We start from the raw sequence: 114,935 nt of genomic DNA, 5'->3' as shown, positions 1-114,935 counted from the left end.
AGCGGTCGGTGTAGACCACTGAGTACTCGACCAGCCCCTCAGGATCGATACTGGGATATAGCTTTGACATGGGTGACTCCTTTGGCAGAGATGTCAGTGGTATCGACCCTGCCCTAAGCCTTGGCAAATGACAAGATTGCTCGGGAGTGAATGACGACTTCTGTCGAGCGGTTGGCATCGTCAGGTCGATTACTGGACGTAGCAATGTTCGCAGGTGGCTGCTCAGTTGTGGGAGGGTGGGCCTTGAAGATTCCTGCCTCCTTGCGTTCGGTCGCTAACGACCAGGTACGAAGGGCAGCAGTTGACACGAAGCAGCCGGTCGTTATGGACTATCAACCCTCGGCTCTGCGGACCACGTCAATCCGCGAGGACCATCGCGAAGTACCCGAAGGCTGTAAGCAGGGTTCCCGAGACTGCAAACGCCACCGGAAACCGACCCACGGAACGTTGCTGCCGATTTTCGGCGTATTGCCAAAGCCTCGGGCAGTAGCGTAGCGGGAGAATCTGTGCTGGTAGCAACAACTCGAACAGCAGGGCCTCTCCGGTGAGGAGTATCAGAAGCGCTACAAGCTGATCCTGTCTTACAGGCATGCGTAGATGCAGTAGCGCTCACAGAAAACAGCCTTACCGATATCAACCGATTTTGATGACAACCTTTCCAAATGCACCCTTCGCAAGATGCTCGTAAGCTTCTCGTGCTTTCTCGAACGGGTACACCTGATCGATCACGGGACGAATCTCGTGTTCGTTGAGGAACGCATTCATCCGGTCAAACGATGAGCGCGGCGCCACGGCGATACCGCGAATGGTTGTCTGGCGGAAAATCAGTGGCATCAGGTTGAGTTCAACGGTCTGCCCGGTCAAAAAGCCGATCTGCGCAATACGCCCGGATGCCTTGGTCGCTGCGACCGACTGATTGATGCCGCTGCCGCCGGCCACATCGAGCAGCAGATCCACGCCCTTCCCTTCGGTCAGCGCCAGCACTTCATCCGACCAGTTCGGAGTGGTTCGGTAGTTGATGCCCGCTACAGCCCCTAGCTCTTTCACGGCATGCAGATTCTGGTCGCTACTCGACGTTGCGATCACCTTGGCGCCAAGCGCCGTAGCGATTTGCACGGCAAAAATGGACACCCCGCCGGTACCTTGAACCAACACGGTTTGACCCGGCTGAATCTGTCCGAAGTCCACCAGCGAATACCACGCCGTAAGCGCGGCAATCGGCAGTGTTGCCGCCTCTTCGTCGCTCATGTTGTCTGGCGCACCCACCGCGCTGTCTTCGTGGATGATCATGTATTCGGCCAGACCGCCGGGCAACGGCGAGCCGAAGCAGTAATCCGGTTCGTTCGGCCCCGGCTCGCCATCCAGCCAACGGGAGTACAGATGCGAGTTGACCCGATCACCGACTTTGAAGCGCGTGACGCCATCACCGACTGCGACCACTGTGCCGGCTGCATCACTGACCGGGATCAGGGGTTTGGGCACTTTATGCGGTTCGTAGATACCGTCGACGATCGCCTTGTCGCGAAAGTTGAGTGAGACAGCGCCGACCTTGACCAACAACTCGCCAGCCTTGGGTTGCGGGGTCGCTACCTCTCCCAATTGCAGGTTGTCGAGTCCGAAATCTTTCAATAGCCAAGCCTTCATTTGAATCTCCAAATACACGTCAATGGGCCGCAAACCAGAAATGTCTCTGCGTTGGGCACATCTTTCGCTTTTGAAGGCGCGCAATAAATGCGCGGAAATAGACATGATTGTTCTATCCTCAGGCAACAATTATCTTTTGCTCCGTAAATCAGTCGGGGCCCACATGGATACGTCATGGAATTGCTGCAATCAATGCGACTGTTCGCCAGACTCGCCGAACTCGGCAGCTTCACTAAAGCCGCCGAGTCGCTGGACATCGGGCGGCCTCAGGTCACCCGTTATATCCAGGAGCTTGAAACGTCATTGGGCGTGCGCTTGTTCCAACGCACCACGAGAAAGGTGGCGCTCACCGCCGAGGGTGAGCGGTTTTATGTGCGGGTGCAGGAAATTCTCGCGGGCATTTCTGCCGCGACCTCGATGTTTGACCGCACCGGAGCAACGCTTGCGGGACGACTTCGCGTCGATATCCCGACCGCTTTTGCACAAATGGAATTCATCAGAAGCCTTAAAGCGTTCACCACCGCCTTCCCCGGCATCGACATGGTGCTGGGTGTGACCGATCGAGCCGTTGACCTGATAGGCGAAGGCATCGACTGTGCATTGCGCATAGGCGATTTACCGGACTCGACATTGATCGCCCGCCCTATCGCAATGGCAACCATGGTGACGTGCGCGGCGCCCGAGTATCTGCACGAGCACGGCGAACCCGAGACACTCGACGATCTCGCCGCCCATCGAGGCGTCAACTTCTTGTCCGGTCAGAGCAACAGAACATTGCCTTGGCACTTCTCGGTTAAGGGTCAGGATCGAGCGTTTGTCAGTAATGCCGGTATCACCGTCACCGAATCGAATGCGTACGTTCAGTGTGGCGTGTCGGGCTTCGGAATAATCCAGGCGCCAGGCATTACTGTGGCCGAGTATCTGGACAGCGGCGCTTTGGTGGAGATTCTAAGAGCCTATCGACCAGCCACTCGTCCTGTGTCGCTGTTGTACCCAAGCCGGATGCACCTGGCGCCGCAAGTACAGGTTTTTATTGAATGGCTGCAAGAGCGTTTTCCGCAGCTTCATTCTGACTGGCTGGACCCGCTGAGATCATCCTAATAGGGAGGAACGCCAATCGCACTGATGATTGTGGTGCAACAATCCGGTCAAATCGCAAATGACTTTTGTTTTTATAGCAACGCTTGAATGGAGGGTTGGTTGCTCAGGTTCTGGATCCTGCGGTCCGCTTACAGGGGGCCCCAGGTCTGTGCGCCTGCCCTTACGTCAATACAAGTTTCAAGGCCGGTAACAAGGGGTATAACTATCAGAACAACAGGCGGCCGGGCCACGCGCCGTGGCCTGATCGGCGCCTGCGGTGCGGAGCGATGTGATGAGTTCCAGAGCATGGCGAGGGGCTCGCAAGGGCCTGATTGGCTGCATCGAGCTGGCCTTGCTGGTCGCTCCACTGTGCGCCAGCGCCATGTACAAATGCCAAGCCCGGGACGGAGCCATCAGCTACACCAGCCAAGCCATTGCCAACGCCCACTGCATTCGCCTGAAAGACATGGCGGGCGCCGATGTCGGCGCCAAGGCTATGACCGTGCCACGGCTTGTGCGGGGCGACGATTCAGGCGCGGTGCGGATTCGGGTGTTCACGTTCATCCACAAGGGTGTTCGTCAATATGTGAGTCGGCGCCCCGTCGGGATTTCCGCACGGGTCGATGTCCTTGAGGCCTACTACATCAAGGGCTGCTATCTGTGCATGGCGCCGAAGGATTTCAAAGTCACCTCGCTGCGCCTGGACACCCGTTCCTATCAGCGGGAGATCGAAGCCGCTTCGGGTCATTATGGTGTCGACAGCGCGCTGGTCCGCGCAGTGATTCATGCCGAATCGGCATTTCGCCCCAACGCTATTTCCGAAGCCGGCGCCCAGGGGCTGATGCAGTTGATGCCCGCTACCGCCGAACGCTTCGACGTGGACGATCCGTTCGACGCGCGACAGAACATTCGTGGTGGTGTGCGCTACCTGGCCTGGCTGCTCAAGCGCTTCAACGGCAACCAGGTGCTGGCGCTGGCAGGCTACAACGCCGGCGAAGCGTCCGTGGTCGAGTACAACGGCGTGCCTCCCTACGCCGAGACGCAATCCTACGTCACCCTCGTGCAGTCCTTGACCGAACGCTATCGCAAGCATCGCTAGCGTTGACCCTCAAGGCCAGCCGCGACGGCTAGCGTAATTCGTGAAGGTCACCACCTGGGGCGGTCAGTGGTTCTGGTCGGGGCACGCGTCGCAATTGATTCTGTCGACGGCAAGGGCTGGAGAGACGATGTGAAACCATTCCCGCTCAAACCTGGCGCCTCTCTGGACCTGTTTCTTCAGGCATGTCTGCCACGTCGTGACGCGGTTCCGCCGACCTTGACGGAAAAAGCTGTTATCCCGGGCATTCCCGATGCTCGCTACAGGCTGGATCACGACCTGACGCCTTTCATTGTGGATGCGGTTCAGTCCAACAAACGTGAGAGCGAGGTGCTCGCCGAGGCCGGGAAGCCGAACAATATCCTTCCCCTGGCGAATATGCTGGCGGTTTCCGGTGGCGGCGATGCAGGGGCATTCGCAGCGGGACTGATTGCCGGATGGACGACGCACGGGACTCGCCCCGTGTTCAAGTTCGTCACGGGCATTAGCGCGGGAGCCCTGGTCGCCCCGTTCGCATACCTGGGGTCCGAGTACGACGGCGTCATTCGATATGTCTCCAACGGAATCGGTCCCAAAGACATTTTTCATTCGCGAAACGTGTTAACCCGCTTTGCCAGCGACGGTATCGCTGATAGCAAACCTCTTTCGCGGCTCATCGCAAAATACGTCACAACAGAAATTCTCGCGGCGATCGCGACGGAGTACGCCAAAGGACGAATTCTGCTGATCGGCACCACTGACCTTGATTCGGGGCGGCCGGTCACTTGGAACATGGGCGCAATTGCTTCCAGCCAGGCACCGGGAGCGCTCGACCTTTTCCGCAATATCATGCTCGCCTCAATGAGTATTCCCGGTGCAGTCTCGCCCGTCATGATTGATGTGGACGTTGATGGCAAACTGTTTCAGGAAATGCACGTGGACGGTGGGGTCATTACCCAAGTGTTTCTTTACCCACCCAGCACCGTGATGGCGCTGAGCAAAGCCACCGGAGCACCTTTGCGAATGGACCGGCATTTCTATGTGATTCGTAACGGAACGCTGGAGCCGCAGTGGTCCGGGACCAAGCGCCGCACATTGAGCATCGGCGGTCGAGCCATCAGTGCCTTGATTCAAACTCAGGGGATCAGCGATCTGGAGCGCATTTACCGAATGGCGCAACAGGATGGCGCAGATTTCAATCTCGCCTACATTGGCTCCGATTTTGATTTTGCCCACGATCGCAAATTCGATGGCGAGTACATGAAGCGTTTATTCGATTACGCCTTTCAACTCAGCGCGAAGGGCTATCCGTGGCATAAATCGCCGCACCTGGAAAACACCAAACGATGAAACAACCACTGAACGAATTAGCCTATCTGTGCGTCGGCCGGTTGCATCCACAACCTGAAGCGGTCATTCGCTCTGGACACTACGCGCTCCCGCTGGCACCCCCCTCTTTTGGGACTGATGAGCAAACCTCATGAACCCTTGCCGATTTACCCGTCTAGTGCCCACTCGATAGCTCGCTTACTGTTCTCCCAACGGTAACGTCGGGTCGCAAAAGAGCTGGCTGACGGCAGTCCGGTGCCAGTCCTTGAGGACTGGTGCCAACCCTTTGCGGGCAATCATCTTTACTACCCCAATCGCCGTGAACACTCGTCAGCGTTTGGTGTTGTGGTGGATGCGTTGCTCTATAAGCGTTGAGTCATCGCCCCAAAAGGCGTTTCAATTTTACGAACACCCAACAAGCCAGCGATGGAGGGATGCATTGGATTGCTCAAATTTGCAGTGTGCCCCTAACCAAGGCTTCCAACCTGGGCAAAATACTCGCTTCGTCATTACCCAAAATGGCAATCGAAGAACCACGCAACTCTTCCGATGACGCGGCAGCACCGTCGCCAGCCAAGGCCACTGGGCACGTAACGCCCATTTGAAGGGCTCGCAGTCGCTTGTGCGCATCTGCCTGCAGTGGCGCCTGGACCAATAGCACCAGCGCGGCGGGCTGAATCGCTTCACACAGCAACGGCAGTTCTTCCAGCGGCTGGCCCGCGCCCAGCACTTCAATGCGCAGCTGGTCACTGCTCATCAACAACCCGGCACACAGCAGCTCCAATTCGCGCGCATGGCCCGAGCCGTCTGCCAGTAGCACGCAAGCACCGTTGCTCTGGTTCATCTGCAGGCGCAATAACATCCGCGCACGCAAGAAGGCGTCAAGGAACAACCACTGACTGCGTCGACCGAAATTATTCCCGGATGCCAGGCTGCGCCAGACCGGCAGCAAAATAGCCTCCAGTACGGTAGCTTTCGGATAGATGGTGAATAGTTGCCCGTGCAGGCGTTCCAGCTCAGCGCCATCAAAAGCCTGCGCGGCACGGTGCACTGCCTCTTGCCACTGGACCAGGGGAGCTTCGGCCGAGCCCGACGCAGTGATACCGGGCGTGTCCTGCTGCCGGACGAGCAACGCGCCTATCTTGCTGATCGGCAGGCCCCGGCTGGTCCAGAGCATGATGCTACGAATATGTTCGATGTCCTGTTGCGAATACAGGCGATGCCCTCCCACCGTGCGAACGGGTCGGATTAGCCCGTGGCGGCGCTCCCATGCCCGCAAGGTGATCGGGTTGACGCCAGTCAGGCTGGCGACTTCCCGCATGGGCAGCAAGGCGTCGTCGGAGGTGGATTCGATGGGCTCGGTCATTGAAAGTCGTTGCATCCTGAGTGTGTCGGCATTCTAAACCAGGCATGGCACTTTTTAACCAGCAGCAATCGATGTCCCGCGGACCTGCGCCCTGCCCTCTAGGCATGGCTGTCGCTGACGACTACGCTGTGGGGCAACCCCACGAATCACAACGAGCCCAGCCATGATTGACGCCAAACTCCTGCAACTTATGGTCGAAGCCTCCAATGACGGCATCGTCGTGGCCGAGCAGGAAGGCGATGACAGCATTCTCATCTATGCCAACCCCGCCTTCGAGCGCCTGACCGGCTACAGTGCCGACGAAATTCTCTACCAGGATTGCCGGTTCCTGCAGGCAGACGATCATGATCAGCCCAGCCTTGAGGCAATCCGCAGCGCCATCCGCCTCGGTCAGCCTTGCCGCCAGGTGCTGCGCAACTATCGCAAGGATGGCAGCCCGTTCTGGAACGAGTTGTCTATCACTCCCGTGCACAATGATGCCGATCAATTGACTTACTACATTGGCATACAGCACGACGTCAGCGACAAGATTGCCGCTCTGGAAAAGATTCAGTCACTTGAGACCGAAGTGGCCGAGCTTCGCCGTCAACTGGCAACGCTCGGTGGCTAACGACGAGTAGCGCCACAAGCGACACAAAAAGTGTACAAGAATATTGACTTGTACAATTTTCCCCGTACGCTTCAGCTAAACATGTACAGGTTTTCCGACTTGTACAATTTTGCCTGGAGCTTGCCATGTCTGCGTATCTCCACCATTTCGCTGACACGTTCGCAACGCTGAACGCTGATTGCCTGGACCGACTGGGCGAGCTATACAGCAACGACGTTCAGTTTCGTGATCCGCTGCATCAGTTGGATGGTTTGCCGGCACTGCGCACTTACTTTGAAAAGCTGTACAGCAACGTCCAGGATATCCGCTACGACCTCCTGGACGTTGATGAAACCGCCCCCGGCCACGGTTATCTGCGCTGGAACCTGCACTTCCGTCATCCGCGCCTGTCCCGCGGCCAGCCGATCAGTCTGCAAGGCTGCAGCCACCTGCGCTGGGCAACACATGTCTACCTGCACCACGACTATTTCGATGCCGGCGCCCTGCTCTACGAGCACGTCCCGGTACTTGGCGGGGTGATTGGCTTGATCAAGAGGAGGCTCGCATGAGCCGCTGCTGGCTGACAGGGGCCAGCAGCGGCCTCGGTGCTGCCCTGGCAGAACGGCTTCTGGAGCAAGGTCATGCGGTGGCTTTGGGTGGCCGGCGGGCGGAGGCACTGATGCCGCTCGTGCTGCGTTACCCTGAGGCCCTGCTCGCTACCGGCGATGTGACTGACCCACGACAGGTCTCGGCTATCTGCGAGAACATCGAGCAGGCATGGGGCGCGCTGGACCTGGTGATCCTGAACGCCGGCACCTGCGAATATCTTGTGCCGGGCAGGTTCGAGGCCGAGACAGTCGAGCGCGTGATGCGCACCAATCTGCTGGCGGTCAGTTACTGCCTGCAAGCCGCCCTTCCACTCCTGCGTCGCGGGCACAGACCACACCTGGTCGTGATCGGCAGCTCGGTGACCTGGCTGGCGCTGCCGCGGGCGGGAGCCTATGGCGCGTCCAAGGCGGCCCTGCGTTATCTCGTCGAATCCCTGCGCCTGGATCTATGCGCTGAAGGCATTGATGTAACGTTGGTCAGCCCTGGATTCATCGACACCCCCCTGACTCAGCGCAACACCTTTGCCATGCCACAACGCTGGACGGCCGACCGCGCCGCGCGGCATGTCGTCGCGCGCCTGACGCGACGACCGCTGGAGATCAACTTTCCCCGCCTCTTCATTTTCGTCCTGCGCTTGCTTGGCGCCCTGCCAGCGCGTTGGCGTCTGGCCCTGGGCCGCCGACTGGCGCGCACCGAACAGGAATAACGTCATATGCGCATCGCCATCATCGGCAGCGGGATCTCTGGGCTGACCTGTGCCTATCTGCTGTCACGTCGCAATGAAGTGACGGTGTTCGAAGCGGCTGACTGGATCGGCGGTCATACCCACACTGTCGACATCGAATGGCAGGGCCAGCGTTATGCCGTGGACACCGGTTTCATCGTCTTCAACGACTGGACTTATCCCAACTTCATCCGTTTGATGGATCGCCTTGGAGTCGTCTCGCGCCCCACCGAGATGAGCTTTTCCGTGAACGATCCGCAGAGCGGCCTGGAATACAACGGCAATAACCTGGACACCCTCTTCGCCCAGCGCAGCAATCTACTGTCGCCGGGCTTCTGGGGTATGTTGCGCGACATCATGCGCTTCAACCGCCAGGCGGTGGCCGACCTTGACGGCCACCGCATCGAACCGGGCATGAGTCTTGGCGATTACCTGCACGAACGAAACTACGGACAGCGTTTCATCCATCACTACATCGTCCCCATGGGCTCGGCCATTTGGTCGGTATCACGGGCCGATATGCTGCGCTTCCCGTTGCACTTCTTCGTCCGTTTTTTTCGTAACCATGGCCTGCTCTCGATCAGCCAGCGGCCACAGTGGCGAGTGATCGAGGGTGGCTCGCGCAGCTATGTGGAGCCGTTGTGCAAGACCTTCAGCGAGCGCATTCGGCTCAGTTGCCCGGTGATGAGCGTCCGCCGGGACGACAAAGGCGTGGTGATCACTAGCGCGGCAGGCCATGAGCGTTTCGACAAGGTCGTGTTCGCCTGCCATAGCGACCAGGCTTTGGCGCTGCTGGAGAAACCGACGACTACCGAGCACGAGGTGCTGGGGGCCCTCGACTATGCCGCCAACGAAGTAGTGCTTCACACCGACACCCGCCTGCTACCCAAGCGGCGCAAGGCCTGGGCCAGCTGGAACTATCGCCTCGGTGGACCCGAGCACGCTCCGGCGGCCGTGACCTACAACATGAACATTCTGCAAGGCCTCGACGCCCCGGCAACCTTCTGCGTAAGCCTCAATCAGGGCGATTGCGTGGACCCGTCGCTGGTGCTGGCGCGCTTCAACTATGCACATCCTCAATACAGCCTTGCCGCCATGGCGGCTCAGGCGCGCCAAGGTGAGCTACAGGGAAACCAACACAGCTACTTCTGCGGCGCTTACTGGGCCAACGGCTTCCATGAGGATGGCGTGGTCAGCGCACTGGACGTCGCCCAAAGATTCGGGGAGCGCCTGTGAACAGCAGCCTTTGCTACGGCTGGGTCAGCCACCGGCGTTTGTTGCCGCGATTCCATGGATTCCGTTATCGGACCGGCATGCTTTATGTGGATCTGGACGAACAGGATCTGCTGCTGGGCCTGTCCCCGTTACTCGGTGCTTCTCGCCTGGCGCCGTTGTGCTGGCGAGAAACCGATTACCTGCCAGCCTGGACTCGTCGCGGTATCCCTTTGAAGGAAGCTGTGCGCGAAGTGGTGGCCAAGGCCTTGGGCCAGGCCCCGTGCGGCACCATTCATTTGCTGACCCAGCCGCGCAGTTGGGGGATTTCATTCAATCCGGTCAGTTTCTATTTTTGCCACGACAGTGACGGTCACCTGGCGGCGATTGTCCTGGAGGTCCGTAACACCCCTTGGCGTGAGCGCTTTCACTACGTGTTGTCTGTGCTGCCCGGTCAGCCGCGACAGTTCTCGGTCGCGAAGGCATTCCATGTCTCGCCATTCCTGCCAATGGATATGCAATACCACATGCGCTTTTACATTGATGACGCGCACATGCGCATCCACATGGAAAACCGCCGCGAAGGACAAAAAATATTCGAGGCCGACCTGGCCCTGCGCCAACAGCCGCTGGATGGCGCCGCACTACAACGCCACGTGCTGGCGTTCCCCTGGATGAGCCTGCGCACCCTCGGCGCCATTTATTGGCAAGCCATGCGCCTGTTGCTCAAGCGCACCCCGCTCTATAGCCACACACCCCATCAGAGCAGCCAAAACCTTGGCCATCACGTCCACGAGGAGCCCGAGCATGTCCGATCCAACTCTGAGCGTTAGCAAATCCATGGGCTTGGTGCCGTTGTTCGGCGGCCTGGCCAGGAGCGCCGTGCTCACTCAGCTTCGCAACCTGCGCCAGGGCCGTCTGCGCCTGATCTGCCAGGACCAGGAGTGGTTGTTTGGCGATGTCGACAGCGCGCTGCACGCCGAGGTCGAGATCTTCGACGAGGCCGCTTGGGGGATGGTGGCTGCCAACGGCTCTATCGGTGCTGGCGAAGCTTACATCCATGGCTATTGGCGCAGTCCGGACCTGGCCGCGGTCACTCGCCTCTTCGTCGCCAACCTGGAGGTGCTAGACGCCCTTGAAGGCGGCTTGGCGCGCCTGGGCCGTCCGGTCCTGCGCCTGCTGCATTGGCTCAACCGCAACAGTCGGCGCGGCGCGCGCCGCAATATTCTTGCCCATTACGATCTGGGCAATGCCTTGTTCGAGCGGCTGCTGGACCCGACCATGATGTACTCGGCAGCCATGTTCGACAGTCAGGAGCAGAGCCTGGAGCAAGGTCAACTGAACAAGCTTGAGCGTATCTGCGACAAACTCGCGCTGCGCCCCGACGATCATCTGCTCGAGATCGGTACCGGATGGGGAAGCCTGGCGATCCATGCCGCCACCCGCCACGGCTGCCGGGTGACCACCACCACGTTGTCCGAGGCACAGTACGCCCATACCCTGCAGCGCGTCCGCGATCTTGGCCTGCAAGAACGCATTACCGTCCTGCGCGAGGACTACCGCGACCTTGGCGGTCGTTTCGACAAGCTGGTCTCGATCGAGATGATCGAGGCGGTCGGGCACCGCTATCTGCCGGTCTACTTTCGCCGCTGCGCGTCACTGCTCAAGGATGACGGCTTGATGTTGCTGCAGGCCATCACCATCCGCGACCAGCGCTATGAACAGGCCCAGCGGTCGGTAGATTTCATTCAGCGCTATATCTTTCCCGGTGGTGCCCTGCCCTCCCTGAGCGTCATGCTGCAGACCGCCAGTTGCCATACCGCGTTGAATCTGGTGCACATGGAGGACTTCGGCCTGGACTATGCGCGGACTCTGCAGCACTGGCGCGAAAACTTGCGCCAGTCGCGCACCGCCTTGACCGAACTGGGCTATGACGACACCTTTCAGCGCCTCTGGGAGTTCTACCTGTGTTACTGCCAGGGCGGTTTCGAGGAGCGTGCCATCGGCGTCGCGCAACTGCTCTGGGCAGCTCCGGCCGCACGCCGCGCAGCGCTGCCGGGAGCCTGATTTGAGCCGGGCCTGGTTGATCGGCAACGCGCTGTGGATGCAGGCCGCCTGGTGGGCTTGCGTACTGAGTGAGCGGCATCCCTGGCTGCTAGTCCCGGTGGTGGCAGGCCTGTTGGTGCATGTGGCGGCGTGCCCACGACCGGCAGACGAAGCAATCACTCTGGCCTGTGTGGGGATGGCAGGCTGTTTACTGGATGCCAGCCTGGGTGCACTGGGAGTCTTCGATTTTGCCCAGCGACCCCTTCCCCTGTGGCTTGCCATGCTGTGGCTGGTCCTGGCCAGTGGGCTTCGCCACAGCCTGGCGTGGGCTCGACGTCCGCTTTGGTACGGGGCGTTACTGGGCCTGTGCGGCGGACCTCCGGCTTACATCGCCGGCGCATCGCTGGCCGGTGTAGGTCTGCCTTTGGGCACCCTTGGCACGGCCCTGCTGCTTGCGCCGCTGTGGGCTGTATGGATGCCAATCATTCTGCGGCTGGCGACGCTCCGCCGGTAAAACAACGGCCTTTTGAATGCGTGAATAGCGCCTGCCTTGCCGGTTATTGGGGAGTTACGGAAGCGCCTCCGGCTGGCGGCGGAAGAACAGGATCACTTGTCCCAACTCGACGCCCAGCTTGCTCATACTCGAGCGATTGATCATCGTGTCTTCGTCCATCAGGTACATCCAGTCGTCCAGATCCACTTCCCAATGCCTGCCGTCAACCGGCAGGTCAAGGCGATAGCGCCAGCGCAACGCGTTGCCAGCGACCTCGCCGGTAGCCTCTCCGACTACGTCGTCGGCACGACCACGCCAACGCCCGGCACCGGCCGGTTCAAGCGTCCAGATGCGCCGCTGACGCGTGCCATCGCTGTAGAGAAATCGCTCGTCGAGGATCAACTGCTGGCCCTCGACGCGGCTGTCGATCTGAACATGGAAGCGCTTGACCACCTCGCCCGAGCGATTCTGGAACAGACCCCAAGCCTGTACCGGCCGAGAGAAGAACCCCACGAGATCCAGCGTCGGTCGCTCCGTTGCGTAGTGCTCCACGCCAACGTTGTTACAGCTGACCAGCAGCAGGCTAACGAGCAGTACCAGTATTTGACGCATCTCAACCTCCTCACTCCGCCGACCCGGCCATCCCCAGCAGTCGGTGACGCAGTGGCTTGTCCCGAGTACGCGGATCAAGCCAGATATCGAAGAAGGCGCGGGCGAAAGCAGGGTCGTCGACCCGCCGGCGCAACTGGCCGTCGACGTAGAAAGTGCAGCCCTTGCCGGGATGGTAGACCCCGGTGATGCGCATTCCGGGCCGAACATCGACGAAGGCTTCACGCATTTCATTGGACCAGCGTTGGAGGGTGGACTCCTCTAGACGAGCCTTTGCCATGCGCTCCATTTCATTGAGGCTGACCTCCACCAGCGTGTCCCGGGAAAAGACACGGTGATAAGTCAGTTCGAGTGCAAAGGGCTGATCCCAGGTCAGCGGCAACCCGGAGCTCCACAACCTCGCGGTGTATAGACTCACGCCGAACCAGGTAAAGTCGCCGCTGCCCACCAGACGCCTGTCGGGCAGCGCGGGATGCCAGTCCGCCCAGGCTGGTACGGCGAGTAACATCGCGAACAACCAGCCTATCGACAGACGATGTTTGAGCAAGCGTCTGGAACCAGCCACGTTCATCAGCGTCTCGGCCTTTTTTTGAAAATCTATACAAGAATATATCAATGTATAGTTTTTACACCATCAGTACAGAGCGTGTGCAACTTTTTCATCCCCGATATCAACCCCGCCCAACCACCGGCGCATGCTCGGCCATCAATTCGATTATCCAGTCGATAAATACCCGCACCTTGGCGCTGACATGGCGATTCGGCGGGAATGCCAGATACATCGGCATCGGCGCCATATGCCAGTCCTCGAACAGCGGCAGCAACTCGCCGCTGACCAGGTGTGGCTTGGCCATGTACTGCGGCAGCCAGAGCATGCCCAGACCTGCCAGTCCTGCGGCGAGGTACGCATTGCCGTCATCGACCGTCAGCTGCGGGCGGCCCTGTGCCTCGATGCGTTCTTCGCCCCGCTGCATCGCGTAGGGCAAGGCTTTGCCTGTACGAAACCAGAGATAGCCAACGGTACTGTGCCTGCCCTCCTCCAGCTCACGTGGGTGCGCCGGCGTACCGCAGCGTTGCAGGTAGCCCGGCGCGGCATAAACGCCGAGTTGAAGATCGCCCACATGCCTTGCCACCAGGGACTGATCGGTGATCTCGCCGCCACGCAGCACGCAGTCGACGTTTTCGCCAATGATGTCGACGATGCGGTCGCTCACGCCCATGGTCAGCTGGATTTCCGGGTAGCGTGCATAGAACCCCGGCAAGGCCGGTATCAGCAGCATTCGCGCCAGCGGGCTTGGCACATCCACCCGCAGCCGCCCACGCGGTGTCATCGACGCGCTGGACAGGCTGGTCTCGGCGTCGTCCACATCGGCCAGCAGCCGGATGACACGCTCGTAGTAGGCCGCGCCATCGGCGGTGACGTTGACCTTGCGCGTGGTGCGATTGAGCAGGCGTACGCGCAGCCTCGCTTCCAGTTGCTGGACGAGTTGCGTCACGCTGGTCTTGCTCATGTGCAGGGTGGCTGCCGCCTTGGTGAAGCTGCCGGTTTCCACCACCCGGGCAAAGGCCTGCATCGCATCGAAACGGTCCATTTCACGCCTCACTCGGTCTGGATAGTTTGGATTCTACAAACAGTCATGACCAGAGTTGCCTGTTTATCCGGGTCGGTCATCTTTTTACAGTGACACCATCGTAAACAGCGGGCCACGATGGCCCCGAAGAAGGTATGCAATGACCAGTCAACGTGATGTCGTTTTCCCGCCCGACCGCCATGCACTGTACGAACTCCACCGCTACTCACCGGCGATTCGCTCCAACGGTTTTCTGTTCGTATCCGGTCAGGTCGGCAGCCGCAAAGATGGTTCGGCCGAACCGGACCTCTCGGATCAGGTTCGCCTGGCCTTTGCCAACCTCAACGCGATCCTGGCCCAGGCCGGCAGTCGTTTCGAGGATGTAATCGACACGACCATCTTCATGGTCGACCCCGACTCGAAATTCGAAACGATCTGGGAGGTCGCGGCCGAGTACTGGGGCGAAGCGCCCTACCCGACGGTGACCGCTATCGGCGTGACGTGGTTGTCCGGCTTCGACTTCGAGATCAAGGTGATCGCCAAACTACCGCAATAGGCCCGGCTCAGCCCCCCGATCGGATTCTGGCTATTGTCACCGATCGTCTCTGGGTGTTTTCTGCCTGTAAAGTCCGGCAGGAAACGCCCAGAAGCGGTCATTTGCGAACGGTCAAACAACGGCTAGATACGCCGGATGCGACAGGCAAATCTACCCATTTAAAAACTCGCTTTAACCGAGACCATGAAGTTGCGTGGATCGCCGTAGTAGTTACCGAAGGACTCGGTGCCGATGGTGGCGTAGTAGCGCTTGTCGAACAGGTTGTTGCCATTGAGCGCCACCGACCAGGTGTCATCAATGCGGTAGCCGATGCGACCGTTCCAGATCGCATAACCCGACTGGGTGATGTTCTCTCCACTGGCGGGAGAAACACGGAAGTTGTCGCTTTGCGCGTTGACACCTGCACCAATGGTGAACCGCTCAAGCGAACCACTCAACGCATAGTCGCCCCACATGCGCAGCATGTGTCGAGGTACATAGGTGTTGAAGGCGGCGCCGTTCAGGCTGTCGTCGATGTCATCGAGGGTTTTGGTCTGGGTATAGGTGTAACCCGCGAGCAATTGCAGGCGCTCGATGACTTCACCACTGATCTCGGCCTCAAAGCCCTGAGCGCGAACCTTGCCGGCATTGACGTAGCAATAGCCATCGGATGAAGGACAGGAAGAGTTGAAGTCCGTCTGGGCCTGGTCTTTCTGAATCGTGCGGAACAGATTGAAGGAGCTGTTCAAGCGACCTTCGAACCAGGCCCCCTTGATCCCCAGTTCATAACTCTGACCCACAAGTGGCTTGAGCGCTGACCCGTCTTCGGAACGGTAGTTGCCCTGCGGGGTGAAGATGTCCGAGTAACTGGCATAGGCCGTCAGGTTCTCGTTCAAATCCAGCAGCACACCGGCAAATGGTGTGACCTGTCCGGTCTCCGTGGTACTGGAGTGTTCCGAGGTGCCGGTGTTGATGAAGTCAGAGTCGGTGTCCGAGTTGTACCAGCTCACTCGAGTGCCGGCGACAAGCGTCAGAGGGTCCGCCAGTTTCAAACGAAGGATCGAGTAGACACCCTTTTGTTTGGTCACCGAATTGACCGGCCCACCGCGAGACGAGATATCGATAAAGTAGCTGTCGTCCGGTTCGGGAATATGTTTATCGGGGTTGAACACATTCTGCCGCTGCGGCAGAAACGCCACCGAGTAGAAGTCATCTTTTTTCCCGCGGCTGGCATTGGCGCCCACCACTAACTCATGCTGCTGACCGAACGCGTCGAACTTGCCATCCACGTAGGCGTCCAGACCGTAATCGACCTGGTCGTAGTCGTACATGCTGCCCAGCATGCCAGTGGTATTGATGCCTGGCGTCACCGCGCCGGAAGCGAACGCGTACTTGATGTCCTGAGTGTTTTTTGTATAAACACTGGCGACCTTTAAGGACCAATCGTCGTTGATCCGATGATTCAGATCACTGAAGACAGTAGTGCGCTTGCTACGCCACGTGTTCCACGAAGGATCGAGACAGGTCGAACGGCTGAGCTTCAAATCGCTGCGGTCCCTGTAGCGCGGCAGACCACCCCAACAAGGATTGGCATCCACATCCTCATAAGCCACGCCCAGCCCGAGTGTCGTGTCGGGGCTCACATCCACGTCGAGAGCGCCGTAATACACCTGATCCTTGCGACTGGCATCGTCGACAAAGTAGTGCCGACTCTGCTCGGCGACGATGGCCCGGCCGCGTATGGTGCCGGCGTCATTCAGCGGGCCGCCGGTATCGACCTGTCCACGATAATTGTCCCAACTGCCACCGGACAGCGTGATCTCGGTCTGCGGGGTTGTCTGGCCGCGCTTGCGCACAAAGTTGACGCCACCGGCGGTGCCGCCCGAGCCTTTCATCATGCCCGCTGCGCCGCGCAGGATTTCTACGCGGTCGTAATAGGCCATGTCACCACTGAAACTGTCGGCCTGAACATAGAGGTTGCCCATGTCCAGGGGGACGCCATCGTATTGATAATGACCCGACATCCGGAAGCCGCGCGAATAGAAGTACTTGCCGCCCATGGTGGAGTCATACACGGTAATGCCCGGCGTCTTTTCCATGACTTGATCAATGGTGTTGAGGTTTTGATCATCGAGCATCTTGCGGGTCATCACCGTGACCGATTGCGGCGTTTCCTTGAGAGAGTGCTCGCCCTTGCCAATGGTCACCGCGCCCGTGGTGTACGAGCCACTGTTCTCGGTCGTTGCGCCAAGCATCTGACCATTGATGTTGGTGGCGCCCAGCTCCAGTGCCGAACCGAAAGTCGGAACGGGTCGCAGAACATAAGTCCCGTTGGCCTGGGGCTGCGCTTGCAGACGGCTGCCACTGAGAATCCGCGCAAAGCCTTCAGTGATACCGAACGCGCCCTTGAGCCCTGGAGATTTCAACCCTTCGGTTTGTCGCGCATCAAATGAAATCGCCGCGCCCGCGGCACTGGCGAAATGACTGAGCACTTCGGTCAGGCTCCCCCCGGCAATGTCGAAGGTTTGAACCGCAGCCTGTTGCTGCGACGCAACCTGTGCCGCCATCGTTGCCGTTGACCAAACACCCGTAGCTGCTGCGACCAATAGACCGGCCTTCACTGCCGTCGCCAGACGACCAGGCTTGTACACCCGAGACATGCTTTACCCTCCCCCAAAACACAATCAATAAAAACTCATTGAGGGATGAGCCGAACGATGAGTACAAAAAGTGCAAACTCACAAAAACTATTTTCAACTAGCGCGGATCATCGCTCGATACGTTGACCCAATAGCGGCTGTACTGGGTGACGCGCAGGGACAATCCACTCTCCAGCGCCGCCAACGCCCTATCCGTGTTATCGATAGGGAACGCTCCGGACACCTTCAGTTGGGCAATACGCGGATCACAGCGCAACACGCCACTGCGGTAGCGCGAAATGTCAGCGAGCAATTCGCTCAAGGGGCGATCAATGGCGATGATGCTGCCCTGCTGCCATGCCCCGACCGAGGCATCATTACGCCGCAGCGCACCGGCTGAGCGACCGTTGAAGGCTACGGATTGTCCGGCCTCCACGCGAATCATCGCCCCACCGAGAGCGGGACTGACCTGAACGGCCTTTTCGAGCACCGACACTTCGCCGCCCAGTTCCTGGGACCGGACGATAAAGCGGGTTCCCAGCGCCAGCACTTCGCCGTGGCGAGTGAGCACCTTGAACGGACGCTGCAACGGATCAGCAGCGGTCGTCACCAGAATCTCACCGGACAACAATTCCAGAACCCGCTGCTGACCATCAAATCGCTGGTTGACGGAGGTGTCGGTATTGAGAAGCAATGAGCTGCCGTCGGCCAAGCGCAATTCACGGCGCTCGCCCACGGCGGAACGCAAATCGGCAAACAGGGTCCGGGAGGTTTCACTGCGCCAGCCCAGCCAGCCAATGGAACTGGCGGACGCCAGCAGCAGCACACTGCGCACCACCTGACGCCGGGACAGATCAGCACCGCGCAACGCGGGTGAAGCCAGGGCGCCCGGCACACGTGCCATCTGTTCGCCGACGGCCGCCATGCGTTGCCAGGCTTGAAGATGGGCAGGGTCAGCAACCAGCCAGTCGTTCCAGGCTGATCGATCCGAGTCGGTGGCGACACCGGAGTGAAGTCGGGCGTACCACTGGGCAGCGACGCTGATCGCCTTCAACTCGATGGCTGAAAGACTCATGCCAGTTGCATCTGGATCTGCATCAAACAGCAATGCTCCATGGCCTTGGCCATGTAATTGTTGACCGTTCGGGAGCTGATACCCAGCCGCTCGGCAATCTGCGGATAGGTCAACCCCTCGAACTGAGACAAGATGAACACCTGCTTCACTTTAGCTCCCAGCCCTTGCAGCAAGCGGTCGATTTCCATCAGCGCTTGCAACAGGATCGCCTGCTCCTCCAGTGAGGGTTGCTGCAATTCGGGCATGGCCGCCAAGGCTTCCAGATAGGCCTGTTCCAGAGAACGCCGGCGGAACAGATCGATCAGCAAGCCCTTTGCGATCATTGACAGGTAAGGTCGCGGCTCGCGAATCTCCAACGCATTACGCGCCTTGATGACTCGCACGAAGGTGTCCTGTGCCAGATCAGCCGCATCGAACGCGTTGCCCAAACGCTTGCGCAGCCAGCCATTGAGCCAACCATGGTGGTCGCAATACAGGTCATTGACGGCGCTGCGCAGGCTTAAATCATTGGCGGGCATGGCGATGGAATAATTCACGACTGATAATGACTCTTATTGTCATGTGATCATCCGAAGATTTGCAAGAGGCGGATTTGCGATCAGAACACCGGACCGTCACAAACCTGTCATCCCTGCACGCTAACCTCCCGCTCTCCCGCATTTCACCCCGACATAAAGCCTGACTACAAGGTGCCAGCCAAGGTGTCCTCCACTCCGTCCCGCCAGCAAATCATCCTCAGGTCCAACGACATGTGCAGCGATGACTTCGGCGCGCTGTTCGCGAAAATGTTCGGCAACCGCTATTCCAACACCCCGCCCCTGCCCTCGAACATCATCATCGGCGGCGTCTACGGCCGGCACGAAGGTGTCAGTTTTCGCCGCATGCATTACCGGGGCGACTTCTCGGTGGTCTTTCCCGATCCCCAGGACGAAATCACCTTCGTCATTCCTACCGCCGGCAAAATCATCTTCAATCACCTCTGCGAGTCGGTCGGTGTTTCACAGGTCGGGCTGGCAATCGACAAGGCGGAAATTCGTTCGATGCGCTTTGTCGACAATCATGCGCAGCACGGGATTTCGATAAAGCGTGCGTTGCTCACTGAACGGCTGTCGACCCTATTGGGAAAGCCAATTGTTGAAAGACTGGTATTCGAGCCTGTGGTTGATTTAAAGGTCTCGAGTTTCCAGGGCATCAAGGCATTGATTGATCTGGCCACCGGAGCCGAGTTCGATGTGCTGATCAACAGCGGAACATTGATGCCATCGCGACTGCGAGAGATGCTGCTGGACGCGGTGCTGGAAGCTTGGCCGCATAATTTCACGCAAGCCCTGAGACAGCCTGCTCCGTTGATCGCGCCCCGGCATGTGAAGCTGGCGGTTGAGCACATTCAGGCGCACCCCGAGCATCTGCTCAGCGGAACGGATCTGGCCCGATTGACCAACGTCAGCCAGCGGGCATTGCAGGAAGGTTTCCGGCGATTCGTAGGGAGCTCGATTGTGGCGTACCAGCGGCAGGTGCGTCTGCAGCGCGCCTACGAATCGCTCGCCCACCGCGATTCGCCTTCCGTGACTGAAGTGGCGTTGCGATTGGGCTTCAGCAATGTCGGCAGGTTTTGCCAGTACTTCCAGAGCGCCTATGGCATCAGCCCCGCGGACCTGAAATCAGGACTGCGCACGCGAGCGCGGCAGTAAGGCCCAGGCCGCCAAACGACAGCGGCCCGAACCCGAAGTGTTTCCTTAAAACAGATAACTGGCCTTGAGCCCGCCGCTGAAGCCGTGGCTGTCCCCACCGCCGCTCGCACCCACTTCGGCACCCACGCTCAGCGCGCCGAGATTAGCCATGAGGTTGATCCCTGCGGTGAACTGATCGCGGTTATCGAACGCGGCGCGCTGTTCGATATCCAGGCCCAGCAGGTGCCCTTCGCTGTCGACCTGATGATCGCCGAGCACATGCTCATAGCCCACCTGGACACCCGGCACCAGTTGCCAGGCGCCCATGCCGATCGGGGCGAATGCAGCGTTGAGGTTGGCCACGGCGCTGCGGCGGGTTTCGTCAATGCTGTCGACGTCGAGGGCCAGCTCACTGCCTTTCTCCTGAAAACCCGACAAGTTCAGATGGCTGACGCGCAGGCCGAGGCTCGGTTCGAGTGTCACGCCGCTGACCGGCATACGGTAGCCCAGTGCCAGGGTGGCTCCGGTGAGATTGCCATGGCTTTCGCCCTTGGCGGTGCCGAGGCCGCCGCCGAGGTCGCGCTTGCTGTCGTAGTCGATGTAGCCGGCGCTGGCGTCGGCGTCGACAAACAGCCCGCGTTCCAGACCGTCCGGCGCGAAGCGTGCGCCCATGCTGAAAAAGGTGAAGTCGGTATCCGCCTCGCCACCCGCGCCGCCGACGTTGCCCTTGCTGTAGCCGAAGCCGGCATGGGCGCTGAGCTGGTCGGAGAAACGCTGGGTCAGGCCGACCATCACGCCTTGGCTGTGCTCGTTGCTGCTGGAGACCTGGGACGAACCGTCGGTGCCCAGGTAGCCCGCCAACGCAGTGGACCACAAACGGTATTGGCCCGCCTTGAGATCCGTGCCACTGGCAAACGGCGCAGCAGCCTGGTCGATCATCGCGCCCTGACGCAGCAGGTAACTCGCCGCGTCGGCGTGCACCTGACCACCGACCGTGGACTCGACGCCCGCAAGGTTGCCCGAGTCGATGGCCGATTGCAGATAGTAGTTGTAGTCGCTGTAAGTGCCCGAAAGGCTGCTGTTCTGCAGCTGTTGCAAAAGCTGCGCGCCGCCGGCGGCGTTGCCGAGCAAACCCGCCTGGCCGGGCAGACTGTTGAAGTAGACCATCTTGCCGCGCAGCACATAGATCGTCTCTTGGGACAGACCCAGGCCTTGCTTGAGGTAGTTATCCATGCTGCCGTACTGCGCGGTTACCTCGTCCAGACCGGCTTGCAAGTAGCTGGCCTCGACGCCGAGCAGCGGCGCATAAACGGCCGCCATCGCGGGCGGCATACTCGCCAGGGTCGCCCCCACGCGCGCGGCGGTGTAGTCGTTGGTGGCCAGGTAATTACTCATGATGGTGGCACTGTCGACCCCGGCAATGCTCAGCAACACCGCGGCGGTCCAACCGGTTCGGTCCTTGCCGGCGGTGCAATGGAACAACGCGGCACCGTCGACGCTGGCCAGTTCATTGAACAGCCTGGTGAACTCGCTGCGCATCCCTGCGTCACTGACAAACGCCCGGTTGGTCTGCTCCATCATCGCGATGGCATCGGCTGCACTTTTGAACGAGACCGTGGTGATGTTCGAACCGGACGTGGTGCTGCCGATGATGTCGATGTTTTCGTAGGTCGCCCCGCTGAGCATCGTGTCCGGCGTGCCGGCAATCTCACTGGGTGTGCGCAGGTCGTAGACTGCCTTGATGCCCAAAGAATTCAGCGTAGCCAGATCCGCGGCAGACGGGGTCAGCGCGTTGGAACGATAGAACACGCCGCTACGCATCGTGCCGTCGTGGGCCGTGGAATAGGCGGTGGTAGTCCCCGCGAGATCACGGAAGTTGTCAATGCTGCGCAGGTGGGGAGTCTCGAGGACATTAGTCTCGGCGGCTTGGGCAGTGGCGATGGACACAGTCAAAACGGACAGCGAACACAGAAGACGTGGAAACACAGTACAGCCTCATTGATCGAACGATGGGCTGGCTACTATCTGCAATGAAGTAATACCGAATATGACAGATTGCGCTCGGAGGAAAATCAGCGCGTGATTGGTCCGCCGGGTTCGTTTTTTGTCCGTGGGGTTATCGCCAGCCGTGGTCAGGAGCGGTCACCGGGACGCGCCGGAAAAACGAGTTGAGCAATAGAAATGAGTGTGAGTGCCGACGGGATGGCTGATATCTTTCCCGCGCGTCAAATCGCGTCCAATCGACGCTGATCTCATCAAGGAAGATAGAAAACAATGAAAATATTACTCATCGCTGCGCTAGGCATTTTATCGCTGGCTCAAACGTCACTGTCCTTCGCGGACAGTGCTAATGGAAAAAATCTCTATCTACAACGATGCAGCATGTGCCACGGAATGGATCTCAAGGCAACAGGGCCACTGGCCAATAAAAGCAATCCTCCTACACCTGATCTGACAACCTCCACATTCAAAAAACGATTGAATGATTATCCGGGCGTGATTGTAAGTTCGATAATACTTCGCCCAAATGGAGACTTGATTCCAAGAACCTTGCGTGAGAATGGTGTGAAGCTACCGCCGCACTCGTGGAGCATTAATGATCTGCGCGATTTGAATCAATACATGGGTGGTGTGATTTCACAAAAACGATGACCTCTAAAGTGCCTGGTCCTGTGCTGTCACCTTCGATGGGCCTGACGCCAGCGCTTGACTCTGTCCCTTGGGGCAACCCGTATCTTTCAGGGTCCGCCGTCAGCGGATAAGGCAATCCATGAACACGCTATCGTTGGTCACCGGTGCCAATGGGCATCTGGTCAACAGTTCGACTGCCAGGTGGAGCAGCGGCTCCCCAGAACTTTCGGCTATTTATCGGTCTATTGGACAGGCACATCCGACTGCGTGCGCGACCAACACGCTTCGCCGCAGCCGGATGGCCACACTTCCAATTGTCAATCCGAGGTTGTCTTCGCCCATGAAATTCCATTACCCACGGATGGTGCTCTTCGGCCTGTTCGCGCTCGCGGCAATGGGCTCGGCATCAGCTTCACAGATGAGTACCTCAACCCCGGCTTCAGCAACGCACGTCACCGCCGCTCAGGCGCCTGTCCAGGCCGTCGGCAACCCTTGGTCGACCCTGGCCAGTACGGCTGGCAAGCAGCCAGGGCCGTTGCTTGCCCATGACGACCGATACTGGCATGACGGCCGTTGGCACGATCGTAGAGACGACTGGCGCCGAGATGACTGGCGTCGAGATCAATGGCGTAGAGATCAGTGGCGCAGAGAGCAAGCTCGTCGAGAAGCCGAACGCCATCGTGATTGGGAGCGCCACCAAGATCGGGCCATGCGGCACCGCTACGAGGACGATCGCCGCTACTATCGTCGTTAGTGCCAAGCCACGCGATCCATCCGCCCGGTTCGATCCAGACGCCGGTTCCCCAATTGGCGACACCGTTGAAAAAGGGAGCGAAGCACATGACAGTCAAGCGAATGGACAACGTCTTGATAGTTGTCGACGATCTCGAAGCGGTGAAGGCGTTCTTCATCGCGCTGGGCCTCAAGCTTGAGGGCCAAAGCACGGTTGAAGGCGCTGCCATCGGGAGGCTCATCGGGCTCGGTGATGTGCGAGCCACCCTCGCGATGCTGCGCACTCACGATGGGCAGGGAATTGAGCTGGACAAATTCCACACGCCAGAAGCAGTCAGGTTTGGGCCTGTCGAAGCACCCATGAACGCTTTGGGTCTTCGTCGCGTCATGTTTGCCGTCGATGACATCGATTCGGTCGTTGCACAGATACAGGCTCATGGCGCAGAACTCATTGGCCAGATGCAGTACGAGAATTCCTACCGGCTCGCCTATATTCGTGGGCCTGAGGGCATCATCGTGGGTCTTGCCGAGCCACTAGGCTAAGCCGGACGGTTCGCACGCGTGTACGATAGTCACCTCGCATGCAGGCGTCGCGGACCACGCGCGGGAGCATGTCGCGAGCCCTGCGCTCAGTGAAGAAGAGCGTGACAAGGGTGTCGAAGAGCTTTTTAAAGCCATTCGCCGTTACTCCAAGTGAACGCATCCAGGCACACACTCATGAACAGCACGAATATCAACCACACGCACGACCACGTGTTCCTTGGCTCAGCGCACGACGAAAATGCCAAGCGTACGCTTTGGGTAGTGGCACTCACTGTTGTGATGATGGTTGGCGAGATCACCGCCGGGTATCTCACGGGTTCGATGGCGTTACTCGCCGATGGCTTTCACATGGCAACTCATGCCGGCGCATTGGGCATCGCGGCAGCCGCTTACGGGTACGCAAAACGCCACGCTACCAGCCAGCGCTACAGTTTCGGGACCGGAAAGGTTGGAGACTTGGGCGGGTTCGCTTCGGCGTTGATTCTCGGAATGGTCTCCCTCGGCATTGGCGTTGAGTCTGTCATGCGCCTCTTGCAACCAACGGACGTACAGTTCGGCACCGCTACGCTCATCGCGATTGCCGGTTTGATCGTCAACATCGTCAGTGCCCTGCTGCTGGGCCACGGGCACAGTCATGGGCACGATCATGATGATCATGGCCATTCCCATGCTCATCACGGGAACGACAACAATCTAAAATCGGCCTACGTCCATGTCCTCGCGGACGCGTTGACTTCCGTTCTGGCCATCGCTGCACTTCTCGCCGGCCGGTATCTCGGTTGGGTGTGGCTGGACCCGGTGATGGGCATCGTCGGCGCCATCGTTATCGCGCGTTGGGCATGGACCCTGATGGGGGTCACCGCCGGCGTATTGCTGGATCAGACAGATACGCATGTGGCCGAGGAAATCCGCGAGCTGGTCGAGAAGCCGGGGGACGCCACCATCACCGACTTGCACGTATGGCGGGTCGGACCGCAAGCCCATGCGGCCATCGTCAGCGTCCTCGGTGAAGCCACTGCGAACGCCGACAGCATTCGTGAACGTCTCAAGCCGGTTCACGAAGTCAGCCATCTGACGGTCGAGTTTCGACCGGTCTGATACAGCGCCCCCCCTCCATTATCTCCAAAGGAACTTGCGATGCCTCCAGGGAAACGTGAATCGGCGCGGATCGAACGCCGGTTGATCACCACACTGACCGAAGCGTGCGAAACGGCAAAAGGTGAAATCAAGGGCTTTACCTGGCTCACCCACACCGCAGACCTGAACGCGTTGGCTGAGACTTTGAAAGTCATCTGGGTATTCGAAACCCTGGCTGACAGAAAGCGCGCCCAGGTTGACGCCAAGGCACGCATTTTTGAGTTGACGGCCATCGCGTTGAATCAGGCCGACATCGACCTGATTCCTTCAGACAATAGTGTCCGCTTTGACTCTGAGGAAGAGTGTCAGCGAAATCACGCAGGCGACTGGAAAATCCGCCTGACTCAATCACGTGGGGCCAAAGGTGGCTGACAATGGCTAAAGAAATCGAGAATCCGTGCATCTCTGTCTGCCAACTCAGTGGTGATCTGTGTGTGAGCTGCGGGCGAAGCAAAGAAGACATCCGAAAGTGGAAACGCATGAAGCGGCCTGAAAAAATGGCCGCTGTGCAAAGGGCGAATGTGCGCTTGAAAGGGCTGAGAAAAACTCAGGGATAGTCACGTGCCCGGGATGACCGCTTTGGGATAGCTGCCCATGACCCGGTATCGATTGCGAGAGAAGCAAAACAAGCATGCTTGCCGGCATCAGCTGGATGTCACTCGGTCGTATGCCCGATCTCTTCCCGGGTCGGAACAAAAACCAGGCGGGGGTATTTCGACACGAGTGCCTCATACCCCGCCCTTCGGGACCAGCAGTCAAGCTGCGGCCAGTCCTCCATCAATCAGGTAGATCGCGAAAGAAAAAGTCACGATCGACAGCACCGTGCTGACCAGGATGGAGGTAGCGGCTTCACTCTGATAGGCGCCGGTCTGGTTCGCGAACATCGCCGGAATCGTCGCCGAGGGAAGCGCGCAAAGCAGGATCATCTGTTGGGCGTAAAGCCCATGAGTACCCAGCACAACCGTGGCAGCGAACATCAACACCGGGTGAACGAGCAGCTTGAGCCCAAGGTTGCCCCACACTTCACCCGACATTTTCAGTTTCTCGGACGACATGATCAGCCCCAGGCACAGCAGGGAGACGCCAGGCGTTGCCTTGCCAAGAAGATTGAGCGACTCCGCAGCAATGGGCGGCAGCTTGACCTGCAACAGCGAAATCAGAATGCCAAGGGCCGGTGCCCACATCAGCGGACGGCGTACCGCTCCCGACAGGCTCGACACGAACGCCTGGCTGCCGCTGCCCTTTCCATCGGCGATGGTAAGCAACATGGTCGTCAGCGGTATCATCACCAGGCTCGCGACCAGGTTCAGCACGAGCACCGAATAAATGCTGCCGGCGCCGTACATCGTTGCGAGGATCGGGATGCCCATGAAGGCTGCGTCCGGGTAACCGTTAACGAAGCCCTTGAGCGTTGCGACCTTGAGATTGCGCGTGGTGAACCAGCCGATTGCCAGCGCTATCGTGTACATGCCCATGATGCCGACGAACGTAGCCGCGACGAATTTAAAGTCGAAGAGCTGTTCACGAGGCGTGCTCGCCATCCCGACGAACAACAGTGCCGGGAAAATCCAGCCAAGTACCAGCCGGCTGATCAGCAGGCTGTCCGAATGGGTCAGTCGTCCGCGCTTGCCGGCAATGTAGCCGAGCGCAATCACAAAGGCGACGGGCAAAATTGGCCCTACGATTCTGTCTAACATGTGCTCAATCCTCGTATTTATTTTTATCAAGAATGTCGTCGTAGCTGATCGAGGCCGACACGGCGGCGGCCGCGTTGGCGTCGATCAAGTGGTCGGTTACGGTTTGAAGCGGTAGTCCCGAATGACGTCCTGGTCTGGCTCGATTCCCAGGCCCGGCCCTTGCGGTACGTCGATACGGCCGTTACGCGGAATGATGGCGTCGCCATAGAGCTGCGCTTCGAGATCGAAGTAACGCCATTCGACCAGCGACTTCGCGCCGCCGAGGGCGGCACTGCCATGCACGGCGGCCAACAGGCCCGGGCCGTCATAAAAGGCGTGGACCATCACGGTGACGCCATGGGCATTGGCCAGCGCATAGACTTTTTGCAGTTCGGTGATACCGCCCATTTTTGCCGGACTGGGCTGGATGAAATCGACCGCGCCGGCTTCAAGCAGATGCTGGAAGTCCATCAGCGTCGAAGCGTTCTCGCCGGCAGCCACCGGGATACCGCCGTGCTGGCGTACCCGCGCCAGGCCCGCATAGTCTTCCGGCGGCCACACCGGTTCTTCGATCCAGCGCAGGTTCAACGGGCGCAGTATCTCGGTCATATCCAGCGCTTCACGCACCGACCACGGGGCGTTGACGTCGAGGGTGATTTCCACGCCGGGGCCTGCGGCTTCGCACGCGGCGCGGATGACATCTGCATTCACTTCATGCAGCTTGAGGTGACGAAAACCGCTGTTGACCGCGCGCTGCACATTGACCCGGATCAGTTCAGGGTCGGCATAGCGGATCAAGCTTGCATAGGCCGCCAGCGACGTAGCCTCGCTGCCACCCAGCAGTTGATAGATCGGTTTGCCGGCCGCTTTACCGGCGATATCCCACAGCGCGATGTCAATCGCCGACAGGCCATAGATGAACGCGCCACTGCGACCGAAGACGTGAAACTTCTTCTGCAGATCGCCCTGCAATTTCTCGCGCCGCGTGACATCACTGCCGATCAGTTCAGGCGCGAGGATCGTGTCGATCACGACTTTCACTGCCGGTATCGCGGTGAAACCGAAGGTTTCGCCCCAACCGACGATCCCCTCGTCCGTGGTGACTTTAACCACCAGGGAATCGACCATTTGCAGGTCTTTCGGGCCCCAGACCCCACCGGCCGACGGACCGCCCGTAGTGAAGGGGATCCGAAGCGGAATGGTTTCAATGCTGGCAATCTTCATAGGTCTTCGCCTCAAGCAGGTTGCAGGGGTGGCGCGGCGATTTTCGGATGTCGCCCGTGCCAGGTTGAGGACAACGTACATGACGTCCTGTTGTCCCTCAACTGAACAACTACTGTTTTTGGCGCGCTTACGTCTGACATTTATCTAACCTGTTGTTTTTATTGTTTTTTATTATTTATTACCTCAATGAATTTCAGTTTCAACTGTTGGGAACAAGTCTTCTGATGTAGATTAAGAAGACAAGTTGAAGGGATGAAAAGAATGAGTGAAATGAATGTGCAACCCGTGGCGCGGCGTCCTCATCTGGCTGAGCACATCGCCCGCTCGTTGAGCGACGAGATTGCTTCTGGCCGACTGCGTCCGGGAGACCGGTTGCCAACCGAGCAATTTCTCTCGCAGAACTTCGGCGTCAGCAGGAACGTCGTACGCGAAGGGATTGCCACGCTTCGGGCCCAGGGCTTGATCCAGTCCCGCCAAGGCGTTGGCGTGTTCGTCTCGGCTGCAGTCCCATCGCCGGAGCCTTCCCTAGAGCGCGAGCGCGCGCCGTTGCTGGACGGGGACAATACGATTCGCAACATGTTCGAAGTGCGGGCCGTACTGGAAAGCCAGGCTGCCGCACTCGCGGCAGCGCACATGACGCCCCACAAGCTGAAAACGATCCAGGCTGCGGTCCTGCGAATGCAATACGAAGGCGAACCGACGCTGGACACGGTGAACGCCGACCTCGACTTCCATCGGGCCGTGGCTGCAGCGTCTGGCAATGACTATCTGGAGACGATGATTCGCACAGTGCTTGAACCGATGCGAGCGCTGATCACCATGAACTTTGCGCGACGGGGCCCTGTTTTCAGCAATATTCCGCATGCAGCACGTGGTGAGCATGAAGATCTCGTACAGGCTTTGACCGATCGGAATGCCACGGCGGCACGTCAGATCATGGGGCAGCATATAGTCAGTGCAGCATCCCGATTCGGCTACGAAATTGCTTTCTTCTAATGTCGATTAGAAGATGGCGGTTGTCTCGTTATCCTACAAGTGAGCTGCCACTCCTGGCTGATACCTGGTACACACATGCCCGACCTATCATGCTTGCTGCGCGTCTTGCGACGAATAAGCAGGATAATCAATGTAGCCTTGCGAGCCGCCGCCATAAAACGCTTCGCGACCTGCATCGGCCAGTGGCCAACCATGCCGTAAGCGATCGACCAGATCAGGATTGGCAATGAACGGTCGACCGAACACCGCCAGGTCCGCCAATCCGTCATCGATGGCTTGTTGCGCGGTTAGATGGGTGAACCCGCCCGACAGGAGCAAGGTGCCGCAGTAAGCCCCGCGGATGGCTTTTTGAAATTCAGGCGTACCCAAGTGGCTAGCGTGCAGATAAGCGATCTCGCGCTGGGACAGGGCTCCGGCCAATGCAAGCCACGTTGCCTCCTCTTCATCGAACGCGTGCAGATCAGCCAGTCGAGCAAAAGGCGACACGCGCACACCCACCTTCGAGCTGCCGATCTGCGCACTTACGGCATCGACCGTCTCAAGCAACAAACGCAGACGATTGGCAATCGTGGCGCCACCGTAACGGTCTTCACGGGTGTTGAAGCCGCCGTTGATGAACTGTTCAAACAGGTAGCCGTTACCCGCATGAATTTCGACGCCGTCAAAACCCGCGGTCATGGCATTTTTCGCGGCCAGTCGAAAGTCTGCGATGACCTGCCGAATACCCTCGACATCCAAAGCAACGGGCGCGCTCACTGGCACCTGCGCAGGCTGACCTTCACTGTCATAAGCGTGTACCAACGTTTGCGCGGCAGTCACAGCCACAGGTGCGACCGGTGCCCGCCCCTCCAGCAAGGATGAGTGCGAGACCCGCCCCACATGCCAGAGCTGAATGACAATCCGCCCCCCGGCTTGATGAACCGCGTCAGTCACGCGCTTCCAGCCTTCAATCTGCGCGGGTGTGTGGATCCCCGGGGTGAAAAGGTAGCCTCGTCCCTGCGCCGACACCTGGGCGCTTTCGGTGATGATCAGGCCTGCTCCCGCACGCTGGGCATAGTAGATCGCCATATCCGCAGACGGCACGGTGTCCTTGACGCGGGCGCGGGTCATCGGCGCCATGACGATACGATTGGACAGTCGCTGCCCCGACAGATCGTAAGACTCAAAAAGAGATGACATGTAGCGATCCTCCAAGGGTGGGCCAAAGCTCAAACATGCGACGGGAAGAGCGGCAAGATGTGCTCAGCGAGCTCGTCAAGAATCTCGCCGTAGGGTTGCCGGCTAACCTTGGGGTTGAGCGCGATATGCGAAATACCGGCAGCTTGTGCTTGCTCCAGGTAGTTACGCAGGCCGTTACGCCCCGCCCGGAAGCCTCCCTGGATGCGCTGGAATGGCTGGTCCGGGTTGTCGCTGAGGTCGAAGTAGCCGCCGAGCCCTAACGGTTTGAAAGCGTTTCGCCCTTCGATTTCACGCACTTTGGCGTGCCAGCTCTCGCCCAACGACGCCAACCGCTCGGGGCTTTGCACGCCAGCCAGGTAGCCATCAAGGTGTTCAGCCAACCACTCGATGCTTTGCTGCGCCTGGCCGACAGCGATTGAAGGGACGCGTCCATACGGCGCTTTCGGTACCAGGTCGAGGTTCCCGTATGAGCCACCGAATCGTTCGGAGCGAAAGCGCGGAAAATCCTGCTCAATCAGGGTGCGAAACACCGAGAAGGCATCACGGTAGCGATCGCCACGGGTTTCATAATCGATACCCAGCATCGGGTAGTCGCTGTAACGATCGCCCGAGGACAGCCCCAGCACCAGGCGTCCTTCGCTCAATTGATCCAGGGACGTCGCTTGCTTGGCCAGATACATGGGCTCATGGGTAGGCAGCACGATGCCGGTGGTTCCCAGGACTATGCTGCGTGTGGCAGCGGCCAGGAAGCCGATGTAAACCAGGGGCTCAAAGATGTGTGCCACATCGTTGTAATCCGGGTCATAGAAAGGAATGTCACGCATCCACAGCGCACCAAAACCAAGCGCCTCGGCGCGTTGCGCCATTTCCACATGACCACGCATGGTCGGTGCCGCTCGGCCGGCGTGGGTTTCGAGAGGTAAAATCAGGCCAACCGTCAGCGCCTGTGGTCGAAACAGGCGTTGAAAACCGGGGTGACGCCCAAGCGAAGGATCGGCGGTCGGTAGGGCGACAGGTTGCATTTGCGGCGAGCGTTGGGTGGCGATAGTCATGATGGCAGTCTCGGTGAGTGACGATGACTGACATATTTATTGAATCCTGAACCAGGATAAATAACACCCACAGACCATCACTCGGTCCAATGAATCCCCAATACCCTCAGGTTTCCCAAGGCACTCCTGAGTCCCAGCGCTCAATCAGCAGATCAATAAACGCGCGGACACGCGGCGACAACTGACGCTTGCTCGGGTACACAACCCGGATGGGGTCGGGCGCTGCACGATAAGGTTTGAGAACTTCCACCAATGTTCCGTCGCGCAAGTCGTTACCGGTGATGTAGGTCGGCAAATGAATCAGACCAATGCCTGTCAGCGCTGCTTCGCGCATGGCTTCAGAACTGTCAATGTTCAGCCGCCCTGGTTGTTCATATAAGTAAAGGCCGGTGGGTGTCTGGTAACGCCAGACACTGGCCTGGCCACTGATGAACGCGATGGTGTCGTGCCCCGCAAGATCTGCAGGTGTTTGCGGTACACCGCATCGGGCCAGATAAGAGGGCGAGGCACACGTGGCGAACTGCTGCCAACCCACGGTTCTGGTCAACAGTTGTGAATCGTCTTTTGGCGTGCCAATGCGTATGGCGATGTCGACCCCCTCTTCGACGAGGTCGACAAAGCGATCGGTGAACCAGACGTCCGCACGAAGTTCAGGCCACTGTTTCAGATAAGCATCCAGAATCGGCAGGATATGGCGCTGACCGAAGGAAAGGGGCGCTGTGAGTTTAAACGTGCCGGTCGGCCGTCCACGGCGCAAGGCCATGGTTGCATCCACCTCATCAAGATCTTCGAGAATTTGCTTCCAGCGTTCATAGGCGACCTGCCCCTCGTCAGTCAGGCTCAGCTTGCGCGTCGTGCGATTCAGAAGCCGCGCTCCCATCCGGCCTTCAAGACGAACGATACTTTTACCTACAGCCGAACGGGTCAGACCAAGGGAGGTTGCCGCAGAGGTAAAACTTCCAGCTTTCACAGCGCAGACAAAAGCAGCGATGTCCGCGAATCGGTTAGCTTCCATTGGTAGATTTACTCCAGTGCATACTTGCGTTGTAGAGGAACATAAACCCCGAAAGATTGGATTTTTACCGCCGCCGCGCAATCACAATTATTACCCCTGCCAAGGAGCTAGTGCCACAGAATCCCAGGCAGGGTCGAATCAAGTTTTTTCTCCTGCTGATTGGCCATTGAGTGGCCCATTGTTGCTGTCGGCGTTCTCATCCGAATGTGTGACTTGCGAGCCATTTATTCGCTGCTACGCTTGAGCATTCGGCGCTGCCGGCGCAAGGCGACATGTTTCGCCCCCCTAGATCCCGGTGTTCCCGGATCTATCGAGCCACCTGCCAACTTCAGCCGCTATTGCCGATCGTGTCGGGCCGCATGCCGGTCATGCGCACGAAACCATGCTCATGTGTTGACCCGCGACGGAACGGAGCAACGGGCGTGATTTTTCGCGACCTGATCAATTGGCAGGACGTAACAACAGCTCAACCGGGAATTCGCATGCCCTTAGGCATTTCTCTGGAAACCTCCTATGAGACTTCAGTTGCTTTCGGCTGCACTGATTTTGGCCAGTTTGACGACGACAGGCGCGGCGCTCGCTGGTGAAACTTCCCCCTCAACAACCGATAAAGCCTCACCCACCAGCGCGGTCAAACAGGAAATCAAGCTCACGCGGGTCACACCCGAATATTGGCGGGTCACGTTCCACAACCCGCCGTACAACATCTATGGACCGGAAACCATGCCGCAGCTGAACGAGGTGGTCACTGCCATCGAGTCCGATCCGAAGTTGGTGGTCGTGGTGTTCGACAGTGATGTGCCGGATTTCTTCCTCACCCACTATGACTTCGTCCCCCCGCTGACTGACACCACCAGCCTGCCCAACGGCCCGACCGGTCTGCCTCCACTGCCGGACATGCTGGTGCGATTGAGCAAGGCTCCGGTGGTCTCGATTGTGTCGATTCGCGGTCGCGCCACGGGCGTCGGCAGTGAGCTGGCACTGGCCAGCGACATGCGCTTCGCCAGTCGCGAGAAGGCCATTCTGTCGCAATGGGAGATTGGCGCTGCACTCGTGCCGGGAGGTGGCCCCATGGCTCGACTGCCAAGGTTGATGGGGCGCGGGAGGGCACTGGAAGTGTTGCTCACCGGCAACGATATCAATGGCGAGCTCGCCGAGCGCTACGGCTACGTCAACCGCGCGCTGCCCGATGCCGAACTCGACAAGTTCGTCGACACGATGGCCCGGCGCATCGCGCGATTCGACAAGCAGTCGATTGCTGATATCAAACGACTGGTCGATGCCGCCAGCCTGCCGCCGAACGAAGCCATCGCTGCCGAATGGGATGGTTTCATCGGCTCGGTCAAACGCCCAGCAGCGCAGGCCCGCATCAAACAACTGATGGAGCTTGGGTTGCAGAAGAAAGCCGACGTGGAGAAACGCCTGGCTCACTACACCGGCACCTTGGGTGAGGAATCGAAATGATCCTGCCCCCATATTTTCCGAAGGACGCGGGAGGTCTGGAGGTTCAGGTCAAGCCGGCTTAAGGCAGTGCTGCGCCAGGAGGTGTAGCTGCTGGTTTTGCAAACGGCTGAGTGCGCAAAGCCCCGAAAAATCGCGGCTTTGCGTGTCGGCAGCAGGAATCGTCCCAGGCATCGGAGCCAAAACCCACTCTGCTGATTTGGAGGTCTCCAATGAGTAACAGTACCGAAATAACGTCCTTCACTGGCTGGGCCGCAACAGCGGCCGGCGCTCCACTGGAAAGCTATAGCTATGACCCCGGCCCATTGGGGGACGACGAGGTGGAAGTCTCAGTTGAATATTGTGGAGTCTGCCACTCCGACCAGTCGATGATCGACAACGAATGGGGCTTGAGCCAATACCCTTTTATCCCCGGTCATGAAGCAGTCGGCAGTATCGTACGAATGGGCTCGCAGGTACGCAGTCTCGAATTAGGGCAACGAGTGGGGATTGGTTGGTACAAGGGCAGTTGCATGCATTGTTCATCGTGTATGGGCGGCTCGCATCACCTATGCGGCACAGTCAAACCTACCATCATCGGCAGCAACGGTGGCTTCGCCGATCGCCTCCGCTCTCACTGGGCCTGGGCCGTGCCGCTACCGAAAGAACTCGACCCGGCCATGGCCGGACCTTTGTTCTGCGCAGGGTCGACGGTGTTCAATCCACTCTTGCAGTTCAACGTCAAACCTACTGATCGAGTGGGTGTCGTCGGCATCGGAGGGCTCGGTCATCTTGCTCTACGCTTCCTCAACGCTTGGGGGTGCGAAGTCACCGCTTTTACATCGACGCTGGCCAAGCAAGACGAAGCCAAGCGACTGGGAGCACACAACGTAGTCGCCTCGACTGACAGTACTGCGCTGAATGCCATTGCCGGCACCCTGGATTTTCTGCTGATCAGCGCCAGTGCAGACCTCGACTGGCCGGCCATGCTTGGAACGCTACGCGGCAAAGGTCGCCTGCACTTTGTCGGCATCGCGCCCAGCGCTATCCCGGTGCACGTCTTCAACCTGATTCCACAGCAAAAAAGCTTGTCCGGCTCGCCGATTGGCTCGCCCGGTAACACAGCGACTATGTTGGAATTCTGTGCCCGCCATCAGATCCTGCCGCAGGTAGAGATGTTTCCAATGAGCCAGGTCAACAAAGCCATCGACCATCTGCGCAGTGGCAAAGCTCGCTACCGCGTAGTGCTGGACGCCAGTAAGTAACACACCGGCGCGTTCGGCTAATGCCGCACGCGCCGTCACTACCAGTGTTTTAACCTTCCCCGCTCCAGATCCCCACCTTACTTGGCTTTGCAATCCCTTCTGGTAATCGGCTTCACGCAGGCGTCGCGGTACGGATTTAAGAGACCTCGACCCAAAAAAGCAGCGCGCCCTATTAGTTACACCATGTATCAACTGATATTTCCGATCGTCCGTTTATCTAAAAACTCAACATAAATATAGTGGCCCCCATCGTTCTCCAGAAACACAGCCAGGATCAATTTTCCTTAAACAATCATCCGCCGCTGTTGGCTGGCCGGCAGAAGACGGGTATCACAAAGTTGAGCACTCACATGACCACAAAAGTTGCTGTTATCTATCACAGTGGATATGGACACACCGCCAATGTCGCCAAAGCTGTAGCCCGTGGTGCGGACAGTGTTGAAGGCACACAGAGCCTGCTCGTACAGGTCGAAGATATTGACCAGCACTGGGACGCCCTGGAAAAAGTCGATGCCATCATCTTCGGCTCCCCTACCTACATGGGTAGCGCATCGGCGCAGTTCAAAACCTTCATGGATGCCACCTCTCGCCACGTATTCGCCAAAGGCGGTGTCTGGGCTGACAAGGTTGCTGCGGGATTCACCAATGCGGCATCGCGTTCGGGCGACAAACTGGCAACGTTGCAGCAACTGAGCATTTTCGCTGCCCAGCACTCCATGCACTGGGTCAATCTCGGTCTGCCACCTGGACACAACAGCTCAACCACCACAGAAGAAATGCTCAACCGCGACAGCTACTTCATTGGTGTGGGTGCCCAGTCCAATTTCGATGAAGGACCGGATGTAGCCCCCAAAAATCCCGACATCCTGACCGCTGAGCACCTCGGCGCCCGTGTGGCACGCGTAGCCCGAGAGCTTGTAGAAGGCCGTCGCAGCCTCGCCCAACGATTCGCTTGAAAAGCAGAGGACTCGCCATGAGCACGCCTATCCGCGTTGATTTCATTTCCGACGTTGTTTGCCCCTGGTGCGCAATCGGCCTGGGCGCCTTGGAACAAGCTATTCAGCGCCTGGCAGATGAAGCAGTCGTCGAAATCAATTTCGAACCTTTCGAGTTGAACCCGAATATGCCTCAGGGTGGGCAAAACGCGGTCGTGCACATCATGCAGAAGTACGGAAGCAATGCTGCAGACATCGCGCGAGGCCAGAACAGCATTCGCGCTGGCGGTAATAGCGTTGGATTTCACTTTGATTTCGATAAAAGAACCCATTTTTACAACACGTTTGATGCGCATCGATTGATATTTTGGGCGGGTTTTGAGGGATTGCAGCGCCCACTTTCCCATGCGCTTTTTGCTGCTTACTTCACCGATGGGCAAGACATCAGTTCACACAAAGTGCTGGCCAGAATCGCAAGCAGTGTTGGTCTGTCTGAAGACCTGGCCAACGAGGTTCTTTCTTCAAATCTGTATGCCAACGAAGTGCGTGAGCGTGAATCCTACTTCACCAGCCGCGGCATTCATTCCGTTCCTGTCGTCGTAATCAACGGCCGTCAAATAATCACTGGCGCCCAAACGGCGGACTACTACGAGCAGTCGCTTCGAAAGATCGCTGCTCAAATTTGAGGCACAAACATGTCGCAATCGTTACGGCCAAAAGCTTCGGTGATCACCCGGATCGCTCGCTTACTAGGTCTCACAACAGAAAATTCACTCGAGGAAACATTCATGACGACGAAAGTGCTGGTCTTGTACTACTCCACCTATGGCCACACTGAAACAATGGCCCAGGCGATCGCCGAAGGCGCTCGCTCGGCGGGCGCCGAAGTTTCACTTAAACGCGTTCCAGAATTAATGTCGGAAGAAGTGGCGCGTCAGGCTGGTGCAAATCTGGAGCAACGTGCCGAGATCGCGACGCCTGGTGAGTTGGTGGATTACGACGCCATTATTATTGGTACACCAACCCGTTTCGGTCGGGTGTCTTCGCAAATGGCAAACTTCCTGGATCAAACCGGCGGACTTTGGGCTGAAGGTAAACTGATCGGTAAAGTCGGCGGCGCATTCGTCTCGACCGCCAGTCAACATGGCGGTGTCGAGACCACACTCTTTTCCCTTCTGACGTCCATGATGCACCACGGCATGATCACAGTTGGTCTGCCCTACTCCTTTTCCGGCCTGGTAAAAATGGATGAAGTGACGGGCGGATCACCTTATGGTGCCTCCGCGCTGGCTGCTCCGGACGGTTCGCGTCAACCGAGTGAAAATGAATTGGCAGGCGCACGATTCCAGGGCCACCACATTGCTGAAGTTGCGACAGCTCTGGCACGTGGGCGTCAGGCGTAATCACGCTTCGGCCAGCTATTGAATCGCGATTTATCGTTTTTGGTCACCGCAGAACTCCACCTTTCGCTGCGGTGACCGTTTTATGTGTGAGGCTGCAGGGCCGAATAAACTGGATAACTGCCGTGTTGACATGGTCGACGTTACGAATGCACACCGCTTCCGACAACATCCTTCAGCAAAGCGTCGCGCACCGTTGAAAGAATTTCTTTCGACAAATCATCTTCCGCGACCGCTCTGGCCAGCCCCAACGCGCCAACCAATGTGCTGAACATAACAATGGCCTCGCTGCGTTTCGCCTGATCCTCGCCCCCCAGCAAACGCGCAATACCGCCGAAGGTCGCCAGCAACTTGTGCGTATACAACATACGCGCACCCTCTTCGGCCCGGCCGATGTCATTCACCAGCGCGCTTACCGCGCATCCAGTACCAACCGCATCACGATGCGCGAAGCTGAGATATTCAGTGATTAACTGGTCAATGCTCGATTGATAAGTGCCCTTTGAATCTTCCGCCCCCTTGAATGCTACCGTCAGCGCTTCTTCAATCAATTGCTCCTTGGAGTCGAAGTGTTTGTAGAAGCCGCCATGGGTCAACCCGGCTTCCTTCATCAAGTCTGCAATGCTCAGGCCGTCGATACCATCTTCTCGAAAGCGCCGGGCAGCAATACTCACTACGCGCTCGTGCGTGGCTTTCTTGCTGGCTTGTGAATGTCCCATCGGGCAATCCTTTTTTGCTCATACGAGGCCCGTAGGATATCACCTGACCCAGGCACCTCGACTACCAAGCTTCGTTGTACGGCCTAAGCTCCACGTTGAAAGACCACGCACCCTTAGGCTGCTGGATAAGGTGAGCAATCTCAGCGGCGATGTCGGCAGGTTTGATAAAGAACTCGTCGCGCGCGTCCGGACGCAGCTTGCGCGTCCATTCCAAATCAATCACCGCATCAATCACGACGTAGGCGACATGCACCCCCTGGGGGCCGACTTCCCGCGCAATAGATTCACTCAATATGCGCTGCGCGGCTTTCGTCGGAGCAAATGCGGCAAAATGACTTTTACCGCGCAATGCAGACGTGTTGCCAGTGACTATGAGCGCTCCCTCGCCCTTCTCAATCATCGCGGGTGTCAGCCGTCTTGCCAGATGCAACAACGCCATCACGTTGGTCTGGAAGTTGGCTTGCAACACCGCCGGGGCGATCGTCAGGAAGTTGCCGAAAGCGCCCCCCACTGCGTTGTGGACCAATACATCAACCGCCCCCAACTGCTGTTGGATCTGGTCCAGCACCTGATCAAGCTGGACGGTATCTGTCACATCGACAGCAAAAGCATAGGTATTGGGTATTTCCAGACGCAAGGCCTCAAGCCGCTGTGCGTTGCGCGCAATCATGGCCACCTTGAAACCATCTGCGACCAGGCGGCGAACGATCGCGGTGCCGGTGCCCGGGCCGACGCCCGTTACCAGGGCCAATTTCTGTGTACTCATGTCACACGCCTCCCGAAGCATTCAGCGCCGCACGCACGAACTCAAATCGATCGTTACCAAAGAACAGTTCGCCATCAACGAAAAATGACGGTACGCCGAACACACCACGGCTGGCTGCATCGTCGTTATTGCCGATAAGTTGTGCGCGAACTTGTCGACTGTCTGCGAGATGCCACAGGTCGATGTCGAGCTCCAGTTTGCGAAGAAAATCACGCCGGCCGTCTGCGGTACTCAGGTTCTCACCATCCGTCCAGAGCGCTTCGAAAAACGCCGTGTGAACCTGATCAAATACCCCCGCTTGTTGCGCAGCGCATGCAGCGCGGGAGAGTAACGATCCCTCAACCTCGCCTGTGCTCAACGCTCGAAAGAATTGCCCGTTTGGAACAATTGGCACGTTGTAAAGGTTGCCCCAACGCGCGATATCAATGCGTGCGTATTTAGCTTTGGCGGGGCATTCCGTGGACGGCTGATTATTGACCGCCTTCATCACCGTGAGGGTATCCACTGGTACATAGTCAATTGGATGCGTCAGATTCGAAAGTTGAGTGTTCGCCAGATAGGCGTACGGGCTGCGGTAATCAAACACAAACTCGATCTGCATGTCGCTTTCCTTCTCTCTCAGAGAAAATATGATTTGTGGATGTCAAATGTAATCCTGTCAGGATGTCTTATGCAATCCAGAATTTTCTTCGCCTTGAGCGCTTATTGATTTGAGCAGATAAGGAATTTGGGGCCATCGAGAACTATCGCAGCGACCAGCAGGATCCATAGCGCAAAGATGGCTCTCGCGGCGCGCACGACGCTTGATTCGGCACAGCATATTTCTAGTCATCCTTGGCAAGCCTAGTGTTCGAGAGGGTGTTTGCGGCTGTCCCCACGGGCGGGCGCTGGGATTTTTTGTGGGTTGTGTATCGCTGTGTAAGTTTGCCCGGGAACATACAGGCGATTACAAAACCGATACGGGGTAGATACATCGAGGTGGCACAGTTTTCCCACCACCTCCTTTCCACCCTTCAGTCGGAGCCCTCCGATGAGTAAATTGCTGTCTGCCCTGGCCCTTGGTTGCGCCTTGGGTTTGTCTCTTTCCAATACTGCCCAGGCTGCCGAGTCGGCGGGGTATTCCACAGAGCAATTGTCGATTGCATACCGCAGTATCAAGGTAGATGACCTGACGATTTTCTACCGTGAAGCGGGTCCGCGGGATGCGCCCACCTTGTTGCTGCTGCACGGTTTCCCCAGCTCCTCACGCATGTATGACCCGCTGCTGGCGCGGCTGGCTCAGAACTATCATCTGGTGGCTCCGGACTATCCGGGCTTCGGTCATAGCGATGCGCCGGACCCCAAGGCGTTTGCCTATACCTTCGACCATCTGGCCAGTGTGATGGAGCACTTCACCGAGGCGTTGGGGCTGAAAAAGTATGCCCTGTATGTGCAGGATTACGGCGGTCCGGTTGGCTTTAGAATGATGCTCGCTCACCCCGAACGGTTGCAGGCACTAATTGTTCAGAATGCAGTGTCCCATGAGGATGGTTTGGGGCCGTTGTGGCAAAAACGTCGTGAGTTCTGGGCCAACCGGGCGGCGAACGAGGCGGGGCTGCGGGCGAGTTTTTTCTCCTTCGCGACCACTCGGCAGCGACATGTGGGGGCCAACCCGAATGTCGAGGTTTTCAACCCGGATCTGTGGACCGACGAGTTCAGTTTCCTGAACCAGCCGGGGCAGGCGGATATTCAGAGCGATCTGTTTTACGACTATCGCAACAACGTGGCCAGCTATCCGAAGTGGCAAGCGTGGTTGCGCGAACATCAACCGCCAACGCTGGTGGTGTGGGGCAAGTTTGATCCGTCTTTTGATGTGGCTGAAGCCGAGGCGTATCGCCGGGATTTGCCGAATGCCGAAGTTCATGTACTTGAGGCGGGGCATTTTGCGCTGGATGAACAGCCTGGGGAGATTGCCGGGTTGGTGGGAGCGTTTCTTGGTAAGCATATGAGGGAGTGATGTCGGCTGGGCTGACTTGTTCGCGCCAGGCTGCTCCCACAGGGAATAGAGTGGGCACTTGGCGTGCCCCCTCATTGAACAGCACTTTCCGCGCTTTCGTTCGAGCGATTTGGTGGTTCTTCCGCAAGCCTCGACCGCAACGTGTCGGGATAGACGGTGGTGCTGGAGCCAAAGAAGATCGCCTCGCAGCACCTACGGCCCGGCTTGCCCGGAACGGCCCCCCTGGATTACTTCAATTTCGCCAGCATGGCCACGGCGACTGCCTTGGCCGACTGTGGGTTCTGGCCGGAAATGACTTCGCGGTCTTCGATCACGTGCTCGCTCCATGGCTTGGCTTCGGAGAAGTTCGCACCGGCGGCCGTCAGGCCATCCTGCGGGAACAGTTTCATATGGCCGCCGCCAAGGAACCCTTTGGCCTGTTCCTCTTCCGCGTCGGTGAAAGCGGTGACTTTGTAACCCTTGTAGATCCAATTGGCTGGCGCTGCCGGCTGTTTGCCTGATTCAAGCGCGGAGACAAAACCGTGCGCGTCCGGGATCGCCGACAACATGGCGATGGTGCCATGGCAGGTGAAGCCGGTGATCTTGCCTTTTTCATGGAAGTTGGTCAGCAGTTGGCCCAGTTGCTTGTCCTTCAACAGATCCTGCATCGGGATATGGCCGCCAGGCACGAATACGGCATCGAACTTGTCGTAGCCGATTTTCTGAACCTGCGCGAAGCTGATAGCCGGCGAGCCGCTCTTCGAAGTCAGCTTCAGCGTGTCCAGCAGCGCGAGACTTTCCTGACGAGCCTTTTCATCGCCGCCCCAGAAGCTCACATCATTGGATTTCTGATCCGCGGTTGGCGCCTTGCCGCTAGGGGTGGCAAATACGACGGTTTGCCCCGCCTCGATGAAGGTCTGCACCGGTTGCATTAATTCGTTCAGGAAGAAACCTGTTTGCATGACCTTGCCGTCTTTCAGGTCCAGTTGAGCCTGATCCGACAGTACAACCAATACGGTGCCGGCGTTGGCATAGTTAGCGGCAGCGGTTAAAAGTGCGGCAATAATGGTTTTTTTCACGGGACTCTCCAGTGGGATGGTTTGATGGCGCCATCTTATTACTAGAGCAAAGAGCGATAGAGCCCCTCAATTGCATTTCACTTATTACATTGAGTAAAGAATATCCTGGCTCACTGTCGTGGAAGTGTTTGGCCTGCCCCTGAAGTTTTCCCGGTGCAAACGCCGGGTCACAGCCACAGGCCGTTCTGCTTACCATCCCACGATGCTGAAGACCTTACGGCTATCTCCATCGAATTCAATTGAGTCGGCGTCTTGAACGAAAGACCCAGCGCAACGTCGAGCGGACGTGGCTGGCCGGGTGTTTGATGCCTGATTTCCTGACCATCGCCAACTTCCGAAAAGACAACAAAAAGGCCATTCGAATGGAGCAAAGGTACTGCTTTCTCGTCACCATCACTTCGGTGCTTTGTGACTCGAAAGTGAACCGTCCTCGATTTGCTAAACAAATCTGAATGACGGCTTTTGGCTGTTTGCTGCTGGTCGCGAAGTGCTGCAATCGACCCAAAGCAGACGCTGAAGATGGAAGCTTTGCTCAAACGCCAATGTTGGATCGTAAGGCGCTCACTTCGCAATCTACATCCGTACCGACTTCTTGATTGTTTTTCCTTCCCGTCGAGTTACTCTGAACTCATGCAGAGCCCAGCATGTGAAGGATTTCATCCAAAGGAGTAACAATGCCAAAACCTCGTGTCTTCATCGGTTCCTCCGTTGAGGGACTCAGTGTGGCTTATCCGGTACAGCAGAACCTTTTGCACGAAGCGGAAGTCACTATTTGGGACCAAGGCGTTTTTGAATTGTCTCAGACTACGATGGAGAGCCTGACTAAGATTCTCTCCGAAAGCGACTTTGCCATATTTGTCTTTTCACCAGACGACTTAGTCCAGATTAGAGATCTAACAGCACCTGCAGTTAGGGACAACGTGCTCTTTGAGTTCGGTCTATTTGTTGGAAAACTAGGGCGAGAGCGAGTTTTTTTCGTTTTACCTTCTGATGGTGACCTACATATTCCTACTGACCTTTTAGGAGTAACGCCTGGCAGGTATGAGTCAACACGCGAAGATGGCAGCATGCAAGCGGCGACCGGCTCCGTGTGCTATCAAATCCGACTACAGATGAAGAAGCTCGGTATTGCTCCTGGTCGAATTGCGGTAGAAGAAAACACAGAGGGGGGTATTGCAGAAGACTCGGAAAGTCGTGACTGGTTATTAAACTTCATAGATGAGAAGTATGACGAAGCCAAGGCTACACTCCAGAACGAATTAGAGAGCCTATCGGGTGAAACTGCGCTCTCTAGAAAGGCTTGGATTCTTTATTGCGATTTCAAGCTACGGAATGATGGCAATATTGATGCACTAATAAACTATGCAAAAGAACACTTTGAGCTTTCAGGCGTTCAATCCATTGTCGCAGCATTCCTTCGCATGGAAGGGTATGTAACCAACGCAATCGAGCTCTTGACTTCCGTCCAAGAAAAAAGGCCGAAGGATACCGAAATCGCGATGGCGCTTGCACTATGTCATTCGGATGGTACTGACATTGCTAGCGCTATCGCAGAACTACAGCGTGTTGGACCGGACGAATTTCCGGAAGTTGCCATCCGCTTGGCTGAGACCCTTGAGCGAGAAGAAAACACAAGCGAAGCGTTATCAGTTGTTATGCGTTGCTACGCGAAGCATCCAAGCCATAAGGAGCTTCGATTTAAGTATGCTCGTTTGGCTCAGGAGCTTGGCAAAGATAATATTGCTGCATACCTATTAGATCGCCTAACGCATGACAACCCTAATTCAATAGAGTACTGGGGATACCTTGGAAACTCCTGCCTTCAGCTCGATTTATTCGATAAAGCACTATATTCCTATCGCAGAGCAGAGAAACTAATGAATGCAGAATATTCTTCCCAATGGATAACCGCAAACATAGGAAATTTATTCATCAATAAAGATTTACCAAGTGAGGCATGTGAATATTTGGACCGCGCGGTTAAGCTCGAGTCTGATTCAGAGTACGCACATGAAAGACTAGCTTCGGCTTTAAGAAAGAAGACTTCCGAGGCTAAAGAATTTCAGAGAAAGTGCGCTGAAGGAAAACGCCAAGTGCGTGAAGCGATAACAAAGGTTCTTAATCCGTCGACAACTGAGCCCAATGCCCCGCTCGGCCTGCTGTCCACAACACTTCTGACTAATCTCCGCTCATCTGAATGACTGCTCCGGGCCGATCTCTGCCTGTCGCGAGGGCCGTAATCGCCCAAAAGCGGACCATCGCCCCTCAGGTTCAGGCCATATTGCACGTCAACCAGGCCCCCCAGAAAAGGCTGCTGAAGAAACGCGTACCCTCTCCAAAACCGGCTTCATGCAACAGCTTTTGAACCGCCGCCTCGGAATGTGGAGGGTCAGCGCCTTGCAGGATTTTCCCGAGTTTGACTTTTATCTCATCCGGGCTGGCTCCATGCTGCCGCCACCGTTGCCCCCAGGCAGCCAGCAGTAACGGTTGACTGGCGTAAGCATATTGATTGCCCGCGACAATCAGCGGCGCACCTGGCTTCAGACGGGTCCGAATGGATCGTAAAACTTGTCGCTTGGCCTCATCCCCGGGGAGATGATGGAGCACGCCGATCAAGGTGGCTGCGTCGTAGGACTCGTCGGCTGTCAGTTCATCCACATGCCCAAGATGCACGGTCGTTCTTTCAAGCAAATGGTTTGCCGCTAACTGCACCTTCGCGGCCGCCAACATCGGCTCGGATGGATCAACGGCGGTGAAGTGCCAGCCCGGCTCAAGCCTGGCCATGGCGATAATTTCCTGCGCCGTACCGCCAGCGCCCACCACAAGGATGTTGGCCGAATCCGGACTGCCCAGGCTTGCCGATAGCATGCAGGCTGCCAAGTCCTGGCAGGCGTCATATCCGGCCAGGGCAATACGGCTCTGACGCCCGTATTCATCGGCTCGTGAAGTATCAAATTTATCAGCGGCGTCGAAAGAGGATGATTTCAAGGCGATTCTCCGTGTCCTCAAATCAAACTACGTCACCCACAGCGATAATAAAAATTCATTAATTTTATGTACTGCATTCCTACAAGGAATGCAGGGCTTACTCAGTGATCCATGCCCTTCCCTCCCCGCAATCACTTGCCATTGCGTCAACTGCGGCGGCGTTTCACAGCTTTTCAGCGTTTTTCATCGAATCGAATCGACTGGATCAGCGGTTTTCACAGCACCGACGCAGGCGCGGCTGTTTACTGCACACCCAAGCTTGCGGCACCTGTCCGGAGCTTTTGTCGCAGGAGGGTTCATGAGCCTGGAACGTCTGAGCAAACTCATTTCCGTAGGATTTGGCATGGCGCTGATTGCCTGCCTGATCTCCGTGACGCTGGATGAGTATTACGGTGCCCAAGCCGAGCGGGCCACTGATCGCCGTCACCAGACCATCACCGGTGTTGCCCGGCTGGCGACCCTCAACCGCGAATTGACTCAATTGGCGCGTCTGTATGTCAGCACGGGAGATGAATTGTTTCTGACCCAATACAACCAGAAGTGGCAAAGAGACCGGACGTTCCAGGAAGCGGCGCAGGCTTTTCGCGAAATAGGACTGACTGACTCGGAAACCCGAATGCTGTCCAAAGTCGAGGAGATGGATCTCAAGCAGACAGCAATGGAGCGTCAGGCCATGGAAGAGAGCTGGCACCGAGGGGGGCCGTCACTGCTGTCAGGGACCACTTACATCAACTCCGAGTGGAATTTTGCAGACGCGCTTAATCAACTCTCCCTCTCCACTACCCAGCGTTTCAACAGTGACTTCGAGGCCGCCCGGAACAAAGCCAGGCTGGCCAGCCACATCAATGTCCTGATGCAGCTGACGACGTTGGGCGCCGGCCTCTGGACATTTCTGGTGTTGCTGCGCCGCCGATTGATGATCCCACTGTTGCGCCTGTCCGAGCGCATGCGCCGCCTGCGTGCGGGCGAGGCTCTTGGCGAACCGCACCAGGCCCAGGGACTTGGCGAAGTCGTAACCCTGGCCGAGGCCTTCGATGCTTATGTCGAGGTCAATGAAGAACTGCACCGACAGCACTGGGTCAAGGGACACCTCGGCGAGTTGGTGCAAGCGTTGCAGTTGTGCACCAGTCACGAGGCTTTTGCCGCAACCGTGCAGCAGAAACTCGGCGAATGGCTGGGGTGCAACACGCTTTTGCTATTCGACGCAGAGCCGTTTGTCATGCGTACCGGCCAGGTGCATTACAGTTTGCCGCTGCTGCAACAGGGGCAGCAGCTGGCTAGCCTTGAACTCGATTTCGCCCATCGCCCCGCCCCTGCCCAGTTGAAGTTGCTCGACAGCTTGCCCAATCGACTCGGCCCATTGCTGAACTTGCTGGAGCAACGCACGCACAATCAGCAGTTATTGCAGCAAGCCCACCTGCAAGCCCGGCAACTGGAGCGTCAGGCGCTGGTACTGCAACAACGCCAGCAGTCCCTGGAAGCGACCGAAAGCTGGTATCGCGGCATCGTCGAGTTCGCCCCTAAAGCGCTGTTGGTGTTCGACGAGGACGGTGTGATCCTGGCCAATCAGGAAAGCGAACAGGTCTTTGGTTACGCCCCCGGCCACTTGCTGGGTCTGAGTTACCGTTCGCTGTTCCCGGCCAGTCAGCTCGAAGCCATCGATGCCCTGCTCGAGCGAGTGCGTGTGAACAAGGTACTCGACACTGCCGAGCTGGTCGCTCGTCGTGCGGATGGTCATGAGTTTCCTGCCGAAGTGTTCCTGTGCCTGTTACCGGCGCGACAGGATCGAAAGCCATGCCTGTGCATTGCGATTCGCGATCTCAGCCAGCGCAAAGAGGAAGAACGCAGCCTGCGTGAAGCGCACGAACAGCAACAAGCCATCGTGACCTCGGCGCCCTATGGCATTGCCCTGGTGCAGGACGGGTTGATCACCCAGGCCAATTCGCGGCTGGATGAATTACTGGGATATGCGCCGGGCGAGCAATTGCAGTGCTCCCCGCTGATCTGGCTGGATCAGGTTATTTCGGAGCAATCGTTGATGACCCTGGAAACGCAGGTTCGCGAAGCGCTCGACAGCGGCGGAATCTACCAGCAGCAATTGCAACTTCGTCGCAAGGACGCCCGGTGCTTCTGGGCCAGCGTCAGTGCCCGGGCCATCGCCTCCGGAAATCAGTCACGCGGTTCGATCTGGATCATCGAAGACATATCCGCCCAACAGGCGGCGGCAGACGAGATGCAGCAAGCGCGGCAACTGGCCGAGGACAGTGCACGCATCAAGGCCGAATTCCTGGCCAACATGAGCCATGAGATTCGCACGCCAATGAACGCCATCATCGGCATGACGCACCTGACGTTGAGGACTGAGCTGGACGAACGTCAGCGGGACTACTTGAACAAAGTCCAAAGCTCCAGCCGCCATTTGCTGGGTGTGATTGATGACATTCTGGATTTTTCCAAGATCGAGGCCGGCAAGCTTCAATTGGAGGTCCGCGACTTTAGCCTGACCCACTTGCTTGAAGAAGTGCTCGACCAGGTACGTCCGCGCATTGCTGATAAAGGCCTGGACCTGCGCCTTGATGTCGATGCCGATGTGCCTGAATGCTTGTGCGGCGATCCACTACGACTGCGGCAAATACTGCTCAACTACCTGAGTAATGCGGTGAAATTCACCGAACGTGGGCAGATCCGGGTTGAGGTTAACCTGCGTCAGGCCGGCACGGCCGATGCCTTGCTTCATTTCAGCGTGAACGACAGCGGCATAGGGCTCTCGCCCGAACAGCTCAAGCACATATTCCAGAGCTTCCAGCAGGCCGACGCCTCTACCACACGACGCTTTGGTGGTACGGGCCTGGGGCTGGCGATCGCCAAACAACTGTCAGGGTTGATGGGGGGTGAGGTCGGCGTCCAGAGCGTACTGGGCGAAGGCAGCGATTTCTGGTTTGAAGTCCGTCTGCAATTGGCCAGCGGCGATGTCGTTGATGGCCTCACCGCCGGGGAGCCTTTGAGCGATTGGAGAGCTGTCGAAGGGACCCGTGTCTTGTTGGTGGAAGACAATGAACTGAACCAGCAGGTGGCCGCCGAGTTGCTGCAGGCGGTGGGTTGTCGGGTGGATATCGCCGCGGATGGCCGTCAGGCGCTGAATCGGCTGTCCGAAGTACGCTATGACCTGGCGTTCATGGACATGCAGATACCGGTGCTCGATGGATTGGCGACCACCCGTCTGCTGCGCCGGTTGCCGGGTCTGAGCACACTGCCCGTTGTCGCGATGACCGCCAACGCCAGCCAGCGTGATCATGACGCGTGTCTGGCGGCCGGCATGAATGATTTTGTCAGCAAGCCCTTCGAGCCACAGACGCTCTACGCCATTGTGCGACGTTGGCTCACTGAGCAACCGGCCCGCCCAATTCGCGCAGTGATGCCGCAAGCAGCGGTGTGTGACTCGGGTTTGAAAGTCGAAGGACTGGACATGGCTGCGGGGTTGCGACGGGTGTTGGGCCGACACAACCTGTATGCGGATCTGTTGCACCGCTATCTGGCCGACCAGAGCCCGTTGCTGCAACAGCTGCATGCGGCGCTGGCGGCGGACGACCGGGTTCAGGCCGAGTGGTTGGTCCATGGCTGCAAAGGCGCCTCAGCGACCATCGGTGCCGACGCCGTCGCACAAGCCGCCAGTGAATTGGAGCAGGCACTGCGCGCCAGGCGCCCAATGGATGAGTTGCACATCAGCCTGCAAGCGTTGTCTGCCCCCCTGGACGCACTGCTCGAGCAGTTGCGCGAGAAATTGCCCGACAAAGTCGAGACGATGCCAACAGGGGTCGACGTTGTCGAGCTGCAACGGATCTGCCGCGATCTCGACGCCCTTCTGGGTGATTTTGATGCACAGGCAGTGACCTGTTTTTCCTCCCATGCGGGCTTGTTGCGCAGCGCGTTTGCCCATCGCTTCCCATCGCTGGAAAGCGCTGTCATGCAATTCGATTTCGAGCGGGCGCAAGTCTGCCTGAGAGAGAACATGCGGGCTGCGCAACCGGCGCAATAAACGGATGGAAACACACGGGCAAGACGCCGTTCATGCCTTTGAAAACGGGCGTTTCAGAAGTTTTCAGCGTTTTTCAGCGCCCGGCGGCAACACATCAGGCCATTTCAGAGCAGTGGTTTGGGTGGCGTGCGTTACTGCATTCACTTGGCAGAAATGACGGGACCTGATTTCCCGTCGTACTTCCGGACTCCCCCGGCTGCTTTAACGACCCATCCAGTGACCCCGTCACAAGGACGTCCCTTTGAACAGCTCAACCTCTAGACCCACCGTGCTGGTGGTCGACGATATGCCGGCCAATCTGCAGCTGATCAGTGAACTGCTGTGTGATCTCTATCACGTGCGCATTGCTACCAGCGGTGCCCAGGCGTTGCAGATCGTCGAGCGGGCGATTCCCGATCTGATCCTGCTGGATGTGATGATGCCCGAAATGGATGGCCATGAAGTCTGCCGTCGTCTCAAGGGCGATCCCAGGACACAGGAGGTGCCGATCCTGTTTCTCAGCGCCCGCAATCAGGACGAAGATGAGTGTCTGGGGTTCGAACTCGGGGCGACGGACTACCTGTTCAAGCCGATCAACCCGCCCACGCTGATGGCGCGGGTGCAGACCCAGTTGCGCCTCAAGGCCACTGCGGACCTGTTGCGTTCGCAGAACAGCTACCTCGATCAGGAAATCCTGGCGCGAACCCGGGAGCTGCAAGCCATCCATGACGTGACCATCCTGGCCCTGGCATCGCTGGCCGAGACTCGCGACAACGAGACTGGCAACCACCTGCGCCGCACGCAGCATTACGTTCGCTTGTTGGCGGAGAAATTGCGCGATCACCCGCGATTCAGCGCTTGTCTGGATGATCAAAGCATTGAGCTGATGTTCAAGTCGGCGCCGCTGCACGATATAGGCAAGGTCGGTATTGCCGACCATATCCTGCTCAAGCCGGGGCGCTTTGAGCCCGCCGAATACGAAATCATGAAGACCCATGCCCGGCTGGGTTATCAGGCGCTGGTCCATGCCGAGGAAATGCTGGGGGCGCAAGTGCCCTTCCTGCGCATCGCCAAGGAAATTGCGCTGTGTCACCACGAAAAATGGGATGGCAGCGGTTACCCCAATGGCCTGGCCGGAGAGGCCATTCCCGTCAGCGCCCGCCTGATGGCGGTCGCCGATGTCTACGACGCGGTGATCAGTCGACGGGTCTACAAATCGCAAATGTGCCACGAGACCGCGGTGGCAATCATCCGCGATGGTGCCGGCCGGCATTTCGATCCGGATGTGGCGGCAGCCTTCATCGACCTCGAAAAAAAGTTTGAACAGATCGCCGAACGCTACGCCGACCCCGTTACCGAGGAGTCCTCTGGGGTCATGGCGGGTTGACGGCTGCCAAGGCGTAGCAATGGCAATGTCAATGGCAATACAAACGGTGCCGACTGGCACATTGGAGTAAAGATCATGAGCTGGGTCGTTAGGCACGCGCAGGCTATCAAGCGCAGTTGCTGGATAACAGTGGCCGTTATGTCGATGCTTATTGTCTTTGCCGTGGTCGATCGCTATGAGCGCCAATACCACATGCTGCTGGAGAGTCAGCAAGCACTGTTGGCTCAACGCAGCGAATGGGGGTATTCGGGCCTGTTGAACAATCTGCAAACCCACAAACTGCAACAGTCCATGCTGACGGCCAATCCGCCGCCCAAAGGCTGTTTGTCAGACGAATTCATTGCCGGGCAGCAGCGCTCAACCGCGACCCTGACTGCGGATGTCGATGGGCTTACACAGTACATATTGCGGGTACCGATTCACCAGTTGGCACCGATGCCCAAGCCGCAGGCGCCACGCATTCGCCTCAAAGACGGCGGCATCAACATGACCAGCCGGCAACAGCTGGGTTATACCTGTGATGGGCGTTACGCCGTGATCCAGGAAACGCAAACCCGCCTGGAGCCACAGCCGCTGCTGCCGTCCCAGACGATGGGGACAGCGAACACCAAGGGGCTGATCGTGCATGTCGCCCTGACACAGCATCAGGGACCCACCTTGTATATCGACATCCATTTCACTTCCGGCAAGGCAACCTACCTGCCGGGCTCGGAGGCTGCCTGGTCGACCTCGCAGCTTGTTCAAGTGCAAGGCCAGGAGCGCTTCTCTCGGCACTATGCAAATCTGCACCATGGGTTGCAAATGCGTATCTACAGTGACCCGTTGGCCCCGGACTTTCTGCCGCTATTCCTGAGTTTTAACGGTCTCGGGTTGTTTTTGGCAGCCGCCGTCGTGGCGTGTTTACTGCTGATCAGTGGGCTGGTGGCGCATCTGATGGATGCCGGTGTGAAGCAACATCGCGCGGCCACTCGCGACTTTCTCACCGGACTGTACAACCGCCAATACGCGATGCCACGGGCAGAAATGGAGTTGGCGCGCGCCACACGCAAGCCGGCGCCCGTATGCGTTTTGATGCTGGATATCGACCATTTCAAGCAGGTCAACGATACCTACGGCCATGACGGCGGTGATCAGGTGCTGAAGTTTTTCGCACAGTTGCTGTCCCGGACGGTACGGCAACAGGATCTGGTGGCCCGCATCGGTGGCGAGGAGTTCCTTATCATGCTGCCGGACACCGATCTGCCAGGCGCACAGCGGATGGCCAATCGTCTGCTGCAAGCGCTGCGAACCTCGACCATCGAGTACGCCGGCCAGCAGTTTGGCGTTACCTGCAGCATGGGTGTCATCGACTGGCATGGCCCAGGTGAAAGTGTTCAAAACTTGCTGATCCGTGCGGATCGGCTGCTGTATCAAGCGAAACAGCAAGGTCGTAACCGCTATGTCAGTGAGCTCCTGCCCGACTCTGAGCTGGCCTGAATTCGGCGCTGAGGCCGAGATTTCGGCGTCTATTCTGAGTAGTCGTTGGCTAAAGCAACAAATGGCCGCTTAACTCTAGAGGTCGACGACGCGTCTCCGACTTACCGTCGTGCCACGTACGGAAGCTCGCCATGGGCCAATTACTGATTGATGAACATTTGGTGTTCGACGAAAGCAACTTCCTGTTGTTTCGCGTCGATGCCGTCAATGAAGAGCCTTTGCGCCTGGGCGCCATTGCCAGTCGATGCCTGGCCATGCTGCTCAGGTCGGGTGGCGCCGTGGTGCGCAAACGCGAACTGATGGCCGGCGCTTGGGGCCAATATGGACTGGAAGTGACCGACAACAGCCTGGCCCAGGTTGTCCGGCAATTGCGCCTGGCCCTGGAGAAGCTGCAGCCCGATCGCGAATTCATCCAGACCTTGCCGCGTATCGGTTACAAGCTCGCCGATGGCGTGAGCGTCGAGGAGTTGTCAGCCGTTGCCCAAACGGCGCCTGCCCCAACTGCGACGCCGGTATCGACCATGGCCGATGCAGAAGACGAACCGGACGAAGCGCCATCGATCACGATAGAACCTGCATCAGCCGAACCCACTTCGGCACCGCTGCCAGTGCAGCCCACAACACCACCAAAGCGATGGGGCTTGTGGCTCGCACTCTCTCTTTGGGGGGTATTGGCATTCCTGTCCGGAAGAATCTGGCTGGAGCCTTCTCCTGAGGTGGCACCGCCCGCGTTCGCCGCGCCCGTTACCATAGATGATGTGCACGTGCATCTGTCGGCGCAGGACGTACATCCCCCGGCGACATCGCACCTGCAATCGTTGGTGCAGAACAGTCGCGAACTGGCGGGGCATCTAGGCATCCCGGCGCAAAACATGCACCTGTACCTGTTACCGTCCCGCCGTGGGGCCGACCAGATTCTTTGCGATGGCGAGCTGGAAATGGTCAGCAGTCGCTGCATTGGCGTACAACAATATGACTAGACGCACCGCAAACATCGTGTGGTGCCTGGCCTTCGTACTCGTGGGTCTGTTGGGTGTGGCGCTCGGGCGCCTGTCGGCCGGGCACACGAGCAATCCGGATCTTTGGTGCACTGGAGAGAGTGCGCATCAAGTGCCGTCCGCATTGCGTCCTGCTTGGTTGACCACTCGTTTCAGACTGGACTTGCGGCCCACCGGGGTCAGCCATATGCGCATGCGCGCCGAATTGATCGAGGCCGACTCGGGAAATGAATTGGGCTCCCTGCGTCGCAACAGTGCCTTTGAGGTGCAACAACAGGAGCACCGCTTGCAGATCAATGTCGTGCGTGCCGCCAAGGGCGAAGCGGACAGTCCGCTACCTGAACTATCGGGTGCACTGGGGATGTTTATCTTCCGCTCGGACAACAGCGTGAGTTACTGGATGCGTTCGTTGTCCGAGACGCGCTTCCTGTTCGATGATGGCAATGACATGTTCATCCTGTGCAGTCAGCGTCCAGCATCGAGTAGCAGAGGTTAATCGCCGGAATCAGCCAGGCTCGTTCCAGACGCCGCAAAATCACTCGATAAGCGGCGGCCGATAAGCTCGAAATTCCGAAATCGCGGGAGTATCAGAAGAAACCGTTAACTCGATGACATGACGTGTATTTGGAAGACCGGTTACCAGCACATGACGCTGCTGCACCGAGCCATTTGCCAGGGGAGTCGCCGGTTCGTCTACGCAGGCGAAGCGCCGCTCCCATTGAAAGCTTTGTTCCTCCTCCAGACCTTTACCGGATATTTTCTTGGCATAGGAAAGGTTCCAGGCACCCGGCTGTATCGTAACGTTCCCCGAGAGCGACTTGAAAACCTCCGAACCCGAGCCGCTTCCCTCTGCGCCTGTACGAGCGCTCTCTAGATCAAAGTCGAAACTTTCTTGCGGGGTATCGAGATGCCGGACCCGAAGCGTCCACACATCCGCTTCGTGATAAGTCTGGCGGACGTCGATTTTTTTCAGGGCCGGCCATTCCGGGACATTAGGCAACCGCGTTACGCGGCTGGTCTGCCAGCAGCCGTCGAGCTCGCCGGGGTCCTTTCCGTCGATCTTGAGACTTACTTTTCCGTCCAAGGGACCCGCGGCGATTAATTCGGCGCGGTTGCCATCGAATTCGTAGCGGGTCTTTTCGCCAGGGACAGGCGCAGTAAAGCTCTGAACATGGCCGAAAGTGTTGTTCTCATTATTTTCAGGATGATCCACAAGCTCCCCGACCCAAGAAGTGAACAGGTTAGCCATGAGGGTCCACCCCTCAGTGTTGGGATGCGGCGGATCGGCGAGCAGATCAGCTATTTGGAGGTTGTGCTCCCGCAAATAGGCATTCCAGCGCTGGCGCCGCGGTTCCAGCGCAAGGTCATATTTCGCTGCCAGGGCCGGGGCCCAGACGTCGGACATGAACTCCTCCCAGCTCCTTTGCTTGAACAAAAAATGCCCCGTACACCCCTCTGGCGGCGACCATCGAAGATGTAAGCCAGTGTCACACACAGGTTCAACCGGATAAACGACGTGGTCTGTTTGAATGATGATGTCGGCTGCGGTTTTGGAGCGAAGGGTGCGGATGATTCGCTCGTAGGCCCGGTGATCGCCATATACATGAAAAACGATTAGGTCGGGATAGACCTCCTCGACGTCGCGGGCGACCGCCTGTTCCAAGAGAACGGCGCTCCACCCGCCCAAAGCGAGGTTACGGTAATCGAAGGCCACGTTGGGGTATCTGGCTCGCAACGTCGCGATAGCCTGGTCGGTCCATTTCGGCGTACTGATCGACTGTCCGTAGAAAAGAACTTTCAGGACCTGAGGCTTCTCCGGAGTTGCCGAACGAATAATTGACAACGAACGGCCAATCGCCTGATCGGGCTCTGGAGGAACAGGATCTGCGGATACCGTTAGAAAGCAGCTTGCGAGCACCAGGCTCAAGATGACGCCACAACTAACGTTCCGACCCATAGAAGCACCGCAGTAAACAATTAATCGTACGCATCACCTGTCAGGGGTGTTGCAAGAGATCCTCGCACAGGAGTGTATCCGACATCACTGCTGACGCCATGAGGCGTTTCGGTCAGGAGCCACGGTGATTCGCTACTCCTCCACCGATAACGGCTTGTTCAATTCGCCAATTTTTTCCAACCACGCCCGGACGATATTGCGGCTGATGTTCAGTAGTCGCCCGGTCTGCAAAGCAGCGTCCTAACGAGTGCAGCCGTAGCCAAATAATCTCTCTTGATATGACCACAGTATTTATCGAAGCCTAGAAATACTGTGGTTTAGAAACCTGCGTCAGCGAAGCAACAAGACAGGCATGCAGGCTGTTCGAAGCACTGTCTTAGTCGTGTTATCGACCAGGAACTGTTGGATGCCATAAAAGCCCGGCCAAGTGACGGTTTTTTATTCGTCAGTTAAATTTTTCTCAATGAAATGCGAGGATTTTTTTGAGCTTAGGACGGCGAGCCAGGTTCTGCCGCTTAACAACCGATCCTTGTTTGACTGACTGCCCGTAGAAATTTTACGCAAAATTTACGGGGCTTTGAGGTTGAGCATTCGATACTGCTCGGCGCTAATTTAGCAGGCTACTTTCTATGTCCCTCGCAGCAATGCGGCTCATCGGCTTCATCCTAGGCATTTTTCTGATCACGCTGGCCGCAAGCATGGCTATTCCCATGATTACGCTGGTGGCCTTCGAGCGTAGCGACGATCTGTCGGCCTTTCTCTGGTCGAGTTTGATTACCTTCATCAGCGGTCTTCTTTTGATCGTGCGTGGACGCCCTGATACTGGCCAGCTCCGTCCGAGGGATATGTACCTGTTGACGACTGGCAGTTGGGTGGTGGTATGTACCTTCGCGGCGTTGCCAATGGTGTTCATCAGTCACATCAGTTACACCGACGCTTTCTTCGAAACGATGTCCGGCATCACAACCACGGGCTCAACTGTCCTCAGTGGTTTGGATACCGCTTCACCAGGATTGTTGATCTGGCGCTCGATGCTGCACTGGCTGGGTGGTATCGGCTTCATCGGCATGGCTGTGGCGATCCTTCCACTGTTGCGAGTGGGTGGCATGCGTCTTTTCCAGACAGAGTCCTCAGACTGGTCGGAGAAAGTGACGCCGCGTTCTCATGTAGCAGCCAAGTACATCCTCTTTCTCTATCTGGGACTTACTGGCATCGGGGCTCTGGCACTCTGGATCGCTGGGATGGCGCCGTTTGAAGCGGTCAACCACGCAATGTCGTTGATCTCTACTGGCGGATTCTCCACTTCGGACGCCTCGCTTGGGCATTGGACGCAGCCAGCGATTCACTGGGTAGCGGTGGTCATCATGATTCTGGGTAGCCTGCCCTTTACCTTATACGTCGCAACATTGCGCGGCCATCGGCGTGCGCTGCTGAAGGATCAACAGGTACGCGGATTTCTTGGATTTTTGATGGTCACCTGGCTGGCTGTGGGTACATGGCTATGCTTTCACAGCGACTACGTTTGGTGGGATGCATTTCGTATTGTGGCGGTCAACGTGACCTCCGTCGTCACGACCACAGGAATTGCAGTTGGCGATTACACACTATGGGGTAGTTTTGCCGTTCTGTTGTTCTTCTATCTGACGTTTGTCGGCGGATGCTCAGGCTCGACGGCTGGCGGACTGAAAATCTTCCGCTTCCAAGTTGCTGCAGCCCTACTCGTGAGTAGTTTGAAGCAGTTGATCCATCCTCGAGCCGTGATTCAGAAGAAGTACAACGGTCACCCCATTGACGAGGAGATCTTGCGCTCACTTTTAACCTTCTCATTTTTCTTCACCATCACCATTGCCGTAATCGCCTTAGGGCTGGCTCTGATCGGGCTGGACTGGACGACTGCTTTAAGTGGCGCCGCTACTGCAGTATGCAACGTTGGACCAGGCCTGGGCACGATCATCGGGCCTGCCGGTAACTTCTCATCACTACCTGATGCAGCAAAATGGTTACTGACCATTGGCATGTTACTGGGGCGGTTGGAAATCCTAACCGTGCTGGTACTTATTACGCCGGTCTTTTGGAGGTATTAGCCTACCTATTGTGAATTTGAGGCTAGGAAAGCCTCCCATGTGGCGTGGGTGACGAAAATCTAATCATCGCTTAGCAGAGGAATGTGCATACCGCGCAACCCAAAACCTTAAGGAAAGTTTCCCATGTCTCGTTTGGCTGAATATCGCAAGCTTGAACAACAACTTGCCGAACAGCTCGCAGCGCTCGAGTCGATGAAAAGTGATTCAGGCCTGCAGCGAGAAATGGCGCCAAGCATTTTTCCTGATAGCAGCGGTTTTTGGCGCTGATGCGGTTTGATCCAAGCTAACGGAAATCGTTGACCTACCTGAGATCCGCTTCTCCCTTGATGGCCAAAACGCTGCAGGGCACCTGATAAAGAACATGCTCCGTGGTACTGCCAACCAGCTTGTCGACCCCTTTGTGATGGGTATTTCCCATGACGAAGACATCCGCTCGAGTATGAGTGGCAAAATCGGCCATTGCTTTGGTTCGCGGCCCTGCTATGAAGTGTTGTCGCTCAGGTGGCACGCCGTGGCGTCCAGCCAAGGTAACAAAGCACTTTTCAAGTGACCGGCGCACGTCGTCGCTGAAGCCTGGCATCGTCACAGCGCCAGCACCTGCATCAGAGAAATGTGTGTGTGTCAGTTCATAGGCATACAGCATGTGCAATTCAGCCTCACATTGCGTCGCCAATTCGTTCGCCGCCTGAATGATGCTGTCGTTGATTCCGCTGATCTGCCCCTCTGGATGCGATGGATCAACCGCCGCCACAATCACCCGAGGAAGCGGACACCTGACTTCGCTGACCAGATGTATGGGGGGCGGACATTCACGCAACAACTGCCAATCCAAAGGCGTGACGAAGACGCGTTTGAGCGCTGATTCATGATGTACGTCCTTGATGATCAGGTCCGGCTGCATTTCAGCCACACGTTCGAGGATGGCTTGCAGCGGGTCGCGGGTCAAAGCAACTTCGGTGGTCACATTGATGCCCTTGCTGCGTATGAGTTCGGCCTCATCCGTCAACCACTGCTGGTTCTCCTGCCGGCAACTCTCACGAAGTTGTTCGCTGTTGCTCATTAACCGCATAAGGTCGAAGTCTTCGATGAACACTGCGATATGCAGCGCTGCGCCTGTAGCGTCGGCCAGTGCTATCGCCCGCTCCATCGCCGGCGAGTGACGCATTGTGGGACCTGCGATCAGAAAGAGTCGTTGATACTGCCTCATGTGACACCTCCAACGTTCCGGGTTATCCGCTAGCGCCCCCAGCACTCTCGCTTGTCCCACCATTGGCGATCTTTTATCGCCCAACTACCTGGATCGACACTACCAATATACGCCTGCATCACCGGCTTACCAGTTGCCAAGACTGTCGAAGGGGGTAGCAGACCTTTGCATCACGATCGAGCAGGAGACGGGATTGCTGGAAACGCGCGCCACGACACCCGCCTTGACCACGGGGCATAACCAATGCGGATGCTGGTAGTCGAGCACCTGAATCGATACTTCGTAAAAAACGAACTATTTGGCTGGTGCAGGAGTTTGCCTGGCTGCTCTATGTCTTCGGTGCTTTCCTCGTCATCACCGGCATCAAGATGCTGATCTTTGCCAACCAGCAGCCAGACCTCGAAAAGAACCCGTTGCTGCGCTGGCTGCGTAGCCATCTTCGCATCACCGACGGCTTTCACGGCGAGCGCTTCTTCGTGCGCCAGAACGGCCTGCGCTGGGCGACGCCGATGTTCCTGGTGCTGATACTGATTGAGGCCAGCGACCTGGTGTTCGCAGTGGATAGCATCCCGGCTATCTTCGCCGTCACCACCGACCCCTTCATCGTGTTCACCTCCAACATCTTCGCCATCATGGGCCTGCGCGCACTGTATTTTCTGCTCGCCGACATGGCTGACCGCTTTCACTTGCTCAAATATGGCTTGGCCATCGTACTGATGTTCATCGGCGGCAAGATGCTGGTCGCGCCGTGGTGGCACGTGCCGATCCAATGGTCGCTGACCACAGTCGGCGGCATCATCTTGATTTCCGTCCTGTTGAGCCTGACTTTGACGAAGAGCAAAACACGGGTTACGGGAGAGCAATGATGAATCAGAGATGTTGGCGCTGATGCGGTTTGACCCAGGCTAGCGGAAATCAATAACCTTCCCGAATACTTGGTAATCGATGATCTTAACCAAATAAACTCTACCAGCCATACCGAAGAAAGCCCGTTGTGCCCCTTCACTTATGAGTGTTTGGGGCATCACGGGCTTCTTTGTTGCAGCTAAGACAAGTCCTGCGGCACAGGGGCATGAAGGCGCCTAAGTCCTTTGGGCCCCAGTCTCGAATCTCTGGATCAGCGCTCTTTCACTCCTTGGCAATCTCCGGCACCAACAGCCATTCAGCGCTGTCGTTCCATACGTCCATATGGGTGATCTTGCCGTCACGGACTTCAAAGCGGTCCAGATAACGATTGCCCGAAAAGCGGCGGCCATCGGGCCATTCGCCGAACAGTGTGCCATTGGAATACACCACGGTATGGTCGCCCCGGTCCATCCAGTCGAAATTTCCCAGGGCTTTCTTGACCCAGGCGTAACGTGAGCCGTTGAACGCCGTGATCGTCTGGGGATCGGGCATGGCCCTGCCACCGGTGAACGTGATCTTTACATCGGCGCTCATGAACGTCGCCGCGCGGACGGGATCCGGGGCCATTGAAGCCTCGAGAAAATTGCTAACAATCTGTACATCTTTATTGATTTCCGACATCGCTAAAACTCCTGAATCGAAGAAAACCCGGTTGATACGGACGCCTTGGTATGGTGCAAGCCGCCTCGTTTTGGCGCGAAAAACGCGGCCACACCCCGCAAAAACGCTGATTCAAAGGGCTGTTGCGACTGGCATCCTACTTGCTAGCAATAATTATGCAACTGCTAGCAATCAGGAGAATCAACCATGGCCATCCGGCTTCCAAACCTGCAACGCCTGCTGTTTCCCGTGGCTGCGGCAGTCACGCTCAACATGGCCGTTCTCGCTGGCGCGCAAGCGTCCGAGCCGCCGATCAAAGTCGGTCTGGTAGCCGCCCTTTCGGGCCAGTCGGCCAAATCCGGCGAAGCCCTGACCCGGGGTTTGACCATGGCCATCAATGAGGTCAACGCCAGCGGCGGCGTGCTCGGGCGTCCGCTGGAGCTGGTGCGGCGAGACGACGAAAGCAACCCGTCCAAGGGAATACTCGCCGCGCGCGAACTGGTCCAGCGAGAAAAAGTCGCCGTGCTCTTTGGTGGCCTTGATACGCCGGTTTCCCTGGCCATCGTGCCGCTGGTCAACCAGATGAAAGTGCCGTTCATGGGCATCTGGGCCGCGGGTACGAAAATCACCGAGAACGGCGCAGCCGATAACTTTGTGTTCCGGGTTTCCGCCGTCGATGAGTTGGTGGACGAGGCGCTGGTGAAGTACGGCGTCGACAAGGGCATGAAGAAGCCGGGGATGATCCTCATCAACAATCCGTGGGGCGAGTCCAACGAGGCTGGCTTCAAGCGCGCCCTGGAAAAACGCGGCATGGCCAACGCCGGTGTCGAGCGTATCCAGGACAGCGATCTCGACGTGGTGCCGCAGCTGACCCGATTGAAAAACGCCGGAGCAGACACCCTGCTGCTGGTCGGTAACGTCAGCCCCTCGGCACAGGTGGTCAAGTCCCTGGACCGCATGGGCTGGGACGTGCCGATCGTTTCTCACTGGGGGCCGGCCGGTGGTCGCTTTGGCGAGTTGGCGGGGCCGAATGCCTCTCGCGTGCATTTCATTCAAACCTACGTGTTCACCGAGAACAATGGCGCCAAGGGCGATGCCCTGTTGGCCGCGTTGAAAACCGCTTACCCGCAGATCAAGACGCTGGCTGACGTCACGCCGGCAGTGGGTATTGCCAATGCCTACGACGCGCTGCACCTCACCGCCCAGGCCATCGAGAAAGCCGGCAGCACCGACGGCAAGGCCGTGCGCGACGGGTTCTACGCCATCAACGAATACGACGGCCTGATCAAGCACTACAAGCAACCGTTTACCCCATCCAAGCATGACGCGCTGGGCCCGGACGACTATCTGTTCACCCACGTGGTCAACGACCAGATCGTGCCGCTCAAGCCGGAGGAGTAAGCCATGTTCACCGCCGCCATCGTCACCGGCCTCGGGCTGGGCAGCATGTACGCGTTGCTGGCGCTGGGTTTTCACCTGACCTACGTCGTCTCGCGCACCGTCAACTTTGCCCAGGGCAGCGCCATGATGGTCGGCGCCGTGCTGGGCTACACCCTGTGCATCACCTGGGGTTGGTCGCTGTGGCTGGCCCTGCCGCTGACGCTGATCCTCTGCGGGCTGTACGGCCTGGTGATCGAACGCTGGCTGGTACGACCCTTCCACAGTCGCGGCTCACAGGCCTGGCTGATGGCAACGGTGGCGGGAGGCATCCTGGTGGATAACCTGGCGCTGTTTACCTTCGGCAAGGAGCCGCGCCAATTTGAAAGCAGCCTGGTCAATCTGAACATCGAGCTGTTTGGCAGCAACGTGGGCGCACTGCAATTGCTGATTCCACTGGCAGGCGCGGCCATTGCCCTGGCGCTGTACCTGGTGCGGCGTTACACCCGGCTGGGCAAGGTGCTGGAAGCCTGCGTGCAGAATCCCCGCGCGGCGATGCTAATGGGGATCAACGTCAATCGTGTGGTCGCCATCGCCTTTGCTGTCTCCACGGTATTCGCCGGCGTGGCGGGTTTATTGATTGCGCCGCTGTTCAGCGTCAATGCGGAAATGGGCATGTTGTTCGGCCTCAAGGCGTTTGCGGTGGCCATTCTCGGCGGCATCTCCAGCGCGGGCGGTGTGTTCACGGCGGGGCTGCTGTTCGGCCTGACGGAAGCGTTGATCACTTTGTATTTCGGCTCGGCCTTTACCCAGATATTCACGTTTGCGCTGGTCATTGTCGCGCTGGCGATTCGTCCCAACGGTCTGTTCGGCAGCCAGGCATTGGTGAAAGTATGAAGAACTTCAACACCCTGGCCGCACCGGTCTTCATTGCCCTGCTCGCGATTGTCTGCGGCGTGCTGGCGTTCACGCTGGACAGCTACTCGCTGCTGGTTTTCACCCTTTGCGCCCTGGCGGCGGTCGTCGGTGTGGGCCTCAATATCCTGATCGGCCTCAGTGGGCAGATTTCCTTCGGGCATATCGCCTTCTACGCCATCGGTGCCTATGTATCGGCGCTGCTGACCCTGGCAGGCTGGTCGTTATGGCTGGCCCTGCCCACGGCCGGTGCGGTAGCCGGGCTGGTCGGCGCGCTGTTGGCGATTCCCGCACTTCGGGTCAGCGGCCCGTACCTGGCGATGATCACCATCGCCTTCAGTTTTGTGGTGCATCACAGCCTGATCGAATGGCGGGACGTGACGGGTGGCTCCAACGGCTTGATGGGTATCCCGCTGCCGGAATTCGCCGGCCTTGATCCCGCGACTGTCCTCGCCCTGTCGGCCGCTGCGCTGATGATTGGCGCCCTGCTGTTTTATCAGCGCCTGAGCCACAGCCACTGGGGCAAGGCCATGCGCGCGGTGAAAGCCTCGGACATCGCTGCCCGCTCACTGGGCTTCAATCCGGTCATGAGCAAGACGCTGGCGTTTGCCTTGTCGGCGGCATTGACCGGGCTTGCGGGTGGCTTGCTCGCGCCATTGCTGATGTTCATCAACCCTGAATCCTTCCCGTTCTCCCAATCCATTCTGTTCGTGCTGGCGGTGATCGTCGGCGGCAGCGGCATGCTGTTCGGGCCGTTGATTGGCGCACTGCTGATCGTGCTGGTACCGGAACTGCTGTCTGACTTTGCCGAGTACCGCCTGCTGATTTTTTCCGTGCTCCTGCTATTGGTCCTCTGGATCGCGCCCAACGGCCTGCTCGGCGCCCTCGCCCGACGCTGGCTCAAACCGCCCCGCTTGCTGCCGCCCACGCGCATCGATCAACAACGCATCGCCGCGCATTTGCGCAGCCGTGGCCCGTCTTCCGGCTTGCAGGTCACTGACATCGGCATTCGCTTCGGCGGCGTGCAGGCTGCGCAACACGTCAGCCTGTATGCACCTGCCGGCAGCATAACCAGCATCATCGGCCCGAACGGCGCGGGTAAAACCACCGTTCTGAATATGATCAGCGGGTTTTATGTACCGGACAGCGGCCAGATCGAATTGCAACAGCCATTGGCGGGCTTGCCTGCCTGGAAAAGCGCCCGGGCCGGCATCGCCCGCACCTATCAGACCACCCTGCTGTTTGGCGAAATGTCGGTGATGGACAACCTGCTGGTCGCGATGCAAAAGGGTCGCCTGGGCCTGCCTTTCAGCCTTGCCACTGACGAGCAGCGCAGCCTGGCGCTGGATCTGCTGGCACTGGTGGGCTACCGCGGCGAGGTGAACATTGCCGCCGAGGACTTGCCCCATGTGGATCGCCGCCTGGTGGAAATCGCACGGGCACTGGCTACCGCTCCTGCGGTCCTGTTGCTGGATGAACCGGCAGCGGGCCTCAGCCGGCGTGACACCGATCATCTGGCCGTACTGCTTCGCAAGCTGGCGGACTTTGGCCTCACGGTGATTCTGGTCGAGCACGACATGGCGCTGGTGATGTCGGTGTCCGAGCACCTTCTGGTGCTCGACGCGGGCAAGCCTATCGCCTCAGGTCCTCCGGCTGATATCCGCCGCAACCAGCAGGTGATCGCCGCGTACCTGGGCGGTACCGAGTATCAGGCCACGCCGCGCGAACAGGCCTGGAATGGCAGCCGCGATGCGCGCCTGTTCGTCAAGGACCTGGTCATCGACTATGGCGCGTCAGCGGTGGTCGACAAGGTCAACCTGCTGGTCAATCCCGGCGAGCTGGTGGCGATTCTCGGCGCCAACGGCGCGGGCAAATCGAGCATCCTGCAATGCCTGGCAGGCCTGCATCGCGCCAGCAGCGGCAGCATCCTGCTGGACAACGAAAACATCGAACAGGGCAATGCAAGCACAGTCGCGGCAAAAGGCCTGGCGCTGGTACCCGAAGGCCGCCAGGTTTTTCCTTACCTGAGTGTGCGCGACAACCTGTTGCTCGGTGGCTATTCACGCCGCGAAGCCTTCGATGCCGACGCTGAAATCGAGGCCATCCTCAAGCGCTTCCCGCGCCTTCGCGACCGCATCGACAACCCGGCCGGGCTGCTTTCCGGTGGCGAACAGCAAATGGTCGCGGTGGGTCGCGGCCTGATGGCCAAGCCAAAAGTCCTGTTGCTGGATGAACCTTCACTGGGATTGTCGCCGGCCATGATCGGCGAGCTGTACGACGCACTGGCCGCACTGCGCGACGAGGGCGTGACCATCCTGCTGGTGGATCAAATGGCCAACCTGGCCCTGCAGGTGGCGGATCGCGCCTATGTGCTGGAAACCGGGAGCATTGTCAAAGCCGCCAACGCCGCAGAGTTGCGCGACGATCAGGAGTTGGCTGCCGCTTACCTCGGTGAAGGGGCTGTCGCATGAGCGCCTTGAAAATCATCAATGCCCGGCTTGGTGACGATCACCGTAATAGCGAACTGTTTGTCGAGAACGGCTACTTCGTCGCAACCTTCAGCAAGGACGCAGGCCATTGGCAAACCCTTGACCTGCAAGGCCAACTGATGATGCCGGGCCTGATCGAAACCCACCTGCATCTGGACAAGGCCTGCATCATGCAACGCTGCCATCTGCATGAAGGCACGCTGGCCGAAGCGGTGGCGCAAACGCGCGCAGCGAAAGCCGAGTTCACCGAAGACGATGTCTATCAGCGCGGTGCCCAGGTGCTGGACAAGGCGATTGTGCAAGGCACCACGCACATTCGTACCCATGTCGAGCTGGACCCGCAGATCGGCCTGACCGGGTTCAATGCCATTCGCCGCTTGCAAGCTGACTATGCCTGGGCCATTAGCCTGGAGATCTGCGTGTTTCCCCAAGAGGGCCTGCTGAACAATCCGGGGACTGAAGCGCTGTTGTGCCAGGCACTGGAAAGCGGCGCAACCGTCCTCGGCGGCTGCCCCTACATGGACAGCGACCCGAACGGGCAGATCCAGCGCCTGTTCGAACTGGCGGTGCGCTACGACTGCGATCTGGACCTGCATCTGGATTTCGACCTGAACCCGGAAGGCATGACCGTCATGGAAGTCGCACGCTGTACGCAGCTGCATGGCTGGGGTGGACGCGTCACCATCGGCCACGCGACCAAGCTGTCGGCCTTGCCCAAGGAGCCGCTGACAGTGCTTGGCCTGCATCTCGCCAAAGCGGGCGTACAGGTGACATGCCTGCCCAGCACCGATCTATTCCTGACGGGCCGCGAGGCGTTTCACAACAAACCCAGGGGACTGGCGCCATTGGCGCATCTGCATGCTTGCGGCGTGACCTGTTCGGTGTCGACCAACAACATCGGCAACCCGTTTACGCCCTATGGCGATGCGTCGTTGATCCGCCAGGCCAACCTGTACGCCAACGTCAGTCAGATGGGCACGGTGGCGGAATTGCAGCAATGCCTGGCCTGGGTTTCAAGTGAGTCGGCACGCCTGTTGAGGTTGGCGGATTACGGCCTGATGCCGGGCTGTCGCGCTGACTTCATCGTGTTCGACGCGCCCTCGCCTGCGGCGGTCATCGCCGAAATATGCGCGCCGGTCATGGGATTCAAGGGTGGGAGGCAAACGTTCAGTCGGTCGGCTGCAACGTTGATGAAACCGGGTGATTAAAACCGCAAGGCAGGCGCCCCAGGGTTAATCAATCAACGCCTGCTTGAGGTTGAATTCCTCAGGCACACTTTCTTCCAGGGCCAATTGCCCTTCCAGTTCATCCAGGTGTTCGAGCATGACGGCGACGGCTTTTTCGTTGTCGCCATTTTCCAGCGCGGTAATGATCTCCTGATGTTCATCCGAGGCGCAGGATGGCACGTCATTGCGTTGATACAGCGCCACGATCAATGAACTGCGCACCATCAGGTTGGCGAGGATATCGCTCAGCACGGCATTGCCACAGATCTCGCCGAGCAGCAGGTGAAACTCGCTCAGCTCGCGGACGATGGCACGTCGGTCGGTGTCGTTGGTGGCCTTGCGTTCGTTGTTCATGTGCCGGGCGATGCGCTGGCGCTGCTTGCGCATTACTGCCGGGGTGATGGCCTCGACGATCGCCCGCTCAATGGCGCGACGCGCGCTGAAGATATCCCGCGCTTCCTTTGCCGTCGGCTGGGCAACCATGGCGCCGCGATTGGCTTCGATGGTCACCACCTTTTGCATCGCCAGCCGCTGCAACGCCACCTGCACATGGTTGCGGTTGGCCTGCAGGGTTTCGACGATGTGGGCTTCTACCAATCGAGTGCCAGGCGGCAGGCGATGCTGGGCGATAGCCTTGTACAGCGCATCGACGATACGTTGCACCTCAAGCTGTTTGGCGGTGACAGTGCTCAAGCCCATCCTTTCCTCTGTAGTCCAGAAAGCCTCAGGCCAATACACAAGGCTGCGGATGGCGGGCAATCGGCGGCATTATCCGCCAGCGGCACGCACCCGGCAAATGCCCGGCTCACTGACCGAGGCCAGTGCCCTCGCCCCGGGGGTCATGCATGGCGCTGCGCCGATCCTCGGCATCGATGGCGATGATCCCCGCGTGGCCAGTCATGGGGCTACGGGCCGGGATGATTTCCACCTCATGCCCCAGCATCCCGAGGCCTTCAATCGTCGTGGCAGCCATATCGCCTTCCAGCTTGAGATTGTCAGTACTGTCGAAAAAGCTGCGGCCCAACAGAAAGCGCGGGGTTTGCAGGGCCTGGTCAATGGGCTGCTGATAGTCGATCAGTTGGGTCGCCAAGACCATCTGTGTCTGCGGTTGGCCATCGCCCCCCTGCGTGCCGAAGAACCAGCGTCGGCCATCGTCAGCCAGATAGCAGGACGGATTGAGCGTGTGCGCCGGACGCTTGCCGGGAGCCCAGCCATTGACGTGCCCGGGGTTGGCGTTGAACCCGGCCGCGCGGTTCTGCCACAGCACGCCGGTGTCACCCAGAATGCAGCCGGAGCCGAAGTCGTGAAACAGGCTCTGGATCAAGCAGGCCGTGCGGCCCTGGGCATCGGTTGCGGCCATCCACACAGTATCGGCAGGACGCCCCGGCTCGGTCCAGGGTGCCGCGCGCTGGTCGTCGATGGCATCGGCATAAGCCTGAATCTGCGCGCTGTCGAGACTGGCGGCAAAATCCCAAGGTTTGCTCAGCGGATCACACAACTGCGCATTGCGCCGCAGCAAACCCTGTTTGATGGCTTCGACCAGATAGTGATAGTACAGCGCGCTGCCGTTGCCGACTTGCGCCAACGGCTTGTGTTGCAGCGCGGCCATAGCCTGCAACGTGTACAGGCCCTGACACGGCGGCGCGACATTGTAGAGTCGGCCATCGCGGTAACGCACCGAAATCGGTGCGACTTCAGGGGCCCGGGTCGCGGCCAGATCAGCAGTGGTCAAGCCGCAACCGAGGCGATCGAACGCAGCCCCGAAAGCCTCGGCCAGTTCGCCGTGGTAGAAATCCTCGACGCCGTGTTTCGCCAGGTGCCGAAGGGTGTTGGCCAGCTCGGGCTGGCGCAGGCTATCGCCCTCGCGCAACCAGCGCCCGTCGGTCTTGCACAGGCGATGCAGGTCCGGCAATTGCTCGATCAGCGGCTGGCGCAGGGTTTGCCAGAACAGTTGCGATTGCGAAACCACGACACCGGCATCGGCCACGCTCGCCGCGTCGGCCAACAGATCGGCCCAGCCCAGCCTGGAGCCCCACTCCTGGCGACTGATGTCTGCCGCGGTCTTCCAGCTCGCCATCGCGCCCGCCGTGCTGGCAACCGACGCCGGACCACGCACAGTGATGGCTCCACCCTCAGGCAAACGCTGCCCGGCCTGGCCGATCCCCACGATGGTGCGCACCTTGCTGTCGTGGATCATCCACAGGGCATCGCCGCCCAGGCCGGTCATGTGCGGGAACACCGCTGCAAGCATGGCACTGGCCGCCAGCATCGCATCGATGGCCGTTCCGCCCGCGTCGAGAACCCGCATGCCGGCGGCGCTGGCGTCGGCATGCGGTGTACAGATCACGGCACGACTGGAGGTAGCGATCATGGTTCAAGGCCTCTCTCTTTGCTAGCTATCGGTAGTATTATTGTTAGCAAAGCAAGATGTATGCCTTCGACGGAGCGCCTTTTAAACACCGCTATATTGATACCGGCGATCGCCGTGGCACACTCCAGTGCCCCTGAGGCAGTTGCGCTTCACAGCAAAGATCTAAGGATGAACACCATGAGCCGCACCGCCCATATTCGTTTGATGGCGACCTATAACGAGTGGATGAACGCAAAGATTCATGAGGCTGCCAGAAGCCTGTCGGATGAAGCGCTTTCAGAGAATAGAAACGCCTTTTTCGGTTCCATTATCGGGACGTTGAACCACTTGGTGACCGGGGACACCGTCTGGCTGAAACGATTCGCCGAGCACTCGGCGAACCACCTGGCTCTGGAGCCGATTCGCCAGCTTCCTGCCCCCAAAAGCCTCGACCAGTTAACCTTTTCAAATATCCGAGAACTTTCGGCGCATAGAGTGTGGCTCGACAGGATCATTATCGAGTGGTCCCGCTCCCTTACGGAGGCGGATCTAGATCACACCCTCAATTACACAAGCATGGCGGGAGTGCCTGCCGACAAGAACTTTTATGGTTTGGTCATGCATTTCTTCAACCACCAGACGCATCACCGTGGGCAAGTGACTACCTTGTTTTCCCAAGCGGGTGTCGACGTAGGTAGTAACGATCTGGTCACCCTCATTCCCTCCGAACCCCACACAGAGTAAAAAATCCCGGCGCTGGAGCAGGTTTTATCACCGCAGATCGGGTCGGTTGAACAGTGCAGCCGTCCGCAATGGTTGTCGAACCCGAGTGACGGCAAACGGCCGATTCTGTTGAAAAAGTCGGATTTTCAGATCACCTGAACTCAGGCACGACCACCACCGGAGAACCTACTCACCACATAGAGTGGTTTTTCGGCCCTTCGGTGACCTTTGCTGCTCTGCTATTGGGTTAATTTGAGGTTTTTTACTTGGTGCAGGCGCACCTATCCCGTGACTGGTGGCCCTTGAGATGAAAATTTGGCCAACCGTCGCAGGTTCTGCACCGCAGCGGCCAGCGTGAATTCATCCGTCGCGCCACTCATGCCACGTAGCCGCAGGCGATCCAATTTCAGGATGCGCTTGGGGAAGCTCGCCATTCACTGCGCAATGGGGTGCCGGCGGGACAGAGGTATTCCTCAGCCGCTTCACTCCAGTGGAAATCGTTGCTCGAAAAACTATCGTTCTTGCGCTCGGTTTTGTCCCACACCGGCACATGCGGCTCGATGTCTTTTTCCTCCACCATCCAGGCCAGCATCGGCGCTGTACCGTAAGCGGTGTCGCCAATGAGGCGTTCCGGCTTGATGTCGAACTGCGTTTCGACCCGTTCGATCATCGTCTTGGTGCTCTCGACTTCTGCCGTTCGATGAGCCGGTGTGGGTTCCACATCCACAATCACACCGTGTTCCGTATCGATCAGCTAATTCGTGGAGTAAGCGTAGAAAGCTGGGCCTCCTGGCGATCAGCATGCGAATCATTAGTTCTGGATCAATCGACGGACGCCCGATCGGGCGATAAAAATCGGCGAGGTAATGGCGCAGATCGCTCAGATCGAGACACCGATCAATGCTGCGCAGAAGGTGATTGGCTGAGATGTGATCTTCAAGGTTGAACGAGTAAAACAGTCGCTCCTGCCCACTCGATAACTGTCCCATCATGCTGCGTGCTTCCCTGCTGGCCAATGCAGAGATTTTGCCGCAGGCCAGACAGGAGAGCTACTTTTTCAACAGAATCGGCCATTAGCGGTCATTAGAGGGAGCACAATTAAACTCCCTAATAACCCACTGAATTCCCCCTTGTAAAACTCTGCCCAAACGTCCAAATCTCCACCAGAGATTCGCGTGCAGACCATCTCACGGACTCCTGGGAGGGCGATATATTCGCCTGAGATGGTCTGCGTACCTAGGGAGTTCAGTTGGACTCACATTCTCGGATCAGTTTCTTGTTGATCTTTCCAACGCTCGTTTTTGGGATATCTGCAACGAACTTGAACTGTCTGGGAATCGCCCATTTGTTGATACGGCCAGACGCCACAAACGGTTGTAGATGAGCTTCGAGCAATGCCTGGTCGAGGTGTTTGCCTGGTACGCAGACTACTAGGGCTACAGGGCGCTCGCCCCATTGTTCATCGGCGATGCCGACTACAGCGACAGCGCTGACCGATGAGTGTTCGCTGATCAGGCTCTCCAGTTCAAGTGAACTGACCCACTCACCTCCCGTCTTGATCACATCTTTGATTCGATCCTTGATTTCCACCACGCCCCGGGAATCGATCGAAGCCATGTCACCGGTGTGCAGCCATCCGTTGTGCCACAGTTCTGCACTCTGTTCCTCGTCCTTGAAATAACCTTGGGTCAACCATGGCGTGCGCACCACGACTTCACCCAGCGACTCCCCATCATGAGGAACGTCATTGCCGCCCGCATCGATGATCTTCAGATCGACCATCGGTAATGGCGTCCCCGTCTTGATTCGACTGGCGAGCTGAGCTTGTGCAGGTAATTCAAGATCCTGAGCATGCAGGTAAGTGGTGCAGAGCAATGGACAGGTCTCGGACATCCCATATGCAGCATGCACACGTATGCCACGGCTGGTCGCTCGCTGCGCGATACCCATGGTCAAGGAACTTCCGCCCAGGAGCATTTTCCAGCCAGACAGATTAGTCCGGGTGGCCTCTTCGCATCCAAGGATCATTTGCAGAATTGTGGGCACGCAATGGGAAAAAGTGACCTTCTCTTCGCGAAAGAGACTGACCAGGCGATTGGGCTCGTATCGACCGGGATATACCTGCTTGACCCCCATCAATGTGGCGACATAGGGCACGCCCCAGGCATGTACATGAAACATGGGGGTGATTGGCATGTAGACGTCATCGGAGCGTAGTAACGGTTGGCCTTGATAGGCACCTAACGTCCCGACTGCATTCAAGGTGTGCAGCACCAATTGGCGGTGCGAGAAATAAACGCCTTTAGGATTGCCCGTAGTACCGGTTGTGTAGAAAAGGGTTGCGACAGAGTTTTCATCAAAATCCGGGAAGTCGTAGTTTGCACTGGCTTGGCTCAGCAAAGACTCATACTCCCCCAGCACTGGCAAATCCGTATCGACTGCAACGTCGTCAGAGAGTTGGACGTAACCTTTGACGGTCGATAGGCCCTCATGAATCTGCTCGATCAGGGGGATAAAATCGTCATGGACCAGCACCAGATCATCTTCGGCGTGGTTCATGGTGTAGCGCACCTGGTCTGCGGACAGTCGGATGTTCACGGTGTGCAGAACTGCGCCGATCATCGGTACCGCAAAAAAACACTCCAGATAGCGATGGCTGTCCCAGTCTAGCAGCGCTACGGTATCCCCAGCCTTGACGCCCGCCGCCGTCAGGGCATTGGCCAGGCGCTGGATTCGCTCATGAAGCATGCGGTAGCTGTACCGCAGTTTGTCCGCATAGACGATTTCCTGATCTGGTTCGTACCGTACCCCCGACAGCAGCAAGCGCTTGATCAGTAGCGGGTAGGCATAAGCGTCTGGCGCTGGCTTGATTATTTTTGTAGTCAGCATGGTGTTTTTTCTCACTCCCGTATTTCAGGTGTTGTCCCACTGTTCTCCCGCCGCTAAACAGCAAGTACAGGGACCCTATCCACTTCGAACCGTGGTGTGGCAAGGTAAGTTTTACCGGACCTCCATGCTGTACATTTGGTGCCAGCCACTGCCCATTTCACGACAAATTCCGAAAAGCACAACGCCCAAAACCCCAACATCTCAGGTCTGCAAAATTACTTTGGAGGATGCAGGCAGGACGGTTTTCATTTCTCGCTCAAACCTCTATAAAGGGCCTGATTTTGAAATATTCACTTGCCACTTCAGACGATTTTTTCACTTCTGCACTGGGCAGGATGGGGCAATAAACACAACAACAACGAGGTCAACATCATGGCCCTAATGGCACGTACAGCTGCCCTGACGAATTACCTGGAATTGTGCACGCAACTGGCTCTCAATCCTCTGCCGCTGCTCAATGAGTTCGCACTCAGCAAGGCGATGTTGAAGAATCCGGAATTGCGCATCCCCATGACAGTTGTGGCAAAGTTGCTTGAAGCGTCGGCAAAGGCCAGTGGTTGCGAAACATTTGGTCTGCGCATGGCTGAGTCACGACAGCTTTCGAGTTTCGGCGCAATCAGCTTGTTGCTCACCCACCAGCCAACCCTGCGCGATGCCTTGACCACCATCGGACAATACCGGCACCTGCTCAACGAATCCCTGGCAATGGATATCTCGGAGACAGACAAGATAGTGATCATCCGTGAGGAAATCACAATCGACCCGGCCACGCCAAAGCGGCAAAGTATCGAACTGGCAATCGGGGTGCTGCATCGACTTTGCAGTGCGTTGCTCGGCAAAAGTTGGCGCCCGCAGAGCGTAAGCTTCACTCACAACGCCCCGGCAGACCTGAACGTCCACCGTCGGGTATTTGGCTGTAACGTTGAATTCAACTGCCAGTTCAATGGCATTGTCTGCCTTGTCGCTGATTTGAATACGGCGAATCCAACCGCTGACCCGGTAATGGCGAACTATGCACGAGAGTTTTTCGAAGCATTGCCTGGGGCCAGCAAAGGCTCGACACTGAATGAAGTACGCCAGGCCATTTACCTGCTGCTGCCCATGGACCGGGCCTCAATCAGTCTGGTCGCCCAATCCCTCGACATAAATGTGCGCACCTTGCAACGCAGACTGGAAGACAGCGGCGTCAGTTTCTCCGAACTGCATGATCAAGTACGACGCGAACTTTTGAACCGTTACATGGCGAACCCACGTTACTCCTTCAGCCAGGTCGCAGGCCTGCTTGGCTACTCGACCCCAAGTTCATTCACCCGCTGGTTCACCGCTCAGTACGGCATGACACCGACAGCCTGGCGGCGCCAAAACCTCGACTACCAAGAATAGTACAAGTATCAAGCTCGGGAAATTTTTGCACCCAGGGGGCACCATTGCAGTGCCCCCATGCGCCTCTCCCTGGCCCTTAGACAGTCAACTCACTGCGATCGCGAAAGTACTCCAACGCCTCGGGATTGGCGAGTGCCTCGACGTTCTTCACCGACTCACCATGAACGACGTTACGAACAGCCAACTCAACGATCTTGCCGCTTTTGGTCCGGGGTATATCCACGACTTGCAGGACCTTCGCAGGAACGTGACGTGGTGTGGTGTTGTTGCGCACCTGCTGTTTAACCCGCGCCACCAGATCATCGTCGAGCTGTTGGCCATCACGCAGCTTCACGAACAGAACGACGCGGGTGTCGCCCGCCCATTCCTGCCCGATCACCAACGATTCAACAATTTCCGGCAGTAGTTCAACCTGGCGGTAAATCTCCGCAGTGCCGATGCGTACGCCTCCGGGATTCAAGGTGGCGTCGGAGCGCCCATAGATAGCGAAACCGCCACGACCATTGATCTCGGCAAAGTCGCCATGGCACCAGATGTTGGGGAAACGGGCGAAATAGGCCGCGTGATAGCGCGAGCCATCAGTGTCATTCCAGAACCCTACCGGCATGCATGGGAACGGCCGGGTGCACACCAGCTCACCTTTGACTTCGCGTACGGATTCACCTTGCTCATCGAAAACCGCCACCGCCATGCCCAAACCCGCACGCTGGATTTCACCGCGATACACAGCCTGGATAGGTACGCCGACCACGAAGCCCGACAGGATGTCGGTCCCGCCGGCGACCGAGGCCAGGTGCAAGTCGCTCTTGATCTCGCGGTAGACGTAATCGAACCCCTCTGGAGCCAGCGGGCTGCCGGTCGACAGAAAAGCCCGCAACGCCGTCAACGAATGGCTGTGCCGTGGCGAAAGCTCCTGCTTGAGCAACGCATCGATAAACTTCGCCGACGTGCCGAAATGGGTCATGCCTTCGTCGTCGGCGTAATCGAAAAGAATACTGCCTGGACGTCCGTCGCGGCCTGCGATAAATGGTGATCCATCGTAGAGCAACACCGTCGCCCCGGACGCCAGGCCAGATACCAGCCAATTCCACATCATCCAGCTGCAAGTGCTGAAGTAGAACAAGCGATCATCTGTATGCACATCGGTGTGTAATTGGTGTTCCTTGAGGTGTTGCAGCAACGAGCCGCCATGACCATGAACTATGCATTTGGGGACACCAGTCGTCCCGGAGGAAAACAGGATGAACAACGGATGGTCGAAAGGCACCTCGACAAACGCAATCTCGACAGCGGCGTAGGGCTCGATAAAGTCGGCGAAACGGAAACCGCCGACAATGTTGGCGACATCCGGCAGGTCCTCGACATACGGCACGACTACGGTACGCAGGAGGCTCGGCAGTCGAGCCGCTACTTCGGCATTTTTCCCCAGGCAATCGACGCGTTTGCCGTTGTACCAATAGCCGTCTACGCACAACAGCAGCTTGGGCTCGATTTGCCCGAAACGGTCGAGCACTCCCTGCACACCGAAGTCGGGTGAGGCCGAGGACCAGACTGCGCCCAGCGAGGCGGTGGCCAGCATGGCAACCAGGGTTTCGGGCATGTTTGGCATGACGGCTGCAACGCGATCGCCCTTGCCGATGCCCAATGCTTCCAGGCCCTGGCGAAAGCGAGAAACCTGGTTATAGAGTTCAGCTCGGGACAAGCGCCGGCGGACCTTGTCTTCACCCCAGAATACCAATGCATCTGCGTCGTCGCGGCGAGCCAGCAACGACTGCGCGTAGTTCAATCGCGCATTCGGGAACCAGCGGGCTCCGGGCATCTGGCCACTGTTTTCCAGCACCACATCACCCAGTTGGCCGACTCCGCCACAAAACTTCCAGACTAGCGGCCAAAACTGCTCGATCTCTTCGACCGACCAACGCCACAATGCGTCGTAGTCAGTGAAATCACGCCCGGTACGCGACTGCGCAAATTGCATGAAAGCCATCAAGCGCGTGTTGGCGATGCGCTCGGCGCCGGGCTGGAAAATGGGTTTTTCGTTCATATCAGTCTCTCTCGGTACAGGCAGACGGCCAGGGCGAAGCGGCCGAAATAATAGGTGCTCAGGTCAAGGCCCGGATGCAGCAACATTAACGATTGAATGTCATGACGCCGTGCCCAACACCGGGGCGGAGCCAGGTGCTTTCATCTTTCCGATATCGCGGTGATAGTGGCGTTTGCCGTACCAAAACACCAAGGCAGATGCGACGGCCATCAGCGGGATGATCTGGAAGGCGTGGTCCAGGCTGACCGCGTCGGCCAGCATGCCGGTGACCAGTGGGCCAGGCGCCAGACCTAAGATATTGTTGGCCAATGCCAGCACCGCGAATGCCGTGGCGTGCACCGAAGGATGGGTCAGATTAGCCACCATGGCACCGGCCGGCCCGCAGGTGCCACTGGCAACCAGCATCCCCATGCTGATCAAGGTGAGTTGCAAGGCGCCGGGCGGCAAATGGAAAGCCACCCCCAGTAACAAGCCGCTGATCAGGCAATAGGCGATGGCCAGGCTGATCTTGCGGTCTGGTGCATTGCGGCACAGACGATCACTCAACATGCCACACAGGATCATGCCGCCACCGCCGATCAGGACGATCAACGCCGAAAGCATGCCGGCCTTGTCCGTGTTCATGTGGTAGTAGCGATTCAAATAGCTTGGAAACCAGGCGAGTACCGAGCCAACGACAAACAGCTGGAGGCCATTGCCAATGTAAGCGCAGATCACCGAGCGACTGGCAAACAGTGTGGCCAGTGGGCGATTAATGGTCGCTGCTGTGGCCTGGCCTTGCAAACCACATGGGCGGTGCGCGGTAATGCGTCGCTCACGCACGACAATCAGGTAGATCACCGCCAGGCACATCCCGAACAGAGCCATGCTGGTGAATGCGACGCGCCAACCCAGATGCGCGGCGATGACGCCACCCAGCGCCATGCCCAGCACGGAACCGAACATGCTGCCGGCCATGAACGCGCCCGACAGGGAAGCACGCATATGTTTGGGGAAAACGGATAACACCACGGCAATACCGACACTGCCATAGGCGGCCTCACCGGCGCCTACCAGAAAGCGCGCAACGAACATCTGATTGAAATTTTCCGCAATCGCGCACCCCAGTGTTGCCAGGCTCCAGAACATGGCCATCAACACCAGGCTTTTGACGCGTCCCCAACGGTCTGCGAGCAACGACAATGGAATGGTCAGCACACCGACCATGACCGAGACGATGCTGCTGAGCATCCCCAACTGTGCGTCACTCAGCGCCCATTCGGCCTTCAGTAGCGGAAAAACCGCGTTGAGCACCTGGCGTGACATGTAATCGGAAATCAGCAGGCCAAAGGTCAGTGCGAACACAACCCAGGCAAACGTACGGGGAACGCTGACGGCGACGTCCGCGCCGTCACCGACGGTGGCGTGATGGAAAGCCATGGCAGTTCCTTGAGTCGATGTGTCTTGTTTTTATTAGGTTCAACAGCAGGGAACGTTCAACGTCCCCTGCCTTGGCCAGTCTTGCTGACCATCGATAGCACAGGTCTTGGGTGACGGCAGATCCGTCACCGACGCGGCTTGCGATTCGGCGTGTAACCGTTCGCGGCCAGCGTTTCATCCGCGTCCTTGTAGAAGGTGCCGATCTTGTAGATTTCACGCGCCTCCTTGCCATTGGCAACCGGTCGTGCGCATTCATTGGCGATGCGTACCAGTTGCTCGATCTGCTCCACGCTGCTCATTTTGCGCGAACGATCAGGCGTCCAGATCGTGTCTTCGATACCACAGCGCACATGCAGGCCCATCGCAATAGCCATCATGTTGAGCGGCAGCACGTTGTTCATCTGGCCCTCAAATGTCAGCACTGCGCCTTCCGGTACTGAGCGCATGAAGTTGGTCATGTTGTAGGGCGTCATCGCGTCTGCGCCACCACCGATGGGAATCCAGGTCAGAATCAAAGGCACGTTGCAAACACCGCGGCGCATCATGCGTTCGACGGTTTCCAGCGAGTTGATGTTGCCCATCTGGAACTGTACCTGAATGCCGTTCGCGCTCAGGCGTTTGACGTGCTCTTCTACCCACCCAGGGCCGGCCGGAATGGTCATTTCGCGGTAGGCGAGCTGCTTCACCGGATCAGCGAACGAAGTTCCGGCGAGATCGGCCTCGGACAGCGCCTCGATGATGTTGAACTGGTTCGAGTTGATAGCCAGGGTCACCTGATCCGGCTTCGGTGTCAGCTCGGCCAGCATGTGACGTGTGTCGTCAGACAGCCATTTCGCGACCTCGCCTTCCGATTCGGGCGCAAATGAAATCGAGCCGCCCACCTGAATGATCATATCCGGTACCGCCTCACGTACTCCGGCGATCAGCTCGTTGAACTTGGACAAGCGTTTTGAGCCTTTGCCGTCCAGTTCGCGCACATGCAGGTGGAGCACAGTGGCACCGGCTTCATAGCAGTCGACAGCCTTCTGTACTTGTTCGTCCATGGTGACCGGAATGTCTTCCGGGAAGTCGCTGACCTCGAACTGCGGACCATAGGGAGCAACAGTGATGACCAGTTTTTCCTGGTTTTCGGGGTACAGCGAACCGTCAATGAAATTCATGGGTATCTCCGAGGACATGTTGTTGGGTTGAGCGTTTTTGTCAGTCGACAGGAAGAAACTTCTAATAGGGCTTATCGCCAATGATTCCGGCACGATCCATCTTTCGATGGCACGCCGAATAATCCATTACTGCATAGTGCTGCGTAGCGCTGTTGTCCCAGATGGCGACACTGTTGGGCGCCCAGCGCCAGCGCACCTGGTACTCAGGGATGGATGCCTGACTGAGCAGGTAACGCAGCAACTCCCCGGCACCCGGGTTCGCGTCCTGCCCATAGCGGACATGTTCACTGGTGTGGAAATTGGTGAAGTGCGTGGTGAAGACATTTACGTACAACACCTTCTCGCCGGTTTGCGGATGCGTTCGCACGACTGGATGCTCTGCGTCCGGAAATCGGGCTTTGAGTGCCAGACGCTTTTCCATCGGCATCGATGCGCCAAAGGTGGCCTCGATACTGTGGCGAGCCCTCAAGTTGGCAATCTTGTCCTTGATGTGGGCAGGCAGGTTTTCGTAAGCCAGCGCCATGTTTGCCCACATCGTGTCTCCGCCAACTGGAGGGCATTCAACACACCGCAACACTGCTCCGAAGGGTGGTGCTTCCCGCCAGGTGGCATCCGAATGCCATGCATTTTCGTAGCGGTCGGGTGATTGATCCGGGGTCTTGTAGATACGGACCAGGCCTGGGTACTGCGGATCACTGCCCGCGACCGGGTGATCCTCGAGATCACCGAATCGCTGCGCAAACGCCACGTGTTCTGCGCTGCTGATGTGCTGATCCCTCAGGAACAGAACACGGTACTTGAGCATTGCCGCGCGGATCTCGGCGAACAGATCGTCATCGTGAATGGCATCTGCCAGCTTCACGCCCACCAGTTCGGCGCCCAGCGCACAGGTTTGTTGTTTTATGTGCATTACGCAAAGTCTCCTGATTCTTCCTTGCGACGTCACGGAACCAGCACAGTCGCTCCGATCGTCTTTCGCGATTCCAGCATGCGATGCGCTTCGGCGGCCTCGGCGAGCGCGAAGATCTGTTTCGGCTCGCTCGAAATCTTCCCGGCAAGCACCAGATCGAACAGCTCCTTGGCCATGGATAGCATGTGCGAGCGAGGCTTGATGTAATGCACCATCGCCGGACGCGTGAACCAAATTGACCCCTTCAGGGCAAGCGTCAGCGCATCGACATTGACGGGACCGGAACTCGTGCCGTTGCTGACGAGGGTGCCACGCACTTGCAGGCTGTCCAGCGAAGCCTGCAGGGTGTCCTTGCCAACAGAGTCATAAACGACGGGTACACCTTGGCCATCCGTCAGTTCGCGCACACGCTCTGCGATGTTCTCGCGCGAGGTGACGATCGTATGCGTGCAACCGTTGGCCTTGGCGATTTCCGCCTTTTCGTCACTGCTGACGGTGCCGATCATCGTGACCCCAAGCGCACGCGCCCATTGGCAAGCGATCAGGCCGACGCCACCGGCAGCCGCGTGGTAGAGAATCGTCTCGCCACCCTTCAACGGATAAACCTGACGGAAAAGATATTGCGCCGTCAGGCCCTTCATGATGAGCGTCGACGCTGTGCGATCCGATATCCCGTCTGGCAACGGAATCAGCACCTCGGCGGGAATCAAACGCACGTCGGAATAGGCACCTTGCGGCCCCATCAGATAACCGACCCGGTCTCCGACCTTGATATCGGTCACACCCGGCCCTACCGCTTCGACGACACCGACAGCGTCCGAACCAAGGCCGCCCGGCAATTGTGAAGGGTAATAGCCAGTGCGATGGTAGATGTCGATGAAATTGACCGCGATGTAGCTATGTCGAACGCGAGCCTGTCCCGGCCCCGGTTCTCCGACCTCGACGTCTTCATAACGAAGCACTTCGGGTCCACCGGTTTCGTAAAAGCGAACAGCTTTGGCCATCTCGTTTCTCCAGTCTGAATTTTCTTGTCGGCGCTAGGGCCCTTTGGACTGGAATATACGAATGTTCGAACGTGAGTTATGTACATCTCGCGACGGAGACTATCCAGTTCATGACAAACCGTTTCTAAAACCTAGGCAAATGTCGAGTTACCGAGGTTGATTTGGGGGCAGTATCGGTGAGGGAATGAAGACTCCTTTGGGTCGGAAGCAGCCCTCTGCGACAGGCTGCAACCGGCCAAAAGCAGACGGTCTACTCAGACGGTGCTCCACTCAGATGATCACGCCGTAAACAGGCTGAATCAGGCCGCGCTGCAGCTGTCGAGCCTGCGAGCCTGCGTCCAAGGACAAAGTCCTCGTAAGTCCTGCAACGCAGTGTTTCAGGCGCACCGCATTCGCCTGGCTAGCGACGACTGCGTCCTCGGACGCAGCCTCGCAGGCTCGACAGCTGCTATGGGGTATGGCGAGAGTTCGGGGGCTATAGGGCGGAAAACTTCAGCACAACGCTCTGGGTATAGGTTTTGCCCGGGTCCAGTCGCGTTGAAGGGAAGTTCGGCTGGTTCGGCGAATCCGGGTAATGCTGAGTCTCCAGCGTGAAAGCGCCCCAATGCGGATAAATCTTGCCGGCCTTGCCCTTGACCGTGCCGTCGAGGAAGTTGCCGGTGTAGAACTGCACGCCCGGTTCGCTGGTGTAGAGCTGCAAGCGGCGGCCCGATTGCGGGTCGCTGACATCAGCGGCGAGCTTGCTCACGTCGCCCTTGGCGTCCAGCACCCAGTTGAAGTCAAAACCGCCCTGTTTCTGCTCAGCGAATTTCAGCTGCGGGTGATCAGCCTTGATATTTTTGCCGATGGCGGTGGGCTGGGTGAAGTCCATCGGTGTGTTGGCGACCGGTGCCAGTTCACCGGTGGGGATCAACGTCGCATTAACCGGCGTGTACTGCGACGCGTACAGGGTGGCGACCTGTTTCAGCACATCACCATTACCGGCGCCGGCGAGGTTGAAATAGCTGTGGTTGGTCAGGTTCAGCACCGTCGGTTTATCGGTCGATGCCTTGTAGTCGATCCGCAGTTCGTTGTTCTCGGTCAGGCTGTACGTGACCTCGGTTTTCAGGTTGCCGGGAAAGCCCATTTCACCGTCCACTGACAGGTAAGTCAGGGTCACGCCGACCGAATCCTTGCTTTTGGTCGGTTGCGCTTTCCACACGCGTTTGTCGAAACCCAGCGGCCCGCCGTGCAGCGAGTTCGGGCCGTCGTTTTTCGGCACTTGATAGTGTCTTCCGTCCAGTTCGAACGCACCGTTGGCCAGGCGATTGCCGTAGCGGCCGATGGTCGCGCCAAAGTACGCGGTACCACTTTGATAACCCTGAACGTCATCGAAACCGAGCACGATATCTTCGGACTTGCCGTCCTTACCCGGCACCTTCAATGACTGCAGAATCCCGCCATAGGTAATGACTGTGGCTTGCAGGCCCTGGCTGTTGCGCAATGTGTATTGTTCGACGGGCGTGCCGTCATTGGTCTTGCCGAACGCTTTGTGTTCGGCAGACAGGCCGGCAGCCTGGGCGGAGAGAGTGGCGATTGTCAGGGACAGTCCGAGGCCGGATAGCAAGTGTCGGGATTGAAGCATGGTTGACCTTCCTTTTTGTTGTTTTGATAATTAGTCATACTAAATACTCAACAAGAGAAGATTTATAGCTGTTTGCCGGACAATATCCAACAAAAAGCATGACTTATTTGCCTCGCCTGTAGCGCTGCCTTGCGCCAACCACATCCATACCCCTATCGTCATATGGGAAAATCATGACGCGCTGCAACCCGTCACCCCGGCATCGGCCAACGCCGGCTACTTGGTGTTGCTGGTGGTGTTCATCGTCACCGCGCCACTGCTGACCAATTCAATTCCGATCAACTTGCCAAAAACCGAATCGGTTGCACCGGTGAAGCAAAAGGATCCGCTGGTGGTGAGCATCGACGACAAGGGCAAGGTGTTCATCAACAAGGATGAAATCCAGCCGGATTTGCTGGAACCCAACCTCAAGGCAGCCAAGACCAAAGACGCCGAAGTCCGCGTGCAACTGCAGGCGGACAACGCTGTGAATTACGGCGAAGTAGCCCGGGCCATGGCGTCCATTGAACGCGCGGGGATTACCAAGCTCTCGGTGATCACCGCGAAATAGTTGAATGGTCGCTGAAGCCTGGCTCATCATCCTGAAGCGCCAGGTCATCAATTAGAGTCTGCGCCGGGTTGCGCTAACTCATCATGTCAAGGATAGTGCTGCGGCTAATCTGAGTCGCCAGCACAAGGGTGAACGGCTTTTGCCCTCGGATCGCGGCTAAAAAACAACTAAAATATTTCACTGTGGTGTCGATTCATCCATTCAGTTGCCGTCATGGCGACGCCACAAATCTGCCTGAATATTAGAAATTCATAGTATTGCGATCTTGTACTAGAGTCTTAGCTTGAGCGCTTTATTGGGCTGTGAAATGCCAAAGGCTTAATCATGCGCATAAAATTCCCCAGCCTCCCTGCCCTCGGTGTTTACCTCGCCCTTGCTTGCCTTTTTGCGGGCGCATGGCTCACCCACCCTGCCCCCAGCCATTCTTCCTTTGCCCGGATAAGTCCGGTATCGGCAGTGCCGGATACAGTGGTCAAGCCCATCTATACCAGCCGTTTCGCCTCCTCCGGGTTGGTGGACTTCGTGCACTCCTCGGCGGTCACTGCCTTGCCTGACGGGAGCCTGATGGCGGTCTGGTTTGCCGGCTCTCGCGAAGGCGCAGCCGATGTGCAGGTGCGCTCCGCACGTTTCGACGTGAGCACCGGCGAATGGGGACAGGAACAGGTGATGGCGACACGGGAGTCGACCCAGCAAAGCACTCGCAAATACATCCGAAAACTGGGCAACCCGGTGATCGCACTCGCGCCGGACAATCGCCTGTGGCTGTTCTACGTCTCCGTGTCCATGGGTGGCTGGGCCGGCAGTGCGGTCAATGTGATGGTGTCAGACGACTTCGGTGAGCATTGGTCGGCGCCGCGCCAATTGATCACTTCACCCTTTCTGAACATCAGCACCCTGGTCCGCTCGGCGCCGGTGTTTCATGTCGATGGCTCCATTGGCTTGCCGGTTTACCACGAGTTTCTCGGCAAGTTTGCCGAATACCTGTACTTGAGCGCAGACGGTGAGGTGATCGATAAATTCCGCATCAGCCACGGCAAAAACTCATTGCAACCGGCGATCGTTGCGCTGGATGGCCAGCGCGGTATTGCCTTCTTGCGCTATGCCGGCACGACCCACCACCGAGTCCTGGCGAGCCGCACTGAAGATGCCGGGCAAACCTGGAGCGAACCTTTTCCGCTCGTTCCTTCGAACCCCAACTCCTCGCTGGCGGCTGTGGCAACTCCCGACCAAAGATTGCTGGTCGCTCTCAATGACCTGCAAGAGGGACGCTTCAAGCTGAGCCTGTATGTCACCGATGCGAAGATGACCGATTGGCGCTTGTTGCACGATCTGGACAAATCACCGGATCCAGAGGGTGATCCGTTTTCACCCCTCGCCTACAAGGAAATCATCAAGATCGAGTTCCGAGGATCCAGCGGCAAACTCCGAGAACCGCTGGAGGCGCAATTCCTCGCCAACCTCGACAACCGTGTCTGCAAAAACCGAGGGTGTGAGTTTGAATATGAATACCCGTACTTCATTCGCAGTCCCGACGGGATGTATCACTTGGTTTATTCCTGGAACAACACTTTCATCAAACACGTCACCTTTAACGATGCCTGGCTGTCCGAGCGTCTCAAATGATTAGTCTGTGGCAAGCCCATGCAAGCTTCGCGATGATCATCTTTCTGATACTGCCGTCGTTTGGACTGAACAGGGGCTGGCGCATCGCGCTGCTGCTTGCATTACTGGCCATCAGCTTCATACCGCTGGGCGGGTTATCGCTGGCGGTTTACCTGCGCAGTCATATCGATGACCTTGCGATCACCTCCTTGGTGTTCATGGGCTGGGGGTGCTTGCGTCGACTGGGGATGTTGCCGCCTGCGCAACATGGGCAAACCAGCGTGTTGATTCTTTTCGCCGCGATGGCCCTGGTGCTCTATCCGGCGACCATGGGCCTGAGTGATCTGGACCCTTACCGATTGGGCTACAGTCCGCGTCCCTTGCTGATTTTCGTCGCGCTGCTGACGTTTGGTCTGTTTTACCTGCGCAATTACCTGGCCGTCGTGATGCTGGCTGGCGCGACCCTGGCCTTCGTCCTCGGCACCAAACCTTCGCACAACTATTGGGATTACCTGGTCGATCCGCTGCTGGGCCTGTATTGCTGCCTGGCACTACTGATGCTCGCGGCGCGCCGGGTTTATCGCCGACTTACCACGCTGCGCGGCTCAATGCGCAACGGATCCATTTGAATCAACGAATTTTTTAATAGGGAAACAGGCATGGCTTGGCTCAAATCGAGACGTCTGCATTATTGGCTGGGCGCAACAGCGATCGCGTTTGTGCTGTTTGCACTGCTGCGGGTGATGTTCTTTATCGGTTTTTCCGGTTTCGACGCCAACGCCCTGAGCGACGAGAACGTCCTGACAACCTTGGGCATCGGCTTTCGTTTCGACTTGCGCCTGGCCATTCTGGTGATGCTGCCGTTGGCGTTACTGGCCTGGTTCCCTCGCTGGAACCTTATCGGCAGCCGCTTTCTTCGACTCATCGCACGCCTGTATTTGGTGGTGGTCCTCAGCGCTGTGCTGCTGATCTACATCATCGATTTCGGTCATTACGCGTACCTTGGCGTCAGGATCAACGCGACCGTGTTGCGCTTCATCGAAGATGCGCAAATATCCCGCGACATGGTCTGGCAAACTTACCCGGTTATCTGGATTTCACTGGGCTGGCTGGCCACCGTCGCCTTCGTGACACTGGCCATAATACGTCTGGAACGCGTCACGCTGGATCGCCCCCGCACAGCCATTCACCCGCTCTCCGCGACATGGGGTGGTGCAGTGATGGTGGTGCTGGTGCTGCTGGGTATTCTGGGTCGTGTCGAACACTTGAACCTTGAAAACCCGGTGCCGCTGCGCTGGAGCGATGCGTTCTTCTCGGGCAATAACCAGATCGCCGCACTGGGCCTGAACCCGGTGATTTTCCTCTACGACACGGTCAAGGTCGGCCAGTCGCGTTACGACGAAGCGCAGGTGCGTGAACATTACGCGGTCATGGCCAGCTACCTGGGCGTCGACCAACCCGATCCGCAGACCCTGAACTTCGTCCGCCACCAGGCACCGCAACCCTACAAAGTGCCCGGATCGCGACAGCCGAACGTGATGTTCATCATGCTTGAGTCGCTGGGCACCAGCGCCGTCGGGGCCTATGGCAACCCGATTAATCCAACGCCCAACATCGATCGCCTGGCCACGCAGAGCTGGTTCTTCAAACACTTCTATGTACCGGTGACGGGCACTGCAAAAACTGTCTGGGCCAGCATCAGTGGGGTGCCGGACGTGACGCGACATGAAACCGCGACGCGCAATCCCCTGATCACCAAGCAAAACACGCTGATCAATGCCTTTAACGGTTACGAGAAGATTTACACCATTGGCGGCAACTCCGGTTGGGCCAACATGAACGCCCTGATCAGGCAAAGTATCGACGGCGTTCGCCTGTTCGATGAGCGCGACTGGAAGTCACCGGTGGTGGACGTCTGGGGCATTTCGGATCTGGACCTGTTCAAGGAAACCGACCAGATCCTGCAAGCGCTGCCCAAGGACAAACCGTTCTTCGCCTATGTGCAAACCGCCGGTAACCACCGTCCCTTCACCATTCCAAAGAGCAACGACGGATTCGAGGTCAAGCACCCTACCCTGGAGGAAGTCCAGGCCGCAGGTTCGCGCAGTGTCGACCAATACAACGCCGTGCGCCTGCTGGACTTCAATATCGGACGCTTGATGGAAATCGCCAAGGCCGGCGGCTGGTACGAAAACACCATTTTCGTGATGTTTGGCGACCACAACACCCGGATCGCCCAGATCCCTTTCCTGGCCCCGGCCTACGAGCAATTGGGTCTGGAAAGCAACGCGGTGCCGATGCTCATCCACGCGCCCGGCATGATCGGGACGCGCAAGGTAGAGGAAGCCGTTGGCCTGGTGGACTTGTTGCCAACCGTGGCCGGTATGGCCGGCATCGAGTTTCGCAACAGCGGCATGGGCCGTGACATCCAGCAGCCCGCACCCGAAGGGGAACGCGTGGTGCCCTTGGTATTGCGCGAAGGCACGTTCCCGTTGATTGCCGGCGTGACTCAGCACTACATGGTGCAGATGGAACACGACGGCAGCTCGCCAACTCTCCATGATCTGGCTTCACCGACACCGCTGGACAACGTTGCCAAGCAAAACCCCGAAGAGTTCAAACGACTCTCAACGTTGACCCGTGCCATGCATGAAACCTCGCGGTTGATGCTGTACCAGAACGTGCGAAAATAACGGCTTGCCCGTGGCAGGTAGCAGAGTGCTTAGCCAGCATTTTTGCTACCTGACCGGGACGAGTGAACTCTGCGCTTCACGATCAATGTCCGTCACCGTCGTTTTCTTGCGGAGAGTACAGGCCGCCGTTACCCAGGCACGCTCGGTACATCAAGCCCTACTTTCACCCGATCCAGCGCCACGATGGTCTTGAACCAGGTGACGTTGGGATTCTCAGCGAACAATCGCCGCGACAAGGCCTGATATTCCTGCATGCTGGCGACAGTCAGCACCAGGACGAAATCCACTTCGCCGGTGACGTAGTAGCACTGCTGAACTTCCGGCACCGCAAAGTGCATCTTCATCGCCTCCAGTGCCTCGATACTGGTGCGCTCGGCCATCACCTCCACAATGATCGTAATCGGCCGTCCTACTGCAGTAGGGTCGACGATGGCAACGTTGCCCGTGATAACGCCCCGCTCTTCCATTCGCTTGATACGCCGTTGAACGGCCGCCGTAGAGAGATTGACCTGCTCGGCCATCAGCCGCAGTGGTGTGGTGTTGTCGCGCTGGACGAGGTCGAGGATGGCACGGTCGAACTTGTCCAGCGGTTCAGCTGCAACGTGGTGTTTTGCCATGGTCGGCTCGCGAGAAATTTTCTCGAAAACTACCAGAAAACAGCGTCCCTTTATCTAGCCGCGAGAAATATTATCTTGCTCGCCGACTGCATTTGCAGCCTGGCGGGAGACTCACACAAGGATGGTATTGGCATGCTCGCACTGTTTCATCTTTCCCCTGTCTTGTTGGTAACGGCCATGCTCGTCGTGTTGCGCCGACCGCCGGTTCACGCCGCCATCGCAGGCACCCTTCTCGTCGTGGTGCTCTGGTTTGCCGGCGCGGCCGACGCGTGGCGCCCGGACAGCATGGTGGCCGCTGTTCAAGACACGGCCGTGCTGTTCGCCAGTACCGCATTCGTGATTGTGCCGGGTCTGGCCTTCGTGATTTTTATCGAACGCATGGGCGTCAATCTGGCGCTCAGCCAATGGGTGCGGTCACTGGGTCTGGGACGCGGCGATCAGGTTGTGTTCATCGTCCTCGGACTGGCTCCGTTGCTGGAAGCGATGACCGGCTTCGGCGTGTCTTTGATTGCCACGGTGCCACTGCTGCTCAGCCTCTTCGAGCGCCGGGTCGCGCTGCGAATAGCCCTGACCGGCATGGCGATCATGCCGTGGGGAACGTTGGGCCTGGCGTCGGTCATCGGCGCCTCGCTGGCTCACCTGGACGCCCCCGCGCTGGCTTCGACCTCGGCGCTGACCAGCGCACCGGTTTTTTTGGGCCTCAGTGCGATGGCGCTTTATCTGGCAGGCGTTCGCGAATCGCGAGAATGGAGGGCACTGGGCGCTTTCTGGCTGCTGTTTGTGGGCGTGCTTTACAGTGCCAGTCGATGGTTGGGACCGGAAGTGGCCGGCGTTGCCGCAGGCCTGTTGACGGCGGGCGTTGTACTCTCTGTCGGGTTATGGCGCCTGCGCCGCAGCGACAGCGAGCGCGGTTCAGTGCAATGGCCGCGTCAGGCATGGCCGTACCTGTTGCTGATTGTCTTCATTTTGGCGTTGAAGACGGTGTGGACGTTCACCGCCTGGCAAGACAGCTGGGTCGTACAGGGCGCCCAGGTTTCCTGGAAGCCACTGGCATCACCGGGTGTGGCGCTGATCCTGGTGCTGATTGGACTAGGGGTTCACACCCGCAATTCACAGCGCCCGACAGGGCCTGACATCAACCTGCCTGCCGCGTTGGCGGCACGGGTGAAGCGACCGTTGTTGACCATTTTCTTCTTTCTCGCGATGTCGCAAATGATGGTGAAGGCTGGCTTTTTGGCGGGTTTGATGCAATTGCTCGAAGGCCTGTCACCCACCGCTGCGACGTCGCTGGTTGCCATGCTTGGCGCACTGTCAGGCTACATGACCGGGTCGAATGTGGGCGGCAACGCGATTTTCATGCCGGCCATCGCGATGCTACCCGAGCCTTCTCGGCTATTGCTGGCAGCAGTCCAGAACAGCTCGGCAGGTCATGCAGCGTTGGGCTCCCTGTCGATCGTCATGCTGATTCTGGGACTCGCCAAAACCCAAGTCAGGGAAGAAGGCGAACTGGTACGGTTTGGCTTCGCGCTGGTTTGTCTTAATACCGCGCTAGTCGCGTTGGGCGCAGGATTGTTGAGTGGATGGGCATTGCATTGAGCAGCGTGTAGCGCCTGAAAAACGTTCTTCACGTGATCCCGCAACCACATAACGCGAAACCTGCAGGAGTCGCCTGGCTGGCGACGGACTCAACTATGACGCGTTCAACCTGTTCTCACGCGTCATCGTTAACGACCATCGCCAGCAAGCCGACTCCTGCAGGAAAGCGCATTCCGTTAGTCGTAAAACGGCTCAACCAACGCACGACTGCCGACAAAAAAGCTGTCGGCAACCAGTCGCAAGGGCTGGAGGTCCATGTCACTGGTTTTGCCTGCGATCAACTGTTGAAAATGTCGATACACCGCCGCGTATTCACCCTCCTCCGATACAACCTGGCGCACGCCGTCGATACTCAACAGGGCGCCACCGTTGTCCAGTCGCAGGACGCCTTCAGAGCAGCGAATCTCGATGCTCCAGAGTTCCTCATGACCGTGGTCGAAATCAAATTCCGCGCGCACATCAAGGTGATTTGCGTCAGACATTTTGATGGAAGCGGCAATCGGCGACTGGCAGTTGCTGGGGACGCGCAGTTCGGCGGATTCAACAAACAATGGCAGCGCCAACAGATGGGTAGCAATCGACAAGGCATTGATGCCCGGATCGAAGACGCCCAAACCGCCGGGTTGCCAGATCCAGGCCTGGCCGGGGTGCCACTTGCGCACGTCTTCCTTCCAATCGATCTGCACGCTTTGCAGGGTGCGGCTGGCCAGCCAGTCTCGGGCGGCTTCAATGCCGGGCGCGTAGCGTGAATGCCAGGCGAACAAACCGCTGACGCCTCGCTCCCCGGCTTGAGTGACCAATGCCATCGCTTCGCCCAGCGTGGCGCACGGCGGTTTCTCGACCAACACATGCTTGCCAGCGGCCAGCGCTTGTTGCACCAGGGCGAACCGTCCTTGCGGCGGCGTGCAAAACGCAATCGCATCGACCTGCGGGCCGTTTTCGAGCAACTCGCTCAAGGACTGAAAGTTCTCCACCCCGGCGCACGGCTGCCCTTGCGTTGCGACAGACACCAGTTGGAACGCGGGGTTGGCGTGGATAGCTGGAACGTGTTGATCCTGGGCAATCTTGCCGTAGCCCACCAGACCGAGACGGATCGGTTGCATCGATGACTCCTGATTTTTTGTACTTGTGTTGGAACACGAACGGGCAAGATTACGTTTGTATCGCAGGGAAGTCATTGATGATGTGTTCACGCGCGATCCGGCGCCCCGGCTTGACTCAGTGAACACCTTGAGATGAGTCATTTCCCTGTAGGAGCTGCAACGAGGCTGCGATCTTTTTAGAAGCAAGGTCAAAAGATCGCAGCCTGCGGCAGCTCCTACATGGGAACTCGGTTGTTTGAGGGGGCTAGAATGCCGTAAGGCCAGCTCCGCCATCCATTTCTTGAGTGAACGGCATTAATGCTCGAGAGCCCTGTCACCCAGACTTTGATTGAATCTCAAAAGATAGCCATCCGGATCCAGCACAAGGAAATTAAGCTCTCCGTGCTCGCGCTCGTTGTCCCGGTACCAGCACTCTTCAATGGGTCTGCGTAATTCCATGCCCACGTTTTCGATGGCCTTGGCCAACGCATTGATATCAGCGCACCGGATCGAAAGATTCATCCCTCGGCCATAGGGTGATTCCAGAGGACCAACCCGCCACGCGGACGCTTGCTGATCATCCTCTTCCAGCATCAATTGACTGCCTTGAAAAGAAAGGAAAGCGAATTTGTGTTCAGGCCTTTCGTATTCAACCTGAAAGCCCAGCACCTGGCAGTAGAACACCAGGCTTCGTTGCAAATCAGAGACAATCATCTCTGGAACCAATGGGTTCATCTTCATAAACGGACTCCTTGTCGTAGTCGCCAAAAATCACATCAACCCTTCTACCCGCAGTGCCTTTTGAACCGCAGGACGCTGGCGCACCCGATCGTACCAGCTCTGGAGATGACTCAGGCCATCGAAGTAAATGTCAGCGTTGTAACAGGACTTCAGCCAATCCGCTTGCGCCACGGACCTGTAGGAGCTGTCGAGTGAAACGAGGCTGCGATCTTTTGACCTTTAAAAACAGGCTAAAAAGATCGCAGGCACCGATGCATCTCCCATCACCTATCCCACCGAAGTCGCTCTTGCAGCCTGCACAGACTCACGGGATGTCACCAGACCGATAAAGGAGATCGCCAGAGCCAGGCCGATGGTTGTGCTCACTTCAGTACGGTGTTCGGGCGTGATCATCATCACTGCCAGCGCCGCGCAGATGAACAGAATGACCAGCCAGGTGAGCCACGGGAACAACCACATGCGAAAGGTCAGCTCGACCTTCTGCCGACGCAGCCTGCGCCGCATGCGCAACTGCGAGACGGCAATCGCCAGGTACACCAGCAAGGCAATCGCACCTGAACTGGCGAGCAGGAACTCGAACAGGCCGGCGGGCATGAAGTAACTGAACACGGTGATACCCGCGCCCAACACTGTGCTGGCAATTACCGCCGCCCTCGGCACGCCTGCCGACGATGTCACCTTCAACGACTTTGGCGCATCGCCACGACGTCCCAGCGAGTACAGCATCCGCGAAGAAATGTAGATCGAGGAGTTCATGCAACTGGCCACGGCAATCAACACCACCACATCCACCATGAACTTGGCGTGGGGAATGTTCATGAGCTCCAGTGCGCGTTGGTAGGAGCCCACCGAAGCCAGCAGTGGATCGTTCCAGGGAACCACGGAAATCACCACGAAAATGGACAACAGGTAGAACACCCCGATGCGCCAGATCACCGAACGCGTAGCCTTGGCAATATTTTGCGCGGGGTTACTGGATTCGGCGGCGGCGATGGTGACCGCTTCGGTGCCGATGAAGCTGAACATGATGGTAATGAAAGCGCCCACCACAGCAGACAAACCGTTGGGGGCGAAGCCGCCATGTTCCTCCATCAGCCGACTGAGACCGCTGGCTTCACGTTCGGGAATCCGGCCCATCAATACCGCGAAACCCAAGGCGATAAAACCGATGATCGCCACAACCTTGGCCATGGCGAACCAGAATTCGAACTCGCCGTATTTGGACACGCTGAACAGGTTGGTCACGACCAAAGCAATGATCGATGCCAAGGCGAACAGCCACGCATCGATCTGGGGAAACCACTGGTTCAGTACATGGCCGGCAGCCAGCGCCTCGATGGGAATCACCAGGACCCAGAACCACCAGTAGAGCCAACCGATGGTGAAGCCGGCCCAGCGCCCGATGGCCTGGTCGGCATAGGTAGAGAAAGATCCGGTATCGGGGTTGGCCACCGCCATTTCCCCCAACATGCGCATGACCAGGACGACCAACAGGCCGGAGAACAGATAGGCCAGCAAGACGGCCGGGCCAGCCGCCGCGATGGCATGCCCCGACCCGACGAACAATCCGGCGCCGATGATGCCGGCGATGGAAAGCATTGTGACGTGACGAGGCTTGAAGCCCTGCGCCAATTGGCCATTCGAATCCTTGGAGCTCGGGCTAATCATTGGTTTTATTCTCCGGTGATCGACATTCAAGCGTACTGACTGAGGGTCAGGCGATCATCGTTGCTTCCTGCTGCCCCTCCTGAAAGCGGCACTCCTCAACGCTACTGTGCTTGTCAAATCGGTGATCGCGATGCGGGCACCACGGCGAAAAGACGCGTCACCTTACCCGGCTTGTCCGACAAATCAGTTACCTGATCACGCCTCCTCCGTGCCTGATCTCGACACTGGCGAACTTTTCGTTCACGACCAGCACCCATGAGTCACCACCAACGTCGAGCAGAAAAATGCCATCGTTCACTTAAAACTTTTCGCTTCACTGAGCGTCCTCTTCTTTAATGCTGCTGACATGGTTTTACAACGCCAGACAACTGGCCTCAACTAAGGGAATGGATATGACCTTTTTTGTTTTTCTTCTAGCCTGCGGTGCTGCGGCAAGCACAGGTCTCATGTTCCAACCGGGCCAGTGGTACGAATCTCTCGCCAAACCCGGCTTCACACCGCCCAAGTGGGCGTTTCCGGTAGCCTGGACGACCATCTATCTGCTGCTCGCTTGGGCCGGGTACCGGTTGACGCTGATACCTGGAAGTCAGCTCGTGCTGGCTTTATGGGCAGCGCAGATTGCGCTTAATACGTTATGGACACCGGTGTTCTTCGGCGCGCACCGCCTGTTCGCCGCGATGGTAATCCTGACGGTACTTTGGCTTGTGGTCGCCACCATGGTGGTGATGGCGATGCGGCTAGACGTGATCACAGGCTTGATCCTGCTTCCCTACCTTGCATGGCTTTGTGTCGCCGCCGCGTTGAATTTTTCCATCTGGCGCAATAACCGCTGACGAAGAAACTGCGAACGGGGTACTGAATCGACTGGGCCCGCTGGCGAGCGGGTCCAGGCGCAAGTGGCCCATTTCCGCTGGTCTTGCAATCTGCCGTCTACGCTTGCCGGAACGCAAGGTCACAGGAGGTGATATGAGCAACACATGGCGATCACGCTGACAAACCCAGTGAGCTGACCAAATGTGATTTCCCTTCAATTAGTCCCTTCCCGCACTGCCCGCCTGACCTCAGCCTGTATGGCATAGGCCGGCGCCTCCACCGCATTGAAATCCTGTGTATAGCGCTGGGCAAAACCCTCTACTCCCCATTCCTGGTACTGCTGCACATGCTTGAGTTCGTGCGCCCAGAGCGCGACGTTCTGTTCTGCACTTTGAGCGTCGCGGAAAAGGATGATGTCGATCAGCGTCACGGCACCGACATCGGGGTTTTGCAGCATGGCGGTGGCCGCACTGAACTGGCCGTTGTCGCTGACTTTGTAGCGCGCGGCATCAAGAACGCTGGGGGCGTACCAGCGCAGCAATTGCTCGCGGATAGGCGCTGGAATGGGTTGGATGTCGGCGATGGCTGCTTCGGCGCGGGCTTGGGTCAGCCACATCGCCAGGGCAGGTGCCGCGATCTGGTAGATGTCGTCAGGCAAGGGACCGAGCAGCGGGCCCAGGTCGGGCAGGCAGATGCAGCCGTCCAGGCAGACTTGTTTTTCGCCAGCCGGGCAGGCGTCGGTCTGGGCTCGCGCTTCAAGCGTCAGGCAAAGCACAAACAGCGCCATCAGGCGCGTGATGTTGGACTGCATGGAGCGCTCCATGAACGGCAGCAGCGTGGAACTGAACGAAGACCCGCATCACCTCAGCGTATCCCATCGGTCTCTTCACTGAACTTTATTATCCCGTCCGCGACCGAGATCCGTTGCAATCAATGCCCCACCACTCTGGCTCGATTCATGCCTGCCTCAACTGCATGAAGTCGGTACTGACTATGTGGATGACACTTTTGAAGTGAGCCACCTGAACCCCGCCCCGGATAATCGGAAGCTTACTGATGGACTGTCGAGGTCAAGCATGACGAACGCAACTACAGAGCAAGTCAGCCCGAAAACACTGAGAAAAGTGATCGTGGCCGCAGGGATCGGCAATTTCGTCGAATGGTTCGACTTCGCCGTTTATGGCTTCCTGGCCACGACCATCGCCCAGCAATTTTTCCCCAGCGGCGATGCCAGTGCCGCGCTACTCAAGACCTTTGCAGTATTTGCCGTGGCTTTTGCGTTTCGACCTCTCGGCGGGATTTTCTTCGGCATGCTGGGCGACAGGATCGGTCGCAAGCGCACCCTTGCCATGACCATTTTGCTGATGGCCGGCGCGACGACCTTGATCGGTCTGCTGCCCACTTACGCCGCGATCGGGGTCATGGCGCCGATTCTTCTTTCATTGATCCGTTGCGCCCAAGGCTTTTCCGCCGGGGGAGAATACGCAGGTGCGTGTGCCTACCTGATGGAGCATGCGCCCAGTGATAAACGCGCCTGGTACGGCAGCTTCATTCCAGTGTCGACATTTTCTGCCTTCGCCGCGGCAGCCGTGGTGGCTTATGCACTCGAAGCGTCGTTATCGGCAGAAGCAATGGGCAGTTGGGGCTGGCGCCTGCCGTTTCTGATCGCCGCGCCGCTGGGCCTGGTGGGTCTTTACTTGCGCTGGAAACTCGATGAGACACCGGCATTCCAGGCGGTGACCAAGGAACATGCCGTCGCCCATTCGCCACTGAAGGAAACGTTGCGCAACCATGGTGCGGCGATCTGCTGCCTGGGCGCTTTTGTGTCACTCACGGCACTCTCGTTTTATATGTTCACCACTTACTTCGCTACTTACCTGCAAGTTGCCGGCGGCTTGAGTCGCGCCACTGCATTGCTGGTTTCACTGATCGCATTGCTGTTCGCTGCTGCGATCTGTCCTTTGGCCGGGCTTTATTCGGATCGGGTCGGACGTCGAATGACGGTGATGACCGCGTGCGCGCTGTTGATTGTGGCCGTGTATCCATCGTTCCTGATGGCCAGCTCTGGCTCGTTCGCAGCATCCGTCGTCGGCGTTATGTTGTTGGCGGTTGGCGCGGTGTTGTGCGGCGTGGTGACGGCGGCGTTGCTCTCGGAAACGTTCCCTACCCGTACGCGATACACCGCTTCGGCTATCACCTACAACATGGCTTATACGATTTTCGGCGGTACCGCGCCGCTGGTGGCTACGTGGCTGATCAGCACCACCGGCAGCAACTTGTCGCCGGCGTTCTATCTGATCGCGATTGCATTGCTCGCGCTGGCGGGTGGACTGGCATTGCCGGAGACCTCGAGGATTTCCCTGCATGATGTTTCGACGCAGGAAAAAGGCGTAGGCGTGAATGCGGCAGCCTGAACGAGACGATTAAAACCAGCGGACACATACTTCCTGACATGAATCTTATAGCGTCGACAAACTTCTTGAAGGTTGTCGACGTTTTCCTGACGTCATTTTAAGAACAACACTTTAAAACAGGCACCATGCGTTAATAATTTTGTTGGGATCGGCGCGTATTTTAGCTACCCTAACGGATTGCTTGTCCGAAAAATGATGAGGGGTTCCGATGTCAGCTGCGCTGAAGGCGATCGCTAGTTCGAATGTGCTAATCGTTATCCCTAGCGTGCGCTTTTCTCGGCAAGGCGACCTTCTATTTCTTGACATAAAAGCAGTTGAAGGACTGCGTTTATACGCCAAGTTGTGGCCTGGTTTGGTACGATGCCTTTTAAGGTCCGGACCGACAAGCTCAATCGGCTATGGAAAGCTCTATCACCCAAGTGAACTCCCCTTCGAAGTTCATGAAATTCATGATGACATCTCAAAATCCAAGCAACTGCTGGACAATAGCGCCGTAATTCTAGCGTCCGGCGACAACTTCCACGACCTCCCCATATATAAAACAACAAAAACACCAGTAGTGTTCGTCATTGAGTACGACTTGAATACAAGACTCAAAATAATTGATCTCGAAACTACTGGAACATTTAAAAAACTGAAGTCCGCCGTCTGGAATTTAAAAACGGAGTTCATACGGCGACGCGCGTTTCGCCATGCTGCCGGATTACAGGCCAATGGTACGCCTGCTCATAACTTATATGGGCCATCTACAAAATCTTCACTTTTATATTTCGATAGCAGAATTACCGAGAGTGACGCTGTTTCACTAAATGAAATTTCCGAGAAGAAAGCTTCGGTGCTCGGTGGCGCTCCTCTTCGGCTGGCTTTCTCCGGGCGATTGATTGCAATGAAAGGAGCGGATCATCTGGTGCCGATCGCTCTGGCGCTCGCAAATCGAGGCGTTAAATTTACCCTTGATATCTATGGACACGGCCCGCTTTCTGAATCAATCAGGAGCAGCATTCAAAGCTCCGGAATGGAAGACTTTATAACACTGGCAGGGCCGGTCCCATTCGCCGAGGAACTTGTACCGAATCTCAAGTCGCGTGTAGACATATTTCTGTGCGCCCATACTCAAGCCGACCCCTCTTGTACGTACTTGGAGACGATGGGATGCGGGGTTCCGATTGTCGGCTATAACAATGATGCGTTTACTGGCGTGCTGGCACTTGGTGGCGGCGGTCTGGCCAGCCCCATGGGCAAGCCGGAGGAAATCGCCGAAGCCATTGTCGAACTCGATCACGATCGAGTGAGGCTCGCCTCGCTTATTGATGAGGCGGCAGCGCTTTCATCCAATCACACGTTCGAAAAAACCTTCGCGTGCCGTATAAATCATCTTCGATCCATTGCAGGAATATGAAGGTTAGATAGAGTCCCAAGCTGCCAACGGATTAGGGTAAAACCAGAGCAGCTGTTTCGCCCCCCGCGTTTCTGTCGACGACCGTCACAAAAAATCAAAATTGCCATGTGTTTCCCTCGACCCTTGATACGTCGCAGTTCTTCACTGCCCGTTCTGTTTGTCTGGAGTTTTCTCAATGCCCTCGCCCAAATCCCTGCCCACTGCACTGCTGGGCCTGGCCCTTGCCTGTCCGGCCATGGTCGAAGCCCAAGGCATTGAACTGGGACAAGTGCTGATCGGGGCTGAGGACCGCAGCGGCGAAGATGTGTCGATCGAGGACGCCAAGGTCCGTCTTGCCCAGGTGCCCGGCGGCAGCAACGTGGTCGACATGCGCCGCCCCCTGCAGGGCCGTGTGGCCAGCAACCAGGATGTATTGGCCTATCAGCCAGGCATTTATGCCCAGTCTGCCGGCAACGAAGGGGTGAAGATCTCGATCCGTGGCTCGGGGATCAACCGCGCGCCGGGTGCCCACGCCTCGGGTTTGTACACCATGCTCGACGGCCTGCCTCTCTCTGGCCCGGGCGGCACACCTTATGAACTGCTGGAACCGCTGTGGCTCGATCACGTGGAAGTGCTGCGTGGCGCCAACGGTTTCGACCGGGGCGCCCTCGCCTTGGGCGGCGCCATCGATTACGTCAGCCACACGGGCTACAACGCACCACGGTTGCAGGTGCGCTACGCGATGGGCAGCCACGGCTATGTTCAGCGCCAGGTCAGCTCCGGGCAGGTGCTGGGCGATTTCGACTACTACGTGGCGATGACCGACGCCAGTTCCGATGGCTATCAGGACCACACGGCCAGCGAGAGCCAGGGCACAATCTTCAACGTCGGTTATCGCTTCAACCCGAACCTGGAAACGCGCTTTTACCTGCGCTATCGCGAGACCGACAACGACCTCGCCGGGCGCGTGACCAAGCACTCCATCGAACACGACCCACGGGCGGCCAACCCCGCTTACGTATCGCGGGACGACAGCCGCAAGCAGCCGGGCAGCACCTTTTTCGGCAACAAGACCACCTACTACATCGATGACGATTCAAGCATCCAGACCGGTCTTGTCTACCACGACTATCCCATGGATCTGCGTGAGGGTCCCAACCGCCTGAAGGTGGCGTACACGGATGTCAGCGGTACGTTCGACTACAAGCGTCGCGACACGCTCTGGGGTCTGGAAAGCAATAGCACGCTGGGTTTGCGCGTGACCAAACACCTGCCCAATGCCGGCGCCAGCGAGTTGGTGCGCATCCCCACCGGCAACACCGCCGGCTACGCGCCGGGCACGCACATGCGCAACTTCACCTATCAGGGCTCGGACACGGTCCTGCATGTTGGCAATGACCTGGAGATCGCCGACGACCTGTGGCTGACCACCGGCCTTGCCGCGATCTACACCCGCCGCGAAAGTGAAGTCACGTACCCGCAATCGGGCGGCAAGACCAGCCTCAACGATTGGGACTACGCGCCACGCGTGGGCCTGCGCTATCAACTGACACCTGACCTGCAACTGTTCGGCAACCTCAGTCGCTCGGTCGAGGCGCCACATCCGTGGTCACTGATCTACAGTTCCAACATTCGATTCCCGGCCGGCAACGGCCCCGCTACAGGCACCCAAAGCGACCCGATCGAGTTGCAAAACCAGACGGCTACCACCCTGGAAATCGGTGGTCGTGGTGACAGCGCAATGGGCCAATGGAGCCTGGCCTGGTATTACGCGCAAGTGCAGCACGAGTTGCTTTCGGTGTTGCCGGATGCCAACGCCACCACGCCCTACGAGCTCAACGCCAGCCCGACCGTGCACCAAGGCGTGGAAGCCAGCCTCGAAAGCAACCTGTGGTCGCGGGCCGACGGTGGCCAATTGAACCTGCGTCAGAGCTATACCTTCAGTGACTTCCACTACCGTGACGACGACCGTTTCGGCGACAACCGCTTGCCTGGCCTGCCGATGCACTACTACCAGGGCGAACTGCGCTACGACTGGCCAATGGGCTTCTTCGCTGCGCTCAACACGCAGCTCCTGTCCAAGGTTGCGGTGGATTACGCCAACAGCTACTACGCCGATCCGTACGCGCTGTTCGGCGCCACGCTCGGTTACAACTCGCCCAAGGGCGACTGGCAGACCTGGCTGGACCTGCGCAACCTGACCGACAAGCACTACGCCGCCACCGTCACGCCGGGCTATGACGACAAAGGGCTGGATGCGGCACGCTCCACACCGGGTGAAGGTTTCGGGGTGTATGCCGGGGTGTCGTGGAGTTTGCTCTGACAACCTGACGGTCTGGTATTCCGGGCGCGACGACCGGAAAATTTCGGCACGCTGCGCCGGAACCGGGCTTTACTGGAAGAAGGTGCGCAGATGGCCGTGGGCTGCATGCTCCCGGCATCGGGCAAGCACCGTAACTGCCTGCGAATGAACCGGACAACTAAGTCGCACCCATTGGCGGGCGCCCGAGGTCAATACAACACCCGTCGAGGGTGAGGACGAGCCATTTGCGCATGTCCCGGTTCATCCCCGCCATGCTGCTCGCACTGCTGCTCGCCGGCTGCGCCACCACGCCTTTGCCCCATGAGTTCAGCGAGGCCATACCTGCCAGCGATTCGGCGTTCGGGCGTTCGATCCAGTCCCAGGCTGCCCCGCATGAGGGCCGTTCGGGCTTTCGCCTGTTGCCTAACAGCAGTGAAGCGTTCCGCGCGCGTGCCGAGTTGATCCGCAATGCGCAGAAAAGCATCGATGTGCAGTACTACATCGTGCATAACGGGCTCAGCACCCGGGCATTGGTCCGTGAAATTCTGCTGGCCGCCGATCGCGGCGTACGCATTCGCATACTGCTCGATGACACCGCCACCGACGGCCAGGAAGAAGTCATCGCGACCCTCGCCGTGCACCCGAATATTTACATCCGTGTCTTCAACCCTCTGCATCTCGGGCGCAGCACCCTGGTTACCCGAACCATGGGCCGCCTGCTCGATCTTTCCCAACAGCACCGGCGCATGCACAACAAATTATGGCTGGCCGACAACAGCGCGGCGATCGTCGGCGGACGCAACCTGGGCGATGAATACTTCGACGCCAAACCCGATCTCAACTTCACCGACATGGACCTGCTGTGCTTCGGCCCGGTTGCCGAGCAGTTGGGCCACAGCTTCGATCAGTACTGGAACAGCGCCCTGAGCCAGCCGATCAGTGACTTCCTGCTCAACAAGCCAACAGCCGAGGACTTGGCCAAGAGCCGCCAACGCCTGGAGCAATCGCTGCAAAGCACGCGGATCGAAAACAACGCCCTGTTCGACCACCTCATGACCTACCGGACCCAACCGCAACTCGCGACCTGGCGCCAGCAGCTTATCTGGGCGCATAGCAAAGCGATGTGGGACGCGCCGAGCAAAGTACTGGCCGACGGCGAACCGGCCCTCGCGCTGGTGATGTCGACGCAACTGCGGCCCGAACTCGACAGCGTCAACAAGGAGCTGATCCTGATTTCGGCCTATTTCGTCCCGCAGCAACCAGGCATGCGCTACCTGCTCGGGCGTGCCGATGCCGGCGTCGATGTGCGCCTGCTGACTAACTCACTGGAAGCCACCGATGTGCCGGCGGTGCACGGCGGTTATGCGCCCTACCGCAAAACCCTGCTCGAACATGGCGTGAAACTCTATGAACTGCGGCGCCAGCCGGACGACCCCGGTGGTGGTTCGTCCTTTGGTTTCAGTGGTGGTTCGGACTCCAGCTTGCACACCAAAGCCATGATCCTCGACAAGCAGAAGGTGTTCATCGGCTCCTTCAATTTCGACCCGCGCTCGGTGTTCTGGAACACCGAAGTCGGGGTGCTGGTGGACAGCCCTGAACTGGCCGGCTACCTGCGCAAGCTGGCGCATGAGGGCATGGCGCCAGCCGTCAGTTACCAGGCCCGCCTGGAAAACGGCGAAATCGTCTGGATCGCTGAAGACGACGGCCGCCTGTATACCCTGCGCAAGGAGCCCGGCGGTAAATGGCGTAGCTTCAAAGCCTGGCTCAGCGACACAATCGGCCTGGAGAAAATGCTCTAGATCGGGGCCGACAACTCGAAGGTATTGCACTTGTGGGGTCGCCCATATCGACTATCGTTAAAGCTCACACTCAAAGGTGAACATTTTGAGTAACGAGCGGTAGAACTCCCCCGGGTTATGACTGGGGGAAATCAAGTGATTGAGTACTCTTGATCAGGAGGAAGATCATCATGATTCGCAAGCCTTACCTGACTGCACTGGCGACACTGGCCCTCGTTGCTGGCGTGTACGGGGTTTCGGTACCGGCCTACGCAACCGACCAGGCTGACCAACGGCAAGAATCGCGCGACACCAAGCAAGAAGGGCGAGATGCCGCCAGGGAAGTGAAGGAAGAATGCAAAGAAGGCGATGAAAAAAGCCGTAACGATTGTCGTCAGGACAAGCGCGACACCAAGCAAGACAACCGCGACACGGCTCGAGACATCAAATACTAGTCGTCAACCGAACCCGGCTCCCTGTGGCTGCCGGGTCTGAAAACGTTCGATCTGTTCGGGGATCGGGTGTAACTGCGCGGCGAATTCACGCGAATGTGCCGCACACTAACACTGCCCAGGGAGATCAAGGGTGCGGCCCTTCCCGCTCATCCAGAACCAAAGGCAGTGCATATGAAACAGGCACTTGGGTACTTCACCAAACGGGTGATTGCTGGACTGCTGGTCATCATCCCGATCTACCTTGCCATCCTGTTGCTGCTCAAGGGCATGAAATCGCTTGGGCAACTGGTGCGGCCTTTCACTCAAATCCTTCCAGACTGGCTTCCCGCCGAGCAGTTGTTATCACTCATTCTGGTGTTGTTGATTTGCTTCCTGATCGGCTCTGCCTTGCGCACCCGTCTGGGACAGCGGGCCCGTGATCGAGTGGAAAAGAGGTTCTTCGAACGAATCCCCGGCTACGGGTTGTTCCGCAGCCTGACGCAACAGGTCGCGGGTGACAGCCGCCAAACCGTCTGGAAGCCTGCCCTGGTCGAAATCGAAGACGCCCTCGTCCCGGCCTTCATCATCGAAGTGTTCGAGGACGGCCGCTACACGATATTCGTCCCGTCGGTGCCCACGCCACTGGCCGGTGCCGTCTACATTCTCGACGGGAACCGCGTGCATCCACTGGACGTTTCCTTCACCGACGCCTTCAAAGTCATCTCCAAATGGGGCTCGGGCGCCAAGGATCTGGTGGCTGCGATGGAGAACGGCGCAAACCGGCGAGAAGCCGCGGTGCTGACGGAGCAGGCGAAAATCGCGCCCTGAACAAACTGAGACAAGGGTCGCGATGCGACCCTTGGCTTTCCTCGCTTCACGACTGATCGGATCGCCCACCCTCCTTCACCGTGCGGCTGACACGTTGGCGGATTCGCGATTTTCTTGCTCGAGCCTTTTGAATCATGGCGTCGAGTTGGGCGATCAGATCATCAACATCGATCTCCACAAACTCCTCCTGCTCGATTGCAAGAATGCGATTGGCGAACTCCTGACTGTATTCCGGCCATTCGCGGTTCTCCACGTCATTCGCTACAGCAGTGAGCGTCCACTTACCTGCGATTTCGTGACCGACTAACAGACCTTCATGCTGAAGCTCACGCACTGCGGCCTGAAGCTGGATTTCATCGACCTGCGGGCACTCTCGCCCTAACCCCTCGCGCAGGTCGGCGAGACTCAATCCCGAGGAACAGAGGTGAATGATTAATATACGAAGTGAGTGCATTTCCATCGCCAGGGGCCTAAGTGTCGTTCAGGATTTCCCACTCGTGTCCGCCGAGTGGGAATGGATTGCCACGTACAAACCTGAGAGGGTCAGGCCAGGTCGTAGCCGATCATGAACAAGGCGGCTTCCAGCGCGCGAAGCGCATTGGTCGGGGCAGCAACATGCGTGTTGAAGCGACTCGCCTGCGCCGCCGGGTGATCCAGTGCGGCGCTCAATACCCAGCTGGCACGCAGATTCCACAACGCGTGATGACGCCCGGCACGAAGTCGTTTGAAGTAGAGATTGCCAACTGCAGGATTACGGCGCTTGGGAACCAATGTGTTTTCACCTTCCTTGGCCGCCGACCATGGGAAACACAGTTCTTTGGGCACCTGGCTCAAGCCCTTGGCCTGACAGTATTTTGCGACCAGCCAGCCCATGGCAGCGGCGACGCGGCTGTCGTAGATCACGAAGTTGTCGCAGATCAAAGAATAGATTTTGGTCATTCCCGAGTTGAAGCGCAGGCCTGCAGCACGCAACACAGGCGACTCGGAATCTTGCGCATCGATCGCCATTTTCACGCTTTGCAGCATGCTAGCCAAACCACGCTCGTTGGCCTTCAGCCAATCAGTGTTGCGCGCGGTAACGCCTCCCCAAGCCATCACATCCGCCGACGCCTGCAGACAGAGGGCATCATTGCCGCCAGCGGCCTGCAGATCCCGACGAAGCGCGTCCAGTGCAATTGCGTTGCTTGTGGTGCAGGCGCCCGCGTTGTAACCCAAGCGCACGTTGCCAGGATGATTCCAGCTATAGCGCTGGAAGGCGTCGTAGAGGCTGGTGCAAGCCCACTGTGCGTTGCTGCGGCGATTGGTGTAAGCGTGCTGAAAAAGAGTGCTCGACTCGAGCTCGGTGGCCAGCCAGGTGACGAAGCCAGCAACGTGCGCAACGCAGAGATAGGAATGACGCTTCATGGGATATTTTTGCTCCTGTGGGCTGGATTGGCAGGATCGCTCACCAGCAGAAGCATGAAACCAGATACCCTGCCCAGATTTTGTCCAGGTTGAAATAAATGTCACTACTTAATTATCGCCGTGAGCGCTTGCTGGACGTTTTAAGCCGTCAATCGCAATGGCTTTCAGCAAGCGCGCTGCATGAGCTGCTTAAAAGTTCCAGCAGCGAACCGGTCGGCTCACTGAAAACAACCAAGCGCGATCTCGAGTTTCTGTTCGATGAAGGCTATGCCACCTTCGAAGATAAAGGTAACGGCCTGGCACGCTTGTGGCGTCTGGAAAAATACCGCCACGCCCTGACGTTGCTCCCGACCGAAGCCATGACCCTTGCGGCCATCTTTGACCATGCCAATCGGTTCGGCCTTCACACCCATACCGACCAACTCAAGGGCTTGAAAACCTACGCCAACAGAGTTATGAACCGGGTTGAAAAACGCAAGATCGAGATAGAGAAACGCATTACCACCGGGACCCGCTTTCTGGTACTTGCGCCTGGCAAAGCCGATCTCGGCCATCTCAAAAGACTGCAGCAGGCTATTTGCTACGACGAGCCGCTTGAAGTCACCTACCTGCCCAGAGATGCCGACGGGGTCCAGTGCGTATACCAACTCAAACCCCTGGGGCTATCGCATCAAGATTCCAATACCTACCTTTCCGCCTACGTCCTGGAAGAGGAATGGGCTGACGGCTACGTACCCGATCCGGAAAAACCACGTGGCAAATACAGTAGCAACGGACCGAATTCGATGTGCGCACTCATGCTGCACCGGATCGTGAAGATCGAACCGGGCAAACGCTCCATTGAGGACCCGCAAGGCTACGACATTCATTCGTTCGAAGCCCAACAACATCTCATGACGATTCATGATAAGGACCCGGTCGATCTGGTTTTGCGTTTGAGTGCCAACTTGTACAACAGGCTCTGGGAAAATCCATTAACCGAAGAGCAGAAACTGCAGCAGGAGAGTGATGGCTGGTGGAAGCTCACCTGCCGCATTCAGGACTCTCAGGGTTTGCGGCTATTTCTGCTAAGCAACGCAGCTGACATCGAGGTAAAAAAACCGGCCAATCTCCGAGCCCATGTGCACGACACGCTTCAGCGAGCACTGACGTTGTATGGTGGATAAGCGGTGCAACGGCTGTACTCCTTATCCGGGATAGCCAATCAGACAACTCAGCCCGGCAAAAAAGCTGCCTCCATCAGGCAGCTCCCGCGCATCGTTCTATCAATGGCAGATTCGCTAACCCGCCACCTGACAACCTGCCCTGCTCCAGATCGAACGGCAAAACCCAAAGTTTCAGTTTGTCCGAGAAGATGAACGGCTCATCCAGTGCAAAGTGGGAGATTCCTGGTTTCGAACTGCCAAAGGTCGACGGAAACTCAACCTTGGACCAGATAGGCGCCTGACGGAACACGCTTTCGCAGTTTCTTGCACTTGCCGGGTGCGGGCTGCTGCCCCGGCGGACGATCGGGAAACCAGATTCGGCATTTGCCCGGAGGCGGCCAATGGCCGCGGGGAATCGCCACCTCGTCGTTCGCGGGCTCTGGCGCCACCGAAGCCACTTGCGGTTGGCCTACATTCCGTGGCGTGCCCACCGTTGGAAAGTCCGATACACGCTCAGCGTTTGCGCGAACGAGATTGCCGGCGTTGCGCCCAATGTCCTGGTTGGATTGTTCAGCAATGGCTATTTCTGCTTCGCGGCGCCTTTGGGCCTCTTCTTCGAGCCCCTTCTGCACTGCGATCCGGTCCTCTTGGGCGTTCGGTGGGGAACTCGAAGCCTTGGCCTGCTGCGCCGCCTGGATCAATTGGAAGTTGCGGTTACGTAACTCGACGTTGCGCCCAACCCGCATGTTCGAGCGCGCCGCCAACGTTTCAGCCTGTTCGTACTGCCCCTGCTGAAGGCGCAACACACCCAGATAATGCAGCGTCGCCGGATTGTTCGGCTGGATATGCAGGGCACGCTCCAGCGTGGCGGCGGCTTGATCCACCTGGCCAGCTTCATACTGGCGCGAAGCAGTTTCGATCAAGGTGGTTGATGCGCTGTTGCTTTGTGCAGGCGCTCTTAGCTCGGCAGCGACCGAGCAAAGCGACGCGACAGCGCAGAACGCCAGGAGGAGACCCGGCAGGAAACGTTTGGTTGGCATCAGGGGGCAGACTCGGCTGATCTCGGACGGCGCTGCCGTAAAACAGGCCACCAGCGCTGGTCGGTGTCGCCGACACAGGGGCCCTATTGACTTGGCCGCCACCCTGAAGTTCCCGCGCCTGGCGCGGCTATATGCCTACCCAAAAACTGTTTTTTCGGGAATGAACACATTACAAACCGAAAAACTTGAATAGCCACAATGCCCCCATCCCGACCGCCAGCGTCAGGACAGTGTTTCGAGTCTGCCAGGCCACCCAGGCAGCCAGGATGGCGGCGGGTATCTGCGGGTTACTCCATACGAACTCGCCCTGCCCGTTCGGGTACACCACGGCGGGGAGTACCAGGGCGGCCAGCACACTCGCCGGTACGTAAAGCAACGCCCGACTGAGCAGCGCCGGGATGCGCAAGCGGCCATACAGCTCGACAAAGGAAAGTCGCATGGCGAACGTGCCCAGACCGACCGCGAGGAACAGTCCCCACAAGGCCAAATCACTCATGGTGTCTCCCTCTCGACGTCATCAATCATCGCATCGGCCAAAGGTCTTTTGCGAACGCTCTCGGTCACCAGTCCCGCGATGACGCCGCCAATGGAAGCGGTGACCAGTCCAAGGTTATAGGGCATATCGACTGCAAAAACGGCCAGCAGCCCACCGACCACGGCGGCAGCCAGACTCGGCTTGCTACGTATGCCGGGCACCAGAAGTGCCAGGAAAGAAAGTGGAATGGCAAAGCTCAAAGACCAGGTCTCGGGAATGCTTGCGCCCAGATAAATGCCTGCCAATACAGACAATTGCCACGACAACCACATCGAAAACGCTGTGCCGGCATAGTAATAGTGCGCGAATGGCCCCAGCTCGCCAGAGGAAAGCTTGAGCGTGCTCAGTGCATAAGACTGGTCAGAAAGCATGTAGGACAACGGCCACGTCCAGCGCCGGGGTAAATGGTGCAGATGCGGGGCCAGCGATGCGCTGTACATGATGAAGCGCAAGTTGATCACCAGCGCCGTGACCACAATCGCCAGCGGCACAACACCCGTATGCAGCAATTGCAGGGCGACCATTTGAGCGGAACCTGAGTAGAACAGCAGCGTCATGCCCATGGTCGTGCCCGGTGACATACCCATATTGATCGCCATGACCCCCGTGAGCAGGCCGAATGGAATGACACCGGGAATCAACGGAAGAAGCGCCCTGACACCTTGCATGAACGCTTCCCTTCCTGTTCGGTAAGGCATTTCGACTCCTGTTTGATTTTGCATCGCCGGTTCGATTTGACCGCGACGCGGGTCGCTCTGATGCGGATAGCCGGGATATTGCGACAGTCCGGCTCGCCGGACAATCGCTGGGCTTCGACCACTCACCTGTGGCGAGGGAGCTTGCTCCCGCTGGGCCGGGCTGGCGCACCAGCACGAAGCGGCCCCAAAAAAATGGGATCGCTTCGCAGTCCAGCGGGAGCAAGCTCCCTCGCCACGAATATCCTGGCGTTTGAATGATTGTTGAGTTCGTAGGGTATTGAACCTGTGGGTAGACAATCTAGCGCATGCCTAAGCCCTGATGCAGAGTTCATTGCCATAGCGATACATGGCTTGTTTAACGGCCGTCAGGGTTACTTCCTGAAAGCCACAAGACCTTGCGCCGTTGCCTACGCTTACGCCAGAATCCGCCGGCTTGTGCGCCGTTGGCCTTGGTTCTATCGTTTCCGTGTCGCTGCCAATTCAGCGACCAGGCTTGGAACCCTGGCGAATAAACGGCGCATAACGCCCTTCATAACATTTGCTTGCACGCTGCTAAGTGTGTGCTCCGTTATGGCGGCTGTGCGTGGGAGACTTTAGGGTCTGCCGGGTTCCGTTTACCCCGGGTTCCAACCTGCGTACAGCTGCCACCCTTCGCTTGGAACCGAAAGGAGCAGCTACAACTTGTAGACGGAGAGTAGCCATGTTCAAAGTCACGCCCAACCCGCCGGAAACCGATCCGGTGTCCCCGTACGAGCCCGGCTCGAAGAAACTCAACGAAGCCGCCGAAAACGCCCTCGACTTCCACTTCGCCTCAATCGCCGACATCAAAGCCACACCCCGCACACCCAGCTCACTGTTCACGGTTGACCCTGAAGCCGATACCGAAACCCTGGCGGTTTATCTGGTCGAGACATTGGCCTCGGTCGATGTGATGGTCCACCAGTTAGTGGATCACTTGGAGGGTGCGTCGCGCTATGCCCTGTTGGGGATTTCCAACAGCATCATGGTGGCGGAAATCACGGCGAACCGCATGCTGGATCAGATTGACCCGTCGGAGTAGCGGCGGTTAATACAGCGGCTCTGTTTGGGGCCGCTGGGCATCGACCACTAACCTGTGGCGAGGGAGCTTGCTCCCGCTGGGCCGGGCTGACGCTCCAGCATGACGTGCCCCACCAAAAAAAGGGACTGCTTCGCAGTCCAGCGGGAGCAAGCTCCCTCGCCACGTTTCGGTGAGTGGTCGTGTAAACGCTTGAAGATGATCAAGCCAATAGTTCGGTGATCCACCGGGCTTGTTGCATGAGGTCTTGCACCCTCTCCTCGGGCACCGCCTGCCGCGCCCGCTCGAACTGGATCAGGGTCTTCTGCTTTTCGCGCAGCATGCGCTGCCACTTGGCCAGGAATGCTGGACTGCGCGCCTGCATTTGCAGCGGGCCGAAGTACAGTTCCTCGGCGGAATAGATCACCGGCCCGATGCGCTCGGCGACGATGATTTCGTAGTCGAAACGGTTTTCCCGCAGCACTTCCTCGCTGAGGATGCGGTAGCCGTTTTCCATCAACCATTGGCGCAGTGGCTGCTCGCCGCCGTTGGGTTGCAGGATCAGGCGCTCCTGGCCACTCAGGTGTGCCTTGCCGCTGTCGAGGATGTCGCGAATCGTCTCGCCGCCCATGCCACAGATGCTGATGGCGGTGATCCCGTCGCCCGGCTCGATCGCTGCCAGACCATTGGCCAGACGCACGGTGATCCGCTGGTCCAGGTCGTTCTCGCGCACGGTGCGTTGCGCCGCGTGGAATGGCGTCAATGCCACCTCGCCGGCCACCGCCGCCGCGATGGCGCCACGGCGCATCAAGGACACCGGCAGATAACCGTGATCCGAGCCGATATCGGCCAGGCGCGCATCGGCAGGCACATGCGCCGCCACCCGCTCCAGGCGCATGGACAATGTCTGTTCGTTCAACTGCAGTTCCTTTTCACCACGACTGTCCGGCGCCTGTGTCCGGATCGGGGCGTGATTCTGGCGAGCTACGGCGTGTATTTCAAATTTTTGCGACCAGAGCCATGGTCCGACCGGTACCGATCACTCGCATACCCTCCTGAAGCGGGCCCTGGTCATCGACCGTTTCTGGCGGAACTTTTACGCAGCCTGAGAAACTGCAATGGGTTGTGGGTTCAAGTGCTCAGTAATCCCAGAAAGCCGCTACCCAGCGAAAGGCATCACCGTCGACGGCCACTCGGCCAACGGAGGGAAACGGCAGGTGCGTGGCGACAAACAGCTCACCGCTCGCCGCGGCTTCTTGCATGAGGCGGACCCGAACGCGAACCGACTCTTCAGGGTCATGTTCAAAGCCGTTGTGCCAGTCCGGGTGTTCGAATGCCACCGGAAACAAGGCGTCGCCGGCGAAGGTCAGGCGCTGGCCGCCGGACGTCACGTAGACCACGCTGTGCCCCGGGGTGTGGCCACCGGTGAGTTTGGCGACCACGCCCGGTGCCACCTCGTACTCGTCTTCGAAGGTCCGCACGTTGCTGCGGTAATCGTTGATGAACTGATTGGCGGTTGCCCGCAAGACGTCCGGCACCGGCGAAGGCATTTCGGTGTGGGTGAAATCCGGCGACTCCCAGAACGCGACCTCGGTCGCCGCCACGTGGATGCGCACGTCTGGTCGCAACTTGTGCTTCACCTCATCGACCAGCAGCCCGCCAATGTGGTCCATGTGCATATGGGTAATCACCACGTCGGTCACGGAACCGAGATCGATACCGGCCGCCTCCAGGCGCTTGGGAAATTGCCCGGCCCGGGGAAACCCAGGGAACTGCCCGCCCAGGCCAGCATCGACGAGAATAGTCTGACTACCGCTTCGAATCACCAGCACGTTCAACGCCCAATCGAACGCGTCCGGCCCCAGGAACATATCCTTGAACCAGGCCGCACGGGCAGCAGGATCAGCATTGGTGGACATGGTCGAGGTCGGCAGCGGCAGCACGCCATCGCTGATCACCAGCACGTCAATCTCGCCGACCCGCAGCGCATAGCGCGACGGCACCAACTCCTCGAAGCCAACTCCATTGGAATGTGAAGTGTTGAGTGATGCAGCCTTTTGGGTGGGGTGGTTCAGATGCGTTGTCATGGTCGTTCTCCGATTGCCTGGGTCAATAATCTCGGGCCGAAAGCCCCTCTCTCGGCACGAAAGCGACGGATCGCCCGAGAGTGAGTCTGCATCGTGGGACAACGCGGCAGCTACCATACGTGGGTATGGTGCGGATGCACTTTAGCGTGATCGAGTGCGGCAAAAAGGGAACTGGATTCGGCGCATCGCCGTCATGTCAGGTGTTCTCGCGCATCGGTGTGACCGAGTGACTTGAGCCGCGCAACGGGCGAATCGCGCCTGTCATAACGCGCAAAAAACAAATAGCTGCCCTTCCCTATCGACAACTATTGGCCAAAAGCACAGGTAGACAACGAACCCGGCCGTTAGCCAGTGGTCACAACCATTGATGGCCTCGCAACTGTACACAGGAGCGAAGCTTGCAAATCACACAATTCAGGGTGCGCCGGATAACTTTCAGCGGGTTCGGTTCCTGTTAGATGCCGACAGCTGCAACCATCCAATGCTCCCTTTTCGGAGTACGCAAATGACTCAATCAACCCGCTTCTTCCTGTCGCTTTTCCTCGCGGCTGCCTCATTAGTCTCGACCGGTCTGCTGAACACCGCAGCAGCGGCCACCGCCGAAGACCTGAATGCCGACTCTCGGCAAACGTTGCAGCTTCTCAACAAGACCACGCCATCGGCCGAAAAAATTTCCCACCAGGCCAAGGCTGTACTTGTCTTCCCGAAAATCATCAAGGCGGGCCTGGTATTCGGCGGTAGCTATGGTGAAGGCGTATTAATGAAGGGCAAAGACGTCGTGAACTATTACAACTCCGTCGGCGGTTCGTGGGGGCTGCAAGCAGGCGCCCAGTCGTATGGTTATGTGGTTTTTCTGATGACTGACAAAGCGGTGAAATACATCACTGATACCAAAGGTTGGGAAATCGGCGTAGGGCCAACCGTTGTTGTGGTGGATGAAGGGATGGCGAAAAACCTGTCCAGCTCGACAATGAAAGACGACGCCTACGCGTTCATCGTTGACCAGCAAGGTTTAATGGCCGGGGTCAGCATCGAAGGCACGAAAATTTCTCTGATCAAGCGCTAGAGGCGCCTTTTCAGCTTTTTGGTCGATTGCTGTCACATCAATCGGCAGCAATCGACCAGAAGCGAAGAGCCCACGGATTTCTAACCAACTGTTTTTTATAAAGAAAATAGTTTTATAAAGCAGTGTTTAGTAATTCACCGCATTTGCGTATGATATTGATTATCAAATAACATCAATTCATATGTGAGTTCGCATGTACACCTCATCTCCCCTGTGTCCACAAAACTCCGTTACGCCGCGCTCGCCTACGGCACTGCGCCCCCTGGCTCTCGCAGTGCACATGCTTGCAGCCGGTATCGCCATGACTGCGCCCGCCGTGCAAGCGGCGGAACAGACTGAGCAGGCCGAGACGGGAAGCGCCGTGACCCTGGCGCCGATCGCGATCACCGAAACAGCCACTGCCGAACGCAGCGGCGTCACCGAAGACACCAACTCCTACACCACTGACTCCGCACGCACGGCCACGCCGTTGAACATGTCGCTGCGCGAAACGCCGCAGTCCGTCAGCGTTATCACCCAGCAGCGCATCCAGGACCAGGATCTGAAAACCATCCTCGACGTGGTCAACAATGCCACTGGTGTGTCGGTCAATCGCTACGAGACAAGCCGCGCCCAGTTCAACGCCCGGGGCTTTGAGCTCAACTCGCTGATGATCGATGGCGTACCCACCATTTATGAGCAGCCATGGAGTTCGGGGGAGATTTTCAGCAGCCTGGCCATGTATGACCGCGTTGAAGTGGTGCGCGGTGCCAACGGTTTGATGACCGGTGCCGGTGATCCTTCCGCCTCCCTCAACATGGTGCGCAAGCGCGCCAACAGCAGAGATTTGAAGGGTTCGGTGGAGTTGAGCGCCGGCACGTGGGACACCTATGGCATGGAGGCCGATGTGTCCACAGCGCTGAACGAGGAAGGCACGATCCGCGCGCGTTTGGTCGGGGAGACCAACGAAGGCGACACCTGGATCGACATGAACTCGAACAAACGCCAGACCCTCTACGGCACCATGGATATCGACCTGACGCCCGACACCACGCTCTGGTTCGGCTTGAGCCGGCAAGAAAGCAATGCCGAGTCGCCAATGTGGGGCGGTCTGCCCGTCTGGTACGCCGACGGCGGCCGCACCAACTGGAGCCGTTCGAAGACCACCTCCGCTGACTGGAGCAAATGGGACACCACCTACGAGACCTACTTCGTCAATCTCGATCACCGCTTTGCCAACGACTGGCAGGTCAACCTCAGCTACAACCGCGGCGAGCGCACCAGCGACTCTTCCCTGCTGTACCTGTCCGGCAATCCAGGCAGAAACGGTAGCTCCGGCATGTCTTCGTTCCCGGCGACCTACAAGACCGAGACCACCCAGGACGACTACGGCATCCGCTTCAATGGCCCGTTCTCGTTCCTGGGTCGTGAGCACGAATTGGCATTCGGTTATGTGGACAGCAAGCAGAAGTTCGACGCCGACTCCCTCGACGCGCAATCCGGCTTTGACGGCGTGGCCGATTTCGATGCCTACAACGGCCATTTCCCCGAGCCGATCTGGGGCCCGCGAACCGACTACGGATACAGCGAGACTCGCCAGAAAGGCCTGTACGCAGCCACTCGCCTGAACGTGACCGACGATTTGAAAGTGATTCTCGGCGCGCGTGAGAGCTGGTACGAAAAAACCAGTGATGACATCTACTCGGAAGTGAGCAAGGTCGATGTCGATCATGAGCTGACCCCCTATGCCGGCGTCGTCTACGACCTCACCGACAACCTCTCGGCCTATGCCAGCTACACGGAAATCTTCCTGCCGCAGTCGGTCCGCGACAGCAGTGGCCAGACATTGGAACCAATCGTTGGCGAGAGCACCGAACTCGGTCTGAAGGGCGAATACTTCGGTGGCCGCTTGAACGCCTCCGCTGCGATTTTCCAGATCAAGCAGGACAATCTGGGCCAGAGCACCGGCGTGCTGATCGATCCTTCGAACCCGGTCGGCGGTTTCGCCTACGAGGCCAGCGAAGGCGCAACCAGCAAGGGTTTCGAGCTGGAAGTGTCCGGCGAACTCGCGACGGACTGGAATGCCTCGCTGGGTTACACCCAGTTCAAGGCTGAAGATGCCCACGGCGACGACGTCAACACGCTGTACCCGACCAAATTGCTGCGCACCTTTACCACCTACCGTCTGCCAGGTGCTTTCAACAAACTGACCATTGGCGGCGGGGTCAACTGGCAGGACTCGATCTACACCTACGCCGTCAACCCGGCGGGCAACTCCGAGAAGATCCAGCAGGATGCCTATGCGCTGGTCAACCTGATGGCGCGCTACGAGATCACCGAAAACCTCTCGGCCCAAGTGAACGCCGACAACGTCACCGACCAGAAGTACTTCGACATCTTCGATGCCTATGGTGCCCTGACGTACGGTGCGCCGCGCAGCATTACCGCTTCGGCGAAATACCGCTTCTAAGCACGTTTGCAGTGACCGCCTAAAACCAAAAAAGCACCTCAGGGTGCTTTTTTGGTGTGTGCTATCAGCGGGACAAGGCCGTCACATTGGCCCGCGCCGTGTGCAGCTTTTTGTAGCTGTCGATCAGCCGCAGGTGTCGATCAAGTCCTTCCAGTTTCATGCTCGTCGGCGTCAAGCCGTAGAAACGCACGCTGCCTTCCACGGAACCAATCACGGCGTCCATGCGCTCGTTGCCAAACATGCGGCGGAAGTTGACCTGGTAATCGTCGAGCTCCAGGTCGTCGTCCAATTGCACTTCCAGCACCACATTCAAGGCCTGGTAAAACAACCCGCGCTCGACCGTGTTGTCGTTGTACTGCAAGAAGGCTTCAACCAGCTCTTTTGCCTCGTCGTATTTCTTCAAGGCGACGTAGATCAGTAGCTTCAACTCCAGGATCGTCAACTGACCCCAGGCCGTATTGTCGTCAAACTCGATGCCGATCAATGTGGTGATGTCGGTGTAATCGTCCAGCTCACTGTTTTCCAGACGCTTGACCAGTGCTCTCAAACCGACGTTGGTCAGGCTGTGCAGGTTCAGGATATCGGAACGGAACGACAGCGCCTTGTTGGTGTTATCCCAAATCAAATCTTCTATCGGATAAATTTCCGAATAGTCCGGCACCAGAATGCGGCAAGCCTTGGCGCCGATGTGCTCATACACCGCCATGTACACTTCTTTGCCCATGTCTTCGAGGATGCCGAACAAGGTCGCGGCTTCATCGGTATTGGAGTTTTCACCGTGGCCGGAGAAGTCCCACTCGACAAACTCGAAATCCGACTTGGCACTGAAGAAGCGCCACGACACCACGCCGCTGGAATCGATGAAGTGCTCGACAAAGTTGTTCGGTTCAGTGACTGCGTGACCTTCAAAGGTCGGCTGAGGCAGGTCGTTCAAACCTTCAAAACTGCGACCTTGCAGCAGTTCGGTAAGGCTGCGTTCCAGCGCCACTTCGAAGCTCGGGTGCGCGCCGAACGAGGCAAACACGCCGCCGGTGCGCGGGTTCATCAAGGTGACGCACATCACCGGGAACTCCCCGCCCAGCGACGCATCCTTCACCAGCACCGGGAAGCCCTGCTCTTCCAGCCCTTGAATACCGGCCAGAATGCCTGGGTATTTCGCCAGCACTTCCTGCGGCACATCCGGCAGCGCGAGTTCGCCTTCGAGAATTTCGCGTTTCACCGCGCGCTCGAAGATTTCCGACAGGCACTGCACCTGCGCTTCGGCCAACGTATTACCGGCGCTCATGCCGTTGCTCAGGTACAGGTTTTCGATCAGGTTGGACGGGAAATACACCACCTCGCCGTCCGACTGGCGAACGAAAGGCAGCGAACAGATGCCACGCTCGACATTGCCGGAGTTGGTGTCGTACAGATGCGAGCCACGCAGTTCACCATCAGGGTTGAAAATTTTACGGCAGTATTCGTCGAGAATTTCAGCCGGCAACGCGTCTTTGGGGCCGGGCTTGAACCAGCGCTCGTCCGGGTAATGCACGAACTCCGCGTTGGCAATGTCTTCTCCCCAGAACTGATCGTTGTAGAAGAAATTGCAGTTGAGTCGCTCGATAAATTCGCCCAACGCCGAGGCCAACGCGCCTTCTTTGGTCGCGCCTTTGCCATTGGTGAAACACATTGGCGAGTGCGCATCGCGGATATGCAGCGACCACACATTGGGAACGATATTGCGCCACGAAGCGATTTCAATCTTCATGCCCAGGCCGGCGAGGATTTCCGACATGTTGGCGATGGTTTGTTCCAGCGGCAGATCCTTGCCGACAATGT

Annotated in this window: 100 protein-coding genes and 7 pseudogenes (2 of these 107 cut by a window edge); 59 read left to right on the top strand and 48 right to left on the bottom strand. The window is 58.0% G+C overall.

What is annotated here, in order from left to right; genetic code table 11:
* A protein-coding gene (locus KGB21_RS04240; RefSeq protein ID WP_223503767.1) for an aminotransferase class V-fold PLP-dependent enzyme crosses the window boundary here: on the bottom strand, positions 1-70 show its beginning. It extends 1,064 nt beyond the left edge of the window; 70 of the gene's 1,134 nt are visible here — the first part of the coding sequence; it begins with the start codon at positions 68-70; the stop codon falls past the left edge of the window.
* A gap of 563 nt (positions 71-633) precedes the next feature.
* Positions 634-1,644, bottom strand: coding sequence for a zinc-dependent alcohol dehydrogenase family protein (locus KGB21_RS04235; protein WP_223503765.1), 1,011 nt, complete (start codon positions 1,642-1,644; stop codon positions 634-636).
* Positions 1,645-1,818: 174 nt separating this feature from the next.
* On the opposite strand from KGB21_RS04235, the gene KGB21_RS04230 reads away from it, so the two are divergent.
* The 4 genes and pseudogenes from KGB21_RS04230 to KGB21_RS04215 all read left to right on the top strand — a co-directional run.
* Entirely contained in the window at positions 1,819-2,745 is a 927-nt protein-coding gene (locus tag KGB21_RS04230) for a LysR family transcriptional regulator (RefSeq protein WP_223503763.1), read from the top strand.
* Positions 2,746-3,016: 271 nt separating this feature from the next.
* Positions 3,017-3,823 carry a lytic transglycosylase domain-containing protein gene (locus tag KGB21_RS04225; protein WP_223503761.1) on the top strand — a complete coding sequence of 269 codons (807 nt, stop codon included), beginning with the start codon at positions 3,017-3,019 and terminating at the stop codon, positions 3,821-3,823.
* A gap of 129 nt (positions 3,824-3,952) precedes the next feature.
* Positions 3,953-5,149, top strand: a complete 1,197-nt coding sequence (locus KGB21_RS04220; protein WP_223503759.1) for a patatin-like phospholipase family protein — start codon at positions 3,953-3,955, stop codon at positions 5,147-5,149.
* Positions 5,150-5,353: 204 nt separating this feature from the next.
* A pseudogene (locus KGB21_RS04215) lies at positions 5,354-5,503 on the top strand (LysR family transcriptional regulator); the annotation flags it as partial.
* A 73-nt stretch (positions 5,504-5,576) separates the two neighbouring features.
* Here KGB21_RS04215 and KGB21_RS04210 read toward each other — a convergent pair.
* Complete coding sequence (locus tag KGB21_RS04210) at positions 5,577-6,494, bottom strand: MerR family transcriptional regulator (protein ID WP_223503757.1); 918 nt, start codon at positions 6,492-6,494, stop codon at positions 5,577-5,579.
* 163 nt (positions 6,495-6,657) lie between these two features.
* Here KGB21_RS04210 and KGB21_RS04205 point away from each other — a divergent pair, with 163 nt between their 5' ends.
* The 7 genes from KGB21_RS04205 (at position 6,658) to KGB21_RS04175 (ending at position 12,188) form a co-directional block, all read left to right on the top strand.
* Positions 6,658-7,104, top strand: a complete 447-nt coding sequence (locus KGB21_RS04205) for a PAS sensor domain-containing protein (RefSeq protein ID WP_034150438.1) — start codon at positions 6,658-6,660, stop codon at positions 7,102-7,104.
* A 125-nt stretch (positions 7,105-7,229) separates the two neighbouring features.
* Complete coding sequence (locus KGB21_RS04200; protein WP_223503755.1) at positions 7,230-7,652, top strand: nuclear transport factor 2 family protein; 423 nt, start codon at positions 7,230-7,232, stop codon at positions 7,650-7,652.
* Positions 7,649-8,398 carry an SDR family NAD(P)-dependent oxidoreductase gene (locus tag KGB21_RS04195; RefSeq protein ID WP_223503753.1) on the top strand — a complete coding sequence of 250 codons (750 nt, stop codon included), beginning with the start codon at positions 7,649-7,651 and terminating at the stop codon, positions 8,396-8,398. Before KGB21_RS04200 ends, KGB21_RS04195 begins: the two co-directional genes overlap by 4 nt.
* A 6-nt stretch (positions 8,399-8,404) precedes the next feature.
* Positions 8,405-9,652 carry an NAD(P)/FAD-dependent oxidoreductase gene (locus tag KGB21_RS04190; RefSeq protein WP_223503751.1) on the top strand — a complete coding sequence of 416 codons (1,248 nt, stop codon included), beginning with the start codon at positions 8,405-8,407 and terminating at the stop codon, positions 9,650-9,652.
* The gene (locus KGB21_RS04185; RefSeq protein WP_223503749.1) at positions 9,649-10,461 is read left to right on the top strand and encodes a DUF1365 domain-containing protein; all 813 of its coding nucleotides are present in this window, start codon (positions 9,649-9,651) and stop codon (positions 10,459-10,461) included. Before KGB21_RS04190 ends, KGB21_RS04185 begins: the two co-directional genes overlap by 4 nt.
* Positions 10,436-11,695, top strand: coding sequence for an SAM-dependent methyltransferase (locus KGB21_RS04180; RefSeq protein WP_223503747.1), 1,260 nt, complete (start codon positions 10,436-10,438; stop codon positions 11,693-11,695). The genes KGB21_RS04185 and KGB21_RS04180 overlap by 26 nt, the downstream gene beginning before the upstream one ends.
* A 1-nt stretch (position 11,696) precedes the next feature.
* Positions 11,697-12,188 (top strand): DUF2878 domain-containing protein, encoded by a 492-nt coding sequence (locus KGB21_RS04175; RefSeq protein WP_223503745.1) that lies wholly within the window; start codon positions 11,697-11,699, stop codon positions 12,186-12,188.
* 54 nt (positions 12,189-12,242) lie between these two features.
* Here the strand turns inward: KGB21_RS04175 and KGB21_RS04170 are convergent, their stop codons facing one another.
* The 3 genes from KGB21_RS04170 to KGB21_RS04160 all read right to left on the bottom strand — a co-directional run bounded on the left by KGB21_RS04170 (position 12,243) and on the right by KGB21_RS04160 (position 14,368).
* Positions 12,243-12,779 carry a DUF3833 domain-containing protein gene (locus KGB21_RS04170; RefSeq protein WP_223503744.1) on the bottom strand — a complete coding sequence of 179 codons (537 nt, stop codon included), beginning with the start codon at positions 12,777-12,779 and terminating at the stop codon, positions 12,243-12,245.
* 10 nt (positions 12,780-12,789) lie between these two features.
* Positions 12,790-13,347, bottom strand: coding sequence for a chalcone isomerase family protein (locus tag KGB21_RS04165; protein ID WP_411741318.1), 558 nt, complete (start codon positions 13,345-13,347; stop codon positions 12,790-12,792).
* Between the two features lie 100 nt (positions 13,348-13,447).
* Positions 13,448-14,368 carry a LysR family transcriptional regulator gene (locus KGB21_RS04160; protein ID WP_034150430.1) on the bottom strand — a complete coding sequence of 307 codons (921 nt, stop codon included), beginning with the start codon at positions 14,366-14,368 and terminating at the stop codon, positions 13,448-13,450.
* A 139-nt stretch (positions 14,369-14,507) separates the two neighbouring features.
* Between KGB21_RS04160 and KGB21_RS04155 the strand changes: the two genes are divergently transcribed.
* A complete protein-coding gene (locus KGB21_RS04155; RefSeq protein ID WP_223503742.1) occupies positions 14,508-14,903 on the top strand; it encodes a RidA family protein in 396 nt (131 codons plus the stop codon).
* 158 nt (positions 14,904-15,061) lie between these two features.
* On the opposite strand, the gene KGB21_RS04150 is transcribed toward KGB21_RS04155, so the two are convergent.
* The 3 genes from KGB21_RS04150 to KGB21_RS04140 all read right to left on the bottom strand — a co-directional run bounded on the left by KGB21_RS04150 (position 15,062) and on the right by KGB21_RS04140 (position 19,114).
* A complete protein-coding gene (locus KGB21_RS04150; RefSeq protein ID WP_223503740.1) occupies positions 15,062-17,542 on the bottom strand; it encodes a TonB-dependent siderophore receptor in 2,481 nt (826 codons plus the stop codon).
* A gap of 97 nt (positions 17,543-17,639) precedes the next feature.
* Positions 17,640-18,596 carry a FecR domain-containing protein gene (locus KGB21_RS04145; RefSeq protein WP_223503738.1) on the bottom strand — a complete coding sequence of 319 codons (957 nt, stop codon included), beginning with the start codon at positions 18,594-18,596 and terminating at the stop codon, positions 17,640-17,642.
* Positions 18,593-19,114 carry a sigma-70 family RNA polymerase sigma factor gene (locus tag KGB21_RS04140; protein WP_223503951.1) on the bottom strand — a complete coding sequence of 174 codons (522 nt, stop codon included), beginning with the start codon at positions 19,112-19,114 and terminating at the stop codon, positions 18,593-18,595. Before KGB21_RS04140 ends, KGB21_RS04145 begins: the two co-directional genes overlap by 4 nt.
* A 231-nt stretch (positions 19,115-19,345) precedes the next feature.
* Here KGB21_RS04140 and KGB21_RS04135 point away from each other — a divergent pair, with 231 nt between their 5' ends.
* Positions 19,346-20,287 carry a helix-turn-helix domain-containing protein gene (locus KGB21_RS04135; protein ID WP_052321292.1) on the top strand — a complete coding sequence of 314 codons (942 nt, stop codon included), beginning with the start codon at positions 19,346-19,348 and terminating at the stop codon, positions 20,285-20,287.
* Positions 20,288-20,332: 45 nt separating this feature from the next.
* Here the strand turns inward: KGB21_RS04135 and KGB21_RS04130 are convergent, their stop codons facing one another.
* Positions 20,333-22,252 (bottom strand): tyrosine-protein phosphatase, encoded by a 1,920-nt coding sequence (locus KGB21_RS04130; protein WP_223503736.1) that lies wholly within the window; start codon positions 22,250-22,252, stop codon positions 20,333-20,335.
* Between the two features lie 288 nt (positions 22,253-22,540).
* On the opposite strand from KGB21_RS04130, the gene KGB21_RS04125 reads away from it, so the two are divergent.
* The 7 genes and pseudogenes from KGB21_RS04125 to KGB21_RS04095 all read left to right on the top strand — a co-directional run bounded on the left by KGB21_RS04125 (position 22,541) and on the right by KGB21_RS04095 (position 25,866).
* Entirely contained in the window at positions 22,541-22,918 is a 378-nt protein-coding gene (locus KGB21_RS04125) for a c-type cytochrome (protein ID WP_223503734.1), read from the top strand.
* 319 nt (positions 22,919-23,237) lie between these two features.
* Positions 23,238-23,651: a hypothetical protein gene (locus KGB21_RS04120; protein WP_223503948.1), complete on the top strand. Its 414-nt coding sequence runs from the start codon at positions 23,238-23,240 to the stop codon at positions 23,649-23,651.
* Between the two features lie 86 nt (positions 23,652-23,737).
* Complete coding sequence (locus tag KGB21_RS04115; RefSeq protein ID WP_223503732.1) at positions 23,738-24,172, top strand: VOC family protein; 435 nt, start codon at positions 23,738-23,740, stop codon at positions 24,170-24,172.
* A 46-nt stretch (positions 24,173-24,218) separates the two neighbouring features.
* Positions 24,219-24,326, top strand: a pseudogene (locus tag KGB21_RS04110) (metal/formaldehyde-sensitive transcriptional repressor); the annotation flags it as partial.
* A gap of 20 nt (positions 24,327-24,346) precedes the next feature.
* Positions 24,347-25,270, top strand: coding sequence for a CDF family Co(II)/Ni(II) efflux transporter DmeF (gene dmeF, locus KGB21_RS04105; RefSeq protein ID WP_223503730.1), 924 nt, complete (start codon positions 24,347-24,349; stop codon positions 25,268-25,270).
* Positions 25,271-25,309: 39 nt separating this feature from the next.
* A complete protein-coding gene (locus KGB21_RS04100; protein ID WP_223503728.1) occupies positions 25,310-25,681 on the top strand; it encodes a hypothetical protein in 372 nt (123 codons plus the stop codon).
* Positions 25,682-25,683: 2 nt separating this feature from the next.
* Positions 25,684-25,866, top strand: a complete 183-nt coding sequence (locus KGB21_RS04095) for a DUF1289 domain-containing protein (RefSeq protein WP_034150421.1) — start codon at positions 25,684-25,686, stop codon at positions 25,864-25,866.
* 198 nt (positions 25,867-26,064) lie between these two features.
* Here the strand turns inward: KGB21_RS04095 and KGB21_RS04090 are convergent, their stop codons facing one another.
* Together KGB21_RS04090 and KGB21_RS04085 are read right to left on the bottom strand one after the other, a co-directional pair.
* Entirely contained in the window at positions 26,065-27,006 is a 942-nt protein-coding gene (locus KGB21_RS04090) for an AEC family transporter (RefSeq protein WP_223503946.1), read from the bottom strand.
* Positions 27,007-27,102: 96 nt separating this feature from the next.
* Entirely contained in the window at positions 27,103-28,209 is a 1,107-nt protein-coding gene (locus KGB21_RS04085) for a mandelate racemase/muconate lactonizing enzyme family protein (protein ID WP_223503726.1), read from the bottom strand.
* Positions 28,210-28,470: 261 nt separating this feature from the next.
* Here KGB21_RS04085 and KGB21_RS04080 point away from each other — a divergent pair, with 261 nt between their 5' ends.
* Entirely contained in the window at positions 28,471-29,205 is a 735-nt protein-coding gene (locus KGB21_RS04080) for a FadR/GntR family transcriptional regulator (protein WP_223503724.1), read from the top strand.
* An 87-nt stretch (positions 29,206-29,292) separates the two neighbouring features.
* Here the strand turns inward: KGB21_RS04080 and KGB21_RS04075 are convergent, their stop codons facing one another.
* The 3 genes from KGB21_RS04075 to KGB21_RS04065 all read right to left on the bottom strand — a co-directional run bounded on the left by KGB21_RS04075 (position 29,293) and on the right by KGB21_RS04065 (position 32,451).
* Positions 29,293-30,384, bottom strand: coding sequence for an alkene reductase (locus tag KGB21_RS04075; RefSeq protein WP_223503722.1), 1,092 nt, complete (start codon positions 30,382-30,384; stop codon positions 29,293-29,295).
* Between the two features lie 29 nt (positions 30,385-30,413).
* Positions 30,414-31,436: an LLM class oxidoreductase gene (locus tag KGB21_RS04070; protein WP_223503720.1), complete on the bottom strand. Its 1,023-nt coding sequence runs from the start codon at positions 31,434-31,436 to the stop codon at positions 30,414-30,416.
* A 106-nt stretch (positions 31,437-31,542) separates the two neighbouring features.
* Complete coding sequence (locus tag KGB21_RS04065) at positions 31,543-32,451, bottom strand: LysR family transcriptional regulator (RefSeq protein ID WP_223503718.1); 909 nt, start codon at positions 32,449-32,451, stop codon at positions 31,543-31,545.
* 513 nt (positions 32,452-32,964) lie between these two features.
* Here KGB21_RS04065 and KGB21_RS04060 point away from each other — a divergent pair.
* The 5 genes from KGB21_RS04060 to wrbA all read left to right on the top strand — a co-directional run bounded on the left by KGB21_RS04060 (position 32,965) and on the right by wrbA (position 37,494).
* Positions 32,965-33,915 carry an enoyl-CoA hydratase/isomerase family protein gene (locus tag KGB21_RS04060; RefSeq protein ID WP_223503716.1) on the top strand — a complete coding sequence of 317 codons (951 nt, stop codon included), beginning with the start codon at positions 32,965-32,967 and terminating at the stop codon, positions 33,913-33,915.
* Positions 33,916-34,124: 209 nt separating this feature from the next.
* On the top strand, positions 34,125-35,156 hold the full coding sequence (ahr, locus tag KGB21_RS04055; RefSeq protein ID WP_223503714.1) for an NADPH-dependent aldehyde reductase Ahr: 1,032 nt from the start codon (positions 34,125-34,127) through the stop codon (positions 35,154-35,156).
* Between the two features lie 350 nt (positions 35,157-35,506).
* Positions 35,507-36,112 (top strand): flavodoxin family protein, encoded by a 606-nt coding sequence (locus tag KGB21_RS04050; RefSeq protein WP_223503712.1) that lies wholly within the window; start codon positions 35,507-35,509, stop codon positions 36,110-36,112.
* A gap of 17 nt (positions 36,113-36,129) precedes the next feature.
* The gene (locus KGB21_RS04045) at positions 36,130-36,777 is read left to right on the top strand and encodes a DsbA family oxidoreductase (protein WP_223503710.1); all 648 of its coding nucleotides are present in this window, start codon (positions 36,130-36,132) and stop codon (positions 36,775-36,777) included.
* Between the two features lie 102 nt (positions 36,778-36,879).
* On the top strand, positions 36,880-37,494 hold the full coding sequence (gene wrbA, locus KGB21_RS04040; protein WP_223503708.1) for an NAD(P)H:quinone oxidoreductase: 615 nt from the start codon (positions 36,880-36,882) through the stop codon (positions 37,492-37,494).
* Positions 37,495-37,634: 140 nt separating this feature from the next.
* Here wrbA and KGB21_RS04035 read toward each other — a convergent pair whose 3' ends face one another.
* From KGB21_RS04035 to KGB21_RS04025, 3 genes are all read right to left on the bottom strand, one after another.
* The gene (locus tag KGB21_RS04035; protein ID WP_223503706.1) at positions 37,635-38,210 is read right to left on the bottom strand and encodes a TetR/AcrR family transcriptional regulator; all 576 of its coding nucleotides are present in this window, start codon (positions 38,208-38,210) and stop codon (positions 37,635-37,637) included.
* A gap of 61 nt (positions 38,211-38,271) precedes the next feature.
* Positions 38,272-38,976: an SDR family NAD(P)-dependent oxidoreductase gene (locus KGB21_RS04030; protein ID WP_223503704.1), complete on the bottom strand. Its 705-nt coding sequence runs from the start codon at positions 38,974-38,976 to the stop codon at positions 38,272-38,274.
* 1 nt (position 38,977) lies between these two features.
* Positions 38,978-39,577, bottom strand: a complete 600-nt coding sequence (locus KGB21_RS04025; protein ID WP_223503703.1) for a 2-hydroxychromene-2-carboxylate isomerase — start codon at positions 39,575-39,577, stop codon at positions 38,978-38,980.
* A gap of 429 nt (positions 39,578-40,006) precedes the next feature.
* On the opposite strand from KGB21_RS04025, the gene KGB21_RS04020 reads away from it, so the two are divergent.
* A complete protein-coding gene (locus tag KGB21_RS04020) occupies positions 40,007-40,972 on the top strand; it encodes an alpha/beta fold hydrolase (RefSeq protein ID WP_223503701.1) in 966 nt (321 codons plus the stop codon).
* Positions 40,973-41,199: 227 nt separating this feature from the next.
* Here the strand turns inward: KGB21_RS04020 and KGB21_RS04015 are convergent, their stop codons facing one another.
* The gene (locus KGB21_RS04015) at positions 41,200-42,030 is read right to left on the bottom strand and encodes a type 1 glutamine amidotransferase domain-containing protein (RefSeq protein WP_223503699.1); all 831 of its coding nucleotides are present in this window, start codon (positions 42,028-42,030) and stop codon (positions 41,200-41,202) included.
* 175 nt (positions 42,031-42,205) lie between these two features.
* Here KGB21_RS04015 and KGB21_RS04010 point away from each other — a divergent pair.
* A pseudogene (locus tag KGB21_RS04010) lies at positions 42,206-42,392 on the top strand (transposase); the annotation flags it as partial.
* A 312-nt stretch (positions 42,393-42,704) separates the two neighbouring features.
* Positions 42,705-44,231, top strand: a complete 1,527-nt coding sequence (locus KGB21_RS04005) for a TIR domain-containing protein (protein ID WP_223503697.1) — start codon at positions 42,705-42,707, stop codon at positions 44,229-44,231.
* A 70-nt stretch (positions 44,232-44,301) separates the two neighbouring features.
* Here the strand turns inward: KGB21_RS04005 and KGB21_RS04000 are convergent, their stop codons facing one another.
* Complete coding sequence (locus KGB21_RS04000) at positions 44,302-45,018, bottom strand: class I SAM-dependent methyltransferase (protein WP_223503695.1); 717 nt, start codon at positions 45,016-45,018, stop codon at positions 44,302-44,304.
* 298 nt (positions 45,019-45,316) lie between these two features.
* Here KGB21_RS04000 and KGB21_RS03995 point away from each other — a divergent pair, with 298 nt between their 5' ends.
* The 5 genes from KGB21_RS03995 to KGB21_RS03975 all read left to right on the top strand — a co-directional run bounded on the left by KGB21_RS03995 (position 45,317) and on the right by KGB21_RS03975 (position 53,390).
* The gene (locus KGB21_RS03995; protein WP_223503693.1) at positions 45,317-49,054 is read left to right on the top strand and encodes a PAS domain S-box protein; all 3,738 of its coding nucleotides are present in this window, start codon (positions 45,317-45,319) and stop codon (positions 49,052-49,054) included.
* 241 nt (positions 49,055-49,295) lie between these two features.
* Complete coding sequence (locus KGB21_RS03990; RefSeq protein ID WP_263386113.1) at positions 49,296-50,420, top strand: two-component system response regulator; 1,125 nt, start codon at positions 49,296-49,298, stop codon at positions 50,418-50,420.
* A 138-nt stretch (positions 50,421-50,558) separates the two neighbouring features.
* The gene (locus tag KGB21_RS03985; RefSeq protein WP_223503691.1) at positions 50,559-51,896 is read left to right on the top strand and encodes a GGDEF domain-containing protein; all 1,338 of its coding nucleotides are present in this window, start codon (positions 50,559-50,561) and stop codon (positions 51,894-51,896) included.
* A 131-nt stretch (positions 51,897-52,027) separates the two neighbouring features.
* A complete protein-coding gene (locus KGB21_RS03980; protein ID WP_223503689.1) occupies positions 52,028-52,876 on the top strand; it encodes a transcriptional regulator in 849 nt (282 codons plus the stop codon).
* Positions 52,869-53,390, top strand: coding sequence for a hypothetical protein (locus tag KGB21_RS03975; RefSeq protein ID WP_034149795.1), 522 nt, complete (start codon positions 52,869-52,871; stop codon positions 53,388-53,390). Before KGB21_RS03980 ends, KGB21_RS03975 begins: the two co-directional genes overlap by 8 nt.
* A 39-nt stretch (positions 53,391-53,429) precedes the next feature.
* Here KGB21_RS03975 and KGB21_RS03970 read toward each other — a convergent pair whose 3' ends face one another.
* Complete coding sequence (locus KGB21_RS03970) at positions 53,430-54,821, bottom strand: SGNH/GDSL hydrolase family protein (protein ID WP_223503687.1); 1,392 nt, start codon at positions 54,819-54,821, stop codon at positions 53,430-53,432.
* 162 nt (positions 54,822-54,983) lie between these two features.
* Positions 54,984-55,082 (bottom strand): annotated as a pseudogene (locus KGB21_RS03965) (hypothetical protein); the annotation flags it as partial.
* Positions 55,083-55,480: 398 nt separating this feature from the next.
* Between KGB21_RS03965 and KGB21_RS03960 the strand changes: the two are divergent.
* Together KGB21_RS03960 and KGB21_RS03955 are read left to right on the top strand one after the other, a co-directional pair.
* Positions 55,481-56,935 (top strand): TrkH family potassium uptake protein, encoded by a 1,455-nt coding sequence (locus tag KGB21_RS03960; RefSeq protein WP_223503685.1) that lies wholly within the window; start codon positions 55,481-55,483, stop codon positions 56,933-56,935.
* A gap of 123 nt (positions 56,936-57,058) precedes the next feature.
* Positions 57,059-57,160, top strand: a pseudogene (locus KGB21_RS03955) (transcriptional regulator); the annotation flags it as partial.
* A gap of 76 nt (positions 57,161-57,236) precedes the next feature.
* On the opposite strand, the gene KGB21_RS03950 reads toward KGB21_RS03955, so the two are convergent.
* Entirely contained in the window at positions 57,237-58,142 is a 906-nt protein-coding gene (locus tag KGB21_RS03950) for a universal stress protein (RefSeq protein WP_223503683.1), read from the bottom strand.
* Between the two features lie 296 nt (positions 58,143-58,438).
* On the opposite strand from KGB21_RS03950, the pseudogene KGB21_RS03945 reads away from it, so the two are divergent.
* Positions 58,439-59,008: pseudogene (locus KGB21_RS03945) on the top strand (TerC/Alx family metal homeostasis membrane protein); the annotation flags it as partial.
* Positions 59,009-59,270: 262 nt separating this feature from the next.
* On the opposite strand, the gene KGB21_RS03940 reads toward KGB21_RS03945, so the two are convergent.
* Entirely contained in the window at positions 59,271-59,669 is a 399-nt protein-coding gene (locus tag KGB21_RS03940; protein WP_223503681.1) for a nuclear transport factor 2 family protein, read from the bottom strand.
* Positions 59,670-59,855: 186 nt separating this feature from the next.
* On the opposite strand from KGB21_RS03940, the gene KGB21_RS03935 reads away from it, so the two are divergent.
* Genes KGB21_RS03935 through KGB21_RS03920 form a run of 4 tightly spaced genes read left to right on the top strand, consistent with a single transcriptional unit; the run spans position 59,856 to position 65,637 of the window.
* Entirely contained in the window at positions 59,856-61,049 is a 1,194-nt protein-coding gene (locus tag KGB21_RS03935) for an ABC transporter substrate-binding protein (RefSeq protein WP_223503679.1), read from the top strand.
* Positions 61,050-61,052: 3 nt separating this feature from the next.
* Entirely contained in the window at positions 61,053-61,922 is an 870-nt protein-coding gene (locus KGB21_RS03930; protein WP_223503677.1) for a branched-chain amino acid ABC transporter permease, read from the top strand.
* Positions 61,919-64,411, top strand: coding sequence for an ATP-binding cassette domain-containing protein (locus KGB21_RS03925; RefSeq protein WP_223503675.1), 2,493 nt, complete (start codon positions 61,919-61,921; stop codon positions 64,409-64,411). The genes KGB21_RS03930 and KGB21_RS03925 overlap by 4 nt, the downstream gene beginning before the upstream one ends.
* Positions 64,408-65,637, top strand: coding sequence for an amidohydrolase family protein (locus KGB21_RS03920; protein ID WP_223503673.1), 1,230 nt, complete (start codon positions 64,408-64,410; stop codon positions 65,635-65,637). Before KGB21_RS03925 ends, KGB21_RS03920 begins: the two co-directional genes overlap by 4 nt.
* A gap of 24 nt (positions 65,638-65,661) precedes the next feature.
* On the opposite strand, the gene KGB21_RS03915 is transcribed toward KGB21_RS03920, so the two are convergent.
* Positions 65,662-66,354: a GntR family transcriptional regulator gene (locus tag KGB21_RS03915; RefSeq protein WP_223503671.1), complete on the bottom strand. Its 693-nt coding sequence runs from the start codon at positions 66,352-66,354 to the stop codon at positions 65,662-65,664.
* Positions 66,355-66,460: 106 nt separating this feature from the next.
* The gene (locus tag KGB21_RS03910) at positions 66,461-68,026 is read right to left on the bottom strand and encodes a gamma-glutamyltransferase family protein (RefSeq protein WP_223503669.1); all 1,566 of its coding nucleotides are present in this window, start codon (positions 68,024-68,026) and stop codon (positions 66,461-66,463) included.
* 177 nt (positions 68,027-68,203) lie between these two features.
* On the opposite strand from KGB21_RS03910, the gene KGB21_RS03905 reads away from it, so the two are divergent.
* A complete protein-coding gene (locus KGB21_RS03905; protein ID WP_223503667.1) occupies positions 68,204-68,749 on the top strand; it encodes a DinB family protein in 546 nt (181 codons plus the stop codon).
* 260 nt (positions 68,750-69,009) lie between these two features.
* Here the strand turns inward: KGB21_RS03905 and KGB21_RS03900 are convergent.
* Both KGB21_RS03900 and KGB21_RS03895 read right to left on the bottom strand, forming a co-directional pair.
* A pseudogene (locus KGB21_RS03900) lies at positions 69,010-69,720 on the bottom strand (transposase).
* A gap of 253 nt (positions 69,721-69,973) precedes the next feature.
* The gene (locus KGB21_RS03895) at positions 69,974-71,617 is read right to left on the bottom strand and encodes a fatty acid--CoA ligase (RefSeq protein WP_223503665.1); all 1,644 of its coding nucleotides are present in this window, start codon (positions 71,615-71,617) and stop codon (positions 69,974-69,976) included.
* Positions 71,618-71,989: 372 nt separating this feature from the next.
* On the opposite strand from KGB21_RS03895, the gene KGB21_RS03890 reads away from it, so the two are divergent.
* Entirely contained in the window at positions 71,990-73,000 is a 1,011-nt protein-coding gene (locus KGB21_RS03890) for an AraC family transcriptional regulator (RefSeq protein ID WP_223503943.1), read from the top strand.
* Positions 73,001-73,076: 76 nt separating this feature from the next.
* On the opposite strand, the gene KGB21_RS03885 is transcribed toward KGB21_RS03890, so the two are convergent.
* From KGB21_RS03885 to KGB21_RS29545, 7 genes are all read right to left on the bottom strand, one after another.
* Positions 73,077-75,044 carry an acetoacetate--CoA ligase gene (locus tag KGB21_RS03885; RefSeq protein WP_223503664.1) on the bottom strand — a complete coding sequence of 656 codons (1,968 nt, stop codon included), beginning with the start codon at positions 75,042-75,044 and terminating at the stop codon, positions 73,077-73,079.
* Positions 75,045-75,143: 99 nt separating this feature from the next.
* Entirely contained in the window at positions 75,144-76,463 is a 1,320-nt protein-coding gene (locus KGB21_RS03880; protein ID WP_223503662.1) for an MFS transporter, read from the bottom strand.
* Between the two features lie 125 nt (positions 76,464-76,588).
* Entirely contained in the window at positions 76,589-77,623 is a 1,035-nt protein-coding gene (locus KGB21_RS03875) for a 3-keto-5-aminohexanoate cleavage protein (RefSeq protein ID WP_223503660.1), read from the bottom strand.
* A 61-nt stretch (positions 77,624-77,684) separates the two neighbouring features.
* A complete protein-coding gene (locus KGB21_RS03870; protein WP_223503658.1) occupies positions 77,685-78,533 on the bottom strand; it encodes a TauD/TfdA dioxygenase family protein in 849 nt (282 codons plus the stop codon).
* A 32-nt stretch (positions 78,534-78,565) separates the two neighbouring features.
* Positions 78,566-79,537 (bottom strand): quinone oxidoreductase family protein, encoded by a 972-nt coding sequence (locus KGB21_RS03865; RefSeq protein WP_223503656.1) that lies wholly within the window; start codon positions 79,535-79,537, stop codon positions 78,566-78,568.
* A 475-nt stretch (positions 79,538-80,012) separates the two neighbouring features.
* Positions 80,013-81,161 (bottom strand): aldose epimerase family protein, encoded by a 1,149-nt coding sequence (locus tag KGB21_RS03860; RefSeq protein ID WP_223503654.1) that lies wholly within the window; start codon positions 81,159-81,161, stop codon positions 80,013-80,015.
* Positions 81,162-81,264: 103 nt separating this feature from the next.
* Positions 81,265-81,336, bottom strand: coding sequence for a DUF3885 domain-containing protein (locus KGB21_RS29545; protein ID WP_223503941.1), 72 nt, complete (start codon positions 81,334-81,336; stop codon positions 81,265-81,267).
* Here KGB21_RS29545 and KGB21_RS03850 point away from each other — a divergent pair.
* The 4 genes from KGB21_RS03850 (at position 81,322) to KGB21_RS03835 (ending at position 86,006) form a co-directional block, all read left to right on the top strand.
* Positions 81,322-81,711, top strand: a complete 390-nt coding sequence (locus KGB21_RS03850) for an ExbD/TolR family protein (protein ID WP_223503939.1) — start codon at positions 81,322-81,324, stop codon at positions 81,709-81,711. The genes KGB21_RS29545 and KGB21_RS03850 overlap by 15 nt on opposite strands.
* Positions 81,712-82,035: 324 nt before the next feature.
* Positions 82,036-83,334 (top strand): sialidase family protein, encoded by a 1,299-nt coding sequence (locus tag KGB21_RS03845; protein WP_223503652.1) that lies wholly within the window; start codon positions 82,036-82,038, stop codon positions 83,332-83,334.
* A complete protein-coding gene (locus tag KGB21_RS03840) occupies positions 83,331-83,942 on the top strand; it encodes a hypothetical protein (RefSeq protein ID WP_223503650.1) in 612 nt (203 codons plus the stop codon). The genes KGB21_RS03845 and KGB21_RS03840 overlap by 4 nt, the downstream gene beginning before the upstream one ends.
* Positions 83,943-83,972: 30 nt before the next feature.
* The gene (locus tag KGB21_RS03835; RefSeq protein ID WP_223503649.1) at positions 83,973-86,006 is read left to right on the top strand and encodes an LTA synthase family protein; all 2,034 of its coding nucleotides are present in this window, start codon (positions 83,973-83,975) and stop codon (positions 86,004-86,006) included.
* Positions 86,007-86,134: 128 nt separating this feature from the next.
* Here KGB21_RS03835 and KGB21_RS03830 read toward each other — a convergent pair whose 3' ends face one another.
* Positions 86,135-86,623, bottom strand: coding sequence for an Lrp/AsnC family transcriptional regulator (locus tag KGB21_RS03830; RefSeq protein WP_034151426.1), 489 nt, complete (start codon positions 86,621-86,623; stop codon positions 86,135-86,137).
* 132 nt (positions 86,624-86,755) lie between these two features.
* On the opposite strand from KGB21_RS03830, the gene KGB21_RS03825 reads away from it, so the two are divergent.
* Positions 86,756-88,219, top strand: a complete 1,464-nt coding sequence (locus KGB21_RS03825; protein ID WP_223503647.1) for an L-lactate permease — start codon at positions 86,756-86,758, stop codon at positions 88,217-88,219.
* 176 nt (positions 88,220-88,395) lie between these two features.
* Here the strand turns inward: KGB21_RS03825 and KGB21_RS03820 are convergent, their stop codons facing one another.
* The 3 genes from KGB21_RS03820 to gabP all read right to left on the bottom strand — a co-directional run bounded on the left by KGB21_RS03820 (position 88,396) and on the right by gabP (position 91,710).
* Positions 88,396-89,322 carry a Gfo/Idh/MocA family protein gene (locus tag KGB21_RS03820; RefSeq protein WP_223503645.1) on the bottom strand — a complete coding sequence of 309 codons (927 nt, stop codon included), beginning with the start codon at positions 89,320-89,322 and terminating at the stop codon, positions 88,396-88,398.
* Positions 89,323-89,616: 294 nt separating this feature from the next.
* The gene (locus tag KGB21_RS03815; RefSeq protein ID WP_223503643.1) at positions 89,617-90,042 is read right to left on the bottom strand and encodes a bleomycin resistance protein; all 426 of its coding nucleotides are present in this window, start codon (positions 90,040-90,042) and stop codon (positions 89,617-89,619) included.
* A gap of 267 nt (positions 90,043-90,309) precedes the next feature.
* A complete protein-coding gene (gene gabP, locus KGB21_RS03810; protein ID WP_223503642.1) occupies positions 90,310-91,710 on the bottom strand; it encodes a GABA permease in 1,401 nt (466 codons plus the stop codon).
* A 392-nt stretch (positions 91,711-92,102) separates the two neighbouring features.
* Here gabP and tspO point away from each other — a divergent pair, with 392 nt between their 5' ends.
* The gene (tspO, locus tag KGB21_RS03805) at positions 92,103-92,543 is read left to right on the top strand and encodes a tryptophan-rich sensory protein TspO (protein WP_223503640.1); all 441 of its coding nucleotides are present in this window, start codon (positions 92,103-92,105) and stop codon (positions 92,541-92,543) included.
* A 194-nt stretch (positions 92,544-92,737) separates the two neighbouring features.
* On the opposite strand, the gene KGB21_RS03800 is transcribed toward tspO, so the two are convergent.
* Positions 92,738-93,334, bottom strand: a complete 597-nt coding sequence (locus tag KGB21_RS03800) for a DUF4157 domain-containing protein (protein WP_223503638.1) — start codon at positions 93,332-93,334, stop codon at positions 92,738-92,740.
* Between the two features lie 265 nt (positions 93,335-93,599).
* Between KGB21_RS03800 and KGB21_RS03795 the strand changes: the two genes are divergently transcribed.
* The 6 genes from KGB21_RS03795 to KGB21_RS03770 all read left to right on the top strand — a co-directional run bounded on the left by KGB21_RS03795 (position 93,600) and on the right by KGB21_RS03770 (position 101,657).
* Entirely contained in the window at positions 93,600-94,937 is a 1,338-nt protein-coding gene (locus KGB21_RS03795) for an MFS transporter (RefSeq protein ID WP_034151420.1), read from the top strand.
* Between the two features lie 208 nt (positions 94,938-95,145).
* The gene (locus KGB21_RS03790; RefSeq protein ID WP_223503636.1) at positions 95,146-96,336 is read left to right on the top strand and encodes a glycosyltransferase; all 1,191 of its coding nucleotides are present in this window, start codon (positions 95,146-95,148) and stop codon (positions 96,334-96,336) included.
* Positions 96,337-96,511: 175 nt separating this feature from the next.
* Positions 96,512-98,638 carry a TonB-dependent receptor family protein gene (locus KGB21_RS03785; protein ID WP_223503635.1) on the top strand — a complete coding sequence of 709 codons (2,127 nt, stop codon included), beginning with the start codon at positions 96,512-96,514 and terminating at the stop codon, positions 98,636-98,638.
* A 230-nt stretch (positions 98,639-98,868) separates the two neighbouring features.
* On the top strand, positions 98,869-100,416 hold the full coding sequence (locus KGB21_RS03780) for a phospholipase D family protein (protein WP_223503633.1): 1,548 nt from the start codon (positions 98,869-98,871) through the stop codon (positions 100,414-100,416).
* A 170-nt stretch (positions 100,417-100,586) separates the two neighbouring features.
* Positions 100,587-100,850, top strand: a complete 264-nt coding sequence (locus tag KGB21_RS03775; RefSeq protein WP_052321334.1) for a hypothetical protein — start codon at positions 100,587-100,589, stop codon at positions 100,848-100,850.
* 171 nt (positions 100,851-101,021) lie between these two features.
* On the top strand, positions 101,022-101,657 hold the full coding sequence (locus KGB21_RS03770) for a DUF502 domain-containing protein (protein ID WP_223503632.1): 636 nt from the start codon (positions 101,022-101,024) through the stop codon (positions 101,655-101,657).
* Between the two features lie 46 nt (positions 101,658-101,703).
* Here KGB21_RS03770 and KGB21_RS03765 read toward each other — a convergent pair whose 3' ends face one another.
* Together KGB21_RS03765 and KGB21_RS03760 are read right to left on the bottom strand one after the other, a co-directional pair.
* A complete protein-coding gene (locus KGB21_RS03765; protein WP_223503630.1) occupies positions 101,704-102,117 on the bottom strand; it encodes a hypothetical protein in 414 nt (137 codons plus the stop codon).
* Between the two features lie 83 nt (positions 102,118-102,200).
* Complete coding sequence (locus tag KGB21_RS03760) at positions 102,201-103,166, bottom strand: hypothetical protein (RefSeq protein ID WP_223503628.1); 966 nt, start codon at positions 103,164-103,166, stop codon at positions 102,201-102,203.
* Between KGB21_RS03760 and KGB21_RS03755 the strand changes: the two genes are divergently transcribed.
* On the top strand, positions 103,160-104,227 hold the full coding sequence (locus KGB21_RS03755; protein ID WP_223503626.1) for a helix-turn-helix transcriptional regulator: 1,068 nt from the start codon (positions 103,160-103,162) through the stop codon (positions 104,225-104,227). The genes KGB21_RS03760 and KGB21_RS03755 overlap by 7 nt on opposite strands.
* Before the next feature lie 254 nt (positions 104,228-104,481).
* On the opposite strand, the gene KGB21_RS03750 is transcribed toward KGB21_RS03755, so the two are convergent.
* From KGB21_RS03750 to KGB21_RS03740, 3 genes are all read right to left on the bottom strand, one after another.
* A complete protein-coding gene (locus KGB21_RS03750; RefSeq protein ID WP_223503624.1) occupies positions 104,482-105,246 on the bottom strand; it encodes a tetratricopeptide repeat protein in 765 nt (254 codons plus the stop codon).
* 169 nt (positions 105,247-105,415) lie between these two features.
* Entirely contained in the window at positions 105,416-105,742 is a 327-nt protein-coding gene (locus KGB21_RS03745) for an AzlD domain-containing protein (protein ID WP_223503622.1), read from the bottom strand.
* On the bottom strand, positions 105,739-106,479 hold the full coding sequence (locus KGB21_RS03740; RefSeq protein ID WP_223503621.1) for an AzlC family ABC transporter permease: 741 nt from the start codon (positions 106,477-106,479) through the stop codon (positions 105,739-105,741). The genes KGB21_RS03745 and KGB21_RS03740 overlap by 4 nt, the downstream gene beginning before the upstream one ends.
* 700 nt (positions 106,480-107,179) lie before the next feature.
* Here KGB21_RS03740 and KGB21_RS03735 point away from each other — a divergent pair.
* On the top strand, positions 107,180-107,539 hold the full coding sequence (locus KGB21_RS03735; protein WP_223503619.1) for a DUF6124 family protein: 360 nt from the start codon (positions 107,180-107,182) through the stop codon (positions 107,537-107,539).
* 199 nt (positions 107,540-107,738) lie between these two features.
* Here the strand turns inward: KGB21_RS03735 and KGB21_RS03730 are convergent, their stop codons facing one another.
* Both KGB21_RS03730 and KGB21_RS03725 read right to left on the bottom strand, forming a co-directional pair.
* Complete coding sequence (locus tag KGB21_RS03730; RefSeq protein ID WP_317846705.1) at positions 107,739-108,434, bottom strand: tRNA (adenine(22)-N(1))-methyltransferase; 696 nt, start codon at positions 108,432-108,434, stop codon at positions 107,739-107,741.
* A 220-nt stretch (positions 108,435-108,654) separates the two neighbouring features.
* Positions 108,655-109,602 (bottom strand): MBL fold metallo-hydrolase, encoded by a 948-nt coding sequence (locus KGB21_RS03725; RefSeq protein WP_223503617.1) that lies wholly within the window; start codon positions 109,600-109,602, stop codon positions 108,655-108,657.
* 505 nt (positions 109,603-110,107) lie between these two features.
* Here KGB21_RS03725 and KGB21_RS03720 point away from each other — a divergent pair.
* Together KGB21_RS03720 and KGB21_RS03715 are read left to right on the top strand one after the other, a co-directional pair.
* Positions 110,108-110,668, top strand: a complete 561-nt coding sequence (locus tag KGB21_RS03720; RefSeq protein ID WP_034151408.1) for a YSC84-related protein — start codon at positions 110,108-110,110, stop codon at positions 110,666-110,668.
* A 301-nt stretch (positions 110,669-110,969) separates the two neighbouring features.
* Complete coding sequence (locus KGB21_RS03715) at positions 110,970-113,117, top strand: TonB-dependent siderophore receptor (protein ID WP_223503615.1); 2,148 nt, start codon at positions 110,970-110,972, stop codon at positions 113,115-113,117.
* Positions 113,118-113,181: 64 nt separating this feature from the next.
* Here the strand turns inward: KGB21_RS03715 and KGB21_RS03710 are convergent, their stop codons facing one another.
* A protein-coding gene (locus KGB21_RS03710) for an OsmC domain/YcaO domain-containing protein (RefSeq protein ID WP_223503614.1) crosses the window boundary here: on the bottom strand, positions 113,182-114,935 show its 3' portion. 451 nt of this gene lie beyond the right edge of the window; only the last 1,754 of its 2,205 coding nucleotides appear in the window; its start codon lies beyond the right edge, outside the window; its stop codon occupies positions 113,182-113,184.

Origin of the sequence: Pseudomonas sp. GL-RE-29 (assembly GCF_019947275.1) — a bacterium.
Lineage (GTDB): Bacteria > Pseudomonadota > Gammaproteobacteria > Pseudomonadales > Pseudomonadaceae > Aquipseudomonas > Aquipseudomonas fluorescens_A.
The sequence above is the reverse complement of the archived record's forward strand: the minus strand, read 5'-3'. Positions and strand labels throughout refer to the sequence as shown.

Excerpts from the sequence above, each read along its gene's own strand:
- KGB21_RS03715 (WP_223503615.1), top strand. The coding sequence starts at position 110,970 with ATGACTGCGCCCGCCGTGCAAGCGGCGGAACAGACTGAGCAGGCCGAG.
- KGB21_RS03920 (WP_223503673.1), top strand. The coding sequence starts at position 64,408 with ATGAGCGCCTTGAAAATCATCAATGCCCGGCTTGGTGACGATCACCGT.
- KGB21_RS04180 (WP_223503747.1), top strand. The coding sequence starts at position 10,436 with ATGTCCGATCCAACTCTGAGCGTTAGCAAATCCATGGGCTTGGTGCCG.
- KGB21_RS03975 (WP_034149795.1), top strand. The coding sequence starts at position 52,869 with ATGACTAGACGCACCGCAAACATCGTGTGGTGCCTGGCCTTCGTACTC.
- KGB21_RS03880 (WP_223503662.1), bottom strand. The coding sequence starts at position 76,463 with ATGGCTTTCCATCACGCCACCGTCGGTGACGGCGCGGACGTCGCCGTC.
- KGB21_RS03755 (WP_223503626.1), top strand. The coding sequence starts at position 103,160 with ATGTCACTACTTAATTATCGCCGTGAGCGCTTGCTGGACGTTTTAAGC.
- KGB21_RS04030 (WP_223503704.1), bottom strand. The coding sequence starts at position 38,976 with ATGAGTACACAGAAATTGGCCCTGGTAACGGGCGTCGGCCCGGGCACC.
- KGB21_RS03775 (WP_052321334.1), top strand. The coding sequence starts at position 100,587 with ATGATTCGCAAGCCTTACCTGACTGCACTGGCGACACTGGCCCTCGTT.
- KGB21_RS04165 (WP_411741318.1), bottom strand. The coding sequence starts at position 13,347 with ATGAACGTGGCTGGTTCCAGACGCTTGCTCAAACATCGTCTGTCGATA.
- KGB21_RS03995 (WP_223503693.1), top strand. The coding sequence starts at position 45,317 with ATGAGCCTGGAACGTCTGAGCAAACTCATTTCCGTAGGATTTGGCATG.
- KGB21_RS04080 (WP_223503724.1), top strand. The coding sequence starts at position 28,471 with ATGAGTGAAATGAATGTGCAACCCGTGGCGCGGCGTCCTCATCTGGCT.
- KGB21_RS04005 (WP_223503697.1), top strand. The coding sequence starts at position 42,705 with ATGCCAAAACCTCGTGTCTTCATCGGTTCCTCCGTTGAGGGACTCAGT.
- KGB21_RS04045 (WP_223503710.1), top strand. The coding sequence starts at position 36,130 with ATGAGCACGCCTATCCGCGTTGATTTCATTTCCGACGTTGTTTGCCCC.
- KGB21_RS03940 (WP_223503681.1), bottom strand. The coding sequence starts at position 59,669 with ATGTCGGAAATCAATAAAGATGTACAGATTGTTAGCAATTTTCTCGAG.
- KGB21_RS03960 (WP_223503685.1), top strand. The coding sequence starts at position 55,481 with ATGTCCCTCGCAGCAATGCGGCTCATCGGCTTCATCCTAGGCATTTTT.
- KGB21_RS04035 (WP_223503706.1), bottom strand. The coding sequence starts at position 38,210 with ATGGGACATTCACAAGCCAGCAAGAAAGCCACGCACGAGCGCGTAGTG.
- KGB21_RS04095 (WP_034150421.1), top strand. The coding sequence starts at position 25,684 with ATGGCTAAAGAAATCGAGAATCCGTGCATCTCTGTCTGCCAACTCAGT.
- KGB21_RS04195 (WP_223503753.1), top strand. The coding sequence starts at position 7,649 with ATGAGCCGCTGCTGGCTGACAGGGGCCAGCAGCGGCCTCGGTGCTGCC.
- KGB21_RS04190 (WP_223503751.1), top strand. The coding sequence starts at position 8,405 with ATGCGCATCGCCATCATCGGCAGCGGGATCTCTGGGCTGACCTGTGCC.
- KGB21_RS04020 (WP_223503701.1), top strand. The coding sequence starts at position 40,007 with ATGAGTAAATTGCTGTCTGCCCTGGCCCTTGGTTGCGCCTTGGGTTTG.
- KGB21_RS03725 (WP_223503617.1), bottom strand. The coding sequence starts at position 109,602 with ATGACAACGCATCTGAACCACCCCACCCAAAAGGCTGCATCACTCAAC.
- wrbA (WP_223503708.1), top strand. The coding sequence starts at position 36,880 with ATGACGACGAAAGTGCTGGTCTTGTACTACTCCACCTATGGCCACACT.
- KGB21_RS03840 (WP_223503650.1), top strand. The coding sequence starts at position 83,331 with ATGATTAGTCTGTGGCAAGCCCATGCAAGCTTCGCGATGATCATCTTT.
- KGB21_RS03825 (WP_223503647.1), top strand. The coding sequence starts at position 86,756 with ATGCTCGCACTGTTTCATCTTTCCCCTGTCTTGTTGGTAACGGCCATG.
- KGB21_RS03830 (WP_034151426.1), bottom strand. The coding sequence starts at position 86,623 with ATGGCAAAACACCACGTTGCAGCTGAACCGCTGGACAAGTTCGACCGT.
- KGB21_RS03890 (WP_223503943.1), top strand. The coding sequence starts at position 71,990 with ATGGCCCTAATGGCACGTACAGCTGCCCTGACGAATTACCTGGAATTG.
- KGB21_RS03865 (WP_223503656.1), bottom strand. The coding sequence starts at position 79,537 with ATGGCCAAAGCTGTTCGCTTTTACGAAACCGGTGGACCCGAAGTGCTT.
- KGB21_RS03790 (WP_223503636.1), top strand. The coding sequence starts at position 95,146 with ATGTCAGCTGCGCTGAAGGCGATCGCTAGTTCGAATGTGCTAATCGTT.
- KGB21_RS04135 (WP_052321292.1), top strand. The coding sequence starts at position 19,346 with ATGTGCAGCGATGACTTCGGCGCGCTGTTCGCGAAAATGTTCGGCAAC.
- KGB21_RS04050 (WP_223503712.1), top strand. The coding sequence starts at position 35,507 with ATGACCACAAAAGTTGCTGTTATCTATCACAGTGGATATGGACACACC.
- KGB21_RS04100 (WP_223503728.1), top strand. The coding sequence starts at position 25,310 with ATGCCTCCAGGGAAACGTGAATCGGCGCGGATCGAACGCCGGTTGATC.
- tspO (WP_223503640.1), top strand. The coding sequence starts at position 92,103 with ATGACCTTTTTTGTTTTTCTTCTAGCCTGCGGTGCTGCGGCAAGCACA.
- KGB21_RS04060 (WP_223503716.1), top strand. The coding sequence starts at position 32,965 with ATGAGACTTCAGTTGCTTTCGGCTGCACTGATTTTGGCCAGTTTGACG.
- KGB21_RS03905 (WP_223503667.1), top strand. The coding sequence starts at position 68,204 with ATGAGCCGCACCGCCCATATTCGTTTGATGGCGACCTATAACGAGTGG.
- KGB21_RS03745 (WP_223503622.1), bottom strand. The coding sequence starts at position 105,742 with ATGAGTGATTTGGCCTTGTGGGGACTGTTCCTCGCGGTCGGTCTGGGC.
- KGB21_RS03770 (WP_223503632.1), top strand. The coding sequence starts at position 101,022 with ATGAAACAGGCACTTGGGTACTTCACCAAACGGGTGATTGCTGGACTG.
- KGB21_RS04155 (WP_223503742.1), top strand. The coding sequence starts at position 14,508 with ATGACCAGTCAACGTGATGTCGTTTTCCCGCCCGACCGCCATGCACTG.
- KGB21_RS03895 (WP_223503665.1), bottom strand. The coding sequence starts at position 71,617 with ATGCTGACTACAAAAATAATCAAGCCAGCGCCAGACGCTTATGCCTAC.
- KGB21_RS04090 (WP_223503946.1), bottom strand. The coding sequence starts at position 27,006 with ATGTTAGACAGAATCGTAGGGCCAATTTTGCCCGTCGCCTTTGTGATT.
- KGB21_RS04225 (WP_223503761.1), top strand. The coding sequence starts at position 3,017 with ATGAGTTCCAGAGCATGGCGAGGGGCTCGCAAGGGCCTGATTGGCTGC.
- KGB21_RS03950 (WP_223503683.1), bottom strand. The coding sequence starts at position 58,142 with ATGAGGCAGTATCAACGACTCTTTCTGATCGCAGGTCCCACAATGCGT.
- KGB21_RS04235 (WP_223503765.1), bottom strand. The coding sequence starts at position 1,644 with ATGAAGGCTTGGCTATTGAAAGATTTCGGACTCGACAACCTGCAATTG.
- KGB21_RS03885 (WP_223503664.1), bottom strand. The coding sequence starts at position 75,044 with ATGAACGAAAAACCCATTTTCCAGCCCGGCGCCGAGCGCATCGCCAAC.
- KGB21_RS03835 (WP_223503649.1), top strand. The coding sequence starts at position 83,973 with ATGGCTTGGCTCAAATCGAGACGTCTGCATTATTGGCTGGGCGCAACA.
- KGB21_RS04230 (WP_223503763.1), top strand. The coding sequence starts at position 1,819 with ATGGAATTGCTGCAATCAATGCGACTGTTCGCCAGACTCGCCGAACTC.
- KGB21_RS03820 (WP_223503645.1), bottom strand. The coding sequence starts at position 89,322 with ATGCAACCGATCCGTCTCGGTCTGGTGGGCTACGGCAAGATTGCCCAG.
- KGB21_RS03795 (WP_034151420.1), top strand. The coding sequence starts at position 93,600 with ATGACGAACGCAACTACAGAGCAAGTCAGCCCGAAAACACTGAGAAAA.
- KGB21_RS03985 (WP_223503691.1), top strand. The coding sequence starts at position 50,559 with ATGTCGATGCTTATTGTCTTTGCCGTGGTCGATCGCTATGAGCGCCAA.
- KGB21_RS04140 (WP_223503951.1), bottom strand. The coding sequence starts at position 19,114 with ATGCCCGCCAATGATTTAAGCCTGCGCAGCGCCGTCAATGACCTGTAT.
- KGB21_RS03735 (WP_223503619.1), top strand. The coding sequence starts at position 107,180 with ATGTTCAAAGTCACGCCCAACCCGCCGGAAACCGATCCGGTGTCCCCG.
- KGB21_RS04070 (WP_223503720.1), bottom strand. The coding sequence starts at position 31,436 with ATGACTATCGCCACCCAACGCTCGCCGCAAATGCAACCTGTCGCCCTA.
- KGB21_RS03915 (WP_223503671.1), bottom strand. The coding sequence starts at position 66,354 with ATGGGCTTGAGCACTGTCACCGCCAAACAGCTTGAGGTGCAACGTATC.
- KGB21_RS04085 (WP_223503726.1), bottom strand. The coding sequence starts at position 28,209 with ATGAAGATTGCCAGCATTGAAACCATTCCGCTTCGGATCCCCTTCACT.
- KGB21_RS03935 (WP_223503679.1), top strand. The coding sequence starts at position 59,856 with ATGGCCATCCGGCTTCCAAACCTGCAACGCCTGCTGTTTCCCGTGGCT.
- KGB21_RS03800 (WP_223503638.1), bottom strand. The coding sequence starts at position 93,334 with ATGCAGTCCAACATCACGCGCCTGATGGCGCTGTTTGTGCTTTGCCTG.
- gabP (WP_223503642.1), bottom strand. The coding sequence starts at position 91,710 with ATGATTAGCCCGAGCTCCAAGGATTCGAATGGCCAATTGGCGCAGGGC.
- KGB21_RS03925 (WP_223503675.1), top strand. The coding sequence starts at position 61,919 with ATGAAGAACTTCAACACCCTGGCCGCACCGGTCTTCATTGCCCTGCTC.
- KGB21_RS03720 (WP_034151408.1), top strand. The coding sequence starts at position 110,108 with ATGACTCAATCAACCCGCTTCTTCCTGTCGCTTTTCCTCGCGGCTGCC.
- KGB21_RS03740 (WP_223503621.1), bottom strand. The coding sequence starts at position 106,479 with ATGCCTTACCGAACAGGAAGGGAAGCGTTCATGCAAGGTGTCAGGGCG.
- KGB21_RS04170 (WP_223503744.1), bottom strand. The coding sequence starts at position 12,779 with ATGCGTCAAATACTGGTACTGCTCGTTAGCCTGCTGCTGGTCAGCTGT.
- KGB21_RS03845 (WP_223503652.1), top strand. The coding sequence starts at position 82,036 with ATGCGCATAAAATTCCCCAGCCTCCCTGCCCTCGGTGTTTACCTCGCC.
- KGB21_RS04210 (WP_223503757.1), bottom strand. The coding sequence starts at position 6,494 with ATGACCGAGCCCATCGAATCCACCTCCGACGACGCCTTGCTGCCCATG.
- dmeF (WP_223503730.1), top strand. The coding sequence starts at position 24,347 with ATGAACAGCACGAATATCAACCACACGCACGACCACGTGTTCCTTGGC.
- KGB21_RS03980 (WP_223503689.1), top strand. The coding sequence starts at position 52,028 with ATGGGCCAATTACTGATTGATGAACATTTGGTGTTCGACGAAAGCAAC.
- KGB21_RS04065 (WP_223503718.1), bottom strand. The coding sequence starts at position 32,451 with ATGGAAGCTAACCGATTCGCGGACATCGCTGCTTTTGTCTGCGCTGTG.
- KGB21_RS04145 (WP_223503738.1), bottom strand. The coding sequence starts at position 18,596 with ATGAGTCTTTCAGCCATCGAGTTGAAGGCGATCAGCGTCGCTGCCCAG.
- KGB21_RS04150 (WP_223503740.1), bottom strand. The coding sequence starts at position 17,542 with ATGTCTCGGGTGTACAAGCCTGGTCGTCTGGCGACGGCAGTGAAGGCC.
- KGB21_RS03910 (WP_223503669.1), bottom strand. The coding sequence starts at position 68,026 with ATGATCGCTACCTCCAGTCGTGCCGTGATCTGTACACCGCATGCCGAC.
- KGB21_RS04205 (WP_034150438.1), top strand. The coding sequence starts at position 6,658 with ATGATTGACGCCAAACTCCTGCAACTTATGGTCGAAGCCTCCAATGAC.
- KGB21_RS04115 (WP_223503732.1), top strand. The coding sequence starts at position 23,738 with ATGACAGTCAAGCGAATGGACAACGTCTTGATAGTTGTCGACGATCTC.
- KGB21_RS03875 (WP_223503660.1), bottom strand. The coding sequence starts at position 77,623 with ATGAATTTCATTGACGGTTCGCTGTACCCCGAAAACCAGGAAAAACTG.
- KGB21_RS03860 (WP_223503654.1), bottom strand. The coding sequence starts at position 81,161 with ATGCTTCAATCCCGACACTTGCTATCCGGCCTCGGACTGTCCCTGACA.
- KGB21_RS04120 (WP_223503948.1), top strand. The coding sequence starts at position 23,238 with ATGAAATTCCATTACCCACGGATGGTGCTCTTCGGCCTGTTCGCGCTC.
- KGB21_RS04075 (WP_223503722.1), bottom strand. The coding sequence starts at position 30,384 with ATGTCATCTCTTTTTGAGTCTTACGATCTGTCGGGGCAGCGACTGTCC.
- KGB21_RS03785 (WP_223503635.1), top strand. The coding sequence starts at position 96,512 with ATGCCCTCGCCCAAATCCCTGCCCACTGCACTGCTGGGCCTGGCCCTT.
- ahr (WP_223503714.1), top strand. The coding sequence starts at position 34,125 with ATGAGTAACAGTACCGAAATAACGTCCTTCACTGGCTGGGCCGCAACA.
- KGB21_RS03815 (WP_223503643.1), bottom strand. The coding sequence starts at position 90,042 with ATGAAGATGAACCCATTGGTTCCAGAGATGATTGTCTCTGATTTGCAA.
- KGB21_RS03765 (WP_223503630.1), bottom strand. The coding sequence starts at position 102,117 with ATGGAAATGCACTCACTTCGTATATTAATCATTCACCTCTGTTCCTCG.
- KGB21_RS03870 (WP_223503658.1), bottom strand. The coding sequence starts at position 78,533 with ATGCACATAAAACAACAAACCTGTGCGCTGGGCGCCGAACTGGTGGGC.
- KGB21_RS03750 (WP_223503624.1), bottom strand. The coding sequence starts at position 105,246 with ATGCCAACCAAACGTTTCCTGCCGGGTCTCCTCCTGGCGTTCTGCGCT.
- KGB21_RS04125 (WP_223503734.1), top strand. The coding sequence starts at position 22,541 with ATGAAAATATTACTCATCGCTGCGCTAGGCATTTTATCGCTGGCTCAA.
- KGB21_RS04025 (WP_223503703.1), bottom strand. The coding sequence starts at position 39,577 with ATGCAGATCGAGTTTGTGTTTGATTACCGCAGCCCGTACGCCTATCTG.
- KGB21_RS03780 (WP_223503633.1), top strand. The coding sequence starts at position 98,869 with ATGTCCCGGTTCATCCCCGCCATGCTGCTCGCACTGCTGCTCGCCGGC.
- KGB21_RS04160 (WP_034150430.1), bottom strand. The coding sequence starts at position 14,368 with ATGGACCGTTTCGATGCGATGCAGGCCTTTGCCCGGGTGGTGGAAACC.
- KGB21_RS04200 (WP_223503755.1), top strand. The coding sequence starts at position 7,230 with ATGTCTGCGTATCTCCACCATTTCGCTGACACGTTCGCAACGCTGAAC.
- KGB21_RS03930 (WP_223503677.1), top strand. The coding sequence starts at position 61,053 with ATGTTCACCGCCGCCATCGTCACCGGCCTCGGGCTGGGCAGCATGTAC.